The organism is Pseudotabrizicola sp. (genome assembly GCF_030656345.1).
In the GTDB taxonomy this organism is placed as follows: Bacteria; Pseudomonadota; Alphaproteobacteria; order Rhodobacterales; family Rhodobacteraceae; genus Pseudotabrizicola.
This window is the reverse complement of the sequence record NZ_JAUSNR010000026.1, coordinates 55783-168284: the sequence shown is the minus strand read 5'-3', so window position 1 is coordinate 168284 and position 112502 is coordinate 55783. Positions and strand designations below refer to the sequence as shown.

106 protein-coding genes and 1 pseudogene (2 of these 107 only partly in view) are annotated in these 112502 nt (G+C 64.3%); 64 read left to right on the top strand and 43 right to left on the bottom strand.

What is annotated here, in order from left to right:
• Together metK and Q7J44_RS15980 are read left to right on the top strand one after the other, a co-directional pair.
• A protein-coding gene (gene metK, locus Q7J44_RS15985; RefSeq protein ID WP_304881555.1) for a methionine adenosyltransferase crosses the window boundary here: on the top strand, window positions 1-167 show its 3' portion. The gene continues 1000 nt to the left of window position 1, outside the view; only the last 167 of its 1167 coding nucleotides appear in the window; its start codon lies off the left edge, out of view; it ends in the stop codon at window positions 165-167.
• A 126-nt stretch (window positions 168-293) separates the two neighbouring features.
• Entirely contained in the window at window positions 294-992 is a 699-nt protein-coding gene (locus tag Q7J44_RS15980; RefSeq protein ID WP_304881553.1) for a tRNA (guanosine(46)-N(7))-methyltransferase TrmB, read from the top strand.
• A gap of 230 nt (window positions 993-1222) precedes the next feature.
• Here Q7J44_RS15980 and Q7J44_RS15975 read toward each other — a convergent pair whose 3' ends face one another.
• Window positions 1223-2215, bottom strand: a complete 993-nt coding sequence (locus tag Q7J44_RS15975; RefSeq protein WP_304881552.1) for an MBL fold metallo-hydrolase — start codon at window positions 2213-2215, stop codon at window positions 1223-1225.
• 171 nt (window positions 2216-2386) lie between these two features.
• Here Q7J44_RS15975 and aroA point away from each other — a divergent pair, with 171 nt between their 5' ends.
• From aroA to Q7J44_RS15935, 8 genes are all read left to right on the top strand, one after another.
• Window positions 2387-3733 (top strand): 3-phosphoshikimate 1-carboxyvinyltransferase, encoded by a 1347-nt coding sequence (gene aroA, locus Q7J44_RS15970; protein WP_304881550.1) that lies wholly within the window; start codon window positions 2387-2389, stop codon window positions 3731-3733.
• Window positions 3734-3893: 160 nt separating this feature from the next.
• Complete coding sequence (locus Q7J44_RS15965; protein ID WP_304881548.1) at window positions 3894-4508, top strand: d(CMP) kinase; 615 nt, start codon at window positions 3894-3896, stop codon at window positions 4506-4508.
• 114 nt (window positions 4509-4622) lie between these two features.
• Window positions 4623-5255, top strand: coding sequence for an NAD(P)H-dependent oxidoreductase (locus Q7J44_RS15960; protein ID WP_304881546.1), 633 nt, complete (start codon window positions 4623-4625; stop codon window positions 5253-5255).
• A 165-nt stretch (window positions 5256-5420) separates the two neighbouring features.
• On the top strand, window positions 5421-6404 hold the full coding sequence (locus Q7J44_RS15955) for a hypothetical protein (RefSeq protein WP_304881544.1): 984 nt from the start codon (window positions 5421-5423) through the stop codon (window positions 6402-6404).
• Window positions 6405-6512: 108 nt separating this feature from the next.
• Window positions 6513-8255, top strand: a complete 1743-nt coding sequence (gene rpsA / locus Q7J44_RS15950; RefSeq protein WP_304882010.1) for a 30S ribosomal protein S1 — start codon at window positions 6513-6515, stop codon at window positions 8253-8255.
• 187 nt (window positions 8256-8442) lie between these two features.
• Entirely contained in the window at window positions 8443-8727 is a 285-nt protein-coding gene (gene ihfB, locus Q7J44_RS15945) for an integration host factor subunit beta (protein ID WP_135429377.1), read from the top strand.
• Between the two features lie 95 nt (window positions 8728-8822).
• On the top strand, window positions 8823-9182 hold the full coding sequence (locus Q7J44_RS15940; protein WP_304881541.1) for a lipopolysaccharide assembly LapA domain-containing protein: 360 nt from the start codon (window positions 8823-8825) through the stop codon (window positions 9180-9182).
• 6 nt (window positions 9183-9188) lie between these two features.
• The gene (locus Q7J44_RS15935; RefSeq protein WP_304881539.1) at window positions 9189-9851 is read left to right on the top strand and encodes a phosphoribosylanthranilate isomerase; all 663 of its coding nucleotides are present in this window, start codon (window positions 9189-9191) and stop codon (window positions 9849-9851) included.
• Between the two features lie 137 nt (window positions 9852-9988).
• On the opposite strand, the gene Q7J44_RS15930 is transcribed toward Q7J44_RS15935, so the two are convergent.
• Window positions 9989-10768, bottom strand: a complete 780-nt coding sequence (locus Q7J44_RS15930) for a DUF4394 domain-containing protein (RefSeq protein ID WP_304881537.1) — start codon at window positions 10766-10768, stop codon at window positions 9989-9991.
• A gap of 181 nt (window positions 10769-10949) precedes the next feature.
• On the opposite strand from Q7J44_RS15930, the gene trpB reads away from it, so the two are divergent.
• Window positions 10950-12182 carry a tryptophan synthase subunit beta gene (gene trpB / locus Q7J44_RS15925; protein ID WP_304881536.1) on the top strand — a complete coding sequence of 411 codons (1233 nt, stop codon included), beginning with the start codon at window positions 10950-10952 and terminating at the stop codon, window positions 12180-12182.
• A 66-nt stretch (window positions 12183-12248) separates the two neighbouring features.
• Here trpB and Q7J44_RS15920 read toward each other — a convergent pair whose 3' ends face one another.
• Complete coding sequence (locus tag Q7J44_RS15920) at window positions 12249-12644, bottom strand: group III truncated hemoglobin (RefSeq protein ID WP_304881534.1); 396 nt, start codon at window positions 12642-12644, stop codon at window positions 12249-12251.
• 56 nt (window positions 12645-12700) lie between these two features.
• A complete protein-coding gene (locus Q7J44_RS15915; protein WP_304881532.1) occupies window positions 12701-13087 on the bottom strand; it encodes a DUF2237 family protein in 387 nt (128 codons plus the stop codon).
• Between Q7J44_RS15915 and Q7J44_RS15910 the strand changes: the two genes are divergently transcribed.
• The 6 genes from Q7J44_RS15910 (at window position 13086) to Q7J44_RS15885 (ending at window position 20539) form a co-directional block, all read left to right on the top strand.
• Window positions 13086-13265: a hypothetical protein gene (locus Q7J44_RS15910; RefSeq protein WP_304881530.1), complete on the top strand. Its 180-nt coding sequence runs from the start codon at window positions 13086-13088 to the stop codon at window positions 13263-13265. The genes Q7J44_RS15915 and Q7J44_RS15910 overlap by 2 nt on opposite strands.
• A 93-nt stretch (window positions 13266-13358) precedes the next feature.
• Window positions 13359-16388 (top strand): isoleucine--tRNA ligase, encoded by a 3030-nt coding sequence (gene ileS / locus Q7J44_RS15905; RefSeq protein ID WP_304881528.1) that lies wholly within the window; start codon window positions 13359-13361, stop codon window positions 16386-16388.
• Between the two features lie 209 nt (window positions 16389-16597).
• A complete protein-coding gene (locus tag Q7J44_RS15900; protein WP_304881527.1) occupies window positions 16598-17761 on the top strand; it encodes a putative peptidoglycan glycosyltransferase FtsW in 1164 nt (387 codons plus the stop codon).
• Window positions 17761-18876: a glycosyltransferase gene (locus tag Q7J44_RS15895; protein ID WP_304881525.1), complete on the top strand. Its 1116-nt coding sequence runs from the start codon at window positions 17761-17763 to the stop codon at window positions 18874-18876. The genes Q7J44_RS15900 and Q7J44_RS15895 overlap by 1 nt, the downstream gene beginning before the upstream one ends.
• Window positions 18873-20285, top strand: a complete 1413-nt coding sequence (gene murC, locus Q7J44_RS15890) for a UDP-N-acetylmuramate--L-alanine ligase (protein ID WP_304881523.1) — start codon at window positions 18873-18875, stop codon at window positions 20283-20285. Before Q7J44_RS15895 ends, murC begins: the two co-directional genes overlap by 4 nt.
• The gene (locus tag Q7J44_RS15885; RefSeq protein WP_304881521.1) at window positions 20282-20539 is read left to right on the top strand and encodes a DUF2484 family protein; all 258 of its coding nucleotides are present in this window, start codon (window positions 20282-20284) and stop codon (window positions 20537-20539) included. Before murC ends, Q7J44_RS15885 begins: the two co-directional genes overlap by 4 nt.
• Before the next feature lie 7 nt (window positions 20540-20546).
• On the opposite strand, the gene Q7J44_RS15880 is transcribed toward Q7J44_RS15885, so the two are convergent.
• Window positions 20547-20846, bottom strand: coding sequence for a hypothetical protein (locus Q7J44_RS15880; RefSeq protein ID WP_304881520.1), 300 nt, complete (start codon window positions 20844-20846; stop codon window positions 20547-20549).
• Between the two features lie 286 nt (window positions 20847-21132).
• Here Q7J44_RS15880 and Q7J44_RS15875 point away from each other — a divergent pair, with 286 nt between their 5' ends.
• From Q7J44_RS15875 to recN, 9 genes are all read left to right on the top strand, one after another.
• A complete protein-coding gene (locus tag Q7J44_RS15875) occupies window positions 21133-21516 on the top strand; it encodes a PRC-barrel domain-containing protein (protein WP_304881518.1) in 384 nt (127 codons plus the stop codon).
• Between the two features lie 157 nt (window positions 21517-21673).
• Window positions 21674-22594 carry a UDP-N-acetylmuramate dehydrogenase gene (gene murB, locus Q7J44_RS15870; RefSeq protein WP_304881516.1) on the top strand — a complete coding sequence of 307 codons (921 nt, stop codon included), beginning with the start codon at window positions 21674-21676 and terminating at the stop codon, window positions 22592-22594.
• A 60-nt stretch (window positions 22595-22654) separates the two neighbouring features.
• Complete coding sequence (locus tag Q7J44_RS15865) at window positions 22655-23572, top strand: D-alanine--D-alanine ligase (RefSeq protein WP_304881514.1); 918 nt, start codon at window positions 22655-22657, stop codon at window positions 23570-23572.
• The gene (locus tag Q7J44_RS15860; protein ID WP_304881512.1) at window positions 23560-24468 is read left to right on the top strand and encodes a cell division protein FtsQ/DivIB; all 909 of its coding nucleotides are present in this window, start codon (window positions 23560-23562) and stop codon (window positions 24466-24468) included. The genes Q7J44_RS15865 and Q7J44_RS15860 overlap by 13 nt, the downstream gene beginning before the upstream one ends.
• Window positions 24465-25796: a cell division protein FtsA gene (gene ftsA / locus Q7J44_RS15855; protein WP_304881510.1), complete on the top strand. Its 1332-nt coding sequence runs from the start codon at window positions 24465-24467 to the stop codon at window positions 25794-25796. Before Q7J44_RS15860 ends, ftsA begins: the two co-directional genes overlap by 4 nt.
• A gap of 230 nt (window positions 25797-26026) precedes the next feature.
• The gene (gene ftsZ, locus Q7J44_RS15850) at window positions 26027-27664 is read left to right on the top strand and encodes a cell division protein FtsZ (RefSeq protein WP_304881508.1); all 1638 of its coding nucleotides are present in this window, start codon (window positions 26027-26029) and stop codon (window positions 27662-27664) included.
• A 213-nt stretch (window positions 27665-27877) separates the two neighbouring features.
• Window positions 27878-28798: a UDP-3-O-acyl-N-acetylglucosamine deacetylase gene (lpxC, locus tag Q7J44_RS15845; RefSeq protein ID WP_304881506.1), complete on the top strand. Its 921-nt coding sequence runs from the start codon at window positions 27878-27880 to the stop codon at window positions 28796-28798.
• 128 nt (window positions 28799-28926) lie between these two features.
• Window positions 28927-29766, top strand: a complete 840-nt coding sequence (locus tag Q7J44_RS15840) for an outer membrane protein assembly factor BamD (protein ID WP_304881504.1) — start codon at window positions 28927-28929, stop codon at window positions 29764-29766.
• 36 nt (window positions 29767-29802) lie between these two features.
• Window positions 29803-31443, top strand: coding sequence for a DNA repair protein RecN (gene recN / locus Q7J44_RS15835; RefSeq protein ID WP_304881502.1), 1641 nt, complete (start codon window positions 29803-29805; stop codon window positions 31441-31443).
• Window positions 31444-31555: 112 nt separating this feature from the next.
• On the opposite strand, the gene Q7J44_RS15830 is transcribed toward recN, so the two are convergent.
• The 4 genes from Q7J44_RS15830 to Q7J44_RS15815 all read right to left on the bottom strand — a co-directional run bounded on the left by Q7J44_RS15830 (window position 31556) and on the right by Q7J44_RS15815 (window position 33678).
• Window positions 31556-31942: an SgcJ/EcaC family oxidoreductase gene (locus tag Q7J44_RS15830; RefSeq protein ID WP_304881500.1), complete on the bottom strand. Its 387-nt coding sequence runs from the start codon at window positions 31940-31942 to the stop codon at window positions 31556-31558.
• 96 nt (window positions 31943-32038) lie between these two features.
• Window positions 32039-32695: a DUF1638 domain-containing protein gene (locus Q7J44_RS15825; RefSeq protein WP_304882008.1), complete on the bottom strand. Its 657-nt coding sequence runs from the start codon at window positions 32693-32695 to the stop codon at window positions 32039-32041.
• Window positions 32692-32847, bottom strand: a complete 156-nt coding sequence (locus Q7J44_RS15820) for a hypothetical protein (RefSeq protein WP_304881498.1) — start codon at window positions 32845-32847, stop codon at window positions 32692-32694. Before Q7J44_RS15820 ends, Q7J44_RS15825 begins: the two co-directional genes overlap by 4 nt.
• A gap of 135 nt (window positions 32848-32982) precedes the next feature.
• Window positions 32983-33678 (bottom strand): B12-binding domain-containing protein, encoded by a 696-nt coding sequence (locus tag Q7J44_RS15815; protein WP_118152979.1) that lies wholly within the window; start codon window positions 33676-33678, stop codon window positions 32983-32985.
• 171 nt (window positions 33679-33849) lie between these two features.
• On the opposite strand from Q7J44_RS15815, the gene Q7J44_RS15810 reads away from it, so the two are divergent.
• Window positions 33850-34938 (top strand): PA0069 family radical SAM protein, encoded by a 1089-nt coding sequence (locus Q7J44_RS15810; protein WP_304881495.1) that lies wholly within the window; start codon window positions 33850-33852, stop codon window positions 34936-34938.
• Window positions 34939-35052: 114 nt separating this feature from the next.
• On the opposite strand, the gene bmt is transcribed toward Q7J44_RS15810, so the two are convergent.
• Both bmt and Q7J44_RS15800 read right to left on the bottom strand, forming a co-directional pair.
• Window positions 35053-36069: a betaine--homocysteine S-methyltransferase gene (gene bmt / locus Q7J44_RS15805; RefSeq protein WP_304881493.1), complete on the bottom strand. Its 1017-nt coding sequence runs from the start codon at window positions 36067-36069 to the stop codon at window positions 35053-35055.
• Between the two features lie 111 nt (window positions 36070-36180).
• Window positions 36181-36495: a DUF1476 domain-containing protein gene (locus tag Q7J44_RS15800; RefSeq protein WP_304881492.1), complete on the bottom strand. Its 315-nt coding sequence runs from the start codon at window positions 36493-36495 to the stop codon at window positions 36181-36183.
• A gap of 190 nt (window positions 36496-36685) precedes the next feature.
• Between Q7J44_RS15800 and Q7J44_RS15795 the strand changes: the two genes are divergently transcribed.
• Together Q7J44_RS15795 and purS are read left to right on the top strand one after the other, a co-directional pair.
• The gene (locus tag Q7J44_RS15795; protein WP_304881490.1) at window positions 36686-37456 is read left to right on the top strand and encodes a phosphoribosylaminoimidazolesuccinocarboxamide synthase; all 771 of its coding nucleotides are present in this window, start codon (window positions 36686-36688) and stop codon (window positions 37454-37456) included.
• 167 nt (window positions 37457-37623) lie between these two features.
• On the top strand, window positions 37624-37863 hold the full coding sequence (gene purS, locus Q7J44_RS15790; RefSeq protein WP_304881488.1) for a phosphoribosylformylglycinamidine synthase subunit PurS: 240 nt from the start codon (window positions 37624-37626) through the stop codon (window positions 37861-37863).
• Between the two features lie 135 nt (window positions 37864-37998).
• Here purS and Q7J44_RS15785 read toward each other — a convergent pair whose 3' ends face one another.
• From Q7J44_RS15785 to Q7J44_RS15745, 9 genes are all read right to left on the bottom strand, one after another.
• Entirely contained in the window at window positions 37999-39357 is a 1359-nt protein-coding gene (locus tag Q7J44_RS15785) for a cytochrome P450 (RefSeq protein ID WP_304881487.1), read from the bottom strand.
• A complete protein-coding gene (locus Q7J44_RS15780) occupies window positions 39354-40586 on the bottom strand; it encodes a hypothetical protein (protein WP_304881484.1) in 1233 nt (410 codons plus the stop codon). The genes Q7J44_RS15785 and Q7J44_RS15780 overlap by 4 nt, the downstream gene beginning before the upstream one ends.
• Before the next feature lie 55 nt (window positions 40587-40641).
• Window positions 40642-41400 carry a cytochrome c biogenesis CcdA family protein gene (locus Q7J44_RS15775; RefSeq protein ID WP_304881483.1) on the bottom strand — a complete coding sequence of 253 codons (759 nt, stop codon included), beginning with the start codon at window positions 41398-41400 and terminating at the stop codon, window positions 40642-40644.
• Window positions 41401-41543: 143 nt separating this feature from the next.
• Window positions 41544-44258, bottom strand: coding sequence for a ribonuclease E/G (locus tag Q7J44_RS15770; RefSeq protein WP_304881481.1), 2715 nt, complete (start codon window positions 44256-44258; stop codon window positions 41544-41546).
• Between the two features lie 433 nt (window positions 44259-44691).
• A complete protein-coding gene (ppk2, locus tag Q7J44_RS15765) occupies window positions 44692-45609 on the bottom strand; it encodes a polyphosphate kinase 2 (protein ID WP_304881479.1) in 918 nt (305 codons plus the stop codon).
• 65 nt (window positions 45610-45674) lie between these two features.
• Window positions 45675-47003, bottom strand: coding sequence for a sigma-54 dependent transcriptional regulator (locus tag Q7J44_RS15760; RefSeq protein WP_304881477.1), 1329 nt, complete (start codon window positions 47001-47003; stop codon window positions 45675-45677).
• 7 nt (window positions 47004-47010) lie between these two features.
• Complete coding sequence (locus Q7J44_RS15755) at window positions 47011-48699, bottom strand: ATP-binding protein (protein ID WP_370693030.1); 1689 nt, start codon at window positions 48697-48699, stop codon at window positions 47011-47013.
• 128 nt (window positions 48700-48827) lie between these two features.
• Window positions 48828-49496, bottom strand: a complete 669-nt coding sequence (gene purQ, locus Q7J44_RS15750) for a phosphoribosylformylglycinamidine synthase subunit PurQ (RefSeq protein ID WP_304881473.1) — start codon at window positions 49494-49496, stop codon at window positions 48828-48830.
• A gap of 71 nt (window positions 49497-49567) precedes the next feature.
• Entirely contained in the window at window positions 49568-49786 is a 219-nt protein-coding gene (locus tag Q7J44_RS15745) for a ribbon-helix-helix domain-containing protein (RefSeq protein ID WP_304881471.1), read from the bottom strand.
• Window positions 49787-49936: 150 nt separating this feature from the next.
• Between Q7J44_RS15745 and treY the strand changes: the two genes are divergently transcribed.
• Window positions 49937-52192 (top strand): malto-oligosyltrehalose synthase, encoded by a 2256-nt coding sequence (gene treY / locus Q7J44_RS15740; protein WP_304881469.1) that lies wholly within the window; start codon window positions 49937-49939, stop codon window positions 52190-52192.
• Window positions 52193-52259: 67 nt separating this feature from the next.
• On the opposite strand, the gene Q7J44_RS15735 is transcribed toward treY, so the two are convergent.
• Window positions 52260-52718 (bottom strand): pyridoxamine 5'-phosphate oxidase family protein, encoded by a 459-nt coding sequence (locus Q7J44_RS15735; RefSeq protein ID WP_304881467.1) that lies wholly within the window; start codon window positions 52716-52718, stop codon window positions 52260-52262.
• 215 nt (window positions 52719-52933) lie between these two features.
• Here Q7J44_RS15735 and Q7J44_RS15730 point away from each other — a divergent pair, with 215 nt between their 5' ends.
• Together Q7J44_RS15730 and Q7J44_RS15725 are read left to right on the top strand one after the other, a co-directional pair.
• Window positions 52934-54286 (top strand): hypothetical protein, encoded by a 1353-nt coding sequence (locus Q7J44_RS15730; RefSeq protein ID WP_304881466.1) that lies wholly within the window; start codon window positions 52934-52936, stop codon window positions 54284-54286.
• Window positions 54287-55057, top strand: coding sequence for a hypothetical protein (locus tag Q7J44_RS15725; RefSeq protein ID WP_304881465.1), 771 nt, complete (start codon window positions 54287-54289; stop codon window positions 55055-55057).
• 15 nt (window positions 55058-55072) lie between these two features.
• On the opposite strand, the gene galE is transcribed toward Q7J44_RS15725, so the two are convergent.
• Window positions 55073-56056: a UDP-glucose 4-epimerase GalE gene (gene galE, locus Q7J44_RS15720; protein WP_304881464.1), complete on the bottom strand. Its 984-nt coding sequence runs from the start codon at window positions 56054-56056 to the stop codon at window positions 55073-55075.
• A 198-nt stretch (window positions 56057-56254) separates the two neighbouring features.
• On the opposite strand from galE, the gene Q7J44_RS15715 reads away from it, so the two are divergent.
• From Q7J44_RS15715 to Q7J44_RS15705, 3 genes are all read left to right on the top strand, one after another.
• Window positions 56255-57268, top strand: coding sequence for a glycosyltransferase (locus Q7J44_RS15715; RefSeq protein WP_304881462.1), 1014 nt, complete (start codon window positions 56255-56257; stop codon window positions 57266-57268).
• 97 nt (window positions 57269-57365) lie between these two features.
• Window positions 57366-58886, top strand: a complete 1521-nt coding sequence (locus Q7J44_RS15710; protein WP_304881460.1) for a DUF2793 domain-containing protein — start codon at window positions 57366-57368, stop codon at window positions 58884-58886.
• Window positions 58887-58983: 97 nt separating this feature from the next.
• Window positions 58984-59991, top strand: coding sequence for a hypothetical protein (locus tag Q7J44_RS15705; RefSeq protein WP_304881458.1), 1008 nt, complete (start codon window positions 58984-58986; stop codon window positions 59989-59991).
• Between the two features lie 40 nt (window positions 59992-60031).
• Here the strand turns inward: Q7J44_RS15705 and Q7J44_RS15700 are convergent, their stop codons facing one another.
• Window positions 60032-61477, bottom strand: coding sequence for a mannose-1-phosphate guanylyltransferase/mannose-6-phosphate isomerase (locus Q7J44_RS15700; RefSeq protein WP_304881457.1), 1446 nt, complete (start codon window positions 61475-61477; stop codon window positions 60032-60034).
• 303 nt (window positions 61478-61780) lie between these two features.
• Here Q7J44_RS15700 and Q7J44_RS15695 point away from each other — a divergent pair, with 303 nt between their 5' ends.
• Complete coding sequence (locus Q7J44_RS15695) at window positions 61781-62359, top strand: hypothetical protein (RefSeq protein ID WP_304881455.1); 579 nt, start codon at window positions 61781-61783, stop codon at window positions 62357-62359.
• Window positions 62360-62363: 4 nt separating this feature from the next.
• Here Q7J44_RS15695 and Q7J44_RS15690 read toward each other — a convergent pair whose 3' ends face one another.
• Together Q7J44_RS15690 and Q7J44_RS15685 are read right to left on the bottom strand one after the other, a co-directional pair.
• The gene (locus tag Q7J44_RS15690) at window positions 62364-63224 is read right to left on the bottom strand and encodes a hypothetical protein (RefSeq protein ID WP_304881453.1); all 861 of its coding nucleotides are present in this window, start codon (window positions 63222-63224) and stop codon (window positions 62364-62366) included.
• 30 nt (window positions 63225-63254) lie between these two features.
• Window positions 63255-64229 (bottom strand): GDP-L-fucose synthase, encoded by a 975-nt coding sequence (locus Q7J44_RS15685; RefSeq protein WP_304881451.1) that lies wholly within the window; start codon window positions 64227-64229, stop codon window positions 63255-63257.
• 253 nt (window positions 64230-64482) lie between these two features.
• On the opposite strand from Q7J44_RS15685, the gene Q7J44_RS15680 reads away from it, so the two are divergent.
• From Q7J44_RS15680 to gmd, 5 genes are all read left to right on the top strand, one after another.
• Window positions 64483-64938: a hypothetical protein gene (locus Q7J44_RS15680; protein WP_304881450.1), complete on the top strand. Its 456-nt coding sequence runs from the start codon at window positions 64483-64485 to the stop codon at window positions 64936-64938.
• 53 nt (window positions 64939-64991) lie between these two features.
• Complete coding sequence (locus Q7J44_RS15675) at window positions 64992-67925, top strand: hypothetical protein (RefSeq protein ID WP_304881448.1); 2934 nt, start codon at window positions 64992-64994, stop codon at window positions 67923-67925.
• A 9-nt stretch (window positions 67926-67934) separates the two neighbouring features.
• Entirely contained in the window at window positions 67935-68594 is a 660-nt protein-coding gene (locus tag Q7J44_RS15670; RefSeq protein WP_304881446.1) for a hypothetical protein, read from the top strand.
• The gene (locus Q7J44_RS15665; protein ID WP_304881444.1) at window positions 68595-69161 is read left to right on the top strand and encodes a hypothetical protein; all 567 of its coding nucleotides are present in this window, start codon (window positions 68595-68597) and stop codon (window positions 69159-69161) included.
• Between the two features lie 71 nt (window positions 69162-69232).
• Entirely contained in the window at window positions 69233-70357 is a 1125-nt protein-coding gene (gene gmd, locus Q7J44_RS15660; protein WP_304881442.1) for a GDP-mannose 4,6-dehydratase, read from the top strand.
• A gap of 125 nt (window positions 70358-70482) precedes the next feature.
• Here gmd and Q7J44_RS15655 read toward each other — a convergent pair whose 3' ends face one another.
• Complete coding sequence (locus Q7J44_RS15655; protein ID WP_304881440.1) at window positions 70483-71529, bottom strand: LacI family DNA-binding transcriptional regulator; 1047 nt, start codon at window positions 71527-71529, stop codon at window positions 70483-70485.
• Between the two features lie 124 nt (window positions 71530-71653).
• Between Q7J44_RS15655 and Q7J44_RS15650 the strand changes: the two genes are divergently transcribed.
• Genes Q7J44_RS15650 through Q7J44_RS15620 form a run of 7 tightly spaced genes read left to right on the top strand, consistent with a single transcriptional unit; the run spans window position 71654 to window position 80503 of the window.
• Complete coding sequence (locus Q7J44_RS15650) at window positions 71654-72751, top strand: glycoside hydrolase family 105 protein (RefSeq protein WP_304881438.1); 1098 nt, start codon at window positions 71654-71656, stop codon at window positions 72749-72751.
• Window positions 72748-73581 (top strand): 5-dehydro-4-deoxy-D-glucuronate isomerase, encoded by an 834-nt coding sequence (kduI, locus tag Q7J44_RS15645; RefSeq protein WP_304881436.1) that lies wholly within the window; start codon window positions 72748-72750, stop codon window positions 73579-73581. Before Q7J44_RS15650 ends, kduI begins: the two co-directional genes overlap by 4 nt.
• Window positions 73582-73590: 9 nt before the next feature.
• The gene (locus Q7J44_RS15640) at window positions 73591-76065 is read left to right on the top strand and encodes a hypothetical protein (protein WP_304881434.1); all 2475 of its coding nucleotides are present in this window, start codon (window positions 73591-73593) and stop codon (window positions 76063-76065) included.
• A 47-nt stretch (window positions 76066-76112) separates the two neighbouring features.
• A complete protein-coding gene (locus Q7J44_RS15635) occupies window positions 76113-77375 on the top strand; it encodes an ABC transporter substrate-binding protein (protein WP_304881433.1) in 1263 nt (420 codons plus the stop codon).
• Between the two features lie 3 nt (window positions 77376-77378).
• On the top strand, window positions 77379-78392 hold the full coding sequence (locus Q7J44_RS15630) for a carbohydrate ABC transporter permease (RefSeq protein ID WP_304881431.1): 1014 nt from the start codon (window positions 77379-77381) through the stop codon (window positions 78390-78392).
• A complete protein-coding gene (locus Q7J44_RS15625; protein WP_304881430.1) occupies window positions 78389-79438 on the top strand; it encodes a carbohydrate ABC transporter permease in 1050 nt (349 codons plus the stop codon). Before Q7J44_RS15630 ends, Q7J44_RS15625 begins: the two co-directional genes overlap by 4 nt.
• Window positions 79439-79447: 9 nt before the next feature.
• Window positions 79448-80503: an ABC transporter ATP-binding protein gene (locus Q7J44_RS15620; protein WP_304881428.1), complete on the top strand. Its 1056-nt coding sequence runs from the start codon at window positions 79448-79450 to the stop codon at window positions 80501-80503.
• On the opposite strand, the gene Q7J44_RS15615 is transcribed toward Q7J44_RS15620, so the two are convergent.
• A complete protein-coding gene (locus Q7J44_RS15615) occupies window positions 80500-81393 on the bottom strand; it encodes a S9 family peptidase (RefSeq protein ID WP_304881426.1) in 894 nt (297 codons plus the stop codon). The two genes, Q7J44_RS15620 and Q7J44_RS15615, sit on opposite strands and share 4 nt — an antisense overlap.
• Before the next feature lie 145 nt (window positions 81394-81538).
• Here Q7J44_RS15615 and Q7J44_RS15610 point away from each other — a divergent pair, with 145 nt between their 5' ends.
• Together Q7J44_RS15610 and Q7J44_RS15605 are read left to right on the top strand one after the other, a co-directional pair.
• The gene (locus tag Q7J44_RS15610) at window positions 81539-81946 is read left to right on the top strand and encodes a hypothetical protein (RefSeq protein WP_304881424.1); all 408 of its coding nucleotides are present in this window, start codon (window positions 81539-81541) and stop codon (window positions 81944-81946) included.
• A gap of 145 nt (window positions 81947-82091) precedes the next feature.
• On the top strand, window positions 82092-82562 hold the full coding sequence (locus tag Q7J44_RS15605) for a Dps family protein (protein ID WP_304881422.1): 471 nt from the start codon (window positions 82092-82094) through the stop codon (window positions 82560-82562).
• Between the two features lie 11 nt (window positions 82563-82573).
• Here Q7J44_RS15605 and Q7J44_RS15600 read toward each other — a convergent pair whose 3' ends face one another.
• The 8 genes from Q7J44_RS15600 to Q7J44_RS15565 form a co-directional block, all read right to left on the bottom strand.
• On the bottom strand, window positions 82574-82813 hold the full coding sequence (locus Q7J44_RS15600) for a DUF1289 domain-containing protein (RefSeq protein WP_304881420.1): 240 nt from the start codon (window positions 82811-82813) through the stop codon (window positions 82574-82576).
• A 37-nt stretch (window positions 82814-82850) separates the two neighbouring features.
• Window positions 82851-83012, bottom strand: a complete 162-nt coding sequence (hemP, locus tag Q7J44_RS15595) for a hemin uptake protein HemP (protein WP_304881419.1) — start codon at window positions 83010-83012, stop codon at window positions 82851-82853.
• 157 nt (window positions 83013-83169) lie between these two features.
• Window positions 83170-84084, bottom strand: a complete 915-nt coding sequence (locus Q7J44_RS15590) for an energy transducer TonB (protein ID WP_304881417.1) — start codon at window positions 84082-84084, stop codon at window positions 83170-83172.
• On the bottom strand, window positions 84081-84467 hold the full coding sequence (locus Q7J44_RS15585; RefSeq protein ID WP_304881416.1) for a biopolymer transporter ExbD: 387 nt from the start codon (window positions 84465-84467) through the stop codon (window positions 84081-84083). The genes Q7J44_RS15590 and Q7J44_RS15585 overlap by 4 nt, the downstream gene beginning before the upstream one ends.
• Window positions 84468-84469: 2 nt before the next feature.
• On the bottom strand, window positions 84470-84844 hold the full coding sequence (locus Q7J44_RS15580) for a biopolymer transporter ExbD (RefSeq protein WP_370693018.1): 375 nt from the start codon (window positions 84842-84844) through the stop codon (window positions 84470-84472).
• Complete coding sequence (locus Q7J44_RS15575; RefSeq protein WP_304881413.1) at window positions 84831-85502, bottom strand: MotA/TolQ/ExbB proton channel family protein; 672 nt, start codon at window positions 85500-85502, stop codon at window positions 84831-84833. The genes Q7J44_RS15580 and Q7J44_RS15575 overlap by 14 nt, the downstream gene beginning before the upstream one ends.
• Complete coding sequence (locus Q7J44_RS15570) at window positions 85499-85924, bottom strand: hypothetical protein (RefSeq protein ID WP_304881412.1); 426 nt, start codon at window positions 85922-85924, stop codon at window positions 85499-85501. The genes Q7J44_RS15575 and Q7J44_RS15570 overlap by 4 nt, the downstream gene beginning before the upstream one ends.
• The gene (locus Q7J44_RS15565; RefSeq protein ID WP_304881410.1) at window positions 85918-88032 is read right to left on the bottom strand and encodes a TonB-dependent receptor domain-containing protein; all 2115 of its coding nucleotides are present in this window, start codon (window positions 88030-88032) and stop codon (window positions 85918-85920) included. Before Q7J44_RS15565 ends, Q7J44_RS15570 begins: the two co-directional genes overlap by 7 nt.
• Window positions 88033-88253: 221 nt before the next feature.
• Between Q7J44_RS15565 and Q7J44_RS15560 the strand changes: the two genes are divergently transcribed.
• Genes Q7J44_RS15560 through Q7J44_RS15545 form a run of 4 tightly spaced genes read left to right on the top strand, consistent with a single transcriptional unit; the run spans window position 88254 to window position 92031 of the window.
• Entirely contained in the window at window positions 88254-89294 is a 1041-nt protein-coding gene (locus Q7J44_RS15560) for a hemin-degrading factor (protein WP_304881409.1), read from the top strand.
• The gene (locus tag Q7J44_RS15555; protein ID WP_304881407.1) at window positions 89291-90184 is read left to right on the top strand and encodes a hemin ABC transporter substrate-binding protein; all 894 of its coding nucleotides are present in this window, start codon (window positions 89291-89293) and stop codon (window positions 90182-90184) included. The genes Q7J44_RS15560 and Q7J44_RS15555 overlap by 4 nt, the downstream gene beginning before the upstream one ends.
• On the top strand, window positions 90184-91248 hold the full coding sequence (locus Q7J44_RS15550) for an iron ABC transporter permease (protein ID WP_304882006.1): 1065 nt from the start codon (window positions 90184-90186) through the stop codon (window positions 91246-91248). The genes Q7J44_RS15555 and Q7J44_RS15550 overlap by 1 nt, the downstream gene beginning before the upstream one ends.
• The gene (locus Q7J44_RS15545) at window positions 91249-92031 is read left to right on the top strand and encodes a heme ABC transporter ATP-binding protein (RefSeq protein ID WP_304881406.1); all 783 of its coding nucleotides are present in this window, start codon (window positions 91249-91251) and stop codon (window positions 92029-92031) included. It begins immediately after the preceding gene.
• Window positions 92032-92084: 53 nt separating this feature from the next.
• Here Q7J44_RS15545 and Q7J44_RS15540 read toward each other — a convergent pair whose 3' ends face one another.
• Together Q7J44_RS15540 and Q7J44_RS15535 are read right to left on the bottom strand one after the other, a co-directional pair.
• Entirely contained in the window at window positions 92085-92975 is an 891-nt protein-coding gene (locus Q7J44_RS15540; RefSeq protein ID WP_304881404.1) for a YihY/virulence factor BrkB family protein, read from the bottom strand.
• Window positions 92976-93410: 435 nt separating this feature from the next.
• Window positions 93411-93524 (bottom strand): annotated as a pseudogene (locus Q7J44_RS15535) (IS3 family transposase); the annotation flags it as partial.
• Between Q7J44_RS15535 and Q7J44_RS15530 the strand changes: the two are divergent.
• Both Q7J44_RS15530 and Q7J44_RS15525 read left to right on the top strand, forming a co-directional pair.
• Window positions 93520-93858, top strand: coding sequence for an ATP-binding cassette domain-containing protein (locus Q7J44_RS15530; RefSeq protein ID WP_304881403.1), 339 nt, complete (start codon window positions 93520-93522; stop codon window positions 93856-93858). The pseudogene Q7J44_RS15535 and the gene Q7J44_RS15530 sit on opposite strands and share 5 nt — an antisense overlap.
• 1 nt (window position 93859) lies before the next feature.
• On the top strand, window positions 93860-95251 hold the full coding sequence (locus Q7J44_RS15525; protein ID WP_304881402.1) for an FAD-binding oxidoreductase: 1392 nt from the start codon (window positions 93860-93862) through the stop codon (window positions 95249-95251).
• A 219-nt stretch (window positions 95252-95470) separates the two neighbouring features.
• Here Q7J44_RS15525 and Q7J44_RS15520 read toward each other — a convergent pair whose 3' ends face one another.
• On the bottom strand, window positions 95471-96241 hold the full coding sequence (locus Q7J44_RS15520) for a LuxR family transcriptional regulator (RefSeq protein ID WP_304881400.1): 771 nt from the start codon (window positions 96239-96241) through the stop codon (window positions 95471-95473).
• A gap of 226 nt (window positions 96242-96467) precedes the next feature.
• Between Q7J44_RS15520 and Q7J44_RS15515 the strand changes: the two genes are divergently transcribed.
• Both Q7J44_RS15515 and Q7J44_RS15510 read left to right on the top strand, forming a co-directional pair.
• The gene (locus Q7J44_RS15515) at window positions 96468-100067 is read left to right on the top strand and encodes a VWA domain-containing protein (RefSeq protein ID WP_304881399.1); all 3600 of its coding nucleotides are present in this window, start codon (window positions 96468-96470) and stop codon (window positions 100065-100067) included.
• A gap of 10 nt (window positions 100068-100077) precedes the next feature.
• A complete protein-coding gene (locus Q7J44_RS15510; RefSeq protein WP_304881398.1) occupies window positions 100078-100794 on the top strand; it encodes a hypothetical protein in 717 nt (238 codons plus the stop codon).
• A 153-nt stretch (window positions 100795-100947) separates the two neighbouring features.
• Here the strand turns inward: Q7J44_RS15510 and Q7J44_RS15505 are convergent, their stop codons facing one another.
• On the bottom strand, window positions 100948-101493 hold the full coding sequence (locus tag Q7J44_RS15505; protein ID WP_304881397.1) for a hemerythrin domain-containing protein: 546 nt from the start codon (window positions 101491-101493) through the stop codon (window positions 100948-100950).
• Between the two features lie 97 nt (window positions 101494-101590).
• On the opposite strand from Q7J44_RS15505, the gene Q7J44_RS15500 reads away from it, so the two are divergent.
• Window positions 101591-102082, top strand: a complete 492-nt coding sequence (locus Q7J44_RS15500; RefSeq protein ID WP_304881395.1) for a DUF1993 family protein — start codon at window positions 101591-101593, stop codon at window positions 102080-102082.
• Between the two features lie 4 nt (window positions 102083-102086).
• Here the strand turns inward: Q7J44_RS15500 and Q7J44_RS15495 are convergent, their stop codons facing one another.
• The 3 genes from Q7J44_RS15495 to meaB all read right to left on the bottom strand — a co-directional run bounded on the left by Q7J44_RS15495 (window position 102087) and on the right by meaB (window position 104981).
• Window positions 102087-103280 (bottom strand): MFS transporter, encoded by a 1194-nt coding sequence (locus Q7J44_RS15495; protein ID WP_304881394.1) that lies wholly within the window; start codon window positions 103278-103280, stop codon window positions 102087-102089.
• 244 nt (window positions 103281-103524) lie between these two features.
• The gene (locus Q7J44_RS15490) at window positions 103525-103740 is read right to left on the bottom strand and encodes a DUF1127 domain-containing protein (protein ID WP_118156032.1); all 216 of its coding nucleotides are present in this window, start codon (window positions 103738-103740) and stop codon (window positions 103525-103527) included.
• 263 nt (window positions 103741-104003) lie between these two features.
• Window positions 104004-104981 carry a methylmalonyl Co-A mutase-associated GTPase MeaB gene (gene meaB, locus Q7J44_RS15485; RefSeq protein WP_304882004.1) on the bottom strand — a complete coding sequence of 326 codons (978 nt, stop codon included), beginning with the start codon at window positions 104979-104981 and terminating at the stop codon, window positions 104004-104006.
• A gap of 183 nt (window positions 104982-105164) precedes the next feature.
• Between meaB and Q7J44_RS15480 the strand changes: the two genes are divergently transcribed.
• From Q7J44_RS15480 to rpmB, 3 genes are all read left to right on the top strand, one after another.
• Complete coding sequence (locus tag Q7J44_RS15480; protein ID WP_304881392.1) at window positions 105165-105908, top strand: DUF3108 domain-containing protein; 744 nt, start codon at window positions 105165-105167, stop codon at window positions 105906-105908.
• A 64-nt stretch (window positions 105909-105972) separates the two neighbouring features.
• Complete coding sequence (gene hrpB, locus Q7J44_RS15475) at window positions 105973-108399, top strand: ATP-dependent helicase HrpB (RefSeq protein ID WP_304881391.1); 2427 nt, start codon at window positions 105973-105975, stop codon at window positions 108397-108399.
• Between the two features lie 313 nt (window positions 108400-108712).
• Window positions 108713-109012 carry a 50S ribosomal protein L28 gene (gene rpmB, locus Q7J44_RS15470; RefSeq protein ID WP_304881390.1) on the top strand — a complete coding sequence of 100 codons (300 nt, stop codon included), beginning with the start codon at window positions 108713-108715 and terminating at the stop codon, window positions 109010-109012.
• Window positions 109013-109251: 239 nt separating this feature from the next.
• Here rpmB and Q7J44_RS15465 read toward each other — a convergent pair whose 3' ends face one another.
• Window positions 109252-109563, bottom strand: coding sequence for a hypothetical protein (locus Q7J44_RS15465; RefSeq protein WP_304882002.1), 312 nt, complete (start codon window positions 109561-109563; stop codon window positions 109252-109254).
• Window positions 109564-109921: 358 nt separating this feature from the next.
• Between Q7J44_RS15465 and lepA the strand changes: the two genes are divergently transcribed.
• Window positions 109922-111721 (top strand): translation elongation factor 4, encoded by a 1800-nt coding sequence (gene lepA, locus Q7J44_RS15460; protein ID WP_304881388.1) that lies wholly within the window; start codon window positions 109922-109924, stop codon window positions 111719-111721.
• A 30-nt stretch (window positions 111722-111751) separates the two neighbouring features.
• Window positions 111752-112502, top strand: partial view of a hypothetical protein gene (locus tag Q7J44_RS15455; RefSeq protein WP_304881387.1) — the 5' portion only. It continues 344 nt past the right edge of the window; only the first 751 of its 1095 coding nucleotides appear in the window; its start codon is at window positions 111752-111754; its stop codon lies off the right edge, out of view.

The following is a 112502-nucleotide window of genomic DNA, read 5'->3' as shown; positions in this document are numbered from 1 at the left end:
CCTGCATGGACCTGACGCCGCGTGGCATCCGCACCCATCTGAACCTGAACCGGCCGATCTATGCCCGCACCAGTGCCTATGGCCATTTTGGTCGCGCACCGGACGTAGATGGCGGATTTAGTTGGGAAAAAACCGATCTGGTGGAGGCGTTGAAGAACGCCGTCTGACCATAGACCTGCGCGCGCCCGGGCCTTCCGGGCGCGCGCGGCGGCGCGTCGCGCCATGCCAAGCCTTGACCCGAACGGCCCGGCCTGACATCAGGCGCGCCAGAACCGGAAACAGGATCAATCTGCATGGCCGAGCCAACGGAACGCCGCAACTTTTATGGCCGGGTGCATGGCAAGACCCTGCGCGCCAGCCAGAAGGACTATCTGGAAAACGATCTGGAAAGCCTGCGCCTGCCGGGGGTTACGGTCGAGGACAACCCTGACCGCACGCCGCTGGACATCGCCACGCTGTTTCCCACCCCGCGCCCGCTGTGGGTAGAGGTCGGCTTTGGCGGCGGGGAACATCTGGTGCATATGGCCGCGCTCTATCCGCAGGTTGGCATCATCGGCTGTGAGCCGTTCGTGAATGGCATTGCCATGCTGCTGGGCAAGATCAGGACTGCGGGGGTGACGAACCTTTGGGTGCATCCCGGCGATGTGCGCGATCTGTTTGATGTGCTGCCAACCGCCTGTGTTGACAAGGTTTTTCTGAACTACCCCGACCCCTGGCCCAAGGCCCGCCACCACCGCCGCCGCTTTGTGACGCCGGGCTATCTGGCGCTGCTGGCGCGGGTGATGAAGCCGGGGGCGGAGTTCCGGGTGGCGACGGATATTGAAGATTACGTGCGCCAGACGCTGGAAGAGGTGCCGGTCGCCGGGTTCGATCTGATCCGTCAGACCGGCGAGGGCGAGGCGTGGGACGACTGGATTTCCACCCGCTATGAGCAAAAGGCGCTGCGCGAGGGGCGGGCGCCGCATTACCTGACGTTTCTGCGCAAGGGCTGAGGTGGCCGGCTGACGCGGCATGCCCCGACCCCCACGAGGGGGAGGGAGTTGGCCGGCAGGTGGTGCTTGGGGCTGGTGGGATGGGGTGGTTTTGCGTGACCGGGTTCCGGGGGCGCAAGCGTTTGAAAACGGGCGAAATTCCTGGTATGATTGAGGTCTGATCCGCGTATGGTTTGCGTATGGTTTACGTCATGACGTGTGTGCGGGTCTTGGTGGCCTGACCATCCCGGTCAGATCTGCGGGATCGCCCAAGCCTCGCCGGGGGCGAGGGGGCGGAAACGGTCGGCGGTGATGTCCTTGGCGGTCAGCGCGGACTCCAGCGCGGTCAGCGGCGCCTCGCGCGGCTCATCCGTCAGCTGGAAGGTGCCCCAGTGGTGGCCGATGGCATGGGTGGCACCTGAGAGCAGGAACCCCTCGACCGCCTCGGCCGGGTTCTGGTGCTGGCCTTGCATGAACCAGCGTGGCTCATACGCGCCGATGGGCAGGATGGCGGCGCGGAGGGGCCCGTGTTTTGCGGCCAGATCGCGGTAGGGGCGGCCTTGGTCAAAGCCGGTATCGCCGATGTGCAGTAGCTTGCCCGTAGGCCCGGCGATCACGAAGGCCGCCCAGAGCGCCATCGAGCGGTCGCCGATCCCGCGCGCGGACCAGTGGTGGCAGGGTTCAAAATGCACCGTCAGCGGGCCAAGCGGCACCGCATCACCCCAGTCGCCGGTGGTGATGCGCGCGTCGGGCACCGTGCTGCGGATGATCGCATCATTGCCCAGCGGCGTGATGATCTGTGGCGCGTGGGCGGCATGCAGGCTGGCCAATGTGGTCAGGTCAAGATGGTCATAATGGTTGTGGCTGAGCAGGATGGCATCAATCCTTGGCAGGTCGGCAAAGCCGATGCCGGGGGCGGCCACCCGTTTCGGCCCGGCAAAGGCCAGCGGGCTGGCGCGGTCTGACCAGACCGGATCGGTCAGGATGTTCAGCCCTGCCGTCTGGATCAGCAGCGTGGCGTGGCCGACCATGGTGATGGTCAGATCCTGCACCTGTGCGGCAGGTCTGGTGGCGGCGACCGGCACCTGAGCGGGCCATCTGGCGCGTGCGCCGTTGACCTGCCATTTCAGCACATCGCTGAAGCCCGAAAGCGGCGTGCCCCCCGGATTGAAGAACCGCACCCCGTCGAAATGGTCCGAGGGCTGGCCAGCATAATAGCGGTTGCGGGATGAAGACAAAGCCATGCCGGAAGCCCCCCCGCCGATGCCCAGGGCAGCGAGAAAGGCAGCTCCTTTGAGGAATTTCCGGCGTTTCATACCGCAGCGATATGCGCTTTGCGCCGCGCGGTTCAACCCCCCATGGACCGCCGCATCTGCTTGCGCTATCAGGCGGGCGTTCACATTCGGGAGAAGATGATGTCCGGCCATGGCGATGCACAACCGATGACTTCCGCAAAATGCGGGCCGCTGCGCGGCACCGCTGCGGTGCCGGGGGACAAGTCGATCTCGCACCGGGCGCTGATCTTTGGCGCGATGGCGGTGGGGGAGACGAAGATCACCGGGCTGCTGGAAGGGCAGGATGTGCTGGATACCGCGCGTGCGATGCGGGCGTTTGGGGCGGATGTGGTGCAGCATGGCGCTGGCAGCTGGTCGGTGCATGGTGTGGGCGTGGGCGGGTTCATGGAACCGGCGGATGTGATCGACTGCGGCAATTCCGGCACCGGGGTGCGGCTGATCATGGGCTGCATGGCGACCACGGCGATGACCGCGACCTTCACCGGCGATGCGTCTTTGCGCAAGCGGCCGATGGGGCGGGTGACCGACCCGTTGTCGCTGTTCGGCACCCAAGCCTATGGCCGCAAGGGTGGCCGCTTGCCGATGACGGTGGTGGGGGCCGCGACCCCGGTGCCGGTGCGCTATGCCCTGCCGGTGGCGTCGGCGCAGGTGAAATCGGCGGTGCTGCTGGCCGGGCTGAATGCGCCGGGTGAGACGGTGGTGATCGAGCGCGAGCCGACGCGGGACCATTCCGAACGGATGCTGCTGGGCTTCGGGGCCGAGCTGTCGGTGGAACAGGGGCCGGAGGGGCATGTGATCACCCTGAAGGGCCGGCCAGAGCTGCGCCCGCAGACGGTGGCGGTGCCGCGCGACCCGTCCTCTGCCGCGTTCCCGACCTGTGCGGCGCTGATTGTCGAGGGGTCCGACATTCTGGTGCCCGGCGTCAGCCAGAACCTGACGCGCAACGGCCTGTATATCACGCTGGCCGAGATGGGCGCGCAGATTGAGTTTCTGAACCCAAGGGAAGAGGGTGGCGAGCCGGTGGCCGATCTGCGGGTGCGGTTTTCGGACGACATGCGCGGGATAGAGGTGCCCCCCGACCGTGCGCCCAGCATGATCGACGAATATCCGATCCTGTCGGTCGTTGCGGCCTTTGCCACCGGCCGGACGGTGATGCGCGGGGTGAAAGAGCTGCGGGTCAAGGAATCTGACCGGATTGACGCGATGGCGCGGGGGCTTGAGGCTTGCGGCGTGAGAATCGAGGAAGATGAGGATACGCTGATCGTGCATGGCATGGGCGCGGGCGGTATGCCGGGGGGGGCTGTCTGTGCCACCCATCTGGATCACCGGATTGCGATGTCGTTCCTGATTGCCGGGATGGCGGCGAAGGCGGCGGTGTCGGTCGATGACGCGTCGCCTATCGTCACGTCTTTCCCGATCTTTGAGGGGCTGATGAACGGGCTTGGGGCTGCGATCCGGCGCGGATGATTGAGGCTGCGCCGGGCGGAACCGGCGTATGCCTCCGGCGGGAGTATTTCAGAAAGGTGCAATGCACAGGGTCGCTCTGGATTTGCAGCTTTCTGAAATACTCCCGCCGGAGGCGTTCAGGACGAAACCCGTCCCGGTCTGGCAGAATAAGAGGGCACGCATGATCTTTACAGTTGCCATCGACGGGCCGGCAGCGGCGGGCAAGGGCACGATCAGCCGCGCGGTGGCGGAGGCCTTTGGCTTTGCGCATCTGGATACCGGGGCGCTGTACCGCGCGGTCGGGGTCAAGGGCGGCGATCCGGTGCTGGCGGCGCAGAGCCTGACGGCTGAGGATCTGGCCCGCGACGATCTGCGCACGCTGGGCGCGGGCCAGGCGGCCAGCCGGGTGGCGGTGAATCCCGAGGTGCGGGCGGCCTTGCTGGCGTTTCAGCGCCGCTTTGCGCGGCGGGACGGCGGGGCGGTGCTGGACGGGCGCGACATCGGCACGGTGATCTGCCCCGAGGCGGAGGTGAAGCTGTTTGTGACCGCCAGTGCGCAGGTGCGGGCGCAGCGGCGCTGGCTGGAGCTGGGCGGAGAGGCGGGCGAGCGCCCGCTTGCCGGGGTGCTGGCCGAGGTGCGTGAGCGCGATGACCGCGACATGAACCGCGCCGATGCGCCGCTGCGGCCGGCGGCGGATGCGGTGATGATCGACACCTCTGAGCTGACGGCAGAGGCCGCGATTGCGCGCGCGGTGGCAGTGGTACGGGCGCGGCTGGCGGTGATGCCGCGCGGTTGAACAGGTCTTGTGCGCGCGTGCACGATGGTTCTGCGGGAAGCTGCTCTGAATACGGTTTAAGATAGCCGACAGGCGGCCCAAGGACGGGCCTGCGACAACAAGGCGATTTATCCCATGCTGAACGAAAAACTGAACTGGCGCTACGCCGCCAAGAAAATGGACCCGTCCAAGCCGGTTCCGCAAGACAAGGTTAACCGCATTCTTGAGGCGATCAACCTCGCCCCCACCTCCAGCGGGTTGCAGCCGTTTGAGGTGATTGTGGTCACCAACCCCGAGGTCAAGGCAAAGCTGCGCGCTGTGGGTTATGATCAGGCGCAGATCACCGATGCGAGCCATGTTGTGGTGTTTGCCGCTTGGGACAATTACACCGCTGCACGTATTGACGCCGTGGTCGATCAGCTGGTCGAAGAGCGCGGTATCCCACGCTCGGCCGTGTCGGATTACTATGACAACCTCAAGTCGATGCTGCTGCCCCGCACCGCCGAGGTGAACTTCGAACATGCCGCGCGTCAGGCCTATATCGCCTTTGGCATCGGCCTGACCGCTGCCGCGTTCGAGGCGGTGGATGCGACCCCGATGGAAGGGTTTGACCCGGCCGCCGTGGATGAGATCCTTGGTTTGCGCGCGCTGGGCCTGCGCTCTGTCACGCTGATGCCGCTGGGCTACCGCGCCGCGGAAGGTGACTGGCTGCAAGGCATGAAGAAAGTGCGCAAGCCGATGGCAGAACTGGTGACCGAGGTCGCCTGACCCGACGGGCCGCGACCACTTATGGCTTTGAACAGGCGCGGCATCCGATGGATGCCGCGCCTTTGTCTTTGGTTGGGTCAATGGCCCTTCGGTTTCGTCTGTGCAGCGGCCACGCTTCTGCGCTATGGCTGCGCGACATAGGATCGCGGCAAGGGAAGACCGGCCATGGCGCAGGCGCGCATCGTGTTTCATCTGCCGGGGCGTCACCGCGACGATTGGCGCGACACCCGCCATCTGCTGCTGTACCGCCGGATCGAAGCGGCGCTGGTGCCGCTTGGCGCAACCATTGCGGTGCGCGACCGCCGGGACGGGCCGTTTCAGGGCGGGGAGACGCTGGCCTATGATGACGGGGATCTGCATATTCTGGATACCGGGCGGGCGCGGGGGCCGGGGGTTCTGAATGCCGCGCTCGCCTATCTGCACCCGTTCTGGCATCTGGACCCTGTGGGCGTTCTGGCGGAAAGCAGCATCGGGGCGCGGGCGTTTGATCCGGCGCGTGTGAGGACACAGCCTGCCCGCGCGTTCTATGAACGGATGCAGGCGCGCTATCCGGCGCAGCGGCGGTCGCGTCGGGAGCAGGAGGCCGAGTTGAGCCGGTTTCCGGCGGGGGCGATCTCGGTCTTTCTGCAGGGTCCGCTGCCGGAGGAATACGGGCTGACCTATGCGAGCGGAGAGGCGATGCTGCGCGCGGTGGCGCAGGGGGCAGGGGGGCGGGCGGTGCTGGTCAAGCCGCATCCGCTGGCGGTCGAGCATGATGCCGGGGTGATTGCCCGGGTTGTGGCCGACGGGCTGCCGGTCACCCCGACCAGTGCGAATGTGACTGATATGATCGCGGCCTCGGTGGCGACGGTCAGCATGAATTCTGCCTGCGCGATCGAGGGATTTTTGCAGCGCAGGCCCGCCATTCTGTTCGGGCCGTCGGATTTTCAGCATCTGGCCGAAACGGTCCGCCAGCCGGAAGATTTTCCGCAGGCGCTTGCCCGCGCGCTGGCCGGACCGGAGCCGGAGTATGCGCGGTTCCTGTTCTGGTATTTCGCGCGCAATTGCCTGAACGTCTCGGGGGCGGGGTTTGCGCAAAAGGTACTGGCGATCTTTGCCGGGGCCGGATTTGCACCGGACAGGCTGGGCATCCGTGCCGATCCGGGCTGATCGCCCCTGTTTGTCTTGCCCTTGGCGTGATCTTTGGATATAGGCCGCGCATCCTGACAGGAGTCTTATGGCCGTTTTCATGGGCCGTGTTCTTGTTCTGCCAGGCGGATCAAAGACCGGCGGAGCCAACCGCAAGGCCAGAAAACCACGAAAAAGGACAAACTGCATATGTGCGCTAAAGCTACCATGGAAGACTTTGAAGCCCTGTTGAAGGAAAGCTTCGAAATTGACACGCCCGAAGAGGGATCTGTTGTCAAAGGCAAGGTCATCGCAATCGAAGCGGGCCAGGCCATCATCGACGTCGGCTACAAGATGGAAGGCCGCATCGATCTGAAAGAATTTGCCAACCCCGGCGAGCAGCCTGACATCAATGTCGGCGACGAAGTCGAGGTCTATCTGGACCGCGTGGAAAACTCTCGCGGGGAAGCCCAGATCAGCCGTGAAAAGGCCAAGCGCGAAGAAGCCTGGGATCGTCTGGAAAAAGCCTATGCCGCAGAGACCCGCGTCGATGGCGCGATCTTTGGCCGTGTCAAAGGTGGCTTTACCGTCGATCTGGGCGGCGCTGTTGCCTTCCTTCCCGGTAGCCAGGTTGACGTCCGCCCGGTGCGTGACGCTGGCCCGCTGATGGGTCTGAAGCAGCCGTTCCAGATTCTGAAAATGGACCGTCGCCGTGGCAACATCGTTGTGTCGCGCCGCGCCATCCTGGAAGAATCGCGTGCCGAGCAGCGGGCCGAAGTCATCGGCAACCTGACCGAAGGTCAGACCGTCGATGGCGTGGTCAAGAACATCACCGAATACGGTGCGTTCGTTGATCTGGGCGGCGTTGACGGCTTGCTGCACGTGACCGACATGGCCTGGCGTCGTGTGAACCACCCGTCGGAAATCCTTGCCATTGGTGAGACTGTCAAAGTGCAGGTCATCAAGATCAACAAGGAAACCCACCGTATCAGCCTTGGCATGAAGCAGCTGCAGGAAGATCCGTGGGATGCGGTGGAACGCGCCTATCCGCTGAACTCGGTCCACAAGGGCCGTGTCACCAACATCACCGATTACGGCGCATTCGTTGAGCTGGAAGCCGGTGTCGAAGGTCTGGTTCACGTGTCGGAAATGTCGTGGACCAAAAAGAACGTGCACCCCGGCAAGATCGTGTCGACCTCTCAGGAAGTCGACGTCATGGTGCTGGAAATCGACAGCGCCAAGCGCCGTGTGTCGCTCGGCCTCAAGCAGACCCAGCGCAACCCGTGGGAAGTGTTCGCCGAGAACAACCCTGTGGGTTCGACCATCGAAGGCGAAGTCAAGAACATCACCGAATTCGGTCTGTTCATCGGTCTGGACAACGACATCGACGGCATGGTTCACCTGTCCGACCTGTCGTGGGACCAGCGCGGCGAAGATGCCATTGCAAACTATCGCAAGGGTGACACCGTTAAGGCGTCCGTGTCTGAAGTCGATGTCGAGAAAGAGCGTATCTCTCTCTCGGTCAAGGCTTTGGGCGAAGACACCTTTACCGATGCGGTTGATGGCGTGAAGCGCGGCTCGGTGATCACGGTCGAAGTGACCGCGATCGAAGAGGGTGGCGTCGAGGTGGAGTATAACGGCGCCAAGTCGTTCATCCGCCGCAGCGACCTGAGCCGTGACCGTGGCGACCAGCGCCCTGAGCGGTTCCAGGTTGGCGACAAGGTTGACGTGCGCGTCACCAACATCGACGCCAAAACCCGCCGCATGGGTCTGTCGATCAAGGCACGCGAGATCGCCGAAGAGAAAGAAGCGGTTGAGCAGTATGGCTCGTCCGATTCGGGTGCATCGCTGGGGGATATCCTTGGCGCAGCGCTGAAAGGCGACAAGAACTGAGGCTTTGACCTCAATTGTTGATGAAAGGCCCCGCCGAAAGGCGGGGCCTTTTTGTATCTTACGGGGATTCCTGCCTTTTCGTTTGTGTGACGCCGTTTTTTTTGCCTATAGTCGGATCACAATAATTAACGTGGCAGCAGCATTTGCGTGATCGCAGCGCGAGCCGGCCACAGGGGGGACACTTCGGATGATCCGTTCGGAACTGATCCAGAAAATTGCGGATGAAAACCCGCATCTGACGCAGCGCCATGTCGAGCGCATCGTCAACACGGTGTTTGAAGAAATCATCGAGGCGCTGGCCAAGGGGGACCGGGTAGAGCTGCGCGGCTTTGGCGCGTTCTCGGTCAAGGCGCGCGATGCCCGTGTCGGCCGCAACCCCCGCACCGGCGAAGCGGTGGAGGTCGAGGACAAGAAGGTGCCGTTCTTCAAGACCGGCAAGCTGCTGCGCGACCGGCTGAACGGCAAGGGCTGAGGCCGCTGTTGCCCGGACTGTGACACGCGCACCCCTTGCGCCGGGCGGCTGCAATGCCGATACTTGGTCCCAGACCTGCCACCGGGAGTTTGTCCATGATCCGTTATCTGCGCTATCTGTGGCTGGCCGTGCTTGCCATCACCCTGCTGACCGTGGCGCTGGCCAACCGCGCCCCGGTGACGCTGCGGGTCTTGCCCGATGATCTGGCGGCGTTTTCCGGCTTTGGCTGGCAGATTGATCTGCCGCTGTATGTGGTGATCTTTGCCAGCATTCTGGCGGGCGTGCTGATCGGCTTTGTCTGGGAATGGTTCCGCGAGCACAAATACCGGGCCGAGATGAGCAGCAAATCCCGCGAAGTGTCCAAGCTGGAGCGTGAACTGGCAGTGATGCGCGACACCAAGCCGGAACAGCGCGATGATGTGCTGGCGATCCTGGACCAGCGCAAGGCGGGCTGATTTCCTATGGTTGATATCAGGGTCAAGATCTGCGGTCTGCGGACCGTGGAAGATGTGGCGGCTGTCGCGGCGGCGGGGGCGGCCTATATGGGATTGGTGTTTTTCCCGAAAAGCCCGCGCCATCTGACGATTGCGCAGGCGCGGGTGCTGGCGCTGAGTGCTCCGGTCGGGCTGGCCAAGGTGGCGCTGGTGGTGGACGCCGATGACGCGAGCCTTGACGCGATCACCGAGGCGATGCCGTTGGATTTGTTGCAGTTGCATGGCCATGAAAGCGCGGAACGCGTGGCCGAAATCCGCGCCCGCTATGGCCTGCCGGTGATGAAGGCGGTGGGTGTGGCCGATGAGGGGGATCTGGCACAGGTGCTGGAATATTCGCTGGCGGCGGATCAGATTCTGGTTGATGCCAAGCCGCCGAAGAATGCCGATCTGCCGGGTGGCAACGGGCTGTCGTTCGACTGGAGGCTGGTGGCGCAGCGGCGCTGGCTGCGGCCGTGGATGCTGGCCGGGGGGCTGACGCCGGACAACGTGGCCGAGGCGATCCGGCTGACCAATGCGCGGCAGGTGGATGTGTCATCGGGGGTCGAGTCTGCGCCGGGTGTGAAGGATGCGGCGCGGGTTGCGGCCTTTGTTGCGGCGACCCGCGCGCCTGCGGTGCCGAGGCTGCGCTGAATTTGGGGCGGCTGCGCTGGGGACGCCTGCGGGTGCCTCCGGCGGGAGTATTTTTGTCAAGATGAATGCGGCGGGTCAGACATGATAAGGGGGGCAACATGTTGCCCCCCTTTGACTGTCTGTCCTGCGTGGCGGGCTTACATAGCGGGCAGGATGGTCAGGTCGCGCAGCACCTCATCGGTGCCGGTGATGGCCCAGGACTGGATGACTGCGCCGGTGGCGAGGTCAACCGTGTGCAGCCCGCCATTTGCCGCCAGCCATGCGGTGTTGGTGCCGTCTTCGGTGGTGCCGATGTCAAAACCGACCGGGCCGTCGAGTGTGGCGCCGACCATGCCGATGCTGGCGTTGGTGCCATCGTTCGGTGCGGTTTGCTGCAAGAGGGCGGACAGGCCAGTGTCGATGTTGTACATCGCGGTGCCTTCGGGTTTGCCATAGCTGTTGCTATAGGCGGTGGCGGCGATCATCAGGCCGGAGCCCGCGTTCGCATCGTCTGCTTCCCATGTCAGTCCGCCGTCCACGGTGACTTCGCCGGTGTCCATGTTGATGCGGTGGTTGGTGGTGCCGGACATGAAGCGCAGGCGGTCGGCTGCCGGGTTCACATCGACGATGACGGTCGCGCCATCCGCGATCTCCATCATGGTGTTCATGGTCGACAGCGGGGTGGTTTCACCCGTCATCGGGTCGATGGTGACGATGACCTGTTCATCGGTCACGCCGATCACGGTCATGGTGCCGGGGCGGTAGTCGATGCCGTGCAGGCGGGTGACGCCCTGTACCTCGACCGTGCCGGTCACGGCGGCGGTTTCCGTGTCGATCATCACCAGCGTGCGGTCGCCGGTCAGGCCAAGCGCGGTTTGCGCATAGGCGGGCGCGGTCAGGGCAGCGGTTGCCAGAAGGGCGGTCAGGATGCGTGTCATGGTGTCACTCCGATTTGGTTTGGGTGGCCGTGGTGGCCGTTGTGGGGTGGATACGTATCGGTTTCCGCCAGAGTTTCAGGCCGCGTGATAACGAAAGCGTCATCACCGGAGCATCGCGCGGCTTTACCCGACCCGGTCGGCGCGCTAGGTAGTCTGACCGGGACACAGAGGGACGCGCGCCATGGCCGAGGACGGAATCAACAGCTTTATGACCGGGCCGGATGAGGCCGGGCGTTTTGGCATTTTTGGCGGGCGCTTCGTGTCGGAAACGCTGATGCCGCTGATCCTGGAGCTGGAAGAGCGCTACGAATTTGCCAAGACCGACCCGGCGTTCTGGGCCGAGATGGAAGATCTGTGGACCCATTACGTGGGCCGCCCCTCGCCGCTGTATTATGCGGAACGGCTGACCAAGCACTTGGGCGGTGCCAAGATCTATATGAAGCGCGACGAGCTGAACCACACCGGCGCGCATAAGATCAACAATGTGCTGGGGCAGATCATTCTGGCGCGGCGCATGGGCAAGACCCGGATCATCGCGGAAACCGGGGCGGGCCAGCACGGGGTGGCGACCGCGACGGTCTGCGCCAAGTTCGGGCTGAAATGCGTGGTCTATATGGGCGCGCATGATGTGGAGCGGCAGGCGCCCAACGTGTTCCGCATGCGTCTGCTGGGGGCAGAGGTGGTGCCGGTGACGAGCGGTCGCGGCACGCTGAAGGATGCGATGAACGATGCGCTGCGCGACTGGGTGACCAATGTGCGCGACACGTTCTATTGCATCGGCACGGTGGCGGGGCCGCACCCGTACCCGGCGATGGTGCGCGATTTCCAGTCGATCATCGGGAAAGAGGTCCGCTGGCAGTTGGCCGCGCAGGAAGGCGAGGGGCGTTTGCCCGATACCCTGATCGCGGCGATTGGCGGCGGGTCGAACGCGATGGGGCTGTTCTATCCGTTCCTTGATGATCCGTCGGTCGGGATCATCGGGGTTGAGGCGGGCGGCAAGGGTGTGGACGCCCGGATGGAGCATTGCGCCAGCCTGACCGGCGGGCGGCCCGGTGTGCTGCATGGCAACCGCACCTATCTGCTTCAGGATGAGGACGGGCAGATCCTTGAGGGGTTCAGCATCAGCGCGGGCCTCGACTATCCCGGCATCGGGCCGGAACATGCCTGGCTGCATGATGTGGGGCGGGCGCAGTATGTGAGCATCACCGATGCCGAGGCGCTGGAGGCGTTTCAGCTGTCCTGCGCGCTGGAGGGGATTATTCCGGCGTTGGAGCCAAGCCACGCTTTGGCGCATGTGATGAAGATCGCGCCCGGCCTGCCTGCGGACCATATCATCGTGATGAACATGTGTGGCCGGGGGGATAAGGACATCTTCACCGTGGCCAAGCATCTGGGCTTTGACATGAAGATCTGACCGGGCCTTTCCGGTTGCAACCCACCCCCGCAGGCGATGGCTGGCGGGGGTGTTTGTTTGCCGGGGTCAGGTCAGATGGGGCGGGCCTGCACTGTCGCGGTCCTGCACGGCGATCTGCATGCCGCGCCCGATACGGTGGGCCAGCGCCGACCATGCGGCGGCGGTGTCGGGCGGCAGTGTGCGGTGCAGGACAGAGTCGAACAGCCCGAGCCAGACCGCAAACATCGGCGCGCGCACATCGCCTGCGGCCATGTGCACCGCCATCGGGTTGCCGTCATATGCGCGTTCATACAGGATGGCATTGCGCCAGAACCGGGCGATCTTTGCCTCATGCGCGGGCCAGTCGGTGACATGGCGCGCAAACACCGGGCCAAGGCCGGGGTGCGTGCGCACGCAGGCGTAGAACTCGGCCAGCGTGGCATCTATCTGGTCGGCGGTGATGGCAAAGCGCGGCGGGATCATCGCACCGGCATCGCGCAGATCGGGCGCGGGGGCAAGGCTGTGCAGTGTCGCAGCGCTCAGTCCGGTTTGCCTGCCGGATCGGTGGCATAGGTCTGCAACACCTCCAGCGGCAGAACCTGCAGGGTGATGGCGTGGGTGGCGGCAAGGTTGATCTGCGGGGCGGCACCTTCCTCATGCGCCTGCAGGAAGCGCCCGGCGCAGAGGCACCAGCGGTCACCGGGTTTGAGGCCGGCAAAGCCGAATTCGGGGCGCGGGGTCGACAGATCGTTGCCAAGGTATTTCGACATGGCGAGGAATTCCGCCGTCATCACCGCGCAGACCGTGTGCAGGCCACGGTCCATCGGGCCGGTGTCGCAGCAGCCGTTGCGGAAAAATCCGGTCATCGGTGCGGTGGAACACGGCTCCAGCGGGCCGCCCAGCACGTTTACAGAAGGTTCTTTCATGGCGCATTCCTTTTTGCCGATGATAGGCGGTGCGGTGCGGGTGTCCAGCCCGGGCGTGGGTGGTGTGATGCCGCGCTATCTGTGCGCGGTGATCTGGACCGCCGCCGATCTGGCGCGTATAAGGCGGCCTATGTGGATGATCCGGATCATAGCGCGAATTAGCCGCCCGGCGTTTTGACGGCTTCGTTGAAACGTCCGGGACGCCCTTTGCCAGCTGCGCGGCCTGTGTGCTGGCCGCTGTCTCCACTCCCCCTTTCCAAGGATTCCGCCGATGTGCGCCGATACGCCTGACACCGCCGTTGAGACTGCCGTGCCCGATTACCGCGAGACCGTTTTTCTGCCCGAAACCAGCTTTGCCATGCGGGCGGGCCTGCCGGCGCGCGAACCGGAATGGCTGGCAAAATGGCAACGGCTGGGGGTTTATGACCGCCTGCGCGAGAGTGGCAAGGGTCGCGCGCCGTTCGTGCTGCACGATGGCCCTCCTTACGCCAACGGGCACCTGCACATCGGCCACGCGCTGAACAAGGTGCTGAAGGACATGGTGGTGCGCAGCCAGCAGATGATGGGCCGCGACGCCCGCTATGTGCCGGGCTGGGATTGCCACGGCCTGCCGATCGAGTGGAAGATCGAGGAGCAGTACCGATCCCGCGGGCTGGACAAGGACGATGTGGATATCGTCGATTTCCGTCAGGAATGCCGCCGCTTTGCCGAGGGCTGGATCGACATCCAGCGCGATGAATTCAAACGTCTGGGGATCACCGGGAAATGGGACCGGCCTTACTTGACCATGGACTATCACGCCGAGGCGGTGATCGCGGATGAGTTCATGAAGTTCGTGATGAACGGGTCGCTGTATCAGGGGTCAAAGCCAGTGATGTGGTCGCCGGTGGAGAAAACCGCGCTGGCCGAAGCGGAGGTGGAGTATCACGACCATACCAGCCATACGATCTGGGTGCGGTTTAAGGTGGCTTCGGTCTCGCGCCGAAGCTACGGCTTGCGTGGTGGTCCTGTCGAAAATCGGCAAGACCTGCTTAACATTTCAGACGAATATGTCTCGCGTCGCGAACTTGTGGACTCCGATGCATCTGTTGTCATCTGGACCACTACGCCATGGACGATTCCACAAAACCGCGCCGTCGCCTATAACCCGGCAATCGCCTATGGGATGTATTCGGTCGACGCGGTGGTTGAAGGCGCGACCGCCAAAGCCGGTGAAAAGATCGTCGTTGCCGATGCTCTGGCCGAAGGTGTGATGAAATCGGCGAAGGTCGAGGGCTTTACCCGTCTGCGCGATGTGACGGCGGCAGAGATGGGCGGCGTATTCCTCGCCCACCCCTACCGTGGCATCCCCGACGGGAACGGCGAGTGGGATTTCGACGTGCCGCTGCTCCCCGGCGACCATGTCACCGATGATGCGGGCACCGGGTTTGTTCACACCGCGCCCAGCCATGGTGATGACGACTATCAGTTGTTTGTTAAGTTCCAGGGTCCCGATTACCCTGATCTGAAAATGACCTATAACGTCGAGGCCGATGGCAGCTATCGCACCGATCTGCCGGTGTTCGGCGGGCAGGCGATCCTGACGGCGGAGGGCAAGGAAGGCCCGGCCAATGTGTCCAACATCAAGGCGCTGCACGCGCAGGGCGCGCTGCTGGCCAAGGGCAAGCTGAAGCACAGCTACCCGCATTCGTGGCGGTCAAAGGCACCGCTGATCTTCCGCAACACGCCGCAGTGGTTTGTCGCCATCGACAAACCGCTGGACGATGGCATGAGCACCTATGGTGAGACGATCCGCAAACGGGCGCTGAACTCGATCAACCAGCTGGTGACATGGACCCCGCAGACCGGGCGCAACCGGCTGCATTCGATGATCGAGGCGCGGCCCGACTGGGTGCTGTCGCGCCAGCGGGCCTGGGGCGTGCCGCTGACCTGCTTTGTCAAAAAGGGGGCCAGGCCGACGGACCCGGACTTCCTGCTGCGCAATGCAGAGGTGAACGCCCGCATCACTGCCGCCTTTGAGGCCGAGGGCGCGGATGTCTGGTATGTGCAAGGATTCAAGGAGCGGATGCTGACTGGCATCGTCGATCCGTTGGAATATGAACAGGTCTTCGACGTGCTGGATGTGTGGTTCGATAGCGGATCGACCCATGCTTTCGTGCTGCGCGACCGCGAAGACGGGGCAAGCGATGGCATTGCCGATCTGTATCTGGAAGGCACCGACCAGCATCGCGGCTGGTTCCACTCATCCATGCTGCAAGCCTGCGGCACCAAGGGCCGCGCGCCGTACCGCGGCGTGCTGACCCACGGGTTCACGCTGGACGAGAAGGGCATGAAAATGTCCAAGTCGCTGGGCAACACGGTTGCCCCGGAAGAGGTGATCAAGGAATACGGCGCCGATATCCTGCGGCTGTGGGTGGCGCAGTCTGACTACACGGTCGACCTGCGGATCGGGAAGGAAATCCTGAAAGGGGTCGCCGACAGCTACCGGCGCTTGCGCAATACGATGCGTTATATGCTGGGCGCGTTGCACAGCTTTTCCGAGGCTGAACGCCTGCCGGTGGAGCAGATGCCGGAACTGGACCGTTGGGTTCTGCACCGGCTGGCCGAGCTGGATGTTGAAGTGCGCGAGGGGTATGCGCGCTATGATTTTCAGGGCGTGTTCCAGAAGGTGTTCACCTTTGCCACCACCGATCTGTCGGCGTTTTACTTCGACGTGATCAAGGACACGCTGTATTGCGACGCGCCGGATGCGGTGACGCGCCGTGCCGCGCGCACGGTGCTGGATCTGCTGTATCACCGGCTGACCGCATGGCTTGCGCCGATTCTGGTGTTCACGATGGAAGAGGTCTGGCTGGAACGCTTCCCCGGCGAGGACTCGTCGGTCCATCTGACCGATTTCCCGGAAACTCCGGCCAGCTGGCGCGATGATGCGCTGGGCGCGAAATGGGCGCAGGTGCGGCAGGTGCGGCGGGTGGTGACGGCGGCGCTGGAGGTGCAGCGCACCGCCAAGGTGATCGGATCATCGCTTGAGGCGGCCCCGCAGGTAACCGTGGACGCCCCCGCTGTGCAGGCGGCGCTGGAAAAGGTCAATCTGGCGCAGGTGGCCATCACCTCGGCCCTTGCGCTGAACACGGGGGCCGTGCCGCAGGCTGCGTTCACCCTGCCGGATGTGCCGGGGGTCGGCGTGGTCTTCGCCCCGGCAACCGGCCAGAAATGCCAGCGCTGCTGGCAGATCCTGCCCGATGTGGGCAGCCACAAACACCCCGGCGTCTGCAAGCGCTGCAACGACGTTCTGGGCTGACCTGCGGGTGTGCAGACGGGGGCCTGACAGGCCGCAAGCAAGGGGCCGGTTCCGGTGACGGATCTGGCCCGGTGCTGACGCGCGGGGATTGCGCCGGCTATGGCGGCGCGCCCGCTTTGTGCTGGCTTTGCGGCGCGTTCTTGGTTAGTCTTTGAGACAGACCCGGCAAACGGGCAATCGGCAGTGCAGGCTTTACAGGCGGTTTTTCCATGACTGAAATGGTCTATGGCTCCAGTCCCGTTCGGGTGACAGAGCCGGTGCTTCCCCGTTGGTGGCGCACCATCGACAAATGGTCCCTGACCGCCGTGATGGTGCTGTTTGGCATCGGCCTTTTGCTGGGGCTGGCGGCGAGCGTGCCGCTGGCCAGCCGCAACGGGCTGAATGATTTCTATTATGTGCAGCGACAGGCGGTGTTCGGCGTGATCGCACTGCTGACCATGGCCGGGGTGTCGATGATGCCGCCGGTGATGATCCGGCGGCTGGGGGTGATCGGCTTTGCCGGGGCCTTTGTTGCGTTGATGCTGCTGCCCATGTTCGGCACCGATTTCGGCAAGGGGGCTGTGCGCTGGTTTTCCTTTGGCTTTGCCTCGGTGCAGCCGTCCGAGTTTCTGAAACCCGGTTTCATGGTGATCGTGGCCTGGCTGATGGCGGCGGGGCAGGATCTGAACGGTCCGCCCGGCAAATCGGTGTCGTTCGGGCTGACCTTTGTGGTGGTCATGCTGCTGGCGATCCAGCCCGATTTCGGGCAGGCGGCGCTGATCCTGTTCGGCTGGGGTGTGATCTATTTCGTGGCAGGGGCACCGATGACGCTGATTGCGATCATTCTGGGGCTGGTCAGTTTTGGCGGCACGGTTGCCTATGAAAGCTCGGAGCATTTTGCCCGCCGGATCGACGGCTTTCTGAACCCCGAAATCGACCCCCGCAGCCAGATCGGCTATGCCACCAATGCGATTCAGGAAGGCGGCTTCTTTGGCGTCGGCGTTGGCGAGGGGCAGGTCAAATGGACCTTGCCGGATGCGCATACCGATTTCATCATCGCGGTGGCGGCGGAAGAATACGGGCTTATTCTGGTGCTGGTGATCCTTGCGCTGTACGGCACCATCGTGGTGCGCAGCCTGTTCCGGCTGATGCGCGAACGTGATCCGTTCATCCGGCTGGCGGGCACCGGGCTTGCCTGCATCTTTGGCGTGCAGGCGATGATCAACATGGGGGTGGCGGTGCGGCTGTTGCCCGCCAAGGGAATGACGCTGCCCTTTGTCAGCTATGGCGGGTCGTCGGTGATTGCGGCGGGCATCACGGTGGGAATGCTGCTGGCCTTGACGCGCACGCGCCCGCAGGGTGAGATTGGCGATATCCTGCGCAGGGGGCGGTGATGGCGCGCGAACCTTTGCTGTTGATCGCGGCGGGCGGCACCGGGGGGCATATGTTCCCCGCGCAGGCGCTGGCCGAGGCGATGGTGCGCAAGGGCTGGCGGGTGAAACTTTCAACCGATGCACGCGGCGCGCGCTATGCGGGCGGATTTCCGCATGTGGTGGCGGTGGAGCAGGTGGCATCAGCCACATTCGCGCGCGGCGGGGTGCTGGCGCGGGCGTTGGTGCCGTTCCGCATCGCGGGCGGCGTGCTGGGCGCGGTGGTGGCACAGCTGCGCGACCGCCCTGCGGTGGTGGTGGGGTTCGGCGGCTATCCGACGATTCCGGCACTTGCGGCGGCCTGCGTCTTGCGGCGGCCACGGATGATCCATGAACAGAACGGGGTGCTGGGGCGCGTGAACACCCTGTTTGCGCCCCGCGTCGACATTGTGGCCTGTGGGACATGGCCGACCGATCTGCCCGAAGGTGTTGTGGGCGAACACACTGGCAACCCGGTGCGGCTGGCGGTGTTGGACCGCGCGGGGGCGGGCTATATCGCGCCCGGTGATTACCCGATGTCTTTGGTGGTGATCGGCGGAAGCCAGGGCGCGCGCATTCTGTCCGATGTCGTACCGGCGGCGGTGGCGATGCTGCCCGATGCGATCCGGCGCAATCTGCGGGTGGCGCATCAGGCGCGGGCCGAAGATATCGACCGGGTGGTGGAGGTCTACGCCGAGGCCGGCATAAGGGCCGAGGTGCAGCCGTTCTTCACCGACATTCCGGCGCGGTTGTCCGAGGCGCAGCTGGTGGTGTCACGCTCAGGCGCGTCGTCGATTGCTGACATTTCAGTGATCGGGCGTCCGGCGATCCTGATCCCCTATGCGGCGGCGACGGGCGACCATCAGGCCGCCAATGCGCGGGGATTGGCCGGGGCAGAGGCGGCGATCGTGATTCCGGAAAAGGTGCTTGACGCGCAAAGCCTCAGCGGCCACATGGCGGCGGTGCTGTCGCAGCCTGATGCTGCCAGCCGGATGGCCGTCAATGCGTTGTCGCAGGGCCGTCCTGATGCCACCGGCCGGTTGGTGGCCCTTGTCGAAGCCCTTGCCGCCGAAGCGCTGCCAGAAGGAACTCCACGATGAATGCTGCCACCAAACTGCCGCTGGAGCTGGGGCCGATCCATTTTGTGGGCATCGGCGGGATTGGCATGTCGGGGATCGCCGAAGTGCTGATGACGCTGGGCTATACCGTGCAGGGCTCGGATTCCAAGGCCAGCAAAATCACCGACCGGCTGGTATCCTTGGGGGCCACGGTGTTTGAGGGGCAGGCGGCGGAGAATATCGGCAACGCGGCGGTGATCGTGATTTCCTCGGCCATCAAGAAGGGCAATCCGGAACTGGAAGAGGCGCGGCGGCGCAAGCTGCCGGTGGTGCGCCGGGCCGAGATGCTGGCGGAACTGATGCGGATGCGGTCCAACATCGCGGTGGCGGGCACGCATGGCAAGACGACGACGACGACGATGGTCGCAACCCTGCTGGACAAGGGCGGGTTTGACCCCACGGTCATCAACGGCGGGGTGATCCATTCCTACGGCTCCAACGCGCGGGCGGGCGCGGGCGAATGGATGGTGGTGGAGGCGGACGAATCTGACGGGTCTTTCAACCGTCTGCCCGCGACGATTGCGATTGTCACCAACATCGACCCTGAACATCTGGAACATTGGGGCAGCTTTGACGCGCTGCGCAAAGGCTTTCTCGATTTTGTGTCGAACATTCCGTTCTACGGTCTGGCGGTATGCTGCACCGATCATGCCGAAGTGCAGGCGCTGGTGGGCCGGGTGGCGGACCGGCGGATCGTCACCTTCGGCTTCAACGCGCAGGCCGATGTGCGGGCGGTGAACCTGAGGTTTGAAAATGGCAGCGCATTCTTTGATGTGCTGCTGAACAACGAAGACGAAGGTTCGAAAATTGAAGACTGCGTGTTGCCGATGCCGGGGGATCACAACGTCTCCAACGCGCTGTCGGCGATTGCGGTGGCCCGGCATCTGGGAATGAAGAAGGATGAGATCCGCGAGGCGCTGGCCAGCTTTGCCGGGGTGAACCGCAGGTTCACCAAGGTGGCCGAAGTGAACGGCGTGACCATCATCGACGATTACGGCCACCATCCGGTGGAGATTGCCGCCGTGCTGCGCGCAGCCAGGCAATCGACCAAGGGCCGGGTGATTGCGGTGCATCAGCCGCATCGCTTCAGCCGGTTGTCCAGCCTGTTCGAGGATTTCTGCACCTGCTTCAACGAGGCGGATGTCGTCGCCATTTCCGAAGTTTACGCGGCAGGCGAAGACCCGATCCCGGGGGCCAGCCGGGATGATCTTGTGGCCGGGCTGATCGCCCATGGCCACCGCCATGCCCGCGCTGTGATAGATGAGGCTGACCTTGCCCGCCTGTTCCGCGAACAGGCGCGGCCCGGTGATATGTTTGTTTGCCTTGGGGCTGGTACGATCAGTGCCTGGGCCAACAATCTGCCCGCAAAACTGGTGGTGAAAGCCGCATGACGACAGCCCTTTTTGCCGCATTGCTCTGGCTGGTGGTGGCGAATGTCATCGCGATGCTGCCAAGCCGCGACCAGCACTGGCGCGCGGCCTATGCGTTGATCGCCATTGGCATTCCGCTGGTTGGCTGGGTCACCGCGCAGAACGGCCCGGTCTGGGGGATGCTGATCCTTGCCGCCGGGGCCAGCGTTCTGCGCTGGCCGCTGATCCATTTCTGGCGCTGGTTGCGCAGCAAGAACGGCACACCGGCGGAATAGCGCTGCCTCAGGCGCGGCCCTGATCGGTGGCGGGCGGGTAGGGTTCGGCCCGGCGTGGGTCCACTTCGCGAATGGCAGCACTTGGGTCCATTGTCGGGCTTGCCGGTCGGGGCAGTGGCGGCGTGGCACGCATGCGGCGCACATTCCACAGACCAAAGGGGACCCCGGTAGCAAGGCCGACCAGCCCCGCAATCACAAACAACTGCCAGCCGTAATACCCGGCGGTCAGGCCCGCGATGATAACGATGCCGGCAGCGACGGCGACCGCAAGTGGGACGACGGTGGATCGCAGATATGGAAAAGCCATGGTGTGTTCCCCTGTCTTTCTGAAATTACTTGATAGTTGTCAACGCCGCCGGGCAGGCTTGCGTTCCCTGATCGGGGGAATGCCGGTTCCAACGTGCCGTTTCTCGCCTGAATCCGCCTGCATCCCGGCCCGTTTCCGCGCAGCGGGATGTGCGAGCCGTGGCGGGGCATGCCGATCCGATCTGCACCGAATTTCCGGAACCATGGCGGGTTTGAGCCGTTGCTTATGGGTACGGCAGACGGAAAGGTCACTCCTGACCGGGTCTGCGAAAACTGGAGGACTTGCTATGCAAACGCAATCTTTTGCGGACACCACTTCGACCATGCCAACGGGCAGCGGCCTGATTTCCGGCAAGAGCATTCAGGGAACCCGGGTCTATAGCCCTGCAGGGGATGAGCTGGGGCATATTGAGGATGTCATGATCGACACGTCTTCGGGCAAAACCGTGTACGGTGTGCTGGAATTCGGCGGCTTTCTGGGCATCGGCAGTGACCATCACGCCATCCCGTTCGGCAAGCTGAAATACGACACCTCGCGCGAAGGCTATGTCACCGACCTGACCAAGGAGCAGCTAGAGAATGCCCCGAAGCAGGACGAAAGCTGGCGCGAAAACCGTGACTGGCAGCAGCGCAGCCATGAATATTACGGTGTTGCCCCTTACTGGCTGTAAGGATTTGACAGTGCCCCAAGGTTGGGCTGACAGCTGAGCTGTAAGGTTCAAGGCAGATTTCCGGGGGCGGGCGCAGCATGGCTGCGCCCGCTTTTGTTTGCGCCATGGGGTGGCTGCGGGTCTTGTCTTTGGCAGGCGGGCGCGGCTACCAAGGGGCATGACCCAGACACTACCCACCCCGCGCGGTACCCTGACACCGAACCGAGTTCTCGCCGATCTGACATGGCTGCGCGTGGGCGGGCCTGCGGACTGGCTGTTCCAGCCTGCGGATCTGGATGATCTGGCGGCGTTTCTGGCGGCTTTGCCCGCTGATGTGGCGGTGTTCCCGATGGGGGTGGGGTCGAACCTGATCGTGCGGGACGGGGGCCTTCGCGCCGTGGTGATCCGGTTGGGGCGCGGGTTCAACGGGATTGAGATTGACGGGGGCCGGGTGATCGCCGGGGCGGCGGCACTGGATGCGCATGTGGCGCGCAAGGCGGCCGAGGCGGGGCTGGACCTGACATTTTTGCGCACCATTCCGGGCAGCATCGGCGGGGCGGTGCGGATGAATGCCGGGTGCTACGGGTCTTATGTGGCCGATGTGCTGGAAGAGGTGCGGGTGGTGCTGCGGGACGGGCAGGTGGTGGATCTGCCCGCATCGGCGCTGACCCTGCGTTACCGTCAGTCTGATCTGCCCAAAGGGGCGGTGGTGGTGCGCGCCACGTTTCGCGCCCCGGCGGGCGACCCTGCGGCGTTGCAGCAGCGGATGGACGAGCAGATTGCCAAACGCGACGCCAGCCAGCCGGTGAAAGACCGCAGTGCCGGATCAACTTTTCGTAATCCGGTCGGCTATTCCTCGACGGGCCAAGCCAATGACAGCCACGCGCTGAAGGCGTGGAAAGTCATTGATGACGCCGGAATGCGCGGTGCCAGCCTTGGCGGCGCCCAGATGAGCCCTATGCATTCGAACTTCCTGATCAACACCGGAGGGGCCACTGCCGCAGATCTGGAAAATCTGGGCGAGGCGGTGCGAAAAAAGGTTTTCCAAACCAGCGGGATCACGTTAGAGTGGGAAATCATGCGGATCGGCGAAGCGTAACGGCCCAACGGCCCGCAAAATAACAAGAATAAGGGTCCAAAGCGACCCGAGAGGCAGTAAATGGCGGGTACACTTGGCAAGGTGTCCCGCGTGGCGGTTATCATGGGTGGGCCATCCGCAGAGCGGGAGGTTTCCTTGTCCACAGGTAATGCCTGTGGAAATGCGCTGCGCGAGGCGGGATATGACGTGGTCGAGGTCGATGCTGGCCCGGACCTGCCCGCACGACTGAAAGAAATTTCCCCCGATGTTGTGTTCAACGCCCTGCATGGCCGCTGGGGCGAAGACGGCTGTGTTCAGGGTATGCTGGAATGGTTGCGGATTCCTTACACGCATTCCGGGGTGCTGGCGTCCTCGCTGGCGATGGACAAGCAGCGCACCAAGGACATCTACCGCGCCGCCGGTCTGCCGGTGGCTGCGTCGCTGATCGTGGCGCGAGATGCGGTCGAGGCCGGGCATGTGTTGCCGCCGCCCTATGTGGTGAAGCCGAACAACGAAGGTTCATCCGTCGGTGTGTATATCGTGTATCCGGGCAGCAATGCGCCGCGTCTGGCATCGGCGATGCCTGTGACGGTGATGGTCGAGGCCTATGCGCCGGGGCGCGAGCTGTCGGTTTCGGTGATGGCCGACCGGGCGCTGTGCGTGACCGATATCCTCACCGATGGCTGGTATGACTATGATGCCAAGTACAAACCCGGTGGCAGCCGCCATGAGGTGCCTGCGCAGATTCCGGCCGAGATTGAAGCCGCCTGTCTGGACTATGCCCTGCGCGCGCACCGGGCGCTGGGGTGCCGTGGCCTGAGCCGCACCGATATCCGCTGGGATGAGAGCAGGGGTCTGGACGGGCTGATCCTGCTGGAAACCAATACCCAACCGGGAATGACGCCGACATCCTTGTCGCCGGAACAGGCGGCGCATATGGGCATGACGTTCCCCGAGCTGTGCGCCTGGATCGTGGAGGATGCGTCATGCAACCGCTGAGCGCACCACGCCGCGCCACATTGGCCGCCATTCCGCTGCGCCGTGACCCGGCCCCGACGAAATGGGCCTACCGCATGCAGCGGTTGTGGCTGACCCCGCTGTTCCGGGTGATGTTCCGGGTGGGTCTGCCGACATTCGTTCTGGCCTCGACGGTTGGTATCTTTCTGGCAGATCAGGACCGCCGCGACATGATTTCCGGCGGTATCACCGAGATCAGGCAGCAGTTCCAGAACCGGCCGGAGTTCATGGTGGGTCTGGTCTCTGTTACCGGGGCCTCGCCCGAGCTGGCTGATGCGGTGCGCGCGCGGCTGGATCTGAAGCTGCCGCAATCGTCGTTCGACATTGATCTGGCGGCGGCGCGGGCGCGGATTCAGGAACTGGACGCGATTGCGCGCGCCGATCTGATCGTGCGGTCTGGCGGCGTGCTGGAAGTGGCGATCACCGAGCGCGAACCGGCGCTGCTGTGGCGCACCCCGGACGGGATCGAGATGCTGGACGCCACCGGCCACCGCGTCGCCAGCCTTGCCGAGCGCAGCGACCGGCCTGATCTGCCGGTCATTGCCGGGGATGCCGCCGACAGTGCCACGCCCGAAGCGCTGGCGCTGCTGCAGGCCGCCGCGCCGATATTGCCGCGTGTGCGCGGGTTGGTGCGGGTGGGGGAACGGCGCTGGGATGTGATCCTGGACCGCAACCAGCGCATCATGCTGCCGCAGGATCAACCGATTGCCGCCATCGAACGGCTGATTGCCCTGCATCAGGCGGGGGATTTGCTGGGGCGGGATATCCTTGCCGTGGATCTGAGAACGGAACATCGCCCCGTGCTGCGACTGGCGCCTTATGCGCTGAACCAGTTGCGGCAATCACAGGGCATCGACACAAGCGGGAGCGAGCTATGACCGATCTTTATCAGGCGCAACGCGCCATGCGGAACATGCGCCGCGCCGCCATGCAACGCGGCGTCATCGCCATTCTGGACATCGGCACGTCAAAGATCGCCTGTCTGATCCTGCGCTTTGACGGGGCGGGCAGCTTTGGCGATGATACCGTCGGCCCGATGGCCGGGCAGTCGTCGTTCCGGGTGATCGGGGCCGCCACCACGCGGTCGCGCGGGGTGCGCTTTGGCGAGATCACCGTGATGGCGGAAACCGAACGCGCGGTACGCACCGCCGTTCAGGCCGCGCAGAAAATGGCGAATGTGCGGGTCGATCATGTGATCGCGTGCTTTTCGGGGGCGGAGCCGCGCAGCTATGGGCTGGCAGGCGAGATTGATCTGGAAGACAGCGTTGTCACCGAACAGGATGTGGCCCGCGTGCTGGCCGCCTGTGACGTGCCCGATATCGGCCCCGACCGCGAGGTGCTGCACGCGCAGCCGGTGAACTTTGCGCTCGATCACAGGTCCGGCCTTGGCGATCCGCGCGGGCAGATCGGCAACCGGCTGGCGACCGACATGCACCTGCTGTCGATTGACGGCAATGTGGTGCAAAACATCCTGCACTGCATTCAGCGCTGTGATCTGGAACTGGCGGGGATGGCCTCGTCAGCCTACGTGTCCGGAATCTCGGCTCTGGTCGAGGATGAGCAGGAGTTGGGGGCCGCCTGCATCGACATGGGCGGCGGGTCGACCGGCATTTCGGTGTTCATCAAAAAGCACATGATCTTTGCCGATGCGGTGCGGATGGGGGGGGATCATGTCACCTCCGACATCTCCAAAGGGTTGATGGTGCCGCTGGCGGTGGCCGAGCGGATCAAGACCAAGCATGGCGGCGTACAGGCCACCGGCATGGATGACCGTGAGATGATCGAAGTGGGCGGCGATTCCGGCGACTGGGAGAAAGACCGCCGTCAGGTCAGCCGGACCGAGTTGATCGGCATCATGCGGCCACGGGTCGAGGAAATTCTGGAAGAGGTGCGGGCTCGCCTAGATGCGGCGGGCTTTGACAGCCTGCCAAGTCAGCAGATCGTGCTGACTGGGGGCGCAAGCCAGATACCGGGGTTGGACGGGCTGGCCAGCCGGATTCTGGGCCAGCGGGTGCGTCTGGGCCGCCCGCTGCGGGTGCAGGGGCTGCCGCAGGCGGCCACGGGGGCAGCGTTTTCATCCACCGTGGGGCTGTGTCTGTTCGCGGCGCATCCGCAGGATGAATGGTGGGACTTCGAAATTCCGACCGAGCGTTACCCTGCGCGGTCGCTGAAGCGGGTGGTAAAATGGTTCAAAGACAACTGGTAACCCCCACATTCTGTGTGGACGGCGAAATCCCGCTGAAAAACCTGCTTTATACCCCATATTTTGTGGGGTATTGACGCTTTTTTAAGTGACGACTGACGGCCTTGTAGATATTCTAGCGGTTAATTCGGGGAGAGACGCGTCCGGGACAGGCGCAGATATCCCGATCAGGAAATCATACGCGGCGGCACTACGACCTCTGGCGGCGCAACAAAAAGACAGGCGGATAGGCAATGGCACTCAACTTCATCGTGAACGCGCAGCGCGAAGAGCTGAAGCCCCGGATCACCGTGTTTGGTGTCGGTGGTGCAGGGGGCAACGCGGTCAACAACATGATCGAGCAGAACCTTGAAGGGGTGGAGTTCGTCGTGGCGAACACCGACGCGCAGGCGTTGCAGCAGTCGAAGGCCACGTCGAAGATCCAGATGGGCATCAAAGCGACCGAGGGCTTGGGCGCAGGGGCCCGCCCGACCGTGGGCGCCGCTGCAGCGGAAGAAACGATTGAAGAAATCGTCGACCATCTGGCCGGCGCGCATATGTGCTTTATCACCGCTGGCATGGGCGGCGGCACCGGCACTGGTGCGGCCCCCATCATCGCCCAGGCCGCGCGTGAACTGGGTGTGCTGACGGTTGGCGTTGTGACCAAGCCCTTCCAGTTCGAAGGCGCCAAGCGGATGAAACAGGCCGAAGACGGGATCGAGGCGCTGCAAAAGGTGGTCGATACGCTGATCATCATTCCGAACCAGAACCTGTTCCGGCTGGCCAATGAGCGCACCACCTTTACCGAAGCCTTCGCCATGGCCGATGACGTGCTGTATCAGGGCGTCAAGGGTGTGACCGACCTGATGGTTCGTCCCGGCCTGATCAACCTCGACTTTGCCGACGTGCGCGCGGTGATGGACGAGATGGGCAAGGCGATGATGGGCACCGGCGAAGCGTCGGGCGAAGATCGTGCGGTTCAGGCGGCAGAGAAGGCAATTGCCAACCCGCTGCTGGACGAGATCAGCCTGAATGGCGCCAAAGGTGTCCTGATCAACATCACTGGTGGTTACGATCTGACCCTGTTCGAGCTGGACGAGGCTGCGAACATCATTCGTGAAAAGGTCGACCCGGATGCGAACATCATCGTGGGCTCGACCCTGGATGTGAACATGGAAGGCATGCTGCGCGTGTCGGTTGTGGCAACCGGCATCGACGTGGCCGTGGCCAAAGCCGAGGCCCCGGTGGCGCGCCGGTCGATGGCGGCACCGCTGCCATCGCACCTGACCGCCCCGACCGAGGCTCCGGCCCAGCAGCACGCCGCCTATGCGCCTGCACCGCAGCCGGCACAAATGGCCCCGGCACCACAGCCGGTTCAGCCTGCCGCCCAGCAGCCGCAGCTGTTTGATGCCGTGGCCGCCCGCGCGCCCTATCAGGCGCAGATGGATGACCACAGCGACGAGATGCCCGAACCGGCCTATCGCCCGCAGCCCGCCGCCGCGGCCCCGTCGCGCGGTGTGCCGATGCATGATGATGCGGCGGCCTTTGTCGCCCCGCGCCCGCGTGCGGCTGGCACGCCTTCGCCCGAAGCTCTGGCCCGGTTGCAGGCCGCCGTGTCGCGCGGCCCGGGGCAGTCCGCTGCCTCGCGTCCTGCTGCTGCCGCACCGCAGCCCGCTGCCGCCCAAAAGGCCGCAGAACAGGCGCGCCCCCGCTTTGGCATCGGCTCGCTGATCAACCGCATGGCCGGTGGCGGTCATGAGCAACAAGCGGCGGACCGCCCGGCCCCCGCACGTCAGCAGCCCCCGGTGACATCTTACGATGAAGAACCGGAACTGAGCGCCGATCAGGAACGGATTGAGATTCCAGCGTTTCTGCGTCGGCAGGCGAACTGACACAGCACTGTAACAATTGCAGGAAAGCCCGCCGTTTGTGCGGGCTTTTTTGTTTCGTATCAACCGCTTGCCGGGCGTTCTGGCTGTCGCTTTCCGACATAAAGCGTGAGTTGGCTTTTGCGGCCTGAATCCTTAATTCAATATCAAGAAACAAGTCGTCCTGCGATTGCTGCCGGGCGAATCTTATTTATCCGAAAGACCAGAGGTCTGACTGTGCAGAATACGCTGAAATCCGCTGTGGTGTTTGAAGGTCGGGGTTTGCACTCCGGCGCGCCTGTGCGCATGGTGGTGCGGCCTGCTTCGGCAGATTATGGCATCTGGTTCAAGCGCACCGATCTTGTTTCCGGTGATCCGATGATCGCCGCCCGTTGGGATCAGGTGGTGCCGTCGCGCCTGTGCACCCTGATCCGCAACGACTCGGGCACTGAAGTGTCCACCATCGAACATGTGATGGCTGCCCTTGCGGGCTGTGCGATCCACAATGCGGTGATCGAGATTGATGGCCCCGAAGTGCCGATCCTTGACGGCTCTGCCGTGGCCTTTGTCGATGGCTTTCTGGCCAAGGGTCTGATCGAGCAGTTTGCTCCGGTGCGGGCGATCCGGGTTCTGAAGACGGTCGAGGTGACCGAGGGTGAGGCGCTGGCGCGTCTGGACCCGGCGGATATGCTGGAGATCGACTTTTCCATCCAGTTTGAGGACGCCGCCATCGGGTTTCAGGCCAAGCACCTGAACCTTGCAAATGGCACATTCGTGCGCGAACTGGCCGACAGCCGCACCTTTTGCCGTCAGTCCGATGTGGATGCGATGCGCGCGCGCGGGCTGGCCCTTGGCGGCACGCTTGATAATGCGGTGGTGTTTGAAGGCGACCGCGTGCTGTCGCCGGGCGGCCTGCGCCATGAGGATGAACCCGTGCGCCACAAGATGCTGGACGCGATGGGCGATCTGTATCTGGCCGGGGGGCCGGTTCTTGGCCGCTATACCGGCATCCGCGCCGGTCATGCGATGACCAACCGTCTGCTGGTGGCTTTGTTTGCCGATCCGACCGCCTGGCGCATGGTGGAATGCAGCGCGCTGACCGTTGGAAAACTGCCCGGCGTGGGCGTGCATCGCAGCGACCTTCGCGCAACGGCCTGACAGGGTTGTGATCCGGGGTGCAAAGGCGTTTTGCGCCCCGGATTTTTCTGTGCTAGGACGTCTGCAACAAGGCGGACACCGCGCGACATCTTGCGCCGGGTCCGGGTGGATTGATGGATAGGCAGACGATGGCAGTCGGAAAATCGGGCGCGAAATGGCTGAGCATCGCGCTCGTTCTGTCGATTCTCTCGGCCTGTGGTGCGCGCACGCAAGAGCGGTCGCTGGACAGCTACACGGCCGAAGAGATTTACAAACAGGGCGAGCTGCAGCTGGAAACCGGGTCCAAGCCGAAAGAGGCGATCCGGTATTTCCAGGAGGTTGAACGGCTGTATCCCTATTCGGAATGGGCCAAGCGGTCTTTGATCATGCAGGCGTTCAGCCAGCACAAGGCCAAGGAATACGAAGAGGCGCGGTCTACCGCGCAGCGTTTCCTTGACACTTATCCCGGTGATGATGACGCGCCCTATGCCGCCTATCTGATGGCGCTGTCTTATTATGACCAGATCGACGAAGTCGGCCGCGATCAGGGCCTGACCTTTCAGGCCTTGCAGGCGATGCGTGGCGTGATCGAACAATATCCTGACAGCGATTACGCGCGCTCAGCCATGCTGAAATTCGAGCTGGCCTTTGACCATCTGGCCGGCAAGGAAATGGAGATCGGGCGGTATTACCTGAAGCGCCGCAACTATACTGCCGCTATCAACCGCTTCCGCACCGTGGTGCAGGATTTCCAGACCACCACCCATACCGCCGAGGCGCTGCACCGGCTGGTTGAGGGGTATCTGGGTCTGGGTCTGAATGCCGAGGCGCAGACAGCTGCGGCGATTCTGGGCTACAACTACCAGTCCTCACCGTTCTACGACGACAGCTTCCGACTGCTGAAAGGCCGCGGGCTTGCCCCCGAGGCGCAGGGCGACAGCTGGCTGAGCCAGGTCTATCGCCAGATGGTCCGGGGCGAGTGGCTGTGATCACGGCGGGGTGAACCCCGCCCTACGGGAAAACCTATGCTCCGTTCGTTAGACATCCGCGATGTGCTGATCATCGACCGGCTGACCCTTGAACTGGGGCCCGGGCTGAATGTGCTGACGGGTGAAACCGGCGCGGGCAAGTCGATTTTGTTGGATGCGCTGGGGTTTGTGCTGGGCTGGCGTGGCCGGGCGGAACTGGTGCGGTCCGGGGCTGCACAGGGTGAGGTGACGGCGGTGTTCGACCTGCCCCCCCGCCATGCGGCGCGTGCTGTGCTGGAAGAAGCCGGGATCGAGGCCGAGGATGATCTGATCCTGCGCCGGGTGAACACGGCAGATGGCCGCAAGACCGCCTTTGTCAATGATCGCCGGGTGTCGGGTGAGGTGCTGCGCGCGCTGTCCGAAGTGCTGGTGGAACTGCATGGCCAGCATGATGACCGTGGCCTGCTGAACCCGCGCGGGCACCGGGCGCTGCTGGATACCTTTGCCGGGATCGATCTGTCCGCTGCGCGTGCGGCCTGGGCGGCGGCGCGCGTCGCGCGCGGATCTTTGGCGCAGGCCGAGGCGGCACTGGCGGCGGCGCGGGCCGAGGAAGAGTTCCTGCGCCACGCGGTGGCCGAACTGGACAAGCTGAACCCCGAGCCGGGCGAAGAGGCGGTGCTGGACGCGCGCCGCCGGGCAATGCAGGGGGCAGAACGCATCCGCGCCGATGTGGCGCGCGCCTTGCAGATGCTGTCTGAAGACGGGGCCGAGGCCGCGCTGCGCGACGCGACCCGCTGGCTGGAAGGCGCGTCGGACAAGGCCGAAGGCGCGCTGGAAGCGCCGCTGGCCGCCATCGCCCGGGCGCTGATCGAGCTGTCGGATGCACAGGCCGGGGTCGAGGCCTGCCTAGCTGGGCTGGACGTGAATCCCGGCGATCTGGAGGCAGCAGAAGAGCGATTGTTCGCCATCCGCGCCTTGGCCCGAAAGCATGGGGTGCTGCCCGACGATCTGGGCGGCTTTGCCGGGGATTTGCGGGCGCGCCTGCTGGCGCTGGACAATGGCGAGGCCGGGATCGGCGCGTTGCGCCAAGCGGTTGCGGGGGCCGAGGCGGCCTGGGTTGCCGAGGCGGCGCGGCTGACTGCGGCGCGCGTTGAGGCTGCGGCGCGGCTGGACCGGGCAATGGCGGCGGAGCTGGCCCCGTTGAAGATGGAGCGCGCGGTGTTCGTCACCGAGGTCACGCGCAGCGATGGCGGGCCTGAGGGCGCGGATGACGTGACCTTTACCGTTGCGACCAACCCCGGCGCGCCGTCGGGCGCGCTGAACAAGATTGCATCCGGTGGCGAGCTGAGCCGGTTTCTGCTGGCGCTGAAGGTCTGCCTGACCGCGCAGGCCGAAGGTCTGACGATGATTTTCGACGAGATCGACCGCGGCGTGGGCGGGGCCACTGCAGATGCGGTGGGGCGGCGGCTGAAGCTGCTGTCAGACACCGCACAGGTGCTGGTGGTGACGCACAGCCCGCAGGTGGCAGCCCTTGGCGCGCATCACTGGCGGGTGGAAAAACGGGTGGAAGCCGGGCAGACCCTTTCGACCGTGCTGCCGCTGTCGGCGACAGATCGGGTGGAAGAAATTGCGCGGATGCTGTCGGGCGACACCGTGAGCGACGCCGCGCGCGAGGCGGCGCGGGCGCTGCTGGGGTAGCGGGCGGCGTTTTCTTGCAGGTGCCTTGTGAGGGCCGGCCATCAGGCAAGAGAAAGAGCGCTCCGCGCGGGAGTATTTCAGCAAAGGTGCAATGGCAGGGGCAGGGGCAGAGTCAGCTTTCGACCATCGCAAACGTGGCGGTCAGGGCTTGCCAGCCGTCGCCTTTGGCCGCCAGAACGGCGGTCAGCAGGGCACCGATGCGCGGGAGTTCTGCCCCTGTCGCATCGCGCAACCCGGTGACGACATAGCGCTGGTGCAGGATGGCCGCCCCCGGGCCGATGGGGCGCAGGGTGGTCTTGCCGCTGACCAGACGAGCCATGCGCGATAGGCCGTTGAATTCCTGCCGGATGCCCTCGGTGATCGCCTTGCGGCCTTCGGCCCAGTGGCCAGTCAGCGCGTGGAAGCTGCCGTCTTCGGCAAACAGGGCGGCGATGCCGTCGGCATTCTGGCTGCCGAAGGCATTCGCGAAGGCGCGGGGGAAATCGGACGCATCGCTCATTGCTGCAAGGCCGGAGCGCTGCAGCGATGGCCCTTCGGGGCAGGGTCAGAAAGGGCGGTTTCAGGGCGCACGTGTATCCTCCGGCTGGCGCGCAGATTAGTGCGCGGCGGGGGCGGCTGCAACCTGTGTCAGCGCGGTGGCCAGGTCGCCATAGCCGGTAAACCGCCGCACATAGGCAAGGTTCAGCCTGCGGGCGCAGTCTTCCGCCTTGGCGTTCAGTGCAGCGTCGTTGATCTGGGCCTGATAGATCAGCGTGGTGTAATTGCCGAAATACATGTCGCGCAATTCCGGGTGCCGGTCGAGACCCATGGGCCGCCAGACGAAGGCGTCGAACTGGCGCACCAGAAAGTCGGTCAGATAAAACGCGGTGAATTCGTCGTCGGCCTTGGCGGCAAAGGCGGCGTTGCCTTCAAAAAAGCTGTAGCAATGCGGACCTTCGATCATCTGCACGCCAAGTTCGGCACACTTGGCCTGCAACAGGCCGCCAGTGCCGCAATCGGCGTAGACGATGAAGATGTCGTCATAGGCGGCGCGGTGGCTGGCCACCGCCTGTTCCACCGCCGCCGGAATCCGGTCGGGCCAGAGGTGCAGGTTGGCAGGCAGGCACTGCAGATCAAGATGGGTCCAGCCGTTCAGCCGCTTGAGCGCAAGGATTTCATGCGCGAGCGCGCCGCAGGCGATCAGCAGAATGCGACCAGAACCCGTGGCTGGAAGTCCGGCAGTGGCAAGGGTGGCATCATCGGGTGGCGTCAGCGCCACTGCCGCAGGCCCAGCATCAGGCTGCCAGCCAACGCGGCAAGGGCGACGGCCATCATCGGCACCTGCACCCAGAAGGCCAGGGCCAGCGTGGCACCAGCCGCCGCAATCACGAACACAAGCATCGCCAGAAACAAGGGAAGGGGCATCAGATTCTCCTCTACCTGTGATGAATGTGGCGCTTGGGTTCGCAAATGCCAAGCCCCCCCGGCACGAAAAAGCCGCCCGGTCAGGAAAAAGCCCCGGACGTCAGGGACGCCGGGGCTTTGCGAGGGGGAGGGCTGTCAGGCGCTGAGCTGGTTGTGTTTGCGCGCCACCCAGGCCTTGGCGGTTTCGACCGCGACGGCGGCGTCGCGGCAATAGGCATCGGCGCCGATGGCGCGGCCGAATTCCTCATTCAGCGGCGCGCCGCCGACCAGCACGATGTAATCATCGCGCAGGCCCTTTTCCTTCATCGTGTCGATCACGACCTTCATATAGGGCATGGTGGTGGTCAGCAGCGCCGACATGCCGAGGATATCTGGCTTTTCCGCCTCAAGCGCATCGAGATACTTTTCGACCGAATTGTTGATGCCCAGATCCAGCACCTCAAACCCCGCACCCTCCATCATCATGGCGACAAGGTTCTTGCCGATGTCGTGGATGTCGCCTTTGACGGTGCCGATCACCATCTTGCCCATGCGCGGCGCGCCGGTTTCAACCAACAGCGGCTTGAGGATGAACATCCCCGACTTCATCGCATTGGCCGACAACAGCACTTCGGGCACAAACAGGATGCCGTCGCGGAAGTCGTTGCCAACGATGGTCATGCCCGCAACCAGCGCCTTGGTCAGCACGTCATAGGGGGTCCAGCCGCGCCCGATCAGGATGTTCACGCCATCCTCGATCTCTTCCTTCAACCCGTCATAAAGGTCGTCGTGCATTTGCAGCACAAGTTCGTCATCCGAAAGATCAGCAAGGATGATTTCGTCGTCGGCCATGGGGTGCGCTCCTGCGGCGGGATGTCTTGCAGCCTGCATGGGGCCAAACGGCAAAGGCAACTTTCCGGTTTGCGACATGCCCGGATTGAAAGCCGACAGCAGGGCGCGGCGGGCCACCGGGGGTTGCAGTTTGTTCATGTTGCGTTCATGGTGGGGTCATGTGTGAGACCCATGTCAGACCGTGATCCGACCCTGCTGCCCGGCCAGCGGTTGCGGGCCCGTGGGGCCGCGTCAAATGCGGTTGGCCGGTTCGAGCCACAGGCGCGGGTGCGGGTGGATGACGGCTGGGACATTGCGGAAGACGACCGGCTGGTGCGCACCGAAATCAGCATGGAGCGGCCGCGGTCGGCGCTGAGTTACAACCGCTCGCCCGATCTGCCGTTTGACCGCAGCGTGAACCCCTACCGGGGGTGCGAACATGGCTGCATCTATTGCTTTGCCCGGCCGAGCCATGCCTATCTGAACCTGTCGCCGGGGTTGGATTTTGAGACAAAGCTGATCGCCCGGCCCGGTATCGCGGATGTGCTGGCGGGTGAGCTGCGCGCCAAGACCTACCGCGTGGCGACAGTGGCTTTGGGCACCAACACTGACCCCTATCAGCCCTGCGAGACAGAGCATCTGCTGATGCGGCAGGTGTTGCAGGTGTTGTCGGATTTTGGCCATCCGACCGCGATCACCACAAAGGGCACGCTGATAGAGCGCGACATCGACATTCTGGCCCCGATGGCGGCCAAAGGGCTGCTGCGGGTCGGGATTTCGGTGACCACGCTGGATGCGGGGCTGTCGCGGCGGCTGGAGCCGCGCGCGCCCACGCCTGCGCGGCGGCTGGAGGTGATCCGCCGGCTGGCGGCGGCGGGCATTCCGGTGCGGGCGATGATAGCCCCGGTCATTCCGGGGCTGACCGACCCTGAGCTGGAACCGCTTCTGACCGCCTGCCGTGATGCGGGGGCGCAAGGTGCAAGCTGGATCGCGCTGCGCCTGCCGCGCGAGGTGTCGCCGCTGTTTCAGGACTGGCTGGCGCAGCATGTGCCGGACCGGGCGGCCAAGGTCATGGCGCGGGTGCGCGAGATGCACGGCGGGCAGGACTACGATGCGCAGTGGGGGCGGCGGATGCGGGGGGAAGGCGTCTGGGCCGATCTGATTGCGCAACGGTTTGACAAGGCAGCGGCGCGGCTGGGGCTGGCGAAGGCGATGCCGCCGTTGCGCTGCGATCTGTTTGCCCCGCCGCTGCGGGCGGGCGATCAGTTGTCGCTGTTCTGACGGGAACGGATTCTCTGCGGAAATCCTGAAGAACAGGTTTTCTGCGAAACCCTTGCGGGGCGGGATCTTTCGCAGAAAGATCGCACTTGGGGATTTCCGCAGAAAAACCGGCTTTCAGCCCCGGCGGTTTTTGCGTTCGCGCTTCGGATCATTCGACGTGTCGCCGGTGCCGTCTGAGGCCGAAGAGAATCCGCCGAGCTTGGCAGAGATGTCTTCAAGCGTCGGGCGCGGGCCTTTGGGCGTGTTTTCCAGGGCGGCGCGCATGGCTTTCAGATGCTCGGGCATGGTACCGCAGCAGCCGCCAATGATGCGCGCCCCGGCATCGCGCGCCAGCACGGCATATTCACCCATCAGTTCCGGCGTGCCATCGTAGTGGATATGGCCGTCGTGATATTTCGGAATGCCGGCATTGCCCTTGGCAATGATCGGGACTTCGCTGCTGGTCGAGACAAAGCCCAGCACCGTGCGCATCAGGTCCGACGCGCCCACACCGCAATTGGCCCCGAAGGCCAGCGGCGGGTTCGCCAGTTTGCCGACCATGTCAGCCATTGCTGCCGATGTGGTGCCCATCATGGTGCGGCCAGCGGTGTCAAAGCTCATGGTGCCGCACCACGGCATCCCGGCCAGCGCCGCCGCCTCGGCCGCGGCCTTGTATTCTTCGGGCGCAGAGATGGTTTCGACCCAGAGCACATCGGCCCCACCCGCCTTGAGCCCTTCGGCCTGTTCGTGGAACATTTCAACCGCAAGCGCATGGGTCAGCGTGCCCATCGGCTCGAAAATCTCACCCGTGGGGCCGACGGACCCGGCCACCACCACGGTGCGGCCCGAGGCATCGGCAATCTCGCGCGCGAGGGCCGCACCGACGCGGTTCAGCTCATGCACGCGGTTTTGCGCCTGATGCAGCTTCAACCGGCTGGCGTTGCCGCCAAAAGTGTTGGTGAGAAAGATATCAGACCCGGAGTCGACCGCACCGCGATAGAGTTGGCGGATATTGTCGGGCTGGTCGATGTTCCAGAACTCCGGCGGCTCCCCCGAAGACAAGCCCATGTTGAACAGGTTGGTCCCGGTCGCGCCATCGGCCATCAGCCAGTCGCGGGCAGAGAGCAGCTTTGAAAGGGCGTCTTGGGGCATTGTGACCTCGGCTTGGTTCGGGAGCGCGTCAAGGGAAGTGGCCAGCGGCGCGGTCGGGGCGGTGTGATCGGGCCCCGGCCCAGTGTTGGTGCCTGTGCTGGCCGGACCGGATCAGATTTCGGTCATCAGCTGCGCTTTGGCGACCGGCATCATTTCAGCCATTTTCAGACGGATATCGTCTGCACTGGCCTTTCCGGCCAGATCTGCCGCGACCTTGCGCACCACGTCTTCGATGCCCGCCTCTTCGAAGTCGGCCTCAACCACGGTGATCGCATAGGCCGCCGCCTCGTCCCCGGTTATGCCCATCAGGTCAGCGGCCCACAGGCCCACAAGTTTGTTCCGGCGCGCTTCGGCGCGGAACTGCATTTCTGCGTCATGGGCAAACTTGTTTTCAAACGCGTTTTCGCGGTCGTCGAAGGTGGTCATGCGCGGGCCCCTTGGTTGAACATCTGCTGATCCTGATATGCCCTTCCCGCAGCGTCGCCGCAAGGGGCGGCAGGACCTGTACGACCTGCGCCCATTGGCTTGCAGCGGGCAGCCGCATACCGTATAGGCCAGACAAAGTCAGATGGGGCGGTGCTTCACCGCCCCTTCCTGCATTGGTCGCGGAGAGTTCATGGCACGGCGCAAGAAGGTCTATGAGGGCAAGACGAAGATCCTCTATGACGGTCCGGAACCCGGCACATTGATTCAATATTTCAAGGATGAAGGCATCTCATCCGAGACCCCGGTCACCAGCGAGGCCAAAGGCACCGAGGGCAAGGGCGTTCTGAACAACCGGCTGTCGGAATTTTTCATGACCGGCCTGAACAGCATCGGCGTGCCGACTCACTTCATCAAGCGCCTGAACATGCGTGAACAGCTGGTGCGGATGGCCGAGATTCTGCCGCTGGAAGTGGTGGTGCGTAATTTTGCCGCTGGTGAGTTGTCGTCCAAGCTGGGCATCCCCGAGGGCACGGCGCTGCCACGTCCGATTGTGGAGTATTACTATAAGGATGACCGGCTGTCGTCGCCCATGGTGGCTGAAGAGCATATCGTCGCCTTTGGCTGGGCCACCCAGCAGGATCTGGATGATGTGGTGGCGCTTGCGTTGCGGGTGAATGATTTCCTGTCGGGCGTGATGATGGGTGTGGGCGTGCGGCTGGCCGATTTCCGGATCGAGGTGGGCCGGGTGTGGGAGGGCGATTACATGCGTCTGATCATCGCCGACGAGATCAGCCCCGACAACTGTCGGCTATGGGACATGCGCCCGGTCATCGACCGTGGCGATGGTCAGCCGGTGGCAGAGCCGGGGCCGATGGCGGATGTCTATACCGAGCTTGCGCGACGCCTGGGCGTTCTGCCCACCAATGTGACGCATTCCCCCAAACCGACGTTGATCAATTAGCTGCGCGCAGGGCCGGGTCAGCCGGGCCTGCGTCTGGTGATCCCCGCACGCCCCCTTGCTCCGAACGGGAGGGGGCGGTAAGGGAGGGGCGAAATCCGGTCAGCCCCGATGCCGGTCAGTCCCAATCCCGGTTAGTCCCAATCCCGGTCAGTCAATGAGGAATTGCCATGAAAGCCCGCGTCACCGTCATGTTGAAGAACGGCGTTCTGGATGTGCAGGGCGAAGCCGTGCGCCATGCGCTTGGCACACTGGGGTTTGCGGGGGTCAATGGGGTGCGTCAGGGCAAGGTGATCGAGCTGGATCTGGCCGAGACCGATGCCGCCCGTGCTGAAGCCGAAGTGAAGGCGATGTGCGACAAGCTGCTGGCCAATACGGTGATCGAATCCTACCGCGTCGAGCTTCTTTAAGCGACTGACTGCACGCTCGGCGCTCCTTGCGGGCGCTTCTCGCGAAGAGCGTGATGCGGGAGCGATGAGCGGCTTGCGTTGCAGGGGGCTTCCGCCCCCCCGTCGCTGCGCTCCTCCCCCCTGAGAGTATTTCTGTCAAGATGAAGCCTGGCCGCGTTTTGTAAGACGCAGGCGGATGCCGTCTGAAGCGCGCACGGTCAGGTGGGCGACGGGGGTAGGGATATCGTCCGGAATGGCGTCGAACTGCCAGTGGCGGATCAGGTGGGCGAGCAGCAGGGGGCCTTCGACCATGGCAAAGCCTGCGCCGGGGCAGACGCGCGGGCCGGCGGAGAACGGCAGATAGGCGTCACGCGCGCAGGTTCTGTTCTCCTCACGCGACCAGCGGTCGGGGTCGAAGCCATCTGGATTGGTCCAGAGCCGTTCGTGCCGGTGCAGATGCCATGGCGACAGCACGATCTGCGCACCGGGGGCAATGGTGCGGTCGCGAAAGCGCTCCGGGCAGCGGTTTTCGCGCACCATCATCGGCACAGGCGGGTACAGCCGCAGGGTTTCACGGAATACGTCGCGGGCGAATTTCAGGCGCGACATCGCGGCGAAGTCGGGCTGATCGGGTAGAGTTGCCGCCTCTGCCGCGACACGCGCCTGGGCCTCGGGGTGGGTGGCCAGCAGATAGAGCGCCCAGGCGAGGGCGGAGGCGCTGGTTTCATGCCCGGCGAGGAAGAAGATGGCGACCTGATCGACCATCTCTTCGGTGCTGAAGGTCTGGCCCGTCTGCGGGTCTGCGGTCTGCATGATTTTGGTGGCCAGATCGTCCGGCGCGGTGCCTGCTGCAATCTCTGCCGCGCGGGCGTTGGTCATGGCGGTGATCAGGCTGCGGATCTTTGCCGCCGCGTGCCGCGTCCCGCGCCGGTGCGGGCGCGGAAACCAGCGCGGCAGGGGCAGGAAAGCGGCGAGGTTCAGGATCGGCTGGCTGCGCTGATAGGCGCGGAATTCGTGGAACACCGCCTGTGCGGTCTGGTGTTCGATGGGGATGGAAAACAGCGTGCGGAAGATCACATCGGCGGCGGCGTGGCTTGTTTCCTCTTCAATCTCCACCATGCCCGCGCGCAGCCGCGCGGCAGCCGCCTGCGCTGCCTGCCACATCGCGGGGAAAGTGTCGCGCAACCGGCCACCTTCAAACGCCGGGTCGATGATGCGGCGCTGGCGTTCCCAGACTGCGCCATTGGTGACAAAGACTGAATTGCCCAGAAGCGGGGTCAGCCCCTCGCGGATACGGTTGGATTTGGGGAAATCGCACGCGCGGGATTTCAGCACCAGATCAATCAGTTGCGGGTCATTGCACAGGTAGCTGCGAAAGAACGGCGTGCGGAATTCAGCCATCCACGCCCGGTACAGCCGCGCCGGTTGTGCCGAGAGGATGTCGCGCCGGAACAGCCGCAGATGGCGCCACAGCGAGACGCGGTCGGGGCGGGGGATGGGTTTGGGCGGGATCATGCCGTTGTGGTATAGCGGTTGACGGGGGTGAGGATACGGCTTTTTGACGGGGCGCGGCTGGCGTAGCGCGCGGCAAGGGTCTGCGGCCCGGCGGTGATCTGGAAGTAATCGTAGTCGCCGGGGCGGTCAAAGGCGCAGAGGTACTGGAAATGCAGGCGGAAAAACCGCCAGCGCAGAGCCTTCCAGCGCGCGGGCGACAAGGTCTGGGTGAAAGCGGCTGACAGCACCAGCGGCCAGCGCTGACCGGGTGGGGCGACGCCCGAGACCGCCACCGGATCGCACAGCGCGAAGGCACAGCCATCGCCGGGGGCGGTAACATCGACCCATGTGATCTGGTCGCGCGTGGACAGAAAGGCCAGATCGCCGCGCAGGCGGGTCGCACCGGGCAGGAAACTGACCATCGGCACCACTTGCCCGAGGCTCAGGAAGGCCAGCGGCGGGTGGCCTGCGGGCAACCCTTCGCGGATCAGGTCCGACAGGATCGACACGCCCAGATGCGCGCCCGAGGAATGGCCGACCACCAGCACCTCGTCGCAATCGCTGTCCAGCGCGGCGCGGATGACGGTGGCAAACGCGGCCATCCGCGCCTCCAGCGCCGGGGGGTTGGCACCTTTCCAGCGGGCGGAAAAGGCATAGTCGTGCATCAGGTAGTAGGCGAAGACCTTGTTATCGCGTGCCTTGAACCAGCGCAGGATGAACGGGATGGGGATCAGCCCTGTGATGATCAGCGCGGGGTGGGTATAGGCCGCGACGATGCGGCCAAAGCCCCAGCCAATGGTGCAGGCAAGCGCCAGTTGGCCCAGCAGGAACACAATCGGGTATAGCGCCGCGATCACCGGCCCCTTGCGCAACCGCATCAGCCGGAACAGCGTGCCGGACGCGATATAGGCCCAAGCAGTGCGCACAAGCTGCGCGTAAGTGGCGGGGATCGAGTTTGACATGCTGCTGCGCACGATATCGGACCAGACCAGCACCTCGACCTCTGCCTGCGCTTGGCTGCCGTTCATGGTGCCCTCAACGCGCCAGCCGTAGGGGCCTTTGGTGGCTTTGGGATGCAGGCAGATGGTGTAGCCGGATATTGCGGCCTGATCGGCGGATTCCCTGCGGTACAGCTCGCGGTAGCGGCGGGGGTGGATCGGATCGTACCCGGGAATATAGAACACGCGGCGGCGAAAGGGTTTTGAGCCTTGCGCCGCTGTGTCTGTCGTCATGGTCTCGACTTTGGCCATCCGTCTCTCCTGCAGCGCGCAGTCTAGGCGGGATTTCGGGCGGAAATAAGGGGGTTCAGCCCAGAAGCGGGATGCCGAAGCGGTCAAAGGTTTCCAGCAGCCACCAGCTGAAATCGGTAAAGGCCCCGGTCACCAGTGCAAGGCCGACAACCAGCAGCAGGATGCCCATCACCCGCTCGATCATCTTCATATGGGGTTTCAGGCGCTGCATCAGGCCCAGCGAGCGTTCGACAAACAGCGCGGCCAGCAGGAAGGGCAGGCCAAGGCCAAGCGCATAGACCCCCAAAAGGAACGTCCCGCGCTGCACCGATCCTTCCTGGGCCGCCAGCGACAGGATCGCGCCCAGTTGCGGGCCGATGCAAGGCGTCCAGCCGAAGGCAAAGGCCAATCCCAGGACGTAGGCACCAAACGCGGTGCCGCCCCGGTCACCGGCATCCAGCCGCGCTTCACGGTCGAGCAGGGGAATGCGGAACAGGCCAAGGAAATGCAGGCCGAAGATGATGACCACGACACCTGAAATGCGTGAGAAAAGCACCTGATTTTGCAGGAAAAACGCGCCGAACACCGATGCGGTGAAGCCCAGCAGCAGAAACACCGTGGACAGGCCCATGACAAAGAACAACGCGGGCACGATCACCCGGCGCCGTGCGGTGGCGTTGTCGCGCATGTCGCCCATCGAGATCCCGCCCATATAGGCAAGATAGGGCGGCACGATGGGCAGGACGCAAGGTGACAGGAATGACAGCACACCCGCCATCAGTGCGATCAGCATGGCGGGCAGCAAGGCCGCGTCGATCAGATCGATTCCGAACATTGGTGTCCCCTTTGGCCAGGTGATAGCTTGGTCCGCTGTTCGCGTCACGGGGGCGGGGTGTCACATCGGCGTGGCCCGGGTGAAACATCGTCAAATGAAACGGGGCGGCAGATTGCGCTGCCGCCCCGTTGTTCTGATTGGCCTTAGCGACCCAGTGTCCACCAGCCCTTGCGCTTGGGCTTGGCCGGGCCGTCATCTTCGGCCTCTGGCTCGGGGGCGTCGTCAAGGCCCGGGTCAGCAGCCAGAGAGGTCTGGGGTGCCGCCGGTGCGTCCGAGGGTGCGGGTTGCAGCACCGGCGCGGGTGCCGCCACCGGCTCGGGCTGCGGTGCGGGTTCGGGCGCAGGTACCGGAGTTGGTTCCGCAACAGGCTCGGGCGCGGGGGCAGGCTGCACCGCCTCTGCCACCGGAGCCACGGCTTCGGCGACGGCAGCCTCTGTTGCCTTTGGCTTGCGGGTCCGGGTGCGCTTTTTCGGGCCCTCTGCTGCAGGTTCTTCTGCAACGGGTGCCGCCGCCGGTTCCGCAGCTACCGGCTCTGACACCACTGCAGCGGGTTCCGCGCCTGCGGGGGCCGCTTTTGGTTTGCGGGTCCGGGTGCGCTTTTTCGGGGCCTCAGCCTCGGCTGCGGCGGGTGCAGGGTCGGCTGCAACATCAGCCTGTGCCGGAGCCTCAGCCGAAGCGTCGGTTTCGCTCAGGTCATCGCCATCATCCGCATCGCCATCGTCAGCAACCGCATTGCCATCGGCGTCGGTCCCGTTCGGGCCGGTGCCTTTGCGGCGGCGCCGACGGCGGCGTTTCTTCTTGGTGCCGTCGCCTTCGCGCGCCTCCTGCCGGGGTGCGGGCTTGTCTTCCGTGTCAGCCTCGGCCTCGGTTTCGACTTCGTCTTCCACATCATCTTCGATCGGCAGATCTTCGTCTTCTTCCTCGGCCACAGGCGCACCCATCAGGCTGGAGTTGCCCGAGATCACCGCACCCGGTTCCGGCACCACGCGCAGCGCGGTCTTGAACTTTTCGATGGTGTAATCGGGGCTGATCATCGACGGATCCGCCTCCAGCCGCACGGCCATGCCATAGCGGGCCTCGATCAGCGCGATATGTTCGCGTTTCTGGTTGATCAGGTAGTTGATGATCCCGACCGGAGCCTTGAGCAGCACTTCCTTGGACCGCTTGCGCGTGCCTTCTTCTTCCAGCGCGCGCAGAACCTGCAGCGCCATGGAATCGTCCGAGCGGATCAGCCCGGTGCCGTGGCAATGCGGGCAGGGCTGGGTGGTGGATTCGAGCATGCCGGGGCGCAGGCGCTGGCGGCTCATCTCCATCAGGCCAAAGCCCGAAATGCGGCCAACCTGAATGCGGGCGCGGTCGGTTTTCAGCTTGTCTTTCAGCTTCTTCTCGACGGCGGCGTTGTTGCGACGCTCTTCCATGTCGATGAAGTCGATGACGATCAGACCGGCAAGGTCGCGCAGACGCAGCTGGCGGGCCACCTCTTCGGCAGCCTCCAGGTTGGTTTTCAGCGCGGTGTCCTCGATGGAGCCTTCTTTGGTGGCGCGGCCCGAGTTCACGTCGATGGCGACCAGCGCCTCGGTGATGCCGATGACGATGTAGCCGCCGGATTTCAGCTGCACGGTCGGGTTGAACATGCCGCCCAGATAGCCTTCGACCTGATAACGGGCGAACAGCGGGGTCGGGTCCTGATACAGCTGCACCGCGCGGGCGTGGCTGGGCATGATCATGCGCATGAAGTCTTTGGCGACGCGGAAGCCTTCGGCCCCTTCGACCAGAACTTCGTCAATCTCACGGTTGTACAGATCGCGGATCGAGCGTTTGATCAGGTTGCCCTCTTCATAGATCGGGGCGGGGGCGATGGATTTCAGGGTCAGCTCGCGGATCTGTTCCCACAGGCGCATCAGGTATTCGTAGTCGCGCTTGATTTCCGCCTTGGTGCGCTTGGCGCCCGCCGTGCGGATGATCAGGCCGGCACCTTCCGGCACCTCGATCTCACCGGCGATTTCCTTGAGCTTCTTGCGGTCGGGCGCGTTGGTGATCTTGCGGCTGATGCCGCCGCCGCGCGCGGTGTTGGGCATCAACACGCAGTAGCGACCGGCCAGTGACAAGTAGGTCGTCAGCGCAGCGCCCTTGTTGCCGCGTTCTTCCTTGACCACCTGCACCAGCATGATCTGGCGAACCTTGATCACTTCCTGGATTTTATAGCGCCGGGCGCGGGGTTTGCGCGAAGAGCTGATTTCTTCCGACACATCCTCTTCGGCGATCGATTCAATCTCATCGTCGGTTTCCGAGGCGTGATCCATGGCGCGGTAAGGCGTTTCACCATTCCCGTTGCCCTTGTCAGCGCCGTTGTCACCGCCGTGATCGTGGTCATGATCCTGGGCGCCTTGGTCGTGCCCGGTGGCCGCTGCGGCGGCGTCGCCGTCCTGGTCCTCGTCCAGATCGACCACATCCATGCCGGCCGGGCCGGATGTTGTGGCATCCTGAACCTTTGCCTCTTCAGCGGCGGGCTTCGGACGGGGCGACCGGCGGCGAGAGCGGCGGTTTTCTTCCTCTTCCTCGGCGCGGGCATAGGCGCGTTCTTCTTCGATCAACGCTTTGCGGTCGGCGACCGGGATCTGGTAATAATCGGGATGAATTTCGGCAAATGCCAGAAATCCGTGCCGGTTACCGCCGTAATCGACGAAAGCCGCCTGAAGCGAGGGTTCGACCCGCGTTATCTTGGCAAGGTAGATGTTCCCTGCAAGCTGGCGTTTGTTGACGGTTTCAAAGTCAAATTCCTCAACCTTGTTTCCGTCGACCACAACCACCCGGGTTTCCTCGGGGTGGGTGGCATCAATAAGCATCTTCTTGGCCATAACATTCCATTGCGCCTGAGACGCATCAAACCCTCTGGCGGACCAGAGGGGCAATGATACGGGGAAAGGCGTCTTGTTCGGGCGGGCGCGCGCGTCAGGCGTGACGGCAGGATGCCCATTGGGCACCCCACGCCGTCTATCGTCTTTGTCGCGCGCGTCATCGCGGTTCAACTCTGAGGGGCGATAAGCCCCCCACCTTTAAAAAGCCCGTGCATCCAAAGACTTGCGGGCAATGACAACAGCCTTTCGGCCGATCCGGCTGCTTGCTTTTGCGCGCGTTTCATCGCGTCGGCGCTGGCAGGCAGAGAATTCTGTGCACAAGATACCCCATGCCCGCCAACCCTAGCGGGAAAGCGCGCGCAAGGGCAATGGGCAATTTCGCGGCAAATGTTGCGGTTGCGGTGCAGCCGGGCGGGGTTTGCGCTGCTGCCGGTCAATATTTGGCGGGCACATACAGCTCTGGTGGCAGGACAGCGCGTTCGTAGTCTGGGTTGAACACGCGTTCGGGCAGGTGAACCTCTTCATGCGGAACAGGCTCGTACGGGATCAGGCCAAGCAGGTGGTCGATGCAGTTCAGGCGGGCGCGCTTTTTGTCGTTGCCTTCCACGATATACCACGGCGCTTCGGGAATGTTGGTGCGGGCCATCATTTCCTCTTTCGCCTTGGTGTACTGCTCCCACCGCACCCGGCTTTGCAGATCCATCGGCGAGAGTTTCCACTGCTTCATCGGATCATGGATGCGCATGAGGAACCGCATCTGCTGTTCTTCATCGGTGATCGAAAACCAGTATTTGATCACCGTGATGCCCGACCGTACCAGCATACGTTCAAATTCCGGTACGTCGTGGAAGAACTGCTCGACCTGATCTTCACTGGCAAAGCCCATCACCCGTTCCACCCCGGCGCGGTTGTACCAGCTGCGGTCGAACAGCACGATTTCGCCGCCTGCGGGCAGGTGTGGCACATAGCGCTGGAAATACCACTGCGATTTTTCACGGTCGGATGGCGCGGGCAGGGCGACCGTGCGTACCACGCGCGGGTTCAGGCGCTGGGTCAGGCGTTTGATGACGCCGCCTTTTCCAGCGCTGTCGCGGCCCTCAAAGATCACCACGACTTTTTTGCCATGATACTGCACCCAGTCCTGCAGCTTGATCAGTTCCGACTGCATTCGGATCAGCGCATGGAAATAGGCGTGCCGGTCGATGGTTTCGGGGTGCTTTTCCTTGTAGATCCGCGCGATTTCCAGCGACAGCTGGGCATCTTCCAGCTCCAGCTCGAAATCCTCGTCAAAGGTGTCGGCCAGTTCAGCCTGAAGCCAGTCTTGCGCGGGGGTATTCGAAGGGGTGGTCACGGCGGGCACCTTTCAGGTTTTCCCGCCGTGAATACCTTTCGCTGTGTAACAGCAGTGCGACGGGATCAGGTGTAATCCTGCCGCTGCAAGCCGTATTTCGCCATCTTTTCGTTCAGCGTCCGGCGCGGCAGGCACAATTCGTCCATCACCGCGACGATGCTGCCCTTGTGGCGGCGCATGGTGTTGTCGATCAGCATTTTCTCGAAGCTTTCGACATATTCCTTCAGCGGTTTGCCTTCGGTGGTCATCGCCGGACCCGACGCCTCGTTATCCGCCATCAGCAGGCTGGCGATGGAGCCTGACCCGCGCCGGTTCTGCAACACGGCGCGTTCGGCGATGTTGACCAGCTGGCGCACATTGCCGGGCCATGGCGCCTGCAACAGTTGTGCCGCCTCTTGCGCGGTGACCTGCGGTGCCTCGCAGCCGTATTCTTCGGCAAATTGTTCGGACATGCGGGTGAACAGCGTCAGAATATCCTCGCCGCGCGCGCGCAGCGGCGGGCACAGGATGGTCATCGCGCCAAGCCGGTAGAACAGATCGGCGCGCAGGATGTCTTCCAGCGTCTTGTCCGCCGCATGTTCATTGCAGATCGCGATGATCCGGGTTTCAGGCGGAGTGCCGGACTCGTTGATCAGGGTCAGCAGGCGGGCCTGCAGCGAATGGCTCAGCGCCTCCACATCTTCCAGACACAGCGTGCCGCCACGCGCCTCTTCGACCAGCGGGATGGTGCCATCTTCCGCCGGGCCGAACAGTTTCGACGACAGCTGATCTTCCGACCATGCAGCACAAGAGATGGTGACGAACTTTTTCGACGCGCGCGGGCCGACGGCATGCAGCGCATGGGCGACCAAGGTTTTGCCGGTGCCGGTTTCGCCGTCGATCAGCACGTGAGAATCCGCCTGACCCAGATCGAGGATATCCTCGCGCAACCGCTCCATCACCGGGCTGCCGCCGATCAGCTTTTTCATCAGCACCGAGCCGTCAGACAATTCGCGGCGCAGAGCGCGGTTGTCCAGCGTCAGGCGGCGGGCCTGCGTGGCCTTTTTCGCCAGTTCCGTCATCCGGTCGGGGTTGAACGGCTTTTCCAGAAAGTCATAGGCCCCGACCCGCATCGCCTCGACCGCCATCGGCACATCGCCGTGGCCGGTGATCATGATGACGGGCAGCCCCGAATCCATGCTCATCAGCCGTTTCAGGAAGGCCATGCCATCCATTCCGGGCATCTTGATATCGCTGACGACCACGCCGGCAAAATCGGCGCTGATACCTTTGAGCGCATCTTCGGCACTCGCATAGGTTTCGGTGTCAAAGCCCGAAAGGGCCAGCCACTGACTGATGGATTGACGCATATCGGCTTCGTCATCGACGATGGCCACTTTCATTGCGCGCGACATGAAAACCTCATTCCGCAGCTTCCTGCTCGTTTATAGGCCTCATCAGAGGCAATTGCATTTCAAAAACCGCGCCGCCACCTTCGGCATTGCGCGCGGTCAACCGGCCGCCCAGATCGCCAACGATACCGCTGGAGATCGCAAGACCAAGGCCAACGCCTTCGCCGGGTTTCTTGGTGGTGTAGAAGGGCTCGAAAAGGTTATCCAGTTCGGCAATCCCGTGCCCGTTGTCGCGGACCATCAGCATGGCGGTGTCGCCCTGCGACAGGATCAGATCGATCTGCGGGCCCTGCCGGTCCTTGGTCGCGTCCAGCGCATTGCGCAGCAGGTTGATGATCACCTGCTCCAGCCGGATCCGGTCTGCCATCACCATCACCGGCTGGCGCGGCAGGGTGCGGGTGATCTTGACCACCCGCGCTTTCAGCTGGGGTTCCATCATCGACAGGGCCGAGCTGAGGGCCTGGCGCAGATCGACCGGCTCGAACGCCTCACCGCCCTTGCGGGCGTAGGATTTCAGCTGGCGGGTGATCGCGCCCATCCGTTCGATCAGATCGTCGATGCGCTGGAATGACGACAAGGCTTCTTCCGGGCGGCGGCGCTGCAACAGCAGGCGGGCCCCGGCCAGATAGGTTTTCATCGCAGCCAGAGGCTGGTTCAGCTCGTGGCTGACGGCTGCCGACATTTCCCCCAGCGCCGCCAGTTTGGACGATTGGGCCAGCGTCAGTTCGGCCACGGCCAGATCTTTCTGGACCTTCTCGCGTTCGGCAATCTCGCGTTGCAGCCGGGCATTGAGCAGCCGCAGCTCTGCCGATTCGCGCTGAAAGCTCATGCTTTGCGACCAGGCCTTGCGCGACAGGCCATAGAAGGTCAGCGCCAGCAGAATAGCAAAGCCCATGATCTCCAGCGCCAGCACGCCATTGACCCGTTCGCGCACCGAATCGTAGGCGGTGAAGGTCACCATCCGCCAGCCCCGGAACGGCACGCGGGCCTCGGTTTTCATCACGGCCTGTCCGGACAGATAGGCGTCGGGCGGGTTCTGGGCCCAGTCGGCCGTGGCCTGCAACGCGCGGCCGATGGCGGTGGGGGGTTCGCGCGCCGCCATCGCCTCGGTCAGGGGCAGACCGCGCCAGCGGGGTTCGGTGGCCAGTATGACCGTGCCTTCGCTGTCGGTCACCAGCACGGCATCCTGAAATCCGGTCCAGGCGCGTTCGTATTTCTGCAGGTCGACCGCCACCGCGATCACACCGACGGAACGGCCATCCACGATGATCGACCGGGAATAGGTGAAATCGAACCCCGCCGTGCCGCGCCGCGCCACGGTGAAGATCGTGTCCTTGGCCCGCAACGCATCAACGTAGAAGCTTTCGTTGCGGTAGGGGGTGCCCAGCAGATTGCGGTTGGTCGCGCCGACCACCCTGCCATCGCGGTCCATCAGCATGATCGAGGCCACGCCGATTTCGGATTGCACCTTGATCAGCCGTTGCGAGGTCTGGGAAAAATTGCCGTTGCGCAACGCCTCACCAAAGGCGGGGTCGGTGGACAGCAGCAAGGGCACGACCGAGGTGCGCTGCAGTTCGGAAATCATGTTGCCGGAGTACAGCGCCAGCCGCAGATCGGCCCGGTTGCGCGTGGTTTCGGAAAACCGTTCGGTCAGCCAGCGGTTTGTCACCAGAACCACGCCGATGGCGAGAACAACCATCAGCGCAATCACCAGTTTCACGCGCCAGGAAATCCCCTGCGCGTCTTCGCTCTGGTCTGCTGGATAGGTTCTGTCCGCCATGCGCCGGACTCTAGGCCCAGGTCACGACCGCCTCAAGCGCTGGCCGGTCAGGCAAGCGCCATCCCGCCCATCAATGACCGGAACATTCCGGCACCATCGGTGCCGCCGTGAACCGGCTCACACGCACGCTCGGGGTGGGGCATCATGCCCAGCACCCGGCGGTTTTCGGACAGCACACCGGCGATGTCGGCCATCGAGCCATTGGGGTTGGCCGCATAGGTAAAGGCGATGCGGTCTTCGCCCTGCAGTTTTGCCAGACCTTCGGCGTCGATGGTGTAGTTGCCATCATGGTGGGCGATGGGAATTTCAATCTCTTGCCCGCGGCCATAGGTGTTGGTGTAGGGGCTGTCAGTCGTGGCCACGCGCAGGGCCACGCGTTTGCAGGCGAATTTCAGACCTGCGTTGCGCATCAGAACCCCGGGCAGCAGGCCCATTTCTGTCAGCACCTGAAACCCGTTGCAGATGCCCAGAACATAGCCGCCCTTTGCCCCATGCGCCTTGATTGCCGGGGCTATCGGCGACTGCGCCGCAATGGCCCCGCAGCGCAGATAGTCGCCAAAGGAAAATCCGCCCGGCACGCCCACAACATCGGTGCCATGCGGCAGGTCGGTATCCTTGTGCCAGACCCGCGTCACCTGAAAACCGGCCTGTTCAAAGGCAAGTGCCAGATCCCGGTCGCAGTTCGAACCGGGGAAGGTGATGACAGCGGCTTTCATGGGACTCTCCCTGAGGATGCGATGCAGTGGCCATAGCGCAAGCCGCGGTCCGCTTCCAGTCCGCGATTGGGCTATTTGCGCTGATAATGCTGCAGCACAAACACCCGGATGGCCGAGGCCAGCCCTTCATCGCCCTGACGGCCCGCGTCGATGCGGGCGGCAAGGGCGTTGACCGTTTCGCCCTGATCGGCCGCGATGGCGCGGAACGCCTCCCAGAAACTGACCTCCAGCGACACGCTGGTGCGGTGGCCGTGCAGGGTCAGCGAATGTTTCACGGGGCGTGTGGTCATCTGAACAGTCTAGCGCCGGAACGGAGCCGGGCAAAGGGCAGATGGGCGGATGAAACACAGCTTTGCGACGGTTGGCGGGAACCGAACGGCGGCAAGCGGGTTGGGCCTGTGACCAATCGTTAATATGCCTGCTGAAGGGACACCCTGCTGATGCTGCCTGTTGCCACCTATCGCCTGCAACTGCGCAACGGCGTGACCTTTGACCGCGTGATCCACGACCTTGATGCGATTGCGCGGCTGGGGATCAGCCATCTGTACCTGTCGCCGGTCTTCACCGCGACCACCGGATCGACCCACGGATATGATGTGACCCGGCCCGATGCGGTGGACCCGGCCTTGGGTGGGCTGGAGGGATTCTGCCGCTTGGCTGATGAAGCGCGGGGCAGGGGTTTGGGCCTTATTCTGGATATCGTGCCGAACCACACCGCCTTTTCGCTGGAAAACCCGTGGCTGTGTGATGTGCTGCGGTATGGGGCAGCCAGCCGCTACGCCCGGCACTTTGACATTGACTGGTCTGCGGGCCGTCTTGCTCTGCCATGGCTGCCGCGCACGCTGGAGGCGCTGCGTGCCGAGGGGGCTGTGTCTGTGCAGGAAGACGCGCAGCTTGGGCCCGTGCTGGCGGTGGCGGATCTGCGGGTGCCGCTGCATGGCGGCGGTGAAGGCACGCTGGATGCGGTGCTGGACCGTCAGCCCTGGCAGCTGATCCATTGGGAGGCCGAAAGTGACCGGATCACGCACCGACGCTTTTTCAACATCACCGACCTGATCTGCATGCGGGTGGACCGCGACGACGTGTTTGACGACATGCACCGCCTTGTCCTTGATCTGGTAGACAGCGGGCACGTGCAGGGGCTGCGCGTGGACCATGTTGACGGGCTGCGCGTGCCGGGGGCCTATCTGGCGCGGTTGCGCAAGCGTGTGGGGCCGGATGTGCCGGTCTGGGTCGAGAAGATCCTTGTCGGTGATGAGCCGCTGCCGGACTGGCCGGTCGAAGGCACAACCGGCTATGAACACGCCCGCAGCTTCGCACAGGTGCTGACGCCGGAAAGGGGGGCGCAGGCGCTGACCAAGCTGTGGGCTGATGCCACCGGGTGCAGTCCCGACTATGCTGCGACCCTGAAGGCGGCAAAGCGTGACATTCTGCGGCATGACCTGGCGGCCGAGGTGCTGCGGCTGGTTGAAGCGGCCAGCGCCGCCCTTGCCGACGACATCCACCATGACCCCGGACCGGAAACCCTGCGCCAGTCGGTGATGGGCATGCTGGAGTCGATGCCGGTCTATCGCAGCTATTTCGGGGAAAGCGGCATGGCCGCAGACTTCGCCGATCGGACCGCCGAGACGATGCGCGAGTTTGTGCGGCTGCATGTCCGCCCGCCCACCACGGCGCTGCGTCTGATTGACTGTGTGGTGCAGGCGCAGACCCCGGCGGAAATTGCGTTCCGGGATCTGTTTCAGCAGACCAGCGGGGCGGTCATGGCCAAATCGGCCGAGGATACGACCTTTTACCGCTTTGTCCCCTATCCGGCAGCCTGTGAGGTCGGGGCGTCGCCGGATGATGTGTCGTTGAACACGGATGAATTTGCCAGACTCACCGCCGGGGTTGCGCCGGGAGCGATGGTTCTGACCTCGACGCATGACACCAAGCGCAGCGAGGATGCCCGGATGCGGCTGGTGGCCTGCGCGCAGTTGCCTGATGCGGTTCAGGTGCTGTGGCGTGACCTGTGCGCAGTGCCCCGCGTGACAGAGGCCGAGCGCGACGGGCTGCGCAAGGATGAGTTGTGGGTGCTGATGCACGCGTTGCTATCCGCGTGGCAACCGGCAGAGGATGTCCCCGATCTGGCCGAAAGGGTCGTCGCCTATCTGGAAAAGGCAATGCGCGAGGCCAAGGACATCACATCGCCCTCGTTCCCCGATGCGCAGGCCGAGACTCCGGCCCTTGCACTGGCGCGTGACCTTGCCAGGGAATGGCAGACGACGCTGCCAGAGGCTGCGGCGGCGCTGATTGATCGCGGCGAAGTGCTGTCGCTGGTGCAGCTGGCGTTCAAATGCCTGTCGCGCGGAGTGCCGGACATTTACCGTGGCTGCGAGGGGCCGTCGTTCTGGCTGACTGACCCTGACAATCGCATCCCGGTTGATCCGGTGCAACTTTCAGCCTTGCAGCATGTCGACGGCTTTGCAGGGCGGAAATACCGGCTGACGCGCTGTCTGCTGCAACTGCGTGAGGAGCGTATTGCCGACCTGCGTGGGCCGGGTGCGACCCGGGTGGTGCAGGCAAACCGCTGTTACAGTGTGCGGCGCGAAACCGCATCGGGGGAAATCTGGGTTGATATCGACGTCGATCAGGAACCGACCGTCCTTGTGAAACCCCTGGCCCTGCAACGCTTGCGCACATTTGCCGCGCGATAAAGTAAAGCCCCCCGGTCAATGCAGACCGGGGGGCTTCGGGTTTTGCGACGGACCGCAGCGCCGCCTGTCAGAATTTCAGGCTGAAATGCTCGCCCATATCGGGTTCTTTGCCGGTGACCTTGGACTTTGCCAGCTCAAACGCAAAGCCAAGCCCGCCAACGGTCAGCCAGACCTCGGCCATGGCAGGTGTCAGCTTGATCAGCCGGATGTCCGGATCGTCGATCCCGTCAAACCAGCTGCTGGCGACCGGGTTCCACAATTCTTCCAGCTTGGCGCGGTCCTGCACCAGTGCGGCATTGCCTTCGATCCGGGCGTGGATGTTGCTTTCCCCGGTGACGATCAGCGAGGCGTCGGTCTCCCCTTGGGTGACCGCATCGACCAGCGCTGTGCCTTGTGCCGTGATGAACCAGATGGCCCCGTCTTCCTTGCGGGCATAGGGCGACATCGGCACGTGCCGCGCCGAGCCGATGCCCAGCATGGCGGAATTGACGTCTTCCAGTTCTTTCCAGAATTTCTCAGTCGACATGGATCACCTCATTTACGTGCATCGGGGCCCGGGCTGTTGTGCCAGACGTGCCCCTTCGCGCATCAACGCGGGGCGCATGGTGGCGGTTCCTTTGCGGGGCTGGATTGCCCGGAACAGCGTTCACGCTGTTGGCATTTGGTGCGCGGGCCTGCCGCGCCTATCTTTCACACAGCCGTTTGCCGGGTTCCGGCCGCATCCAAGGGAGCCGCAGCCGCATGACCCAGACACCCACCCCTGCCGAGGCACGGGGCCTGCAATCGGCGCGCGAGATCGAAGGCCACCTCAAGGCGCTGGAAACCTTTACCCCGATGGCGCTGGGCGTCTTGTCGGTCGCATCGGGGATCTACACCTATCTTGGTGTGTCGTCCTTGCTGAATGACACGGGTGCTATGAGCTTTTTTGCCGCCGTGGCCTATTCGCTGGCGGTCTCGGTCGCGATCTTCGTGTTCTGGAGCTATCTGATCCGCCTGCTGCCCGCGATGCGCAGTGCATCGTCCCGGCTGGGGCTGTTTTTGTCGATGGCGCTGGGGTCTGTGGCGATTATCGCCATGTCCAGTTGGCTGAACGCGGCGGCGCTGGCGGGATCTGCGGCGGTGGAACAGCATCTGGCGAAAACCGTGCAGCAGTATCAGGTCGGGCTGGAGCAGGCCAACCGGGTGACGGTGGCGGCGCAGGGGCTGGGGCTGGATGTTGCGCGCACACGGCAGAGCTTTCAGGATCTGTCGGCACAGGAGGCGACGGGCAACTTGTCGGGCACGGCGGGGCGCGGCGCGGTGTTCCGCGTGCTGATCCAGAAAGCGGATGAGCTGGCCGGGCTGGAAGCCCAGATTGCAGCGCAGGCACCGCTGGTGGATGCTGCGTTCTCTGAGGGCAACCAGATCCTCAGCCGGATGCGGGCGCTGACGGCATCGGCCGGGGACGTTGAACAGCGGTCGGTGGAGTTTGCGGAAGAATCCGTGCGTTTGGCCGGGCTGATCGCGCAGTTGCGGCAGTTGTCGGTGGCCCCGCTGGTGGCGCGGGCGGCGCAGGATCTGTCGGCGTCAGTGGTGGTGCCGGAATTGGACGGATCGACCGACAGCATCCGCAGCGGTCAGCGCAGCACGATTGATGCTGTGCTGACCCTGCTGGCGCAGCGGGCGACGACGCTGAAGGCGGCGGCGGATGAGGTGCTGGCGATGCCAACGCCGGATGACACCACCTATGCCCCGATCTCCACTGCCGATGCGGTGCTGCGCTATGCGGGCGATTTCATCCCCTCCTGGGCGGGGGCAATTGCCATTGACCTGCTGCCTGCCGTGCTGGTGCTGATCATGATGGTGGCCCAAAGTGCCATCCGGTCAGACCGGGGCACTGCAGCGCCCGAAGAGACGATGACACTGTCGGAGATACGCGCTGCCGTGACGGCGCTGCGGGCGCTGGAGCAGCCCGCGCCACAGGCCCAGGCGCAACCCGTGGCGCAGCCGGCGGATGACCGACCCCCCACCGACCGGCCTGTACCGGTGGCTGCGGTCACCGACCCGGTAGCGCCAGAGCCGCCTGTACCGCATGTGTTCAGCGGCAGGCGCTGAATGGCTGGCGAGAAGAAACTTCGCTCGGGGCAGGTGCTGCAGGCCATGCTGGCGGCACAGATCGCGCTGGCCGGGCTGATTGTGTTCGGCGATTTACAGCGCGTCCTGCCGGGCCTGTGGCAGGGCAACCCGGCCCCGCCTGCCGCAGTGCCCGTGCGGCCCGGCGATCAGACCCGCCGCTACACCCCGCGCGACCTGCCGCGCGAACAGCCCGCCGGGCCGGATTTTCCCCGCAGCGATTCGGTGCCCGAGCGGTTGCAGTTCACGCAAACACGGTCGGGCGGTGTGGCGACGGTCCTGCTTGAAGGGGCAATCGCCCCCGGCGACAGTGCCCGCTTTGCTGAGTATCTGAAGCAGCGCACGGCCCCACCCGACCTGATCGCCCTGCACAGCCCCGGCGGATCGGTCACCGATGCGCTGGAGATCGGGCGGATGATCCGCGCGGTAGAGCTGCCGACGCGGATGCAGGCGGGGGCGGCGTGCTTTTCCGCCTGCCCCTACATGCTGGCTGCCGGAACCGAACGGCAGGTCAGCCGCAAGGCCCTCGTCGGGGTGCATCAGCATTATTTCGGCGAAAACACCCTGCTGCCCGCCTTTGTCGCGGTGCAAAGCATCCAGCACGGTCAGGGCGAGGTGCTGGACTATCTGGACGCCATGGGCATCGACCTGCGCCTGTCAGCCAAGGCGATGCAGACCCCGCCGGACAATATCTACATTCTGCTGGAAGAAGAGCTGACCGGCTTTGCCCTGGCGACAGAGATGGTGGATTGACTGACAGGTGCCGGATCAGGCCTTGAAGCCCGGTTTCCCATGCCACTGCCAGGCATCACGGATCATCTGATCCATGGTCGAATGCGCACGGGTCCAGCCCAGCTCGGTTTCGGCGCGGTCGCTGCCCGAGACCAGCACGGCGGCATCGCCGGGCCTGCGCGGGCCTTCGGTCATCGGCACCGGGCGGTTGGTGACCTGACCGGCATGGCGGATGACATCGCGCACCGAAAACCCGGTGCCGCTGCCAAGGTTGAAAGACCGCGATCCTTTGCCATCAAGCAACCATTTCAGGCCCAGCACATGGGCATTGGCCAGATCGGTGACGTGCAGATAATCGCGGATGCAGGTGCCGTCTGCGGTCGGATAGTCGGTGCCGTGCAGCACAAGCGCATCGCGCCGCCCGGCAATGGCGTCCAGCATCAGCGGGATCAGATGGGTTTCGGGCGTGTGCTGTTCGCCCAGCTCGCCTTCGGGGTCCGCGCCTGCGACGTTGAAATAACGGAAGATCACGTGTTGCAGGCCGAAGGCCGCTTCAAAATTGCTCAGCACGTCTTCTATCGCGCGTTTCGATGCGCCATAGGCGTTGATCGGGCGCTGCTGGGTGCCCTCATCCAGCATCACCCCGTCCTGATCGCCATAGGTGGCGCAGGTGGACGAGAAGATGAAATTCATGCAGCCCGCCGCCACCGCCGCCTCGGCCAGATTGAGCGCGCCGCCCAGATTGACGCGCCAGTAATGGCCCGGGTCCTTCATGCTTTCGCCCACCAGCGACAGCGCCGCGAAATGCAGCACGGCGACCGGAGCATACTGCGCAAAGGCAGCATCAACTGCGGCGCGGTCCAGCAGATCAGCTTCCACCAGCGGGCCGTATCTGACCGCGTCGCGCCAGCCGGTTGACAGATTGTCGAAGGTGACCGGAACGAATCCGGCCCCCGCAAGCGCCTTGCACGCGTGCGAGCCGATGTAGCCCGCGCCCCCTGTCACCAGAACATGATCCAACGGCAGCCCTCCCTGATGTTCAGCTTTGGTGGTGCCATGCGGCTCCTGCTCTAACAACCACAAATCATGCCAGACGTTCCGCACCCGCAGGTTAGGGCAAATGGGCTTGAGCCTTTGCGGTGGCTGGCCCATACCGCAGCAGGTGCTGGCTTTGGCCGGACAAGGGCATCGGTGGGCGTGGGGGGCGGGCAAATCAGTATGCAGACACAGCTGAAACTCGTGGCACTTGTCGTGACTTACAATCGTCTGGCGCAGTTGCAGCGCACCATTGCGGCCTTGCTGGCCTGCCCGGACGCCCTGCTACAGACCGTGGTCGTTGTGGACAATTGCAGCACTGACGGGACGGCGGCTTGGCTGGCGGCACAGACCGACAGCCGTTTGCAGGTGGAGAGTTTGGCCGAAAACCGGGGTGGGGCGGGCGGCTTTGCCCATGGCATCGCCTTTGTCCGCGCCGAGCTGGACCCCGACTGGCTTGTCGTGATGGATGATGATGCGCGGCCGCAGGAAGGTGCGGTGCAGCAGTTTCACAGCCTGTTGCACCAGGGCGCTTTGGATGGCGTCGAGGGCGTTGCCGCTGCGGTGCGCCATCCGGACGGGCAGATCTGCCGGATGAACCGCCCGACGGTGAACCCATTCTGGCACCTGACGGTGTTTGTGCGCACCTTGCTGGGGGGCGGGCGGAACGCGTTTCATCTGGGCAACACCGCGTTTGAGGGGGCGCAGATCGTGCCGGTTGACGGGGCGTCCTTTGTGGGGCTGTTCTTGTCGCGGCAGGGTCTGGCGCGCGCGGGGGTGCCGGATGCGCGGCTGTTTCTCTATGCCGATGATGCGATCTACACCATGACCCTGACCCGGCGCGGCGGCAGGCTGGTGTTTGCGCCGCAGATCCGGTTCGAACATGACACAGGTTCGCTGTCGGCGGCTGGCATCGTGATGCCGGTGTGGAAGGTCTATTACTACCATCGCAACCGCCTGTTTCTGTACCGCCTCGCCGCCGGACCCGCGTTCTGGCTGTTGCTGCCACTGTGGGTGTGGAGCTGGCCCCAGCTGGCGCGGCATTACGCCCCTGCCGACCGTCCGGCCTTTCGCCGGCTGATCTGGCGGGCGTTCCGTGATGCTGTCCTGCGCGACACGTCGCTGGATCATGCGGGGGTGATGCGGCTTGCGGCCGGGGAGGATGACCCCCGACCAGTGACGCGCGATATTGGTTAATCAATCCCTACCAGTGCCGCCGCAGCGGTAAAACGGCGTCAGCCAATTTGCGACTACGGTACGGGCTTGCACAGACCTTACCCAGGAGCCCGCAGAGATGCCGGACACAACGCCCAATCTTGCCATGCCCTATATTCTTCCGGCACAGGCGCAAAAGCATGTCACGCACAACGAGGCACTGCAGATCATCGACGCTGCCGCCCAGTTGTGTGTCGAGGCCATCGGCCAGAACACACCGCCCGAAACCGCGCAGAACGGGCAGGTCTGGGCCATCGGGGCCGCCCCGACCGGGCTTTGGACCGGGCAGTCGGGCAAATTGGCGATTCATGCCGGTAATGGCTGGCTGTTTGTACCGGCGCAAGAGGGGTGGCGGGCCTGGGACCGCGCCACGGCCACGTTGCAGGTGCGTCAGGCCGGGGACTGGGCGCAGTTGCCGATGGATCAGCTTTCGGGCCTTGGAATCGGGACAGGGTCTGATGCTGTCAACCGGCTGGCAGTCGCCTCGCAGGCGTCGTTGTTCAGCCATGACGGGGCGGGGCATCAATTGAAAATCAACAAGGCGGCCCCGATCGACACCGCCAGCCTGTTGTTTCAGACCGGCTGGTCCGGGCGGGCCGAGATGGGGCTGGCGGGGAATGATGCCTTTGCCATCAAGGTCAGTGCCGATGGCGCAGCGTGGTCCGAGGCGCTGGGCACCGTGCCCGCAACCGGGCAGCTGCGCTTTCCCGCCGGGGCACTTTTGCCCGGCGGCACGGCAGTCGACCCGGCGCTGGGGTTTGACGGCGATGGCGGCACCGGGCTGTTCAGCCCCGCTGCGCATCAGATCGGCCTGAGCACCGGCGGGGTTGCGCGGGCGGTGGTAACCGACACGGCGCTGCAGCTGTCGGTGCCGGTGACCGGAACGGCGGTCACGCAAAGCGCCAGCGATACCACCGCCGGGCGCTTGCTGAAGGTGGGGGATTTCGGCATTGGTGCCAGCCTGCTGCTGGCGGATTTTACCCAAGATATCGCGCCGGGGGTCTATACCTATCAGGAGGCGACAGCTGTCGGCGCACCGGGTAGCGGTGCTGCTTTTTCCGGCAGCGCCATTGTCAGCAAAGCCACGAGCGGCGGCTGTGTGATCATCGCGGCGCGATTGGCCAGCGGGGCAGATATCAGGTTCTGGCACGGTCGCCGCACCACGGCGACCGGCCCTGTGCTATGGACCGAAATGTTGCACCAGGCCCGGGTTGTCGGCACGGTTGCACAAACGGCGGGTCTGCCCACCGGGGCGGTCATCGAGCGCGGCACCAATGCGAACGGCAATTTCACGCGCTTTGCGGACGGGACGCAGATCTGCTGGCGCGATCTGGCTGCGCCCTCGCTGGCGGTGACCACCGCGCGCGGGGCGCTTTTCACCAACAGTTCTTTGACCGTTCCCAGCTTTCCGATGGCCTTTGTCGGGGCACCGTTGGTAACGTTGCGGGGGGGATTCGCAGCCTCGGCCGATGGTTGGCTGACGATGAACGGCAGCCCCACCACAACCGCGCTGACCAATGGCGTCTTGCGCGCCTTTTCCGCCGTGGCGCTGACCGAAGAGTTCCGCTGGGGCTATACCGCCATTGGCCGCTGGTTCTGAGGGGGATGCTGTGCCGGGGTGAAAGGGGCAAGGTTGATTTTTCCCCCTGGCCCCGGCACAGTCGCAGAATTGTGCCAATGCGAGTGAAAGAATGCCGATGCCAAGCCCCACTGATACGGATCTGTCCCCCCTGTTGGTGGTGGCAGGTGACGACCCCTTGGCACCACCGATCGCCGCGCAGCTTGCGGCCCTGTTTCCGGGCCGGGAATTGACCCGCTTTCCTGATCTTGAAGCGGCGGTCAGTGTCGGGGGGGACAGCGAGATCATCGTCCCTGTCACACATCCCGTCGAGGCGATTGCCCGGCATCTTTCCGCGCGTGGCAGTGTTGAAGGCGCCCTGACCGACTGGAAGTCAGCGGCAGAGCCGCTGCTGCGGGCCGCGCGTCGGGTGCGTCGCCGGCTGCGTCTGGTGGATGCGCGTGGCCTTGCCAGCGCCGAGGCGCAGGTGCTTGCCCAACTGGCGGAGGCAGGCGAACCGGCCATCGTCAAAGACCTTCCGCCGCCCCTGGATCCGGTCTTGCTGGTCATCGCCGAAGCGGCCTTGCTGCGCGATCCCGAGGCATCGCGCCTTGCCGACGAAATCGCGGCCCTTCGTCGTGGGGGCGACGGTGGCGGTTTGTCTGTTGTGGGATGTCAGGCTGCGTTGCAGGTCCATCGGCAGGCGAAAGTCGAAGCGGACCGGCTGCAGGAAGCGGTGGCCGCCCTGGAGGAAAAGGCAAATCTGCTGGATGCCGAAGTCAGCCTGCTGCGCGAAAGTCTGGCACTGCGGCTTGGCACCGACAGGATTGCAGGCGATGACGCTGGCCAAAAGCGGCTGGCGGCCTTGCCCGCCGGGTTGCGGTCGTTGCACGATACCCTTGCCGATCTGAAACTGCAGACGGCCAAGGTGCAGGCATTGCAGCACCAGCTGGACACAGCCACAGAACAGGCTGCCGGGCGAGAGGCCACACTGGCCGCGATTTTGCTGAAGGATCAGCAGGTGATTCTGGCTGGAACCGAGAGCAAAGCGCGCGCTGATCAGCTGGAGCGGGAGCTGCACAGCGTTTACGCGTCAAGATCCTGGCGCGTCACTGGCCCTTTCCGGGCGCTGCGCGCCACAGGCTGACGGCCTGACCCGAGGCTTGCCAGTCAGCTATCTGTCGCGCTCAGCCCTTCGCGCCCTGACCCCGTGAATAGACATCCTCGTACCGGATGATGTCGTCTTCGCCCAGATAGCTGCCGGTCTGCACTTCGATCAGCACCATCGGCAGCTTGCCGGGGTTTTCCATGCGGTGCACGGCCCCCAGCGGAATGTAGACCGACTGGTTTTCGGTCAGCAGCCGGACGTCGTTGTCGACGGTCACCCTTGCTGTGCCCTGCACCACGATCCAGTGTTCAGACCGGTGGTGGTGTGATTGCAGGCTCAGCGCTGCACCGGGGTTCACCACAATCCGCTTGACCTGAAACCGTGATCCGATCACTAGGCTTTCGAACATGCCCCAGGGGCGGTGGTCGGTCGGGAAGGTGGTGGCCTGCGCGGCACCGCGCGCCTTGAGGATGGCGACCGCCTCTTTCACCCGCTGGCTTTGCGATTTATGCGCGACCAGAACCGCATCGGTGGTGGCGATGGCGATGATGTCGGTTAGGCCGATCCCGACCAGTTCAATCCGCGGGGTTTCCGACCGCAGCAGCGTGTCTTCGCAATCAATCGCGGTGGCGTTGGCCGAGGCGACATTGCCCGATGCATCGGGCCCGGCCTCTTGCCAGACCGCATCCCAGCCGCCCAGATCGGACCAGCCGGCGGAAAATGGCATCACCGCAAGATTGGCGGCCTTTTCCATGATCGCGTAGTCGATCGAGATATCGGGCACATCGGCCCAGGCCGCCGGGTCCAGCCGGGTGAAGGACAGGTCGGGCTGGGCTTTGGCCACAGCCGCCTGCACCGGGCCAAGCACCTGCGGGGCGTGATCCTGAAACGCCTTGACCAGCGTGGCGGCGGTGAACAGGAAAATCCCCGCGTTCCACAGGAAATTGCCAGCATTCAGCATCGTCGTGGCCGTTGCCGCGTCAGGCTTTTCGACAAAGCGGGCCAGCGATTGCGGGGTATCGGCCATCGGGTCTGCCCCCGCTGCCAGTTCCAGATAGCCATAGCCGGTTTCGGCCCGGGTGGGCGTGATGCCGAAGGTGATGATATCGCCCGCCATCGCGCGCGCGGAGGCGGCATGAACCGCCGCGCGGAAGGCCGCATCATCGGGCACCACATGGTCAGACGGGGCCACCAGCAGCAGGGCATCCGCATCAAGCTGCTGCAGATGCAGGGCGGCGGCCAGAACGGCGGGGGCGGTGTTGCGCCCCTCAGGCTCGATCAGGATCGCCTGCGGGGCGGCTTCGATCCCGGCCAGCTGTTCGACCACGATGAAGCGGAAATCATTGCTGGTGATGATGACGGGGGCAGAAAACCCATCGCCTTTCAGACGCCGGGCAGCAGCCTGAAACAGGCTCTCATTTCCGGTCAGACGCGAAAACTGCTTGGGAAAGGACTGCCGCGACAACGGCCACAGCCGCGTGCCCGAACCGCCGCACAAAAGGACAGGGTAAATACTGGGTGTCATGGTCTGACCTGCTTACTCTTACTCACACAACCTGAAACGCTGGCAGAAAACACGATAAGGGTCCCTGTGATGCCGCCCGCCATAAACACCTGACCCGTGTGACCCATCCTGTCCAGCCGTTTCTGCATGTGTTTTTTGCCCGATCCTGTGTGCATGTCAATGAAAGCACGGGTGAATGGCCACGACACGGCCAAGGGGCGGCACATTTGCGGCGGCGCGACGGACCGGCTGGTGCCGGGCGGATGAAACTGGCATTCTGCTTTGGTCGTCTCGGTTCCTTGTTGCTGTTCAGGAGTGTTCCCAGTGCCCCATCCTTGTGTCGAAGACTCTGCCATCACGCTGCACCGCCTGCGGCAGGCCACCATCATGGCCCCCGCCGAAGAGGGGGGGCACATCAGCCCCAATGTCTATTTTTCATGGGACAGCGCGCAGGCCGAGGTGGCAATCGCGGTGCAATCGGCTCCCGGCCAGCTTCTGACGGCAGAGGTCACGCTGCAAGGGTCCCCGCGCTGGTTTGCGCTGAACATCGGTCTTGGCGCGGGCGCTTTTGCTGCTGGGGACAGTTTTGGTCTGGTGATCGACGCCAGCAGCACTGTGCCGTTCGATTGCCAGCCGTTTGTCCGCTCCAGCAAGGAAGACGAGACCCTAGATACCATCCTTGCGGAAGAGATCAGGCTGACACCCGCTGGCGGCGCATCGGTTATGCTGCACTGCATCGCGGCCAGCGATCCGCTGGTCTGGGCCGGGCAGTTCCACACGCTGATCCTGCCGTTGCCCAAACAGAATTTCCGCCTTGACCTGCGCGATTTGCGGCTGCTGCATCTTGGCTCGGGTGAGGCCGCGATGGCGGGGCAAAGAACCCTGACAGCGGTCGCCGTCTGACGGGTCAGAAATCGATGCCGCTGCGTTCCACCCGGTGAAAGGGCCGCGACAATCGCTGCGCAACATCGGAAAAAGAGCTCCAATGGCTGGCCAGCAGCAGCGGTGCCGAGGTCAGCAGCATCAGGTCGGCCATCGCATATTGCAACTGCCGGGGCGAGCGGTCGTACGATTCGCGCGGCAGAAAGCGCAGTTTGTGGCCAAACCTTTCGGACAGCGCGGCATAGGTTGCAGCCAGATCGGCGGCGACAAAGGCGTGTCTGGCCCCCTGATCAAACGCCCGCGTCAGGCGGTCGACAAAGCGGGACACATCACTTTTCATGCGCCATTCGATCAGCTCGCGGTGCCGCTCTGCGGGCCAGTTTTCAGGGGATTCATGCGACAGATGGTCGAAGGCCGGGCCGGTGGCCATGCGGATATGCGCCGCCACGTCCGACGGGTGGCGCACTGTTTGCACCAGATCCCAGACCGGCTGTGACGGCACCAACCGGCGCAGAAAGACCTGCTCTTGCGCCATGCTGGTCAGGCGGGTGGTCAGGGAATAGGCCGACCGGATATAGACATCACCCCCGGTGTCCTTGCCCTCCAGCACCGCTGCGCCATGCGCCGATCCCGGCTCGATCTCCATGTAATTATAGACCTTTGTGGCCCGCGCGCGGAAACTGTCGGCGCTGTCATCCTCGATCACCGGGCCGGGGTAATCCAGCAGATCGGCCAATCGCGCCTGACAATGGTGGTCGGGCCGCCAGACCACAACCAGTTGCCGCCCCGTCCCCCTTGCGATCACCGCAGCCGACGCCATGGCCCGCAGCCGGTTGCATAGCCCGTGCTGGGTGTCGATGAACAGGTGCGCGCGGGCAGCGGGCATCAGCCGTGCCCCCGGACCCGCGCGCGCTGGTCAGGAGGCGCGCAGCGCATCGGGGTCAGTCGACAGGAACCAGTCATAGGTCTGCGCGAGTCCGTCACGCAACTCGATCCGGGCCCGCCAGCCCATGCCGGCCAGCCGCGACACATCCATCAGCTTTTGCATCGTGCCGTCGGGCTTTGTCGGGTCCGTCTCTATCTGCCCGCCAAAGCCGGTCACTTCGGCGACGGTGCGGGCCAGATCAAGGATCGTGATATCCCGCCCGGTCCCCACATTGATGTGGCTGAGCATCGGTTGCGTGTTTGCGTCATACACGTCTTTTGGCAGATCCAGCACGAACAGGCTGGCCTCGGCCATATCATTAACGTGCAGGAATTCGCGTCGGGGCTGGCCAGAACCCCAGATCGTCACCCGCTTTTCACCGGCGCGGGCGGCGGTGTGAAACCGGCGGATCAGGGCGGGCAGCACATGGCTGTTCTGCGGATGGAAATTGTCGCCGGGGCCGTAAAGGTTGGTTGGCATCACCGACCGGAAATCGGTGCCGTGCTGCCGGTTGTAGCTTTCGCACAGCTTGATCCCGGCGATCTTGGCGATGGCATAGGGTTCATTCGTCGGCTCCAACACGCCGGTCAGCAGGGCACCTTCCGCCATCGGCTGTGCGACCGCGCGGGGGTAGATGCAGGACGACCCCAACTGCAACAGCCGTCTGACCCCGGCGGCATGGGCCTGATGGATCACATTGCATTCGATCATCAGGTTTTGATAAATGAAATCCGCCGGATAGCTGTTGTTGGCATGGATACCGCCAACCTTTGCGGCGGCCAGAATCACCACATCGGGCCGTTCCTTCTGCATGAAGGCCTGAACCTGCGTCTGGCTGGTCAGGTCAAGCTCGGCATGGCTGCGGGTCAGCAGGGTCAGCGCTTCGCCCGCTGCAACACGCGCCTGCAACAGGCGCAGGATGGCAGACCCGACCATGCCCCGGTGTCCGGCGATGTAGATTTTCATTGGTCAGGCGTTCCAGAATAATTCAACCAGAACGATACTGACTGCACAGTCCTGTGGCAAGACGATCTGCGCCCGGCGGGAGCGGGCCCTGCAGCAGGCAACACGCACCAGTCGCAGGCCGTGCAACCCCGGACCAAACCCGTTTGCAGGCACTGCATCTTAATCGTCGTTAACAGTCCGTTAATAAACTGGCGATATCGCAGAAGGGCATAGCGCAGATCACCTCAAAACGGGCAGCCCCCCTTTGCAGCAGATGTACGAACTTTACCTCGAGTCTTTGCGCCAGGATGGCAGCCTGCATGACAGGATCATCGGCGAACTGGCGGCGTTGCAAAGCAGCCCGGTTGTGGCGCGGAACAGCCATCTGCGCGGTCAGTATGTGATTTTCGCCCGCCTGATCAACCTGCGCCTGCCGCTGCCGGAAGGGCTGCTGCGCCTGCCCGAGCAGAGCGATGATCCGCTGGACGGTCTGGCGGACTTGCCCGTTCCGGACAGTCAGGCGGTGGCAGAGGCAGAGGCGGATCTGGCCAAAGATCCCTGCCGCCCCGATCTGTGGCTTGCGGTGGCGGCGGGGCATCTTCGCGGTGGCGATCCGGCGCGCGCGCATCAGTTGCTGCGGCGGCTGGCCGCATCCGGATACCCCGAACGGGCACAGGCGCAGGCAATCCTTGCCCGCAGCGTTGCTCTTGCCTACCGGCGCGCCGCCTGATCCGCCGTTCAACCGCTACGCGCCAAGGTGCAGACCCAAGAGAAGAGTGCCGCTTGATCACCCTTGTTACCACAATCGGCAATCTGCCCGCCGACCGCCGCGATCCGGTTCTGGCGGCCCTGCGGGCCAATCTGGCGCTTGCGGCTGTGTCAGAAATTGTGGTGCTGACCGAGGGCAGGCCGGACTGGTACATCGCGGCCGCCGCCTCCGCTGGCGCGTCAGGGCGCGTCCGGATCGAACACACCGGTCAGCGGCCCACCTTTGCCGATCTGTTCACCTGCGCCAACCATTGCCTGACCCATGGCGCGCAGGCGGTGGCAATGTTGAACGCCGATATCAGCCTGGCCGACGATGGCTCGGCCGCGCGGTTGACTGAAACGCTGGCGGCGATGGCAGGCGAGGGCGCGCCGGTGGTGTTTGCACTGACCCGGCATGATCCGCAGGATGGCGAACTTGCCCTGACGCTGTATGACGGCAACGGTCTGCCCAACACCCTCTCGGCCGATGCCTGGGCGTTCTGCCAGCCGCTGCATCTGACGCGTGATCTGTTCTATTGCCCCGGCCAGATGAACTGCGACATGCTGCTGACCCATGATCTGCTCGGGTCGGGCTGCGAGGTGTTCAACCCATGCCTTGATATCGTGCTGCAGCACCATGAGCAGCCCAAGGACGATGCGTATTATCGCGAGGTCAATGCGGACGAGACGTCGCAGGAAATTCTCTGGCGGCACACCAAACAGAATGCGGTCTACCCGTGGAACTACTTTGGCAACCCTTGGGTGTCGACCCGCTGGCTTCGCGCCGGTTACCGACCGGCACCGGCCAGCACCAACCGGCCCAGAATATATATGGCGGTGCCGGCAGGGCTGGAACACGCTCTGGCCGCGCATCTTGCGCCCCTCTGCGCTCTGGCTGACCGGCACGCCTGCGAAGTCATGATCCTGTGCGATGCCGACCCGGACCGGATCATCGCTGAAAATCTTGCCGTGCTGGCCGAATATCCGGCAGCGTCGGTCCTGAGGCCCTGCGACGGCGTCGCTGCGCTGCGTTGCGCACTGCTGAACGGCGATCACGGGACCCTGCAATCTCTGGCCTTCGTTGCCGATATCGACCGGATCGATGCGGCGCTGCTGGCCGAGGTTGAAGGGGTTTTCCTGACCCTGACCGCAAACACTTTGCCTGCGCCCGTGGCGCTTGGCTGCACGCTGATGACCTCGGTGTTCCGGGCCGATGCATTCATGAACGGGTTTCTGACCAATTGCACCCGGCTTGACGGCTATGGCAGCCAGATCGAACATGTGTTCCTTGTCTCGACCCTGACGGCCCATGAGGCCGGTCTGCTGGATGCCCATCTGTCGCGCTATCCCACCGCGACAGTGCTGTGGTTCCGCAAGGACCCGGGGCTTTATGCCTGCTGGAACATCGGCATCAGGGTGGCGCGCACGCCCTATGTTTCCAACGCCAATGTCGATGATCTGCGCGACCCTGCCCATGTGGCCACGCTGGTTGCCCAGCTGGACAGCCGGCCCGAGGTGCTGGTGGCGGCCAGCGCCCTGAACCCGTTCTATGTCTTCCCCGATGACGGAACCCTGCCCGACAACCGCGACGCCTGGTATGCCGACCGGCCCGGTGCCTTCGGGTTCTGCGATCTTGCTACGCTGACGGATCAGTCCCCGCCGGGGCTGGAGCCGTTCAACTTGCCGCATTGCATGCCGGTCTGGCGCCGCGCGCTGCATGCCCGCTTCGGCTGGTTCGATGAAGGGCGCTATGGCACCTTTGCCGACTGGGCGTTCTGGCTGAAGGTGCTGCAGGGTGGCGGATCGGGCTGGCTTGATCCGGCCCCGTTGGGGTTTTACTTCGTCAATCCCACGTCGCACAACCGTCGCGGTACCGATCTGGACCGTCTGCACAAGGTGGTGGAGGATGAGTTTCTGCCGCTGTTTCTGGCCCGGCGCAGCGGGGCGCAGCCAAAGCGGAATGGACCGCCCGCCGGTCTGCCGCGCAAGCTGTGTCTGGGGGGAACGGCCCGCGACTATGGCCAGCACCGCAACAATTTCAACGCATTGGTCAACGCACTGACCCCGCTGGAAATCGACGGGGAGGATGGTGTGCAGGTCATCCCCTTTCTCGAACGGCAGTTCGTCTGGGGCGATGCCGAGGGCGAGGCGAGATCCCCAAATCCCTGCGCCCTGACGCGGCCCTGGATCGGCATTCTGCATGTCCCGTTTGAAACGCCGGACTGGTTTGAACCTGCAACCCGGCCCGAGACCTTTCTGACCTCCGCGCTGTTCCGGCAATCATTGCCCGCCTGCCGGGGCATCCTGACGCTCGCGCAGGATCTGGAGGCGGATCTGAACCGTTTCTTGCCCGGCGTGGCGACCCTGTCGGTCAAACACCCGACCAGATATGACGCCAGACTGTTCGACCCTTCCGCCTATCGCGCCGCGCCGGCGGTGGTGCAGGTGGGCGACTGGCTGCGGCGGCTGCAGGCGATCCACCGGCTGCGTGCGCCCGGGCACAGGCGGATCATGCTGCTCAAACAATGGACGACGGCGTTTTTGCAGCGCGACATCGCCGTCTTCGGCGATCAGCGCGACCCGGGGGTCGAGATGGTGGCGTTCGTCCCCAACGCCCGCTACGACGCGCTGCTGTCATCCTCGGTGGTGCTGTGTCTGCTGTATGGCACGGCGGCGAACAATGTGGTGATCGAATGCATCGCCCGCGCAACGCCCATCCTGATCAACCCGCTGCCTGCGGTGATGGAATATCTGGGTGCCGACTATCCGCTGTATGTGACGGATGAAGCCGGGGCGGACCGGGCGCTGGCCACGCCCGGTCTTGTAGAGGCGGCCCACCAGTATCTGTTGCAGCGCCGCGCAGTGATTGACCTGAGCTATGAGGGGTTTTGCCACGCTGTGGCGCAATCCGCCATCTATGAGGCGTTGCAGACGGCCCCATGTCTGACGCGTAAAATTTTAAACAGTTGAGGAAAAGCGATGTCCTTCAGTTCTGCGGATTTCACCGGCCACTTTGATGAGTTGATGAAGAGTATTTCCGAAAGTAAAGTCGGGGGGTATCCGCTCAGCTATCAGCGGGTTGATCAGAAGACAGAGCCTGTCATCAGGAAACTTGAACTGTTCCGAAACCGCAATGTTCTTGAAATCGGCAGCAATTTTGGCATGTACACCATGCTGACAAGCCAATTTGCAAAGACGGTGACCGGTCTTGAAATTGACAGGTCAATTTTTGACATCAGCGGCAGGTGGCTGCAATTTTTCAAGGACAAGGGCTACAGCTTCGACAATATCACGCTTTTGAATGAAAGCGCCGCAACCTGCACGCGCATTGACTATGATGCCCTGCTGCTGACCCTGGTACTTTATCATCTGTCAGATGATGAAATTGACCTGATCATTGAAGATGCAAAAAAGAAATGTGACTGCGTGGTCATACAATGCCGTCCCGGCCGCATTCTTGCCGCCGAACGCGGATCGTTTTCCGGGCATATCAGCAAGAACACGCGGTTTGACGGTGTTTTTGACATTGCCGGAAACATCCGGTTCCTTGAGGCGCTGGGCATGAAAAAGATCTCGGTAGCGGTCAGTGAAAAAATGCTCGGGTCCGAGGTGTTTCCCGTTCTGACGGGAGAGCGCTAGGTGCTGCTGTCCGACATTGATTTCAGCGGGTTGACGGATTGCACCGATCCAAACCGATGGGGGGCTGGCACGACGCAGGACAGGCGGATGTTCCGGACCAACGACCGATATTACAAGGTCTGGGGAGAACATTTCGTCGCGCGGACGGTCGCGGCGGTCGGGGGAAAGTTTGTCACTGTCAGGAATCTGAAACTGCTGCACGGTTTTGACACGGGCTTGTTCCTTCCGGAACTGAGCGGTGCGCTGGAAGAGTTCATTTACGATCCGGTCGGCATCCTTCGCGGCTATGTGACGCGTCGAGGCGAACACCCGGCCGTCATTCCGGATGATTTTGTCGACCGTCTGTTTGGCGCGACAGTGCAAAGTGGCTGGGTGTTCTCCGATCTTAAAACCGGGAATGTCATCAGAATTGGTGACATGTATTCGCTGATCGATTTTGATACCCATCTGTCATCGCTGGCCGCGTTCGATCCGGAGTTTGAACGGAAAAGTGGCAGCCTGCGCGATCATGTCATCACCAGATATAAGGACCGTTTGCTTGACCATATTGGCAAACAAAAACGCTGACTCTCACATCCTGCAATCGACCTGATTGGGTTGGTGGTGGAAACTGCAACGTCTCAGAAACTGGAACAACCATGACCAAACGCGCCCTTATTACCGGCATTACCGGCCAGGACGGTTCTTATCTGGCGGAATTACTGCTGGACAAGGGGTATGAGGTGCATGGCATCAAACGGCGGGCATCGCAGTTCAACACCCAGCGGATTGACCATATCTATCAGGACCGGCATCTGGATAATGCCCGGTTGCGCCTGCATTACGGCGATCTGTCCGACACGTCGAACCTCACGCGCATTCTGGCGCAGGTGCAGCCCGATGAGGTGTATAATCTGGGCGCGCAAAGCCATGTCGCGGTCAGCTTTGAGGCCCCCGAATACACCGCTGATGTCGATGGCACCGGCACCCTGCGCCTGCTTGAGGCGATCCGTTTTCTGGGGCTGGACCAGAAGACGCGCTTCTATCAGGCCTCGACCTCGGAACTCTACGGCCTTGTGCAGGAAACGCCGCAGCGCGAAACCACGCCGTTCCACCCGCGCAGCCCCTATGCGGTGGCCAAGCTTTACGCCTACTGGATCACGGTGAATTACCGCGAGGCCTACGGCATGTTTGCCTGCAACGGCATTCTGTTCAATCATGAAAGCCCGCGCCGGGGGGAAACCTTTGTCACCCGGAAGATCACCCGCGGACTGGCCAATATCGCGCAGGGTCTGGAAACCTGCCTGTTCATGGGCAACATCGATTCCTTGCGCGACTGGGGCCACGCCAAGGATTACGTCCGCATGCAATGGATGATGCTGCAGCAAGACAGCGCCGAAGATTTTGTCATCGCGACCGGCAAGCAGTATTCCGTGCGCGAGTTCATTACCTGGAGCGCGGCCGAGCTTGGCCTGACGCTCAGCTTTCAGGGGGAAGGGGTGGATGAAGCCGCCACGGTGGTGGATGTGCAGGGCGACAAGGCCCCGGCGGTGCGGCCCGGCCATGTGGTGCTGCGCATTGATCCGCGCTATTTCCGCCCGGCCGAGGTGGAAACCTTGCTGGGTGATCCGACAAAAGCGCGCGAAAGGCTGGGCTGGACGCCCGAGATCACCGCGCAGCAGATGTGCGCCGAAATGGTGGCGCAAGATCTGAACGCTGCCCGCCGCCACGCGCTGCTGAAGGCGCATGGCCACGACGTTTGCGTCAGCCGTGAAGACGGCTGACCGCCAAGCGACGCAGCCTCCGCAACCTCCTGCCAACTTTGCAGCCTCATGGCTGATCCGGTTGCGCGTCGGCCAACCCATCGACCCCGGTGTGGGATCGTTTCAATCCCGCCTGCGCGTGTGGGTCATGAGGCTACTGGGCCGCAGGATCTGCGTTCCACCAGACGACAGGCGAATTCGATGCGGCGGGCGGGCAGGTGGGCCCCAAGGCTCAGGTCGCGCACCAGATCAACCGCCGCTGCCCCGATGTGGCGCATCGGAATTTCAAGCGCAGTCAGCGCGGGTGAAAAGAACGCTCCCTGCGCCAGCCCGTCCATCCCAAGGACGGACACCCTGTCAGGCACCGCAATCCCCAGCGCGGCAAGCCCCTGCAACGCCCCGAGCGCCAGAGAGTCACTGGCGCACAGAACGGCGGTGAAATCCACGCCCCGCGTGCGCACCCTGTCGCGCAGGGCGGTTGCGGCGCAATCGGGCAGCCAGTCGGCGACATCCATCTGCAGATCGGCGTCAAGCGTTGCCCCGCCCGCCGTCATCCGGTCGCGCCAGCCTTCGGCCCGGCGCTCAATCGTGCGGCGGCCCCGGCGGCTGAGAAACAGGATGCGGCGATGGCCCAGCCGCATCAGGTAATCGGTCGCCATCGCGGCAGCGGCGCGGTTGGACGGTGCAACCGACGACAGCTGCATCAGCGGGTCATCGCCATTGACCAGAACCACGGGTTTGCGAAGGGCGCGGGCGGGGGTCAGCATATCTTCGTCATCCAGCGTCAGGAACAGCAGGCCCGCGACGCGCGGATCTGTGGCAGCCTCTGCAAGGGCCTGCCGTTCCTGCTCGGTGCTGGTGATCGCCTGCGTAATCACCTCAGCCCGCAGCAGGCGGGCGCGTTCCTCGATGCCCTGCATGACGTTCAGGGTGAACTGGCTGCGAGCGTAATCTTCCATCGCGGCGGCGCTGGCCAGGATCAAGAGCCGCTGACCGGCGAGGGTGGATGGCAGGGCATAGCGGAACTCCTGCGCCTTGCGCTGGATCTTTTCCACCAGTTCGGGGCGGACGCCCGGCGCACCGGAAAGCGCGCGCGACACCGTGGCGATAGAGACATCACAGGCGCGGGCCAGATCATCCAGCCTGATGCGACGGCTGGGCTTGCCACTTTTTCCGGGGGGACTTGCTGTCATGGGTGTCTTTCCGCTCTGCTGCCCCACTATGCAAAAAATTTTCATGTTGTGCAAAAAAATTGCAGCGCCATGATCTGCAAAAGGGCCGACAGACAGGCCCGGATACATCGACCGGGGAGGGGAGATGCGACCACAGGCTGATCAGATCAGGCTCAAATTGCGTCAGCTGGTGCAGGGTCTGACCGACCTGCGCCATGACGGGCAGTTCGACGAGCCGAATCTTGATGGAACGGCAGGCGATTACATCAGCTTTGACAGTTGGGAATGGCCGCAAGGCGTGGGGCTGTACGGGCTGGCGCAGCTGTGGCGGCGCCATCGTGACCCGGCATTGCAGACGCTGCTGGAGAGTTGGTACGCGCGGCATCTGGCGGCAGGGCTGCCGGGGCTGAACATCAACACCACCGCGCCGATGCTGGCGCTGTCCGTGCTGTGGGGGGAAACCCGCGATCCGCGCTGGCAGCCGGTGCTGGACGAGTGGGCCAACCGCCTGATGGCGGATGCGCCGCGCACGGCCGAGGGCGGTTTGCAGCATGACGTGTCCGACAAGGTGAACCCCGGTGAGTTGTGGGATGACACGCTGTTCATGGCGGGGCTGTTTCTGGCGCGCTATGGCCACGCCTCGGGCCAGGCAGAGCTGGTGGATGAGGCGATCCGGCAGTTTCTCGTGCATGCGCGCTATCTGTCGGACCCGCAGACCGGGCTTTGGTTTCATGGCTGGACCTTTGACGGGCGGCACAACTTTGCCCGCGCCCGCTGGGCCCGCGGCAATGCCTGGATCACCGCCTGTATACTGGATCTGTTCGAGGTGCCGGATCTGCCGGGGTCTGTCAGGCTGTATCTGACAGAGGTGCTGAAAGCGCAGGTTTCGGCGCTGTTGCCGTTGCAGACCGCCAGCGGCGCGTGGCGGACCTTGCTGGATGACCCGGGCAGCTATGAAGAAATCAGCGCAACGGCGGGCTTTGCTTATGGCCTGCTGAAGGCGGCACGCCAAGGCATCGGCGGGCCGGACTGGGCCGAGGCGGGGTGGCGCGGGGTGCAAGCGGTGCTGGCGAATATCGACGACGCGGGCACGGTGCAGAACGTGTCTTACGGCACCCGCATGGGACCAGATCTGCAATTCTACCGCGACATTCCCCTGCAACCCACCGGATACGGTCAGGCGCTGGCGATCCTGTGTCTGGTCGAGGCCGAGGGCCAGCTGGCAACAGAGAAGGTGGCATGATGGACGTGCGTTATGGCGGCAACCCCGCCGATGTGATGACCGCAACCAGCGACCGGCTGCGCGCCGACTACATGGTCGAAGGGGCCTTCGCGCCGGGGCAGTTGCGGCTGACCTATACCCATGTCGACCGGATGATCCTTGGCGGTGCCGTCCCCACCGCTACCCCTTTGGTGTTCGGTGACGGGGCAGAGCTGGGCACCGAGTACTTCTTCTCTGCCCGCGAGGGCGGGCTTGCCAATCTGGGCGGACCGGGGGTGGTTACAGTGGATGGCGCGGATTACACGATGGCCAACCGTGATATCCTGTATATTGGGCGCGGCGTGCAACGGGTGGAAATGCGCAGCGATGATGCCGCCACCCCGGCGTGGTTCTACCTCAACTCCGTGCCGGCGGGAGCGGATCACCCGACCCGGCTGATTCGGCGCGATCAGGCCAAACACATCCAATTGGGCGATCCGGCCAAGGCCAATGTCCGCAGTCTGGCGATGTACATTCACCCCGAAGTCTCACCGTCCTGTCTTTTGCTGATGGGCATCACCGATCCGGCCCCCGGCAGCATCTGGAACACCATGCCACCGCATCTGCACGAACGCCGGATGGAGGCGTACTGCTACTTCGACATGGGCGCTGATGACCGGGTGATGCACTTCATGGGCCGCCCCGACGCAACCCGGCATCTGGTCATTGCCAATGGCGACATGGTGCTGTCGCCCGCATGGTCCATTCATATGGGGGCGGGCACAGGGCCCTATGCCTTTGTCTGGGGCATGACCGGCGAAAATCAGGCCTATACCGACTTTACCCCCGTTCCCATCTCATCGCTTAGGTAAGCATCCGACATGCAAGGCTTTCTGTCCCACCCCCTGACCCCCGGCGCGGCCCTTGGCTACTGGCGCCTTGGCCATACCGTCGAGGCGCGGTTCGACCTGCCCGACCTGCCGATGAAGGGCGAGATGGACCCGTTCTTTTTCCTGACCAAGGACAAGAACTTCATTCCGCACGAGTATCCCTGCCGCACGCAGTTTGCCGCGGACCGACGCGACCAGAGGCCGCAAGTGCAGGGCGGGTTTGAAGGTGCGCGCAACTGGCTGCCCTTTGGCTCGCCCCGGCTGGATCTGTCGGGCTTCTGGTTCCGCCCCACCCATATTGCGACATGGGCGGAAACCGTGATCCGGGCGCAGGCGGCAGGGCAGGCGCGGTTGCGGCTGCGCACCTGTGGCGGGGCGGTTCTGTTTGTGAACGGGGCCGAGGCGGGCTGGATGGCCCCCTACAAACGCAACGCCGAAACAGCGGCCGAGTTCACGGTGGCGCTGACCGCGGGTGACAATACGGTTCAGGTGTTCTTTGACGATCTGGCTGAACGCGATGCGCGCTATTACATCCAAGCCGACTGGCTGGATGGCCCGCAGGCCGAGGCTGGCATCCCCACCGCCTGCACCACCGACCGCGCCCGCAGGGTGGAAACCGCGCTGGCCACGATGCACTTTGACCAACCGGCCTATACCGGGGGTGAGGTGGCCCTGGTCCTGCCGCAGCCGATGCCGATGGCGGTGGATGTGGCGATACGGGTGGAGGGCGATTTCATGTCGCACCATCCGGCGGCCTTGCAGCGCCACCTGCCCGCAGGAGCCGATCGGCTGGTCATTGACCGGGCCGCAAACCTGCCCGGCGATTTCCGGCATTTCATCCCAACACTGACCGCAGACGGCTTTGCCGCCACCCGCACCTTTGGCGTCGAGGTCTGCGATCTGGCCGCACAGGGCACGGTTCCCGCCACGCTGGAGGCGCGGATCGACGAGGCGCTGACATGGGTGGCCACCCGCGCCGAACCTGACACGGTGGCGGCACTGGCACGGCTGGCGCAGGGGCTTTCTGGCCCCGAGACCGAAGCAATGATCGACGCGACCCTCCCCGCGATCGAGGATTGCTGGGATTGCGCCGATTTCGCGCTGGTGCCGCTGCTCTGGGGGCGCACCCGGTTCGGGCATCTGTTGTCTGACCGGGTGCGTGACCGGATTGATGCGGCGATCCTTGGCTATCGCTACTGGATGGATGAACCGGGCAATGATGTGCAGTGGTATTTCAGCGAAAACCACGCGCTGCTGTTCCATACCTCGGCCTATCTGGCGGGCCATCTGCTGCCCGGTGCCACCTTCCGCCGGTCTGGCCGCCGTGGGGCTGAACAGTCGGCCACCGGGCGTGACCGCGTGCGGGCATGGCTGGACCATTTTGAGGCGTGGGAGATGGCCGAATTCAACTCTGCCCCCTATTTCCCGATTGATCTCAAGGGCCTGACTGCGCTTTACGCCCTCGCCCCCGATGCCGATATCCGGGAACGCGCAGGCCGCGCCGTGGTGCGGCTGGTCGAGGTGGTGGCCAATTCGGCGCATCATGGGGTGATCACCGCTGCACAAGGCCGCAGCTATGAGCACACCCTGCGCGCGGGCCGCACGCTGGAGTTGTCGGCGATCACCCGCATGCTGTGGGGGATGGGCAGTTTCGGCGCGCGCTTTCACTGTCTGCCGGGGCTGGCGCTGGCGCTGCGGGATCATGGGTTGCAGCTGGACCCGGCGCTGTCCGCCCGCGCCAGTCTGGCCTCGGGCGAACAGGAATGGGTGTTTGCCCAAGGCGAGGGGCGGTTTGCAGCGCTTTACCACGCGAAAACCCCCGGCTGGGCGATGGGGTCCACCGCCGCCTATCGCTGGTTTGACTGGGGCTATCAGGAAACGCTGCTGCATGGCCGTCTGGGGACCAACCCCGACGCGCAGATCTGGATCAACCATCCGGGTGAGGTGATCCATTCCGGCTATGGCCGCCCGTCCTATTGGGGTGGATCGGCCTCGGTGCCACGGGTGCAGCAATATCGCGGCCTGGCGCTGGTGTGGTTTGACGGTCAGCCGGAGCAGCCTGATTTCACCCATTGCTGGTTCCCGGCACTGGGCTTTGATGACACCCGCCTGACCGGCAATCTGGCGGCGGCCATGGCGGGCGACGGGGCGATGGTGATCCGTGCCTCTGGCCCCTTGGACATGGTGGCTGACGGGCCAACCGCAGGCTGCGAATTGCGGCTGGCGGGGCGGCAGGGCTGGTGGATCGTGCGGATGGGCGAGGCGGGGCAGGGGCTTGACGCTTACGTTGCGCAATGCGCGAAACTTGCGCCTGACACAGACGCAGATCCGCGTGCTACAGTCACGGTGGACGACCCAGAATACGGCCCGGTGCAGTTCTTTGCCGATGGCCGGATCGGGGCAGAGGGACGGATCATAGATCCGAAGGAATGGACGGTCGTGGGGCACAGAACCCTGCACCGCTGACGACGACCCCGGCGGGAGGGCCGGGACAACACATGGAGGAGACTGCAATGAAACATACAATGATCGCACTGGCCCTTGGGGCCAGCCTGATGGGCACCACGGCACTTGCCGGTGACGTGCGGCTGATGTGGTATTCCGATGGGGTGGAGGGCGAGGTGATGAAAGACCTCGTCGCCCGTTTCAATGCGGAAAACCCCGGCATCAACGTCATACTGGACGAAGTCGCCTATAAGGTTGTGCAGGAGCAGCTGCAGATTCAGCTTGAGGCCGGGTCGGGCCCCGATATCGCGCGGGTGACCAACATCAAGACGCTTGCGCCACACTGGCTGGACCTGACGCCGCATCTGACCGATGCCGAATACTGGCGCACCAATTTCGGCGCACATGCCGACTGGATGCGGACAGACGGCAGCGACGCCATCACCGGGTTCATGACCCAACTGACGCTGACCGGCGGCTTCGCCAATTTCACCTTGTTCGAACAGGCCGGGGTGGCGCTGCCAGGTGCGGGGGCAACATGGGATGACTGGGTTGCTGCCGCCGATGAGGTTGCCAAATCGCAGGGCACAGCGGCGGCCTTTGCCATCGACCGTTCGGGCCACCGGATTTCCGGGCCAGCGGTGTCTTATGGCGCGAACTATATCGCGGCAGACGGCACGCCCGCGCCGGTGGATGACGGCACCAAGGCCTTCGCCGAAAAGCTGGTGGGCTGGGTAGAGGGCGGGCAGATGCTGCGCGACACCTGGGTTGCGGCATCGGGGTCGACCTATCGTGCGGCGGCGGATGATTTCATCAACGCCGCCATCCCGTTCTATTACTCGGGCAGCTGGCAGATCGCAAATCTGTCGACCAAGATCGGCGACGGGTTTGACTGGGTGGCCACCGGCTCGCCCTGCGGCACGGCTGGCTGTTCCGGTCTGGCCGGGGGTGCAGCTTTGGTTGCGGTGAAATACACCCAGAACGCCGAGGAAGTGGCGAAAGTCATGGAATATTTCGCGCGCGAAGACATCGTGAAAGAGTTCTCTGAACGCACCCTGTTCCTGCCCGCCCATGCCGGTGTGGTGGCCGCTGGTGGCATGAACTGGCAGACCGAAGATCCGAACGTCAAGGCGGCGCTGGATGCTTACGTGGCGGCTGCAGGCGAAACCCTGCCAGCGGCGGATGCGCTTCCGGCGTGGAAATGGGCGTCACCTTACTACGGCGCGCTGGTCAACCGGATCAGCCAGGTGATGGCGGGTGAGCTGACCCTGGACGATGCCTATGCCCGCATCGATCAGGACATCACCGAAGCGGTCGCGGCGGCGCAGTAGGCCATGACCGGGGTAAAGGGGATGTTGGGGGCCGTTGTGGCGGCCCCCCTGGGCTGGCTCGCCCGTTTGCTGGATGCGCCCTTGCGCCTTTGGCAGCGGCTGGCGGGGCAGAATGGCATGGTGGCGTTTTTCCTGCTGCCGAACATGGCGATTTTCACCGTGTTTGTCCTGCTGCCGCTGGTGATCAACGTCGCTTATTCGATGACGACCGGAGCCGCCCTCTTTTTGCCCGAACGCACCTATGTGGGTGCAGCGCAGTATGAACGGCTGTTGCGCTGCACCGATTACACCAATCTGATGACCTGCCAAGAAGATCAGTTCTGGATCGCCCTGCGCAACACCGGCACTTTTGTCGTGTTGCAGGTCACTCTGCTGATCGTGGCCGCGACCATCACCGCGCTGATCCTGAACCGGGCGCTGCGCGCGCTCAGCTTCTGGCGGGCGGTGTTCTTTTTCCCGGTGCTGTTGTCGCCGGTGGTGGTCGGGTTGATCTGGCGCTGGATCCTTGACCGCAACGGCGTGCTGAATGCGGCACTGGTGGGCATGGGGATGGACCCTGTGAACTGGCTTTTGGATCGCAACTATGCGTTTTCCGCCGCGATTGGCGTCACGATCTGGGCGCATCTGGGGTTCTTTGCCCTGATCCTGCTGGCCGGTCTGCAAGCGATTCCACGCGATCTCTATGAAGCCGCCGAGATGGATGGCACCCGGCCCGCCCGCGTGTTCTGGCGCATCACCCTGCCGCTGTTGATGCCCAATATGCTGGTGGTGATCGTGCTGGCCCTGATCCGCGCGGTGCAAGTGTTTGATGAGGCCTATGTGCTGACCGGCGGTGGCCCCGGCACCGCCACGCTGTTCCTGACGCAATATATCTATGAGGTCGGCTTTGCCTCGCTGCTGAAAAACCCCGGACTTGCAGCGGCGGCGTCGATCCTGATGGGGGGTGTGCTGATTGTGCTGACATTGCTGCAGCTGGCTCTGGGCCGCTGGAACGAGCGGAAAGGAAAGCTGAAATGAGCCGCGCCATGGCATTCCTGACCCGCCGCAAGGGCGGCACCGGCTGGGACTGGACCGATGTGTTCACCTTCGTCTGGCTGGGCTCTGCCGTGTTCATCATGTTCGGTCCTGCGCTTTGGCTGGTCATGTCGTCGTTCAAATCCCCGGCCCAACTGTCGGAATTTCCGCCGACCCTGCTGCCTTACGCGTCGCAAACGGTGGTGGTCGAAGGCTATGACCGCCCGCTGCCGTTGTTTTCCGTCACCGATGACGACGGCACCCGCACGCTGGCCGAGGTGCGCCGGGTGGGCACCGTGGCGCAGATGGTGGACCCGGAAAGCCCTGCGGAGGTGCAGCGCATCAACATCGCCAACCGCACCCCGGTGCGCGCGGTGGGGTTTTCCTGGGACAACTACCTTGACCCGTTCCTGCGCTTTGACTTCCTGACCTACACGAAGAACTCGATCTTCGTGACGGTGGTGGCGACGCTGATCACCCTTTTGACCAATTCGATGGCGGCCTTTGCCCTGTCGAAATACGAATTCCGCGGGCGGGGGTTTGTGGTGGTGCTGATCATCGCCACGCTGATGATTCCGCTGTCGGTCATTCTGGTGCCGCTGTATTCGATTGTGTCCGGGGTGGGGCTGATAAACTCGCTCTGGGGGGTGATCCTGCCCACGGTTGCCACACCCACCGGCGTGTTCCTGCTGCGGCAATACATGCTGTCGATCCCGGATGAGCTGCTGGAGGCGGCGCGGATGGACCACGCCAGCGAATGGCAGATCTATTGGCGCATCGTGCTGCCGCTGACCGCGCCTGCGCTGGCGGTTCTGGCGATTTTCTCGGTGGTCTGGCGCTGGAATGATTTCCTGTGGCCGCTGATCGTGCTGTCGCGCCAAGAGGTTTATACGCTGCAAGTCGGCCTGAACGCCTATGCCGGAGAGCTGAACGTGCAGTGGCACTATCTGCTGGCGATGACCGTTATCACCATGATCCCGGTCGTTCTGGTCTTTATCTTCCTGCAACGGTTCATCACGGCGGGTATCGCCGGAACCGGGTTGAAATAGGGGTTCCCGATGGGACGCATACAGTTGCACGACATCCGCAAAAGCTTTGGCGCCGTTGATGTGCTCAAAGGCATCGACCTCACGGTGGACGAGGGCGAGCTGGTGGTGTTCGTCGGCCCGTCGGGCTGTGGAAAATCCACGCTTTTGCGGATGATCGCGGGGCTGGACAAGCCAACAGCGGGCCGGATCGAGATTGACGGGGCGGATGTCACCGCCCGGTCGGCCGCAGACCGGGGGCTGGCGATGGTGTTCCAGTCCTACGCGCTTTATCCGCATATGACCGTGCGGGCCAACATGGCCTTTGGCCTGCAAAACACCAATATGCCAAAGCCCGAGATCGACACCCGCATCGCCGAGGCCGCGAAGATGCTGGAGATTGAACCGCTGCTGGACCGCCGCCCCGGCCAACTGTCCGGCGGGCAGCGGCAGCGCGTGGCCATCGGCCGCGCCATCGTGCGCCGCCCGACCGCGTTTCTGCTGGATGAGCCGTTGTCGAACCTTGATGCCGAATTGCGCGTCAGCATGCGGGCGGAGCTTTCAGCGCTGCACGACCGTCTGGGGGCCACGATGATTCACGTCACCCATGATCAGGTCGAGGCGATGACAATGGCCGACCGGATTGTGGTGTTGCGCGCCGGAAAGGTGGAACAGGTGGACACGCCCCTGAACCTGTTCAACCGCCCCGCCAATCTGTTCGTGGCGGGCTTCATCGGCGCGCCGGGCATGAACCTGTGGCCCGGGCAGGCCGAGGCCGGTTCGGTGCGGCTGGACAATGGCGCGCTGCTGCCCCTGCCAGCGGGTCTGACCGTGCCGGATGGGGCAGTGACGCTGGGCATCCGCCCGCAGCATCTGCGGCCCCAGTCCGGCGGTCCGGTGCAGGCAAAGGTGCGGCTGATCGAGGCGCTGGGACCGGAAAGCGTGGTCCACGCCGATATCGGCGAAGGGCACGGGTTGCTGGCCGTTCTGCCCGGTCAGCCTGATCTGGCACGCGGGGCGGTGATTGAACTGGGCTATGATCCGCAGGCGGTGCATGTCTTTGGCGCGGACGGGCAGCGGCTGGGTTAGGTCAGCGCGCTTTCCATGAAATCCAGCATGGCGCTATGCATCGTTTGCGTCTCCACATGGCCCGAGGCGGGTTCGCGGTGAATCACCAGCCGCCCACCCTGTTCGGCATAGGCTGCCCGCACCTCTTTCAACGCCACATCGGCGGCGGCAGGCGGCGTCAGCGGGTCCAGATCGCCCAGACCGATAAACTGCGCGCGTGGCGCGATCATCCCGGCAATCTGTCCGTTTGACGCCCGCGCAAGTAACCCCGGCACAGTCAGGTAAATCCCGTGCAGATCGTGCTTGCCAAGGGCGATCAGGGCGCGGAAATCGGCAAAGCAGCATTCATGCGCCACTGCGCGCAGGCGCGGGTCCAGCGCCCCCAGCCAATAGGCCAGCGTGGCCCCCATCGACAGGCCGAACACCCCGATCCGGTCGGGATCGACCTCTGGCTGCAGGCGCAGCCAGTCCAGCGCCGCGATGTTCTCGGCCAGCATCTGCCCGGCAAGCGAGCGGCCTTCCCACAACAGCGCCTTGGTCGCGGCACTTTCGCCTTGCCCGGCGCGGCTGCCAAAGCACGGCATGTCAAGGCACAGCGACGCAATCCCGCGCGCGGCCAGTGCCCGGCCGGTCGGCGCGAACAGGGCGGGGCGGCCTTGAATCACCTCGGCGGCACCGATGTCATAGCGGTTGCCATGGGCGTGCAGGATCAGGACCGCGGGCAGGGGGGCAGTGTTGTCACGCGGGCGGCACCAGAAGGCGCGGATGCTCTCGCCGCCGCTGCTCAGCGCCAGTTCTTCGGCATGGCAGGTCGCATCTTCACTCACGGTGGCCGTCTTACGACCCGCAAGCGGTGGAACCGGCAGGCGCAGTCCGAACGCCGAGAAAAGCTCATCGCGTGTTGCTGTCATGAAGAACCCTTCCCGTTGCCCGACGAGTCCAGAGTGACGGCAGGCCCGCTCCGGGTCCAGACGCAAGTCGCGCGCGCGCCACGCATCTGTTCTGGACCTTTGCTCCATACCCGACTATAACAGTCAGGTTAATGGAGCAGTCCCCATGCAGGCAATCGCGCAGACGCGTTCTTATCCCCGCCCCATCGCTGATATTCCGGCCCCCGTTGCCGCATTGCGGCGATTGGCACCCCGCTGTCAGGCCGGGGCGCGGCTGGATCTGTTCCGGGCCTGCGCGATGCTGTCGACCGATTCCGGCGTCGCGGCCCGCAGCTATGCTGAAGCGCTGTTGCGCGGGCTGGCCGTGGTTCTGGGCAGGGTTCCGGTGCTGCATCAGCCGGGCGCGGCAGAGCTGTCGTTTGATGAGGCATGGATCGCCAGCCTGTTGGGTGCTGCGCAGCGCGGGGATGAGGCCAGCATGCGGTTTTTGCTGGCGTCGCGCCTGCCACGCCATGCCCGGCGGCAGATCGGCTGGCTGGCCGCACAGCTTGCGCAGCGTCAGGCGCAGATGTGACTGACTGATTTTGTCGGATTTAGAATTATTCTAAAAGGGGTTGCCCGTACCCGCCATTGCCCCTATCTTGTGGTTGCGGGTAGCCAGCCGACGTGCAAGCCAGTCCCGCCCCAGAATTCCGAACGTATTTTTCAGGAGGTCAGGCATGGCGCAAGCTTCAGCCCAAATCAGCCCATCCGCGCGCGAAGCCGTGTGTGAAGCGCTTAATCAAGGCGTCGCCGAAACGGCTGTCGCCACGATGCTGGCGCAGAATTTCCATTGGAACGTGGCCGGCATGGGCTTTGGTCCGCTGCACGCGCTGTTCCAGACCATGTATGAAGATCATTTCGTCGCTCAGGACGATCTTGCCGAACGGATCAAGGCACTTGATGGCCATGCCGAAGGCCAGTTGTCGGCGATGCTGAAGCGGTCAAAGATCGCTGAACATGACGGCCATGCCAAGGCGGAAGCCATGGTTTCCACGCTTCTGGCAGCACAGGAAACGCTTGCTGCGACGATGGCGGGCATATCTGCGGTGGCCGAGGAAAATGGTGATCTGCTGACGCAGGATCTGGCCATCGGTCGCGCCCGGACCCATGAGAAATTCGCATGGATGCTGCGCGCCCATCTGCGCTGACGCGTGCCGGCTTAAAGCGGGCTTTTGACATCCCGCTTTTCGCACCGCTTTACGTAGGCCGGTGCCCAGTGGCGATAGCGTCCAAGATCATTCTGCTGATGCACCAGCATGTCGATAAAGGCCTGCTGGTGTTTCTCTTTCTTAAGCTTCTTGAACAGGTCTTTCTGATCCTTCGTCATCGAGCAGCCGATGCAATGGCCCTCGCGCTTGAATTTGCAGACGCTGATGCAGGGAGAGGGAAGTCTGGTCATAAGATCCTTGCAGGGCAGGCGGGCCCTTTGGCTGGGGTCATTTGGTCAGAATCAGCTTACCCGCACGGGTGATCCGCAAGGTATACACCTGCCCGTCCAGAACAATATGCGCAACCTGTCCGCCCTTGGTCAGCGCCATCGCCTCATGCGCAGGGGCGTGATCCAGTGGAAGGGTTGGGGGCGTCGGTGTGTCTTGCATTGCGGGCGGGCCTGGCAGCTGTGGGATCAGGCCGATGGCCAGAGGCTGAATAGGTGAGCGTTTTGATCGGGAAAGTCAATCCCGAGTCTTTTACTTTCGCCAGTCTTTTGCACAGCTGACAACCAGACTGAAGCGCTCTGGCCGATGACGCGCCAGCTTACCGCCGCCCTACAAACTCGAACCGGAAATCGGTTTCGGCCCCGGCAGGCGGTGCCGGGAAGGGTGCTGCGCGGCGGATGTGGTCAAGGGCCGCGCGTTCCAGCGACGCATCGCCGGTGGATTTTGCCACCCGCGCCGAGGCCAGACCGCCAGAGGGTGCCACGCGGAACACCACCACCACGGTGCCGCGCGCCTGTGTGGCGGCCTTGCGTGTCCGTTCGATCTTGCGCAACACCAGACCGGGATAGCTGGAGCGCGCAGCATTGCCAGCCTGCGCGGTCTGCGCCCCCGATCCGCCAGTGGCGGCGGCAGCGGCGGCTTTTTCCTGCCCCATCTGTGCGCCCTTGCGGGCATTGCGGTCGGCATTGCCCGCCGGGACCGGCGTAGATTGCGCCACTGCGCGTTTTTCGACTGGCTTTGCGGGGGCCTCGGCGCGCGCGGGTGGGCGGGGGGAGGTATCGGGGGCCGATGATGCGGTTTCGACCGGGGTTGCGAGTTCTGGCGGGGCCGCGACAGCGGCTGCCGCCAAGGCAGCAGGCACCTGTGGGGCCAGTTCGGGCTGCACTGCGGGCGCATTGTCCACGGGTGGCATGGCGGCCAGATCCGCCGTCTCGGACGGCGGCAGCAACAGCGGCGGGGCCGGGGTTGCGGTCAGCGGCGGGGCGGTGGCGGCCACTTGTGTCGTCACCGGCACGGCGCCCAGCGGTGGCGCGGGCGGCGCCTCGGTCGCGGCAACCGGCGTGGCACCTTGGGCCAGATCCTCAAACGCCTCACCCAGCAGGGCGACAGTTGCCGCCCCCCCGCCTTCGACCGCAAATTCATCTGGCTGCGGGGCGATGGCGATGGCGGCGGCGGCGTGCAGCGCACCCGACAGGGCGAGGGCGATCACAAACGGCAGGCGGGGGTGCTTCATGGCGCTGACCTGTCAGTCACCAGCCGGACTTCGGCCGCACCCGCCATGCGCAGCGCATTGGCGATGCGCAACAGATCCTGTGCGGGCAGGTCGCGGGCGGGCACAAGGCGCAGACCCTCGGCCCCATCAGCGATGCGGGCGGCGGCAAATTCTTCGGGCGTGATCACCTCACCCCGCCACAGGGTCGTGCCATCACTGCGCACGGCCAGGGCATCGTCGGGGGCACGGGTGGCCAGAGCATCGGCGTCGATCAGCTGGATGTCGCGGTCAACCGGGGCGGTGACCTGTCCGGCCACCAGAAAGAAGATCAGCATCAGGAACACCACATTGATCAGCGTGATCGTGGGTTCCGAAGGGCGGCGGGGCAGGGCGGCAAGGCGCATGGCTATCCTCCGATCACGCGCAGGGTTACCCCCGGCAACTCGCGCAGAACGCTTAGCGCATCGACCAGCCGCTGGGCCGTCACCCCTTCGGTCGGGGCCACGATCACCAGAACCGGCGCGCGCGCCAGCAGGGCTGCGGGCACCGAGGCAAGGTCAAGCGCGTTGGTGTCCAGCGTCAGGCTGTCGGGCATCAGACGCAGGAATGTGGGCGCCTCGGCCTGCGCCGCCGCCCCGCCGGAGGCGGTGGTCAGCGGCAGATCGCCAAAGCGGGTAAAGGTTGAAGACAGCATGAAAAACAACAGCAAAAGGAAGATCACGTCGATAAGAGAGGTCATCGACAACGCCCGCCGCCGCGTGGTTTTCCTAAGCCGGGACATAGGCCCCGTCCGTCTGCACAGCGGGTTTCACCATGGCGACCATGCCGGGGCACAGGGCCGCCTCGATCACGGCGCCCGCCATCCGCCGCTCGGACGCCATGCGCGATTCGAGCCAGGACAGCAGCGCCGAGACCGGCATCGCCACGGCCAGACCGGCGGCTGTGGTCATCAGCGCCACCCAGATGCCACCGGCCAGAACAGACGGGTCCACCGCCGCGCCCGCACCCTGCATCGCGCGGAAGGCGTCGATCATGCCCAGAACGGTGCCGAACAGCCCCAGCAGGGGGGCAATTTGCGCCACGGTGTCCAGCAGGCGAAAGCCGGATTCCAGCCGCGCCAGCCGGTCTTCGGCCAGCGTGTACAGGCGGTCGCGCGCACCCTCGCTTTGCGCCTGCAACGCCTCGGCCAGCAGCGGGGCCAGATGGCTGGGCGCGGCTTCGGCCAGCGCCCGGGCGCGGCTGTTCTGGCCGGCATCATGGGCGGCGATGGCCGCCTCCAGCCCGGTGTGCCGCCCGACGCCTGCGGCGCGGAACTGCCACAGTTTCCACAGCACAACCGCGCCTGCCAGCACCGACAGCGCAAGGATAAGCGCCACCACCGGCCCGCCCAGTTCGATCAGACCGCGCAGGGCATCGCGGGCGTCTGTCAGATGAATCATCCTGCCACCTCTATACCTTCTACGGTGCTTGCGGGGCTCAGCGCTGCGGCGCAGGCTGCGGGGTCTGCGCCGTCACAGGCCGACACCCCGTTCAGCAGCACCTGTCCCAGATCGTCACAGGCCAGCCCGGCCACATCGAACTGACGCACCCTTTGCCGCCCCATGGGCAGGGCGGCAAAGTCGAACAGGGTGAACTGCGCGACCTGACCGGCCTTTGTGAACAAAACCGCCTCGATCACCAGTCGGGTGATTTCGGCTTCGGTCTTGTTGTCGGCCACAAAGGTCAGTCGGCAGGCCTCTGGTTGCGGGTCCAGCGTGTTGAGGCTGATCTGCAAGCCCTGCGCCTGCGCCCGATCCTGCGCCTGTGCGGTGCCTGCGGCGATGGCAAAAGCCATCGCCGCAAACGTCAGCCGGATCACCATGTCAGCGCCTTGGCGACGCTGACCTTGAAGGTCCGCCCGCGCCCGCGGTCTGCCGACAGGTTGTTGCGGAAATCCCGGTCCAACACATTTTCCACCGCGAGCTGCACGTCAAAGCCATCCAGCGCGCCCGATTGCGGTTTGAATGACACGAACAGGTCATGCGTGGCGTAACCGCCATAATTTGTGAACGTGATCGCGCCGGTGGTGACGTTGCGGCTGGAGGTTGTGATGCCGTCAACGAAAGTACCGCGCCAGCCGTATTCGATGCCGCGATCCGGAACGCGGCCCCCAAGGGTCAGCGCCAGCTGATCTGCCGGAGTGGTGGCAATGGTATAGCCATAATCGCGGTCCTTGCCCGACACATGGGAATAGGCAAGCCGACCAAAGATGCGCTCTGCCTCATACCCCGCCTCGATCTCGGCACCCTGGAATTTGGCCCGGGCAATATTGCGGTGGAACACCGTGTCGGTGGTGGCGGTGGTGGTGATCAGGTCGTCAATGTTGTTGTGGAACAGTGTGGCCTTGATCTGCAGACTGTCATCTGCGGCAAACAGGCCCTGCCGGGTCCATGACAGGCCAAGTTCAAGGTTGGTGGCCTGTTCCTTGTTTAGATTAAGCGCCGGGTTCTTGGTGGCAGAATAGGAATACAGCTCGTCCAGTGTCGGCAGGCGTTCGGTCCGCGAGACCGAGCCGAAGACCGACAGGTCCTCGGTGACCTTGTACAGGGCGGCAAAGGTCAGGGCTGTTGCCTCGTCCTTGACCTGTTCCCCACCGGGCACCGATGGATGTGCCTTGCGGTCTCCAAAGTCAGCCCGGGCACCGGCGATCAGGGTCAGGCGGTCGCTCAGCACCAGTTCTGATTGCGCATAGACCCCGATCTTGCGGTCGGTGCCTGCGGGGTGAAAGCCCATCGGGCCTGCGCTGTCGGCGATGCGCTTCTGGTCGGTGGCCTGCAGCCCGAAGGTCAGGAAATTCTCCCACCCGGCCCCTTGCATGGAGGTGGTGTTTTCAACCTTCAGCATCGCGGTGCGATAGGCGTAATCGACGTCACAGAACACGTTCTGGTTGGACAGTGTCGGCAGACAGACCTGCGGCGCCCCGGTCAGGTCGCGGGCGTCGCGTTGCACCACGCGGGTGTCAGACCAGGACAGTTGAACCGATGGGTTCAGCCAGGCCAGATCGGTGGTGGCCTCCCATTTGGCGCTGAGGGTAGTGTCGGCGACGTCACGGCTGACGATGCCGAAGGCATCGGCGATGGCATTGCCGCCCCCGGTCTGCGACAGGGTGGCGTTGTCATTGTCGGACTCGAACCGCTGCATCGAGAGCTGCAGGGTCTGCGTCTCGCCCAGACGGAATTTGCCCTTGACCAACGCGGATGGCGACGAACTTTCCGTGCCGCGCAGGGTGTTGCCGGCACCATCCTTGTAATCGTTTGATGTGCGGTAGCCCAAAAATGCCAGAAACTCTGCCCCCGGCGCAGGGCGCGTGGCCAGAATGCCAGAGACAGTCATCCCGTCGCCGTTGCTGTCATAGCCGAATTTCAGCCGCGCCGCCCCGGTCTTGCCTTCGGGGATGAAATCGGATGCATCCTTGGTTTCAAAATTCACCGTGCCGCCGATGGCCCCTGACCCATACAGCACCGCAGACCCCGGCCCGCGAAGCACCTCGACCCGGCGGTAGAGTTCGGGGTCGGTGAAGAACGACCCCATGCGGTACTGCTCGTAGAACTTCGGCACGCCGTCGACGTTGACGATGATGCGCGCCTCGCTCGCGGTCTGTTCGGTGGTGCCGATGCCGCGGATGTTGAAGGCGGTGCCAAGCGGGCGGTCGGACCCTGCGGTCTGTACCCCCGGCACGTTGCGGAACATCTGGCCGATGGTGGCGGGCTGTTCGCGGTCGATGTCTTCCTGTTCCACTGCGGTGACAGCTTGCGGCGTGTCGATCGCCACTTTTTGTTGCCCCGCACCCAGAATCAGGCGGCCCAGAAACGTGCCGCCGCCCGCTGCATCCTGTGCAGTGGCCGGAGCGGCGATGGCGATGATGGCGGCGGTGGTCAGCAGGCGGGCGAGGCCCGGAATGATGGCTTGCCCCGGCTTTTGCGGTTGCATTCAGTGTCCCCTTGGTCGCGACGGTTATGGTCGGCTGGCGGAACGCTGGCACCCTGCGGGATCGCTCTTGACCCCGTTCGACTCGGCTTCTAGATTGCCAGAGTAAATCCGTCAAGTATTGCGCCGCGCCATCCAGCCCTGGGGTCTTACCCCCGCCAGACATGCGACTGCCCCCGCGTCAAAGAACCCGCGTCAAAGCCCCATGTCCAAGGATGACCCCAATGCTGCTTTCCCCCGATGTGATCGAACGGATCACCCATGCCCGCACCGAACACCCAAAGCTGCGCGAGCGTGATCTTGCCGCCGCTATCGGCCTGTCAGAGGCCCATCTGGTTGCCGCCGAGGCGGGTGCCGCTGCCACCCGGATCATCGCCGATCCGGCGCGTCTGTTGCCGCATATCTGCCAGATGGGGGATGTGATGGCGCTGACCCGCAACGAAAGCGCGGTGCATGAACGGCGCGGGGTCTACAAGAATTTCCACTCCGGTGCCCATGCGTCGATGGTGCTGGGTGACGAGATTGATCTGCGGATTTTCCCGCGGCACTGGGTGCATGGCTTTGCGATTCAGCGCGAGACGGAACAGGGCGTGAAGCGCAGCATTCAGGTGTTCGATGCGGCGGGCGATGCGGTGCACAAGGTGCATCTGGGCGCCGAGTCCGACATCGCGGCCTTTGAGGCTGCGGTGGCCGATCTGGCCCTGCCGGTGGATGCGCCGTTCGAGATCACTGCCCGCGCCGCGCCGGACGCGGCGCGCATTGCCGAAGACAAGATTGATGCCCTGCGCAGCGAATGGGCGCAGATGACGGATACGCATCAGTTTCTGGCGATGGTGCGCAAGCTGAAGATGAACCGGCTGGGGGCGAACCGCGCCGTCGGCCCCGATTTCGCGCGGCAACTGCCGGTTGAGGCGGTGTCATGGGCGCTGGAACGGTCAGCCGAGGACAAGCTGAAGATCATGATCTTTGTCGGCAATGAAGGCTGCATCCAGATCCATTCCGGCCCGGTCCACCGGGTAGAGCCGATGGGCCCATGGCAGAACGTGCTCGACCCGCGGTTCAACCTGCACCTGCGCGCCGACCATATTGCCGAGGTCTGGCTGGTGACCAAACCCACCAAACGCGGCCCGGCCGTTTCGGTCGAGGCGTTTGATGCGGCGGGCCGGCTGATCCTGCAGATGTTCGGCAAGCGGGCCGAGGCGGACACCGACACCTCTGGCTGGGACCGGATGACGGCAGGTCTGGCGGCAGAGGTGATGGCATGAGACGCGCGCGGGTCTTGTCTGTCGGCGGGCTTCATGCCGGGCTGACAGGTCTGGTTCTGCTGCTGGCCCTGTCCACCTTTGCCCGCGCCGAAGAGGGCCCGCGCCGCGTGATCGCGGCGGGCGGGTCTGCGGCGGAAATCGTGTTTGCGCTGGGGCAGGGCGACCGCCTGATCGCGCGGGATACCACATCAACCTTCCCCGAAGCGGTGCTGGTCCTGCCCGACATTGGCTATGTGCGGCGGTTGTCACCTGAAAACCTGATCGCGATGGAGCCGGACCTTATTCTGGCCGAACATGATGCCGGTCCGCCGGAAACCATCGAGCTGCTGACCCGCGCCGGGGTGCCGCTGGTGACCCTGCCCGAGGCGCAGACCCCGGCGGATGTGCTGGCCAAGATCGCGCTGGCGGCAGAGGCGCTTGGGGTGCCCGGGCTGGGTGCGGAACTGGCAGCGCGGACGCAAGCTGATCTGGACGCGGCCGCCGCCGCAGCGGCCTCAATGCCCGCGCGGCCTCGGGTGCTGTTCGTACTGTCGCTGCAGGGCGGGCGCATTCTGGCAGCAGGCAGCGACACTTCGGCGGCGGCGATGATTGCGCTGGCGGGCGGGGTCAATGCGGTTGACGGCTTTTCCGGTTATAAACCCCTGACGGATGAGGCGGCCATCGCGGCAGCCCCCGATGTCATTCTGGCGATGGATCGCGGCGGCGAAATGGCACTGGCGGCGGCGGAACTGGTGGCGCATCCTGCTTTGGCGCTGACCCCGGCCGGGCAACGGGCGCGGGTGGTGCGGATGGACGGTCTGTATCTGCTGGGCTTTGGCCCAAGGACCGGCGCTGCCGCGCTGGAGTTGAACGCGGCCCTGCGCGATGCCCTCACTTTGGGGCGTGGATGATGGTGGCACTGGATGCGGCGCACCCCTTGGGTGACCGCGACGCACAGGCGCGGGTGACGATGCTGGCACTGTCGGTGGCGCTGCTGCTGACCGCTGGCCTCAGCCTGTCGCACGGGGCGTCGGGGGTTTCCCTCGGGTCGCTGGTGGACGCTTTGGTATCTGGTGAGGCCATGCCGGACCGTGACCGGCTGATCCTGTGGGAAATCCGGTTGCCCCGGATGCTGACCGGCGTGCTGGTCGGGGCGTCACTGGCAGTGGCGGGCGCGGTGATGCAGGGCCTGTTCCGCAACCCGCTGGCCGATCCGGGGCTGGTGGGCGTCGGGGCCGGGGCCGGTCTGGGGGCGGTTCTGGCCATCGTGCTGGGCGGTCTGGCACCGCTGTGGATCACGCAGGCGGTGGGCTACCATCTGGTGCCGTTCGCAGCATTCCTTGGCGGCTGGGTATCGACGCTGCTGCTGTACCGGGTGGCCACACGGGCGGGGCGCACCTCGGTGGCGACCATGCTGCTGGCGGGCATTGCGCTGGGGGCACTGGCGGGGGCGGCGACCGGGGTGCTGGTCTATATCGCCGATGACCGGCAGTTGCGGGATCTGACGTTCTGGGGGTTGGGTAGCCTTGGCGGGGCAAGCTGGCCCAAGCTGCTGGCGGCAGGTCCGGTGATGGCGCTGGCGCTGGTGGCCGCGCCCTTTCTGGCGCGCGGGCTGAATGGTCTGGCACTGGGAGAGGCGGCGGCGCATCACATCGGCCTGCCGGTGCAACGGGTCAAGGCGGTGGCAATCCTGACCGTGGCCGCGGCGACCGGGGCGGCGGTGGCGGTGTCGGGCGGCATCGGCTTTATCGGCATTGTGGTGCCGCATCTGTTGCGGCTGGCAACCGGGCCGGACCATCGGTTTTTGCTGGTCAACGCCGGTCTGGCCGGGGCCACGCTGCTGCTGCTGGCCGACCTGATCGCGCGCAGCATCATTGCGCCTGCGGAACTGCCGATCGGCATCGTCACCGCCACACTGGGCGCGCCGGTGTTCCTGTGGATTTTGTTGCGCCGTCGCGGGTTGGTGGATCTGTAAATGCTGATTGCAAAAGATATCCGGGTGTCCTTGGGCAAAAGCCCTGTCCTGCACGGCATCAGCGCCGAGGCGCGGCCGGGTGAGGTGACGGTCATCGTCGGCCCGAACGGCTCTGGCAAGACCACGCTGCTGCGCGCGCTGACCGGCGATGTGGGTTTTTCAGGGCAGGTCAGCCTGAACGGGCGCGATTGCGCGCGGCTGCGGGCATGGGAGCTGGCCGCCGTGCGCGGCGTGCTGCCCCAGGCCTCGGCGCTGGCGTTTCCGTTCACAGTGGCAGAGGTCGTGCGGCTGGGCCTGACCGCAGCCCCCCATGCCGGGCGGGCCGATCTGGTGCCGCGCGCTTTGGCAGCGGTCGATATGGCGGGGTTTGCCCCCCGGCTGTATCAGGAGCTGTCGGGCGGCCAGCAGGCCCGCGTGCAGCTGGCCCGCGTGCTGGTGCAGGTCTGGGAGCCTGTGGTGGACGGCGTGCCGCGCTGGCTTTTTCTGGATGAACCCGTGGCAAGTCTGGATATTGCGCATCAGCTGGGCGTGGTCCGCCTGATGCGCGACTTTGCCGGGCGGGGCGGCGGTGTGGTGACGGTGCTGCATGACCTGAACCTGACGGCCATGGCCGCCGACCGGGTCTGGCTGATGGATCAGGGGCACATGACCGGGCAAGGGCCGATGGCGGACGTTCTGACCGACGCCGCGCTGGAGCGCGCCTATGGCTGCCCGCTGCGCGTCGGCCGTCTGCCGCCTTCGGGCTGCTGGTTTTCGCTGCCACAAGCCGCAGGCGCGGCGTAAGGCACGGCACCGCGTCGGGTCCCGCTCCGCGCCACCCTCCCGGCAACATCGGTTCATTCGTGCAGGGGGCCGCCCGCCTTTCCGTGGCTTTGCTTCTCGCCCTTGCGCTTGCCATCGGGATCGTAGTGTTCGATCAGAGCGTTGATTTCTGATCCGAACAGGATCACGAGCCCGGCAATATAGAGCCAGAGCATCAGAATGATGACAGCACCGATCGAGCCATAGGTGGCGCTGTAATCGCCGAAGTTCTGGATGTAGAGGGTGAAGGCCAGCGACGCCAGCACCAGCGTGACAACGCCCACCACTGCGCCCGGCGTTATGAACCGGAATTTCTGCTCGACGTTGGGCGCGTAGCGATAGACCATCGCGAACCCCAGCAGCAGCGCACATACGATCAGACCCCAGCGCAACACCCGGAATGCGAGCACGATGATCCCGTTCTCGCCGACCCGGTTGAACAGCCAGCCCTCGATGACACCGCCGAGAACGATCAGCGTGAACGCCCCGATCACCAGCGCGACGAAGGCAACACTGAGCACGAGTGCGACGACACGTGCCTTGATGAAGCTGCGGGCCTCTTCGACATCATAGGTGATGTTGAGTTGCTGCATGACAGCATACATCCCGGTGGACACGGTCCACAAAGTGAACAGGATGCCGACCGACAGCAGACCACCGCGCTGCTCTTGCGTGACCTCTGCAACGGTCGTTTCCAGAAGGACTGCGGCTTCGCCCGGCATTGTCGTATGCAGAAGCTCCATGATGGCCTGATCGACGTTCTGGATCGGCAGATAGGGGATCACCGCCATGATCACGATGAAAGCAGGAAATATCGCCAGCGTCAGATAGTAGGCAAGCGCCGCCGCCCCGTTGAAGATGTTGTCCTCCGAAATCTCGGCGTAGAGGTCGATCCAGAATTGACTGGTAAGCATGGGGCGGAACATGGCGACCTCCAATTGCACTTTGGCAGCGTTGTCTTGTGATACAACCTGCGGACCCGGTCCGGGTTCCGCGCCTTCGGCATCGCCACGGGCGCGGCACAGCCAGGCACATCACGTCACGACCGCCCTCGCACCGACGGTGGCCCCGCGCCGATACGGCACCCAGTCGCGATGGTGGCACCTTCTGGGCGACCGGCAGAATATCGAGGTCACCCGGATAGTCGCGTCGATGGCTTGCCCCCGCCTGACGCGCCGGGGCGCTGCGCTCTGCTGCCCTGTCTGATCCGCGACGTGGCCGACCGTCGCCATCTGAGCCGCCTGCCCGAAGGAGCGGTGCGCGCGTTGGCCATCCCCCAGCTGCACCATAGCGCGCTGTCGTCATGGGGCCTGAAGGGCTATGGTAATCCCCCCATTTCTAACGGGATGCACTGGTAGAACTCACGCGGCCAGTTTCAGTTTCTGGGGTGTGATGCCGCCGATACCCATGTTCGGGCGGTCGTTGGTGTAAGTCCAAAGCCATTTCGGGGCGTGGTCCTGGGCCTCATCGATGGTGCATCTTGATGGGAAAATTCTACTTCCCCAGCCCCTAACTTTCCGGGGGATTCCCACTTTCACTCTGCGGGTTGAACCGGGTGAGTTGATGTCTTTCCTTGGCCCTTCGGGGTCGGGCAAAACCAAGACGCTGAACTTGATTGCCGGGTTCATGCTCTATCCGGGATCAGCGATGAAATACGAGGTGACACTCACTGATGGCAGCCATGTCATCGCCCGCACCCCCACACAGGACACGCCTTTTGCCATCGCCAGCACGGTCGACTTGGCCTGGAACCCAAAGGATGGCACGCTTCTGGCTGATGATGGCTCGACGGCGGGGCATGAAGGATAAGATGAGGAACGCGATGAAGAACGGCGATGTGTCTTTCTGGTTTGCCGATATGGGCGGGCTGCCCGGATACAGGGCACCGCTGCCCGGCGATATCGATGTTGATGTCTGCATCGTGGGGGCGGGGTTTACCGGGCTGTGGACCGCCTATTATCTCAAGGCTGCAAATCCCGGCCTGTCGGTTGCCATCGTCGAGAAAGAGTTTGCGGGGTTTGGGGCCTCGGGGCGCAATGGCGGCTGGTGTTCCGGCGGGTTTTCGTGGAACCGCTCGAAATATCTGTCATCAGGCACCCGCGACGGTGTGATCGGTTTTGAACGGCAACTGCGCGCCACCGTGGATGAGGTGATCCGCGTCTGCGAGGCGGAAGGCATTGACGCCAACATAAGGCGCACCGATTGCCTGACCTTTGCCTGCACCCCCGCCCAGATGGAACGGCTGCGCGCCGAACAGGCCGATGACATGGCATGGGATGTGCCAGAGTCGCGCAGCCATCTGATCGGTGCCGCCGAGGCCGCCGCCCGCATCCGCGTCAAGGACGTGCAGGGCGCATTGGTGACAGGGGGTGTCGCACGCGTGCAACCCGCCAAGCTGGTGCGCGGTCTGGCCGAGGCCGTCGCCCGAAAGGGGGTTGCGATCTATGAACAGACCACCGTGACCGGCATCAGCAAGGGCCGCGTGACCACACATTGCGGCACGGTGACGGCGCATCGGATCGTGCGGGCGACCGAGGGCTTTACCCATGGCATCCCGGGCAATGCGCGCGAATGGATACCGCTCAACAGCGCCATCGTGGTGACAGAACCCGTGCCCGAAGCGATGTGGGAGGAACTGGGCTGGACCGGATATGAAGTGTTCGGCGATGCGTCGCACGCCTATTGCTATGCGCAGCGCACACAGGACAACCGCATTGCGATGGGCGGGCGCGGGGTGCCGTACCGGTTCGGGTCCAAGACCGATTTCAATGGCGAGACGCAGGCCGAAACTGTGGAAAAGCTGAAAGACATTCTGTACCGGATGCTGCCCCAGACCCGCGCGCTGGCACTGGACCACGCTTGGTGTGGCGTTCTGGGCGTGCCGCGCGACTGGTGCACCACGGCGGGGCTTGATCCGAAGACCGGCATCGGCTGGGCCGGGGGCTACGTCGGGCTTGGGGTGTCGACGTCGAACCTGTCGGGGCAGACTTTGGCCGATCTGGTGCTGGACAAGGGCACCGAGCGCACCACGCTGCCTTGGGTAAACCGAAAGCCCCGCAAATGGGAGGTGGAGCCGTTCCGCTGGCTTGGGGTGCATGGCATGTACTGGCTGTACAATCTGGCCGACCGGCGGGAGGCAGCGCGCGGCGGGCAGCGCACCTCGCGGCTGGCAACGCTTGCAAACCGCATTGTCGGGCGCTGACACCGGCACAGCCCGAAACGACTGGAGACAGCATGATTGACCTTTCCGTTTTCACCGGCCTTGCCGGGATCGATATACCTCAGAAGGTGCTGTGACGGGCTGACGTGCCGGTGCCCGCCCGGGTTCACTCGCATCGGCTGACGCCGGATCGAAGGCTAACAGCGGTTGAAAGCCGATCCCTGTCCCTGCGCTGGCTGAGGGAGGCAGGGCAACAGCTGCTCACAACAGGCCTTGTGCAAAGCCGATCGCGACAGCTTGCTCGCGGGTCGTGGCACCCAGTTTGCTGCGGGCATTGCGCAGATACAGTTCCACGGCTGCGGAGCTGAGGTCGAGGGCGCGGGCGATGTCCTTGGTACGCTGGCCCTGTGCCAAAAGCGCAAGACACTCTGTTTCGCGCGGGGAGAGCGATTTGGCGCGCGCGACCAAATGCGCGCGGCGAAGCACATCATGCGCATGTCTCGCCGCCAGCCGGAGCATGTGGCCGCGATCGGCACGCAGGGCGTCAACTTCGGCCCTGGACAACGAGGAACCGATATTCCATCCGGCAACCCCTTGAGGCCCAGCCCGCCGGATCGTTGAGGAAAAACCGGCATTGATGCCGAACTCAGCCGCTTCGCTGATCAGGGTCATCTGCGCTTGTGACAGCCATTTTTTGTGACTGTCTGCATAGGCAACGCCCGTACTGACCGGCGTGAAGCTGGTGCAACAAATGCTGAAAAACGGGTCGATCTGCGCATAACCGCAATCCCTATAGCGGATGACCCACTCTGGCTGCAGTGTTGTCAGCATGGTCAGCTCGCCGCTTTTGTCCCCGGGGTGGGTGCCGGTGTGGGTGCCGGGCTGGGCGTCGATATAAATCAGCTTGTCAAAGCCGTTGTCTGCAAAAAATCTCGCACTCATATCCCAGAGCATTTGGGGGCAGGCCCTGCCGCCCGGACCGCCGACATCTGTCAGGGCATCAAGAAAGTCATCAACCCGTGATTTTTGCAAGCAATCATGCCTCTGAATCTAAGGATTTCCTTATATTGGCACAGCAAGGGCCAGCGGTCTACCGTTGCAGGCATCGGCCAGTTTCCCGCGTCAGACGGTTGGCATCGCTGCTGACGCAGTCCGCCATGTTCACCCGCGTCTGATCGCGATGCGGATCAGGCCGATCGCGCACCCGCCGTCGGACCTGCGGCGGTGAACGCGATTTTGTCCTGCTGGAGAAGACCTCATGATCCGACTGCTCCCTGTTATTGCTGCGCTGATGCTGCCGGCGACCCCTGCCATGGCCGAGCGTGTGTCGGTGCTGGTGTTCGATGCTTCTGGCTCGATGTGGAACCGGGTCGAGGGCGATCTGACCCGGATCGAGGTGGCGCGTGATGTGATGGGCGATTACTTTGCCAGCCGTGATGGCGCGGTGCCGCTGTCCGTCATCGCCTATGGCCACAACCGGCGCGGCGACTGCAGTGATATCGAGGTGATTGCACCGCTGGGGCAGACTGCCCCCGGCACGCTGGAGAGCCGCCTGCGCGGGCTGATGCCGCGCGGCATGACGCCGCTGACCGACAGTCTGAGGATGGCGCGCAGCCAGATTCCCCCCACGGCAGAGGCGGCGGATATCATCCTTGTCACCGACGGGCTGGAAACCTGCGCGGGCGATCCTTGCGCGCTGGCCGCCGAACTGGCCGCCGAAGGCATCGACATCCGCGCCCATGTGGTGGGGTTCGGGCTGACACGGCTGGAAGTAGAGGCGCTGTCGTGCATCACCGACCAGACCGGGGGAATGCTGTTCCAGACCAATTCCGGCGCGGAACTGGCGGATGCGCTGCAACAGGTGAGTGCCGTGCAACCTGCGCCCGGACCGGAGCCGGTCGTGGAGCCAGATCCCTCACCGCCAGAGGCCGCGTTTGATATCAGCGACAAGGCCGAGGCGGGGTTCACCTACAACATCACATGGCGGGGGGAGGCCGGCTCGACAGACTATCTGGGATTTGTGCCATTGGGCGAAGACCAGGCCCCCTCGTCACCCGGTTTTGGCCCGATCAACGTGATGTCGGGTGGCGTACCGCGCAATCCGGTGACGCGCACCGCGCCAAAGGAGCCGGGGATGTATGACCTGATCATCCGCGCAGCCGGTGGCGTGATCACCGCACGGCAGGCGGTCGAGGTGGTGCCCCCCGCCATGGGCTTCGATCCCATTGGATCGGTTGAACCTGGAAGCAGAATACCGATCACTTTTCGTGGGCCGGAACAGGTCGGCGAACTAATCGTGATTGCTGACATCGACCAGCCGGTGAATGAACATCAGCGCTATGACTGGGCCTATTCGCTGTCAAGAGGCGGGTCTGTCGGTCTGCGGGCACCATCCGACCCCGGTGAATATGAACTGCGCTATCTGAACCCGTCACGGACCGAGGTGATGTTTGGCCGCCGCTTCGGTGTGGGCATCCCGTTTGACGATGCCGACCTGACCACCAGCAGCGATCTGGCCGCGCAGGCCGCCGCTGCCACGCAAGGTGAGGCGGCGCAGGACAATATTGCCGCCGTGCCCGCCACCTTCCGCCTGCCGTCCGGTGTGCCCCAATCGGATGTGACATGGGACGCGGTGCCGCTCGACCCCGACATGTCCCCCGAGGCATGGGCCCCGACGGACAGCGGGCCGGTGATTTCCGGCACCTTCGAGCCGGGCCGCTGGCGGGTGACGGCCACTGCGCCGGGCGAAGTGGACCTGTCGGCAGAGGTCGAGATTTTTCCGGGACAGGTGAATGACTTCACGGTTCAGGTTCAGAGGCAGGTTCAGGCCGGAGGCGAGGAAGACCACGGCACGTTGATGGACGGCCCGTGGCGGGTGCTGGCGGTGCCGCCGCGCGACGCCCCTGCCGGAGCCGCGACCGAAGTGATGGACATGCTGCGCATCACCCTGCGCACCCGTGCCGATGCCAATGGCTGGGACGGCACCTTCACCCCCACCCCGATGCTGGTCGGCCCGCAGGCCCCGCTGGACTCTGCCGCACTGGACAGTGCGACCGAGGAGGAGGGCACCCTCTTCGTGCGGTTTCAGCTGCCCGCCGTGTCGCCGGAAGCCTTCGTGATCTCGCTGGCACCCTATGGGGACGGCTACTCCGGCACGATGGTTTCCGGCCCGAACAGCCTGCCGGTGGTGGTCTGGCCGGAGGCTGTGGCCCTGCCCTCGCTGGCGGCGTTGCAGGACCAGTTGTATGGCCCGGACCCGGAGGGCGATCGGCAGGGCAGCCTTCCGGCCCCGGCCACCCAGTCCATGGGCTGTGATGAGGCGATCTGCCAGCGGGTGAACTTTGACCACGGGCTGGAAGCACAGGTGCCGCGCGGCTGGATGATGTGGCAGGTGGAGCATGTTGACGGCGCGGTGACCGCGCAATTCACCAATGGCACCGATGTGCTGATGCTGATGGGCAATGCGGTCTGGCCGCCCGAATATGGCCCTTGCCTGCCCACCGCAGCCGGGCCGCTGTGCTATTGGTCCAACGCCTCTGCCGAGGCGCAGATTGCCGCCGCCTTCATCGCCGCCAACACGCGGCTGACGGGGGCAGAGGCGGGGCAGGGCGTGACGATCAGCCTGCCGACCGAGCCGGTCTTTGCGGGGACGGACGGCTATTTCCCGGTGACGCTGACCGGGCCGCCGGGCTTTCAGGGCAGGATCACCATGACCCGCGCCGATGCCCCCGATGGCCCGGCGCTGCTTTCCGAAGACGCCGGTCACATGCTGCGCGCGCAGGATCAGGTTCTGCCGGTGCCTGACCAACCTGGCCGCTATGAGGTGCGGATCACGGATGCAGGCGGAACGCTGGCCGCTACCGCTGTGTTTGAGGTGCTCGGGGGCGATGCGGGCGAAAGCGTCGGCAGCATGGCCATCGAGCCCGATGACGGTGCGCGTTTTGTTGGCCGTGGCCCCTATCTGGCCGGGGCAGAGGTGCTGGTGCAGATCAACCGGGGGCAGGACAAACGCGGCAGCGACCGGGTGGTGGTGCTGGCCGGCGGCACCGACCACGCTTTGCCGGATCAGGGCGCATGGCTGGATGAATTCCGCGCCTCGATTCGGATGCCAGATGCGCCGGGCCGCTATCTTCTGGCGGTGTTCGATACCGAAAGTACCAGTTTCCGTGCCCTGACCGAGGTGGAGGTGGCGACATCCCCGGTGCCGGAGCTGCGGCATTTCAACCCCAACCCGGCAGTGCGCAGGCCCTACAGTGTGTCCCCCCGCGCGCGCATGGCGATGGCGGACCGGCTGGCCATCGTCGACCCCGGCGGGGCGGTGGTGGCAGAGGCCAGCCTGTATGAGGTTGTCACCGGCGAGATGCGCATCCCGGACGGCACCTCCGGCCCGCATGAGCTGCAATATCTGGCGGGCGGTCAGGTTCTGGCACGCGAAAAGCTTGATGTCGGTGGCCCGCCGGTGCTGGTGCCCTCGGGCGGCAGCGATGGTCCGGCAGAGCTGACGATGGAAGGCGACCTTGTTCCCGGTGGTATGGTCCGGGTGTCGGTGCGCGGGATGATACCGCCGCAGGCCACCGCAGGCTTCATCGGTGCGGACAAACCCGACCGCACCATTCTTGAAACCGGCAGCCGGGTGACACCGGACGCGCTTGAGGTCGAGGTGAAGGTGCCGGAAAAGCCCGGGCCATGGGTGCTGCGCCTGATCGACCAGAACCTGATCCGCGTGGCCGAAGTCGTGCCCGGCGGTGCGTCGCCTGCGGCCCCTGCCGCCACAGGTGGCGGCACCATCATCCCCATCGACCTTGGCACCCTTTCTCCCGAAGAGTTTCGCGCCCGTCTGCGGCCCGGCCAACCATAGGAGCAGTCCGATGCGCAGATTTTTTCCCCTGAGTGCCGCGCTTGTCCTCGCCTCTGCCCCGGTGGCACAGGCCGAGCGGGTGCAGGTCGCCGATTGCGCCCCCGGCGGCTGCATGTGCTATATCTCTACCATGACGCTGCAAGAAATCGCTGCCACATTGCCCGGCCAGATCCCCGACAATGCGGGCGAGCTGACGCTGGTGGATGAACCGGGCGGCTTCAGCTGGCGCAGCGAAACCCCGGCGCAGCTTGACCGGATGTTCGGCGGGCCGGGGTCGTGCCCGGTCTATCTGGCGGGTCCGATGGTGCCCGAAGATGGTCGCTGGCAGATCACCACCGGGGCCACCGATACTTCGGCCTGCCCGATGCTGGCCGGAAACACGCCGCCCACCAACCTGAGCGGTGAGACCCGGCAGATCAACTGGAACGGCAGCTTTCACCCCGACAAGCTGATGAGCGAGGCTGCCGGCATGGTGCGCTGGTCCGGCGTTACCGGCTCGGGCAACTGGCGCGGGGTGGTGGCGGACCATTCTCTGGCAGACAGTTCCGGGGCAACGGGTGCCAGCGTGATCTGGACCTTGTCGCTGGTCAGCCCGACCGAAGTGCGCGGCAAAAGCGTGTTTGACTACAACATCTCATCAACCGCCGGAGACGCGGCGGCAAACGCGGTGCTGGCGGGGTTGCAATGCCGGACCGTGACCCCCTTTGCCGCCCGAAAGGTCAACTGACGCGCAACGCATGACGGCCAGGCTGGGCCAAAACCCGGCTTCCTGACGCGATGAGGGGGCATCGTGCAGGTTGACAGCTACACCGGCCACGATGCTCTCGCCGAACCAAAGCGCGGCGTCAGTCAGGGCGCGCTACGGCTATCAGCGCGCTGCCTAGCCCATCTGGTGTTTCAGGATGACGGGGATGATCAGATCTTCCTCATCCTCCAGATGCCGGATCAGCTGACGCTCGAACGGCGCAAGGCTGGTGTGAAACGCCAGCGCCGCCTCGCGCGGATCGCTCGCCTGCAGGGCATCGTTGGCCGAGCCGACAAAGCCATCGAGCAGCGCGTCCAGCGCGTGGTGGTCGCGGTCCAGCAGCTCAAACCCGCGCGCAAGGCGCGGCTCCAGCTTGACCATGGCGGGGAAATAGCTTGCATCTTCAACCTGATGATGCCCGATCAGCCCCTGCACCAGCTGCTCGCCGCCGCGCAGCAACCGGCCCTGCCAGCGCTGCGGGTCGATCCGCCCGCCGCTCATGTGTTCGGCGTCCAGCCGCAGGCCTGACATCAGGTCACGAAAGCCAAGGTGGCGGTCCAGCCAGAAGGCCGACAATCCTTCAAACCCCGGTACATCAGACCACCGCTCGCGCGGCCAGTCGGCCAGCAGGGTCATAAGGTCGGGCGGCAGGCGGTCGCGGCTGGCAAGATCATCTGTCATGTCCCCCACATATCGCATCGCGGCGCGGCTTCAACCACTCTTGACCCCTTGCAGCCTTGGGCAGATCACTAGCCCAAGCCAAAAAAGGACATGCCTCATGCATCACCGATCCATCGCCGTCTACGACCGCTTTCTTGCCAACCTGTCGCGCCTTCTGACCAAGGCTGAAGCGCATTGCACCGACCATGCCATCAAGCCCGAGGCGATGCTGACCTTCCGCCTGTTTCCCGACATGTTGCCCTTTGTCCGTCAGGTGCAGCTGGCCTGCGATTTCGCCGCCCGCGCCGCCGCCCGGCTGGCGGGGGAGGACCCGAAAAGCTTTCCCGACACCGAAACCAGCTTTGCCGAGTTGCAGGCCCGGATCGTGGCGGCGCGCGGCTATATCGCCGGGTTTGACGCGGCCCGCTATGACGGGGCGGAAACCCGCAAAATCACGCTGAAAATGCGCGGGCAGGATGTGACCATGACCGGCGAGACTTTCCTGAACCTGTATTCAATGCCGCAGTTCCACTTCCACCTGACAACGGCCTACAACATTTTGCGCCACAATGGGGTGGCTTTGGGCAAGGGCGACTATATGGGGGGCTGAGGGCTCAGGCCGCGCGGCGGGGTGCAGGTTCGGGCACCGCCTGCACCTCATCGGCCCCTGCGGTGCGGCCTGCCAGCAGGGCGACCACGATCAGCAGCAGCGACAGCACCCCGTAGGTGACGCGGAAGCCGATGGCTTCGGCGACAAAGCCGATGCTGGCGGGGGCCACCAGAATGCCCGCGTAGCCCACCATCGTCACCGCCGAAATCGCGGTGCCGGACGGGATGCCGGGGTAGTTTCCAGCAGCCGAAAACAGGATTGGCACCATGTTCGCCACCCCCAGCCCGGTGATGAAAAACGCAGCAATTGCAAGGGTATCGCTGGGGGCCCCGGCCGCCAGCATCATCCCCGCAGCCGCCAGCACACCCGAGATCCGCAGCGTCAGCACCGCGCCAAAGCGGTTGCGCACAGAGTCTCCGGCAAAGCGCATGATCGCCATCGCGCCAGCAAACACCGCAAAGCCAAGGCCGGACCGGAACACATCCGAGCCGAGGTCCTTTTGCAGATAGATCGCTGCCCAATCCAGCACCGCGCCTTCGGGCACCATCGAAAACAGCGCCAGTGCGCCCAGCAACCACAGCCCCGCTGCGCGTGGCAGCAGCACGGTCTTTTCGCCCGTGACGGCGACCACCGGGGCAGGGGCCTCACCCCGCAGGAAGGGCATCACCGCCAGAACCACTGCTGCCGTGACCAGCGCGACCAGCCCGGCCTGCACATAGGCCCCCCAGTGTGAAATCACCCAAGCCCCTGCAAAACCACCGAAAAATCCGCCAAGGCTCCAGAACCCGTGGCTGGAGGACATGATCGCCCGGCCCAGCCGCCGTTCGACCTCGACCGCGTTGGCGTTCATCGCGACATCCATGCAGCCGATCAGCGCGCCCAGCAGCGCCATGGCGGGCACCAGCACGGGCAGTGACGGGGAAAAGACCACCACCGGCAAGGCCACCGCCGAGGACAGCGCAAAGACGCGCAGCACCGCGACGGACCCGAAGCGCGCGATCAGCCGGCCGGTGAACAGCATGGCCCCAACCGCGCCCAGACCCAGCACAAGTATCAGTAATCCAAGGGTAAATTCGGTGATCTGATGGCGCGGCAGCAGCAGCGGGATCTGCGGGGCCCAGGCCCCCATGACAAAGCCCGCCGCGGCAAACATCATCGCCACCGCCCAACGCGCCCGCTTTGCCTCTGTCATGGTCATCAGAACGCTCCCTTGTCCGCAGCACTGCGTAAACCGGGGGGCGGGATGGGGAAAGCCCTGCAGGCTTCACAGATTATGTCAGCGCTAACAGCGCCACACTGCGACAGGTGCCGCACAAAAGAAAACGGCGAACCGGGGGAGGACCGGTTCGCCGCAAAGCCTGTTGGCGCAGGGAGGAGGAGCGCGCCTTCAGGAGGCCGGAGTCACTTGCGTGACGTATCGGTAAGTTGCCGTAAATAGGGGATTATTTCCCGTAGGCGGCTTCGTGTGCGATGTCTTCGATCGACACGCGGGCGACGTTGATGTCAGCCAGATCGCGGTCGGACATTGCCGACAATTCGTTCAGGGTTTGCAGATAGACCGCGCGACGTTCGCGGGCCACATTCCACTTGGCCAGAACATCGCCCATCCATCCACCGACCTGAAAGCCAGCAACCGTTTGCGTGTTCGTGTAAGCCATGATCGTTATCCTCTTCATCATCTTCGGATCGGACAAGGCGGCCCATCCGCCCTTTCCGTTGACGCTAACATGGGGGTAATGCTGCGCGTGCACAATCCGCCGATTGGCCAAAGCCGATATGCAGCCTGTGCATGGCTTGTCGGGTCAGAGGGCTGCGGGCTGGGGTCCGGGCCGTAAAATCCGGCGTGTGTTTTACGTCTGTTCTGCGTCTGGTTTGCGTCTGGTTTGCGTATGGCTTACGTCATGACGTTGGCGCCACGGCGTCAGCGCCTGCCCACCAGGGCCAGCATCTGCACCGCAGCGGCCTCGGGCGACAACTCCCCCGCCTCGACCCTGGCACCGAAAGCGGCCATCGCGCCCTTGGCCGGTTCGCGGTCCAGCACCGACAAGAGGCCGCGCCGCACCTCTTCGCCAAACCAGTGCCGGGCCTGATGGGCGCGGCGGCTGTGCCAATGGCCGTGGTCGCGCCGCCAACCGGCCAGCGATTGCATGTCGGCCCATGCCTCGGCCAGCCCGTCGTTTTCCACTGCCGAGACGCAGACGGCTTTGGGAAAGCCTTCGGGGTCTTGCGGGCGGCGGCGCAGCAGGTGCAGGGCACCGGCGTAATCGGCGCGGGTGCGCATGGCGGCCGGTTTCAGATCGCCATCGGCCTTGTTGACCAGAATCATGTCGGCCATTTCCATGATGCCGCGTTTGACGCCCTGCAGTTCATCACCGCCCGCCGGGGCCAAGAGCAGGATGAACAGGTCGCAGATTTCGGCCACCACGGTTTCGGACTGGCCCACGCCCACGGTTTCCACCAGCACCACGTCGAAACCAGCCGCCTCGCACAGCGCCACCGCTTCGCGCGTGCGCCGCGCCACGCCGCCCATCTGCGCCTGACTGGGTGAAGGGCGGATAAAGGCGGCAGGTTCGCGGCTGAGGCGTTCCATCCGGGTCTTGTCGCCGAGGATGGAGCCGCCCGACCGGGCCGAGCTTGGGTCCACCGCCAGCACCGCCACCCGCAGACCCTGCGCCACCAGCATCATGCCGAAGGCTTCGATAAAGGTCGATTTGCCCACCCCCGGCGTGCCGGACAGACCGATGCGCAGGGCCTGCCGCCCGGCCGCGCGGGCTTGCGCCACCAGATCCACCGCCTGCGTGCGGTGATCGGCGCGCGCGCTTTCCACCCGGGTGATGGCCCTTGCCAGCGCCCTGCGGTCGCCCGCGATCACCGCCGTGGCCAGTTCGGTCATCTCCATCGGTATGCCCATCCGTCACAACTGCTTGATCCGGCGCGGTCTGCGGCACAATTTGCCCCGGCGCGCGCTGCGGATCGTTCCTTGTTGCCTTTCATGCCCTATACTCAGGGTCTATGCCAGCCTGTGTGGTGGTGCCGGTCTACTTGGTCTTGCCGGGCTGGCCGGTGTTTCAAGGAGCGTGTGATGTTTGCCCCAAGTGTCCTTGCCGGATCTGCCGCCCGGTGCGCCTCTCTGTGCGCCGCCCTGTGCCTTGCCGTGCCGGTGGCCGCGCAAGACACCAGCGTGGCGCGCTATACCATCACCGTCAGCGGGCTGACGGCGGGGCGGATGACGCTTGCCGCCAACCATGACGGCGCGGGCTATGCGCTGACCTCGAATGCCGCATCGGCCGGTCTGGCCGGGCTGTTCCGGTCGTTCAGCCTGACCACGCGGGCGCAGGGCCGCGACCGGGGCGGCGAACTGGTGCCGGAGCGCTATTCGTCGCAAAGCGAAGGGGCGCGCGCGGGGCGTGGGGCCGAGCTGACGTTTCAGGACGGGCTGGCCACCGTGGTCAGCGCCGCTGCATCCCGGCCCGATGCGCCGCTGGTCGACCCGGCAGAGCATCGCGGCGCGGTGGACCCGCTGACCGGGTTTTATGCCGTGCTGCGCGACGTGGTGCCCGAGACGGCCTGCCGGCTGGATCTGCGGATGTTCGACGGGCACCGCATCAGCCGGGTGACGCTGTCGCAGCCCGTGCCGGGGGAGGGCGGGCTGACCTGTCAGGGCGTCTATCGCCGGATCGACGGCTATCCGCCGCAGGATCTGGCGGAACGGGCGACGTTTCCCTTTGTGCTGCGTTATACGGCGGGGGCGGATGGCCGGTTGCGGGTGGCCGAGGTGTCGATGGACAGTCTGTTCGGCCCGGCCCGGATGATCCGCGACGAGTAAGGGGCGGGGGCATGGGTGCGCCGCCCCCTTGATCTGCGCCGCCACTGGGCCTAACCCCTGACCTATGTCAGATACGCTTCCCCCCACACCCCTTCCCATTGATGAGGTGATCCCCCAGCTGCAGGCCGCGATGGCGGTGCGGGGCATGGCGGTGTTGCAGGCCCCGCCCGGTGCGGGCAAGACCACCCGCGTGCCGCTGGCGCTGCTGGCGCAGGTGACGGGACGGATATTGATGCTGGAGCCGCGCCGGTTGGCCACCCGCGCGGCTGCGGCGCGGATGGCAGAGACTTTGGGTGAGGCGCTGGGCCAGACGGTGGGATACCGCATTCGCGGCGAGTCGAAGGTGAGTGCGGCGACGCGGATCGAGGTGGTGACCGAGGGCATCCTGACAAGGATGATCCAGACGGATGCCGAATTGCCGGGCATCGGGCTGGTGATCTTTGACGAATTTCACGAACGGTCCTTGCAGGCCGATCTGGGGCTGGCTTTGGTGCTGGAAATCCGGGGCGCGCTGCGGCCTGACCTGCAACTGCTGGTGATGTCGGCCACGCTGGACGCCGCCCCGGTGGCGGCGCTGATGGGGGATGCGCCGCTGATCACGTCAGCGGGCCGTGCGTTCGAGGTGGAAACCCGCTGGCTGCCCCGCCCGCCCGATGCGTCGATGCGGTACGAGGCGGCGGTGGCGGGGCTGATCCGGCAGGCGCTGGACGAGGTGCCGGAGGGCGATGTGCTGGCCTTTCTGCCGGGCGAAGGCGAGATCCGCCGGGTTGAGGCGCAGCTGCAGGGCGTGCCGGGCCTGACCATCCGCCCGCTGTTCGGGGCGATGGAGTTTGCCGCGCAGCAGGCGGCCCTTGGCGCGGCTGCGGGGCGCAAGCTGGTGCTGGCGACGTCGATTGCCGAAACCTCGCTGACCATTCCGGGGGTGCGGGTGGTGGTCGATGGGGGCCGCGCGCGGCGGGCGCGGTTTGACGCAGCCTCCGGCATGTCGCGGCTGGTGACGGAACGGGTGACGAAGGCCGAGGCGGAACAGCGCCGGGGCCGGGCCGGGCGGGTGGCACCGGGGGTGTGCTACCGGCTGTGGACGCGCGGCGAAGAGGGCGGGATGGCGGCGTTTCCGCCCGCCGAGATCGAGGCGGCGGACCTGACGCTGCTGGCGCTGGAGCTGGCACTGTGGGGGGCAGTGGACCTGCCGTTCCTGACCCCGCCGCACCCCGGCGTGCTGGCCGAGGCGCAGGGGCTGTTGCGGGGCTTGGGCGCGCTGGAGGCGGGCGGCGGGATCACAGCACATGGCCGCGCGCTTGCGGCGCTGCCGCTGCACCCGCGGCTGGCACATATGCTGGTGATGGCGGGGCCGGGGGCCGCGCCGCTGGCGGCGCTGCTGGCGGAACGCGACCCGTTGCGCGGGGCTGGGGCCGACCTGCTGGCGCGGTTGAAGGCGGTAGACAAGCCGCCGCCCGAGGCGCACCGCGCGACGATTGAGCGTATCCGGGTGGAGGCGCGCCGGTTGGGGCGTCTGGTGCCAAAGGCGCGGGTGCCGGACTTGTCGCCCGCGCAGATGGCAGCCCTCGCCTATCCTGATCGCATTGGCTTGCGCCGTGCGGGTGATGCGCCGCGCTGGGTGCTGTCGGGCGGCAAGGGCGCGGCGATGGCGGCGGGCCAGCCGCTGTCGGGCGCGCGGCTGATTGTCGCCACCGATCTGGACGGCGACCCGCGCGAAGCGCAGGTGCGGCAGGCGGTGGCGATTTCTGAGGCGGAGGTGCGGGCGCTTTTTGCGGATCAGATCGCATGGGCCGAGGTCTGCGAATGGTCGCGCCGCGACGGCCGCGTGCTGGCGCGCAGGCAGGAACGCTTTGGCGCGCTGGTGCTGACGGAGCGCGTCTGGCCTGACGCCGCGCCCGAGGCACTGGCGCGCGCTGCGGTGGATGGGCTGCGCCAGATCGGCCTGCCATGGACCGCGACGGCCCGCCGGTTGCGTGCCCGCTTGCTGCTGGCGCGGGGCGACGGTTGGCCGGAGCTGGACGATGCGGCCCTGCTGGCCAGTGGTGAGGACTGGCTGCTGCCGCATCTTGCGGGCAAGCGCACGGAAGCCGATCTGCGCGGGCTGGATCTGACCGAGCCGCTCAGGGCGCTGGTCGGCTGGGACCGGATGGCGCAGACCGACGCGCAGGTGCCGGGCAGTTTCGAGACGCCGCTGGGGCGCAAGGTGCCCATCGATTATGACGGCGACCACCCGGCGATTGAACTGCGCCTGCAGGAGTTGTTCGGCGTGACCCGCCACCCCACGGTCGGGCCGGGGCAATTGCCACTGCGCATCACCCTGCTGTCACCTGCCCGCGCGCCGGTGCAGGTGACGCTGGATCTGCCCGGGTTCTGGGCCAACAGCTACGCTGAGGTGCGCCGCGACATGCGCGGCCAGTACCCGCGCCACCCCTGGCCCGAAGACCCCACCGCCGCCGACCCCACGGCGCGCGCCAAGCCGCGCGGGACGTGAAGCAGTTGAGCGGCTGCGCCGCATTGTTCTTGTCTCGGCTCTGGCCTGCGGCCAACCGCCTCGGATCTGCGCTCCGCGCGGGGAGTATTTGGGAAAGCTGCAAGGCGGGGATGTGCTCTTATGGCTTGCAGCTTTTGCAAATACTCCGGGGTTTGGGGCAGCGCCCCAATTCTTGGCCAGCAAAAGGGTGAATCGCTTGACGAGGGGGGCGATCGCGCGTAAACGCAGCCATCGAATTCGAGGTCGCGCCTGCGCGGGCCTTGTTGTTTTTGCACCTTACGCCCTGCTGGCGTTGACTTGAAGGATTACGACGATGTCGCGCGTCTGCGAACTCTCGGGCGTTGGCCCGATGACCGGTAACACCATCAGCCACGCGAACAACAAGTCGCGTCGCCGGTTTTTGCCGAACCTGAATGATGTGACCCTGATCTCGGACACGCTTGGCCAGTCGTTCAAGCTGCGGATCTCGGCCGCGGCCCTGCGCACGGTCGATCACCGTGGTGGTCTGGATGCGTTTCTGGCCAAGGCCAAGGATGTCGAGCTGTCGGGGACGGCGCTGAAGATCAAGAAAGACATCGCAAAGGCTCAGGCCAGCGCCACCGCCAGCGCCTGATTTTTTCTGACGCGACACGATAAGCCCGCCCGCAGGATTGCGCGGCGGGTTTTTGTGTTTTCTGTCGGGATTTGAGTATTTTTGTCAAGATGAACGGGCTGGCGCGTGCTGGCCTGATCCCTGTGCGGGTCATCGTTTGCGGGGGGTGGTCTGGCAGGCGGTGTGCGGGGTGCGGCAGCTGTGCCGGTGCCCGCGCCCCATGAGGCGCGCGGGTCATCGCTGACGGGGTTTCAGGCGGATCAGCGGGCGCAGTAGGCCTCGGCCTGCTGGCCGAAGGTTTTGTAGCGGCGCCAGAAATCATTGTCATTGTCGGACTTTGACATGCGCACCTTCTGGGCGCGGTCAGGGTCCTTGAAGAACGCCGCCGCCTTGCGCTGGTCGCCGCCGCGCAGGGTCATGTCGGCGACCTGCTGCACGCAGGCGCAGACCGAGCGGTTTGCCGCCTTGCGGTCGGAACTGAGGCAGGCGCGCTCAATCGGTCCGGCAAGGGCGAAAGTGGTGGACAGGGAAAGGAGAACGGCAGCGCAGGCTGCCAGGGCCACAGGTTTCATCATGATCATCTGCCTCATTGCCGGGGACGGGGAGGACCCTCCGCCACTGGTCGTTTTCTGCCACCGATCATGCCGATTCGTGTGGCCAATTTCAATGCCGCGCTGCCGCTGGGCGGTGGATTGCCGAGACGGGGCGCCCCTTGCGGTTAATCTTTGAGTGGCACACCAGATCGGGCGCCAGGATGGGGGAGGTGCGGCGCGCTGCCCCGCCGCGCGGTGGGGCCGGTGCCGTTGCCGTCGCCAGGCCGGGCCAGAATCACCCGCTTTGCCCCGGCGCAAAGGCTGCAATCGGGCGCTGCGGGGCGGCAAGTGCTGCATGCCTCTTCCCGGCCCCATATTTCCAAGCTATATGCCGCGCATGACCCAGCTTGACCTCATCCGCAATTTCTCGATCGTGGCCCATATCGACCACGGAAAATCCACCCTCGCCGACCGGCTCATTCAATTGACCGGCACGGTGGCTGCGCGCGATATGAAGGCGCAGATGCTCGACAGTATGGATATCGAGCGTGAGCGCGGGATCACGATCAAGGCCAACACGGTGCGGATCGAATATCCGGCCAAGGATGGCAAGACCTATATCCTGAACCTGATCGACACCCCCGGGCATGTGGACTTTGCCTATGAAGTGTCGCGGTCCATGCGCGCGGTTGAAGGCTCGCTGCTGGTGGTGGATGCCTCCCAAGGGGTGGAGGCGCAGACGCTTGCCAACGTCTATCAGGCGCTGGATGCGGGGCATGAGATTGTGCCGGTGCTGAACAAGATTGACCTGCCTGCGGCGGAGCCTGACCGGGTGAAGGCGCAGATCGAGGATGTGATCGGGCTGGACGCGTCAAACGCCATCAACATTTCCGCCAAGTCGGGGCTGGGGATTCCGGACGTGCTGGAGGCGATTGTGACGCGCCTGCCCGCGCCCAAGGGCGACCGCGATGCGCCGTTGAAGGCGATGCTGGTGGACAGCTGGTACGATGCCTATCTGGGCGTTGTCGTGATGATCCGCGTCATCGATGGCGTCGTGCGCAAGGGTGACCGCATCAAGATGATGCAGACCAATGCCGTCTACGGTGTGGACAAGCTGGCGGTGCTGAAACCGCAGATGGTGGATATTGACGAGCTGGGGCCGGGCGAGATCGGGATCTGGACCGGGTCGATCAAGCAGGTGCGCGATACCCGCGTCGGCGACACCATCACGTCGGAGAAAAAGGGCTGCGAGACGCCGCTGCCGGGCTTCAAGCCCGCGCAGCCGGTGGTGTTCTGTGGCCTCTTCCCGGTGGACGCGGCGGATTTTGAGGATCTGCGTGATGCGATTGAGAAATTGCAGCTGAACGATGCGTCTTTCAGCTCGGAAATGGAAACCTCGGCCGCACTTGGTTTTGGCTTCCGCTGCGGCTTTCTGGGCCTGCTGCACCTTGAGGTCATCCGCGACCGGCTGGAGCGGGAGTATGATCTGGACCTGATCACCACCGCCCCGTCTGTGGTGTTCAAGCTGCATATGAAGGATGGCGAGATCCGCGATCTGCACAACCCCGCCGATATGCCCGACCTGACCTATATTGACCACATCACCGAGCCGCGCATCAAGGCCACCATCATGGTGCCCGATGACTACCTTGGCGATATTCTGAAACTCTGTCAGGACCGGCGCGGCATTCAGCTGGATCTGTCCTATGCCGGGTCGCGCGCCATGGTGGTCTACGATCTGCCGCTGGCCGAGGTGGTGTTCGACTTCTACGACCGGCTGAAATCGGTGACCAAGGGCTATGCCAGCTTTGACTATGTGATCTCGGAATACCGGGAGGATTTTCTGGTCAAGATGTCGATTCTGGTCAACGAGGAACCCGTCGACGCCCTGTCGATGATGGTCCACCGTGACCGGGCCGAGGCGCGGGGCCGGGCGATGGTGGAAAAGCTCAAAGAGCTGATCCCCCGGCACATGTTCAAGATCCCGATTCAGGCGGCGATTGGCGCGCGGGTGATCGCGCGCGAGACGTTGAGCGCGATGCGCAAGGACGTGACGGCGAAATGCTACGGCGGCGACGCGACCCGGAAGCGCAAGCTGCTGGACAAGCAGAAGGCCGGGAAGAAGAAGATGCGTCAGTTCGGGAAAGTGGAGATTCCGCAGGAGGCGTTTATTTCGGCGCTGAAGATGGATGGGTGAGTGGGAAGATGAAAGGCAAATTATATCAAAATGACTGCGTGTCTTTACGCTTTTTCGAGCGTTCCATTTTATGTAACAGATTGTCTTGCAACAAATCGTTATGATTTATCCACTCCAACGGTTGCGGCAACAATAAATTCAGATAATATTGGCGATGCATCTGACAGAAATCGCCTTTTTCAGAAGTATTTTCTTGGTCCTAAAGGTGAAATTTTCTCTTTCGCTGGCCCTTCTTCCAAAATTCTTGAGTTTATTAGTGAAATTGTACCGCGACTTGACGGTATTCCGGTAAATCAACGGCCTATGCAGTATGTGGCGAACGTGCTGGATCAGTATAATCGGGCTCGCAATGGACCAGTAGTTTCCATGATTGCATCCTGTCCATTTCCAGAAAAAAATGCCTTGAACACTGCGTGCTGTAGTCAAGCAGTAACAAAGACAAGTGATCTTTTTGAAACTATTTTTGCTATCGGTTCCGGTGCTGAAGAGTTGGCACAGCTTTTTAAAAGATATGGAACGCGCGCGTCTGGTCAACACCACGCAATGTATCAGCTTCCCGCGGAAGCTGCGGTTGGGGCTGTCGGTGCTGCAAACGGGACACTCGCATTCCAAAGCTATGATGAGACAGCTTCCGGTAAGATGACTTGGGGCGGCTATCTTCAGTTAAATTTATACGACTTTCAACGAAGACGATGGTCTTGTGGTCCATCTTGGCTACACATTGGTCTTATGTGCACGCAACGAGGATCAAAAAAATTTGACAGTTTTAGAAATATTGTTG

Excerpts from the sequence above, each read along its gene's own strand:
- Q7J44_RS15670 (WP_304881446.1), top strand. The coding sequence starts at position 67,935 with ATGTCCTTCAGTTCTGCGGATTTCACCGGCCACTTTGATGAGTTGATG.
- rpmB (WP_304881390.1), top strand. The coding sequence starts at position 108,713 with ATGTCGCGCGTCTGCGAACTCTCGGGCGTTGGCCCGATGACCGGTAAC.
- Q7J44_RS15940 (WP_304881541.1), top strand. The coding sequence starts at position 8,823 with ATGATCCGTTATCTGCGCTATCTGTGGCTGGCCGTGCTTGCCATCACC.
- Q7J44_RS15715 (WP_304881462.1), top strand. The coding sequence starts at position 56,255 with ATGCAGACACAGCTGAAACTCGTGGCACTTGTCGTGACTTACAATCGT.
- Q7J44_RS15965 (WP_304881548.1), top strand. The coding sequence starts at position 3,894 with ATGATCTTTACAGTTGCCATCGACGGGCCGGCAGCGGCGGGCAAGGGC.
- Q7J44_RS15955 (WP_304881544.1), top strand. The coding sequence starts at position 5,421 with ATGGCGCAGGCGCGCATCGTGTTTCATCTGCCGGGGCGTCACCGCGAC.
- Q7J44_RS15860 (WP_304881512.1), top strand. The coding sequence starts at position 23,560 with ATGCAACCGCTGAGCGCACCACGCCGCGCCACATTGGCCGCCATTCCG.
- Q7J44_RS15570 (WP_304881412.1), bottom strand. The coding sequence starts at position 85,924 with ATGGTGATCCGGCTGACGTTTGCGGCGATGGCTTTTGCCATCGCCGCA.
- Q7J44_RS15810 (WP_304881495.1), top strand. The coding sequence starts at position 33,850 with ATGTCAGACCGTGATCCGACCCTGCTGCCCGGCCAGCGGTTGCGGGCC.
- Q7J44_RS15755 (WP_370693030.1), bottom strand. The coding sequence starts at position 48,699 with ATGGTTGTTCTCGCCATCGGCGTGGTTCTGGTGACAAACCGCTGGCTG.
- bmt (WP_304881493.1), bottom strand. The coding sequence starts at position 36,069 with ATGCCCCAAGACGCCCTTTCAAAGCTGCTCTCTGCCCGCGACTGGCTG.
- Q7J44_RS15515 (WP_304881399.1), top strand. The coding sequence starts at position 96,468 with ATGATCCGACTGCTCCCTGTTATTGCTGCGCTGATGCTGCCGGCGACC.
- treY (WP_304881469.1), top strand. The coding sequence starts at position 49,937 with ATGCTGCCTGTTGCCACCTATCGCCTGCAACTGCGCAACGGCGTGACC.
- Q7J44_RS15815 (WP_118152979.1), bottom strand. The coding sequence starts at position 33,678 with ATGGCCGACGACGAAATCATCCTTGCTGATCTTTCGGATGACGAACTT.
- Q7J44_RS15560 (WP_304881409.1), top strand. The coding sequence starts at position 88,254 with ATGCTGCTTTCCCCCGATGTGATCGAACGGATCACCCATGCCCGCACC.
- murC (WP_304881523.1), top strand. The coding sequence starts at position 18,873 with ATGAATGCTGCCACCAAACTGCCGCTGGAGCTGGGGCCGATCCATTTT.
- Q7J44_RS15915 (WP_304881532.1), bottom strand. The coding sequence starts at position 13,087 with ATGAAAGAACCTTCTGTAAACGTGCTGGGCGGCCCGCTGGAGCCGTGT.
- aroA (WP_304881550.1), top strand. The coding sequence starts at position 2,387 with ATGTCCGGCCATGGCGATGCACAACCGATGACTTCCGCAAAATGCGGG.
- lepA (WP_304881388.1), top strand. The coding sequence starts at position 109,922 with ATGACCCAGCTTGACCTCATCCGCAATTTCTCGATCGTGGCCCATATC.
- Q7J44_RS15885 (WP_304881521.1), top strand. The coding sequence starts at position 20,282 with ATGACGACAGCCCTTTTTGCCGCATTGCTCTGGCTGGTGGTGGCGAAT.
- Q7J44_RS15875 (WP_304881518.1), top strand. The coding sequence starts at position 21,133 with ATGCAAACGCAATCTTTTGCGGACACCACTTCGACCATGCCAACGGGC.
- Q7J44_RS15680 (WP_304881450.1), top strand. The coding sequence starts at position 64,483 with ATGTACGAACTTTACCTCGAGTCTTTGCGCCAGGATGGCAGCCTGCAT.
- hemP (WP_304881419.1), bottom strand. The coding sequence starts at position 83,012 with ATGCAAGACACACCGACGCCCCCAACCCTTCCACTGGATCACGCCCCT.
- Q7J44_RS15495 (WP_304881394.1), bottom strand. The coding sequence starts at position 103,280 with ATGACCATGACAGAGGCAAAGCGGGCGCGTTGGGCGGTGGCGATGATG.
- recN (WP_304881502.1), top strand. The coding sequence starts at position 29,803 with ATGCTCCGTTCGTTAGACATCCGCGATGTGCTGATCATCGACCGGCTG.
- Q7J44_RS15550 (WP_304882006.1), top strand. The coding sequence starts at position 90,184 with ATGGTGGCACTGGATGCGGCGCACCCCTTGGGTGACCGCGACGCACAG.
- Q7J44_RS15615 (WP_304881426.1), bottom strand. The coding sequence starts at position 81,393 with ATGACAGCAACACGCGATGAGCTTTTCTCGGCGTTCGGACTGCGCCTG.
- ftsA (WP_304881510.1), top strand. The coding sequence starts at position 24,465 with ATGACCGATCTTTATCAGGCGCAACGCGCCATGCGGAACATGCGCCGC.
- Q7J44_RS15635 (WP_304881433.1), top strand. The coding sequence starts at position 76,113 with ATGAAACATACAATGATCGCACTGGCCCTTGGGGCCAGCCTGATGGGC.
- Q7J44_RS15725 (WP_304881465.1), top strand. The coding sequence starts at position 54,287 with ATGGCTGGCGAGAAGAAACTTCGCTCGGGGCAGGTGCTGCAGGCCATG.
- purQ (WP_304881473.1), bottom strand. The coding sequence starts at position 49,496 with ATGAAAGCCGCTGTCATCACCTTCCCCGGTTCGAACTGCGACCGGGAT.
- gmd (WP_304881442.1), top strand. The coding sequence starts at position 69,233 with ATGACCAAACGCGCCCTTATTACCGGCATTACCGGCCAGGACGGTTCT.
- Q7J44_RS15705 (WP_304881458.1), top strand. The coding sequence starts at position 58,984 with ATGCCAAGCCCCACTGATACGGATCTGTCCCCCCTGTTGGTGGTGGCA.
- Q7J44_RS15630 (WP_304881431.1), top strand. The coding sequence starts at position 77,379 with ATGACCGGGGTAAAGGGGATGTTGGGGGCCGTTGTGGCGGCCCCCCTG.
- Q7J44_RS15610 (WP_304881424.1), top strand. The coding sequence starts at position 81,539 with ATGCAGGCAATCGCGCAGACGCGTTCTTATCCCCGCCCCATCGCTGAT.
- Q7J44_RS15775 (WP_304881483.1), bottom strand. The coding sequence starts at position 41,400 with ATGTTCGGAATCGATCTGATCGACGCGGCCTTGCTGCCCGCCATGCTG.
- Q7J44_RS15465 (WP_304882002.1), bottom strand. The coding sequence starts at position 109,563 with ATGAAACCTGTGGCCCTGGCAGCCTGCGCTGCCGTTCTCCTTTCCCTG.
- Q7J44_RS15975 (WP_304881552.1), bottom strand. The coding sequence starts at position 2,215 with ATGGCTTTGTCTTCATCCCGCAACCGCTATTATGCTGGCCAGCCCTCG.
- Q7J44_RS15690 (WP_304881453.1), bottom strand. The coding sequence starts at position 63,224 with ATGCCCGCTGCCCGCGCGCACCTGTTCATCGACACCCAGCACGGGCTA.
- Q7J44_RS15770 (WP_304881481.1), bottom strand. The coding sequence starts at position 44,258 with ATGGCCAAGAAGATGCTTATTGATGCCACCCACCCCGAGGAAACCCGG.
- Q7J44_RS15895 (WP_304881525.1), top strand. The coding sequence starts at position 17,761 with ATGGCGCGCGAACCTTTGCTGTTGATCGCGGCGGGCGGCACCGGGGGG.
- Q7J44_RS15565 (WP_304881410.1), bottom strand. The coding sequence starts at position 88,032 with ATGCAACCGCAAAAGCCGGGGCAAGCCATCATTCCGGGCCTCGCCCGC.
- Q7J44_RS15545 (WP_304881406.1), top strand. The coding sequence starts at position 91,249 with ATGCTGATTGCAAAAGATATCCGGGTGTCCTTGGGCAAAAGCCCTGTC.
- Q7J44_RS15620 (WP_304881428.1), top strand. The coding sequence starts at position 79,448 with ATGGGACGCATACAGTTGCACGACATCCGCAAAAGCTTTGGCGCCGTT.
- Q7J44_RS15840 (WP_304881504.1), top strand. The coding sequence starts at position 28,927 with ATGGCAGTCGGAAAATCGGGCGCGAAATGGCTGAGCATCGCGCTCGTT.
- Q7J44_RS15655 (WP_304881440.1), bottom strand. The coding sequence starts at position 71,529 with ATGACAGCAAGTCCCCCCGGAAAAAGTGGCAAGCCCAGCCGTCGCATC.
- Q7J44_RS15710 (WP_304881460.1), top strand. The coding sequence starts at position 57,366 with ATGCCGGACACAACGCCCAATCTTGCCATGCCCTATATTCTTCCGGCA.
- Q7J44_RS15980 (WP_304881553.1), top strand. The coding sequence starts at position 294 with ATGGCCGAGCCAACGGAACGCCGCAACTTTTATGGCCGGGTGCATGGC.
- Q7J44_RS15540 (WP_304881404.1), bottom strand. The coding sequence starts at position 92,975 with ATGTTCCGCCCCATGCTTACCAGTCAATTCTGGATCGACCTCTACGCC.
- trpB (WP_304881536.1), top strand. The coding sequence starts at position 10,950 with ATGGCCGAGGACGGAATCAACAGCTTTATGACCGGGCCGGATGAGGCC.
- Q7J44_RS15880 (WP_304881520.1), bottom strand. The coding sequence starts at position 20,846 with ATGGCTTTTCCATATCTGCGATCCACCGTCGTCCCACTTGCGGTCGCC.
- Q7J44_RS15785 (WP_304881487.1), bottom strand. The coding sequence starts at position 39,357 with ATGATCCCGCCCAAACCCATCCCCCGCCCCGACCGCGTCTCGCTGTGG.
- Q7J44_RS15830 (WP_304881500.1), bottom strand. The coding sequence starts at position 31,942 with ATGAGCGATGCGTCCGATTTCCCCCGCGCCTTCGCGAATGCCTTCGGC.
- Q7J44_RS15600 (WP_304881420.1), bottom strand. The coding sequence starts at position 82,813 with ATGACCAGACTTCCCTCTCCCTGCATCAGCGTCTGCAAATTCAAGCGC.
- Q7J44_RS15960 (WP_304881546.1), top strand. The coding sequence starts at position 4,623 with ATGCTGAACGAAAAACTGAACTGGCGCTACGCCGCCAAGAAAATGGAC.
- Q7J44_RS15575 (WP_304881413.1), bottom strand. The coding sequence starts at position 85,502 with ATGATTCATCTGACAGACGCCCGCGATGCCCTGCGCGGTCTGATCGAA.
- Q7J44_RS15920 (WP_304881534.1), bottom strand. The coding sequence starts at position 12,644 with ATGATCCCGCCGCGCTTTGCCATCACCGCCGACCAGATAGATGCCACG.
- Q7J44_RS15735 (WP_304881467.1), bottom strand. The coding sequence starts at position 52,718 with ATGTCGACTGAGAAATTCTGGAAAGAACTGGAAGACGTCAATTCCGCC.
- Q7J44_RS15580 (WP_370693018.1), bottom strand. The coding sequence starts at position 84,844 with ATGTCCCGGCTTAGGAAAACCACGCGGCGGCGGGCGTTGTCGATGACC.
- Q7J44_RS15555 (WP_304881407.1), top strand. The coding sequence starts at position 89,291 with ATGAGACGCGCGCGGGTCTTGTCTGTCGGCGGGCTTCATGCCGGGCTG.
- kduI (WP_304881436.1), top strand. The coding sequence starts at position 72,748 with ATGATGGACGTGCGTTATGGCGGCAACCCCGCCGATGTGATGACCGCA.
- Q7J44_RS15760 (WP_304881477.1), bottom strand. The coding sequence starts at position 47,003 with ATGTCGCGCGCAATGAAAGTGGCCATCGTCGATGACGAAGCCGATATG.
- Q7J44_RS15505 (WP_304881397.1), bottom strand. The coding sequence starts at position 101,493 with ATGACAGATGATCTTGCCAGCCGCGACCGCCTGCCGCCCGACCTTATG.
- Q7J44_RS15650 (WP_304881438.1), top strand. The coding sequence starts at position 71,654 with ATGCGACCACAGGCTGATCAGATCAGGCTCAAATTGCGTCAGCTGGTG.
- ileS (WP_304881528.1), top strand. The coding sequence starts at position 13,359 with ATGTGCGCCGATACGCCTGACACCGCCGTTGAGACTGCCGTGCCCGAT.
- Q7J44_RS15910 (WP_304881530.1), top strand. The coding sequence starts at position 13,086 with ATGGCGCATTCCTTTTTGCCGATGATAGGCGGTGCGGTGCGGGTGTCC.
- Q7J44_RS15935 (WP_304881539.1), top strand. The coding sequence starts at position 9,189 with ATGGTTGATATCAGGGTCAAGATCTGCGGTCTGCGGACCGTGGAAGAT.
- Q7J44_RS15685 (WP_304881451.1), bottom strand. The coding sequence starts at position 64,229 with ATGAAAATCTACATCGCCGGACACCGGGGCATGGTCGGGTCTGCCATC.
- Q7J44_RS15480 (WP_304881392.1), top strand. The coding sequence starts at position 105,165 with ATGTTTGCCCCAAGTGTCCTTGCCGGATCTGCCGCCCGGTGCGCCTCT.
- Q7J44_RS15780 (WP_304881484.1), bottom strand. The coding sequence starts at position 40,586 with ATGGCCAAAGTCGAGACCATGACGACAGACACAGCGGCGCAAGGCTCA.
- Q7J44_RS15530 (WP_304881403.1), top strand. The coding sequence starts at position 93,520 with ATGGTGCATCTTGATGGGAAAATTCTACTTCCCCAGCCCCTAACTTTC.
- Q7J44_RS15900 (WP_304881527.1), top strand. The coding sequence starts at position 16,598 with ATGACTGAAATGGTCTATGGCTCCAGTCCCGTTCGGGTGACAGAGCCG.
- Q7J44_RS15525 (WP_304881402.1), top strand. The coding sequence starts at position 93,860 with ATGAGGAACGCGATGAAGAACGGCGATGTGTCTTTCTGGTTTGCCGAT.
- Q7J44_RS15605 (WP_304881422.1), top strand. The coding sequence starts at position 82,092 with ATGGCGCAAGCTTCAGCCCAAATCAGCCCATCCGCGCGCGAAGCCGTG.
- Q7J44_RS15490 (WP_118156032.1), bottom strand. The coding sequence starts at position 103,740 with ATGGCTTACACGAACACGCAAACGGTTGCTGGCTTTCAGGTCGGTGGA.
- Q7J44_RS15930 (WP_304881537.1), bottom strand. The coding sequence starts at position 10,768 with ATGACACGCATCCTGACCGCCCTTCTGGCAACCGCTGCCCTGACCGCG.
- Q7J44_RS15865 (WP_304881514.1), top strand. The coding sequence starts at position 22,655 with ATGGCGGGTACACTTGGCAAGGTGTCCCGCGTGGCGGTTATCATGGGT.
- ftsZ (WP_304881508.1), top strand. The coding sequence starts at position 26,027 with ATGGCACTCAACTTCATCGTGAACGCGCAGCGCGAAGAGCTGAAGCCC.
- purS (WP_304881488.1), top strand. The coding sequence starts at position 37,624 with ATGAAAGCCCGCGTCACCGTCATGTTGAAGAACGGCGTTCTGGATGTG.
- Q7J44_RS15795 (WP_304881490.1), top strand. The coding sequence starts at position 36,686 with ATGGCACGGCGCAAGAAGGTCTATGAGGGCAAGACGAAGATCCTCTAT.
- Q7J44_RS15800 (WP_304881492.1), bottom strand. The coding sequence starts at position 36,495 with ATGACCACCTTCGACGACCGCGAAAACGCGTTTGAAAACAAGTTTGCC.
- hrpB (WP_304881391.1), top strand. The coding sequence starts at position 105,973 with ATGTCAGATACGCTTCCCCCCACACCCCTTCCCATTGATGAGGTGATC.
- Q7J44_RS15510 (WP_304881398.1), top strand. The coding sequence starts at position 100,078 with ATGCGCAGATTTTTTCCCCTGAGTGCCGCGCTTGTCCTCGCCTCTGCC.
- Q7J44_RS15500 (WP_304881395.1), top strand. The coding sequence starts at position 101,591 with ATGCATCACCGATCCATCGCCGTCTACGACCGCTTTCTTGCCAACCTG.
- ihfB (WP_135429377.1), top strand. The coding sequence starts at position 8,443 with ATGATCCGTTCGGAACTGATCCAGAAAATTGCGGATGAAAACCCGCAT.
- meaB (WP_304882004.1), bottom strand. The coding sequence starts at position 104,981 with ATGGAGATGACCGAACTGGCCACGGCGGTGATCGCGGGCGACCGCAGG.
- Q7J44_RS15820 (WP_304881498.1), bottom strand. The coding sequence starts at position 32,847 with ATGCCCCTTCCCTTGTTTCTGGCGATGCTTGTGTTCGTGATTGCGGCG.
- Q7J44_RS15590 (WP_304881417.1), bottom strand. The coding sequence starts at position 84,084 with ATGAAGCACCCCCGCCTGCCGTTTGTGATCGCCCTCGCCCTGTCGGGT.
- Q7J44_RS15640 (WP_304881434.1), top strand. The coding sequence starts at position 73,591 with ATGCAAGGCTTTCTGTCCCACCCCCTGACCCCCGGCGCGGCCCTTGGC.
- murB (WP_304881516.1), top strand. The coding sequence starts at position 21,674 with ATGACCCAGACACTACCCACCCCGCGCGGTACCCTGACACCGAACCGA.
- Q7J44_RS15585 (WP_304881416.1), bottom strand. The coding sequence starts at position 84,467 with ATGCGCCTTGCCGCCCTGCCCCGCCGCCCTTCGGAACCCACGATCACG.
- Q7J44_RS15700 (WP_304881457.1), bottom strand. The coding sequence starts at position 61,477 with ATGACACCCAGTATTTACCCTGTCCTTTTGTGCGGCGGTTCGGGCACG.
- Q7J44_RS15730 (WP_304881466.1), top strand. The coding sequence starts at position 52,934 with ATGACCCAGACACCCACCCCTGCCGAGGCACGGGGCCTGCAATCGGCG.
- Q7J44_RS15745 (WP_304881471.1), bottom strand. The coding sequence starts at position 49,786 with ATGACCACACGCCCCGTGAAACATTCGCTGACCCTGCACGGCCACCGC.
- Q7J44_RS15625 (WP_304881430.1), top strand. The coding sequence starts at position 78,389 with ATGAGCCGCGCCATGGCATTCCTGACCCGCCGCAAGGGCGGCACCGGC.